Source organism: Salinivibrio sp. KP-1, assembly GCF_000968645.1.
Classification (GTDB): Bacteria; Pseudomonadota; Gammaproteobacteria; order Enterobacterales; family Vibrionaceae; genus Salinivibrio; species Salinivibrio siamensis.
Genome location: NZ_LAQR01000001.1, coordinates 576,716 through 692,058, shown reverse-complemented (window position 1 = coordinate 692,058; position 115,343 = coordinate 576,716). Strand labels below are relative to the sequence as shown.

At 50.5% G+C, this 115,343-nt stretch carries 100 protein-coding genes and 1 riboswitch (2 of these 101 running past the window's edge); of the genes, 64 read left to right on the top strand and 36 right to left on the bottom strand.

What is annotated here, in order from left to right:
- From sdhA to sucD, 6 genes are all read left to right on the top strand, one after another.
- Positions 1-369, top strand: the final stretch of a protein-coding gene (gene sdhA / locus WN56_RS03070; RefSeq protein WP_046073556.1) for a succinate dehydrogenase flavoprotein subunit. It extends 1,398 nt beyond the left edge of the window; 369 of the gene's 1,767 nt are visible here — the last part of the coding sequence; the start codon falls outside the window, past its left edge; the stop codon is at positions 367-369.
- A 14-nt stretch (positions 370-383) separates the two neighbouring features.
- A complete protein-coding gene (locus WN56_RS03065) occupies positions 384-1,094 on the top strand; it encodes a succinate dehydrogenase iron-sulfur subunit (protein ID WP_046073555.1) in 711 nt (236 codons plus the stop codon).
- Positions 1,095-1,208: 114 nt separating this feature from the next.
- A complete protein-coding gene (gene sucA, locus WN56_RS03060) occupies positions 1,209-4,019 on the top strand; it encodes a 2-oxoglutarate dehydrogenase E1 component (RefSeq protein WP_046073554.1) in 2,811 nt (936 codons plus the stop codon).
- 28 nt (positions 4,020-4,047) lie between these two features.
- Complete coding sequence (gene odhB, locus WN56_RS03055; RefSeq protein ID WP_046073553.1) at positions 4,048-5,256, top strand: 2-oxoglutarate dehydrogenase complex dihydrolipoyllysine-residue succinyltransferase; 1,209 nt, start codon at positions 4,048-4,050, stop codon at positions 5,254-5,256.
- A gap of 107 nt (positions 5,257-5,363) precedes the next feature.
- On the top strand, positions 5,364-6,530 hold the full coding sequence (gene sucC / locus WN56_RS03050) for an ADP-forming succinate--CoA ligase subunit beta (protein ID WP_046073552.1): 1,167 nt from the start codon (positions 5,364-5,366) through the stop codon (positions 6,528-6,530).
- A gap of 2 nt (positions 6,531-6,532) precedes the next feature.
- On the top strand, positions 6,533-7,405 hold the full coding sequence (sucD, locus tag WN56_RS03045) for a succinate--CoA ligase subunit alpha (RefSeq protein WP_046073551.1): 873 nt from the start codon (positions 6,533-6,535) through the stop codon (positions 7,403-7,405).
- Positions 7,406-7,486: 81 nt separating this feature from the next.
- Here the strand turns inward: sucD and znuB are convergent, their stop codons facing one another.
- Complete coding sequence (znuB, locus tag WN56_RS03040; RefSeq protein WP_046073550.1) at positions 7,487-8,275, bottom strand: zinc ABC transporter permease subunit ZnuB; 789 nt, start codon at positions 8,273-8,275, stop codon at positions 7,487-7,489.
- Complete coding sequence (gene znuC / locus WN56_RS03035; RefSeq protein ID WP_046073549.1) at positions 8,268-9,032, bottom strand: zinc ABC transporter ATP-binding protein ZnuC; 765 nt, start codon at positions 9,030-9,032, stop codon at positions 8,268-8,270. The genes znuB and znuC overlap by 8 nt, the downstream gene beginning before the upstream one ends.
- A gap of 80 nt (positions 9,033-9,112) precedes the next feature.
- On the opposite strand from znuC, the gene znuA reads away from it, so the two are divergent.
- The 3 genes from znuA to WN56_RS03020 all read left to right on the top strand — a co-directional run bounded on the left by znuA (position 9,113) and on the right by WN56_RS03020 (position 14,158).
- Positions 9,113-10,009, top strand: a complete 897-nt coding sequence (znuA, locus tag WN56_RS03030) for a zinc ABC transporter substrate-binding protein ZnuA (protein WP_231637394.1) — start codon at positions 9,113-9,115, stop codon at positions 10,007-10,009.
- Positions 9,993-11,327 (top strand): murein DD-endopeptidase MepM, encoded by a 1,335-nt coding sequence (gene mepM, locus WN56_RS03025; RefSeq protein WP_046073548.1) that lies wholly within the window; start codon positions 9,993-9,995, stop codon positions 11,325-11,327. Before znuA ends, mepM begins: the two co-directional genes overlap by 17 nt.
- A gap of 188 nt (positions 11,328-11,515) precedes the next feature.
- The gene (locus WN56_RS03020; protein WP_046073547.1) at positions 11,516-14,158 is read left to right on the top strand and encodes an AraC family transcriptional regulator; all 2,643 of its coding nucleotides are present in this window, start codon (positions 11,516-11,518) and stop codon (positions 14,156-14,158) included.
- Between the two features lie 306 nt (positions 14,159-14,464).
- Here WN56_RS03020 and WN56_RS03015 read toward each other — a convergent pair whose 3' ends face one another.
- On the bottom strand, positions 14,465-14,893 hold the full coding sequence (locus tag WN56_RS03015) for an HIT family protein (protein WP_046073546.1): 429 nt from the start codon (positions 14,891-14,893) through the stop codon (positions 14,465-14,467).
- 164 nt (positions 14,894-15,057) lie between these two features.
- Between WN56_RS03015 and WN56_RS03010 the strand changes: the two genes are divergently transcribed.
- On the top strand, positions 15,058-15,663 hold the full coding sequence (locus WN56_RS03010) for a DUF924 family protein (protein WP_046073545.1): 606 nt from the start codon (positions 15,058-15,060) through the stop codon (positions 15,661-15,663).
- Positions 15,664-15,737: 74 nt separating this feature from the next.
- Here the strand turns inward: WN56_RS03010 and argS are convergent, their stop codons facing one another.
- A complete protein-coding gene (gene argS, locus WN56_RS03005) occupies positions 15,738-17,468 on the bottom strand; it encodes an arginine--tRNA ligase (protein ID WP_046073544.1) in 1,731 nt (576 codons plus the stop codon).
- A gap of 314 nt (positions 17,469-17,782) precedes the next feature.
- Between argS and WN56_RS03000 the strand changes: the two genes are divergently transcribed.
- Positions 17,783-18,328 (top strand): VOC family protein, encoded by a 546-nt coding sequence (locus tag WN56_RS03000; protein WP_197075729.1) that lies wholly within the window; start codon positions 17,783-17,785, stop codon positions 18,326-18,328.
- A gap of 26 nt (positions 18,329-18,354) precedes the next feature.
- Here the strand turns inward: WN56_RS03000 and purU are convergent, their stop codons facing one another.
- Positions 18,355-19,188, bottom strand: a complete 834-nt coding sequence (gene purU / locus WN56_RS02995) for a formyltetrahydrofolate deformylase (RefSeq protein WP_046073542.1) — start codon at positions 19,186-19,188, stop codon at positions 18,355-18,357.
- 159 nt (positions 19,189-19,347) lie between these two features.
- Here purU and WN56_RS02990 point away from each other — a divergent pair, with 159 nt between their 5' ends.
- The 7 genes from WN56_RS02990 (at position 19,348) to rnd (ending at position 26,921) form a co-directional block, all read left to right on the top strand.
- The gene (locus WN56_RS02990; protein WP_046073541.1) at positions 19,348-21,312 is read left to right on the top strand and encodes an ATP-dependent DNA helicase; all 1,965 of its coding nucleotides are present in this window, start codon (positions 19,348-19,350) and stop codon (positions 21,310-21,312) included.
- Complete coding sequence (gene tsaB, locus WN56_RS02985; RefSeq protein ID WP_046073540.1) at positions 21,313-22,008, top strand: tRNA (adenosine(37)-N6)-threonylcarbamoyltransferase complex dimerization subunit type 1 TsaB; 696 nt, start codon at positions 21,313-21,315, stop codon at positions 22,006-22,008.
- A 32-nt stretch (positions 22,009-22,040) separates the two neighbouring features.
- Positions 22,041-22,343 carry a hypothetical protein gene (locus WN56_RS17185; RefSeq protein ID WP_046073539.1) on the top strand — a complete coding sequence of 101 codons (303 nt, stop codon included), beginning with the start codon at positions 22,041-22,043 and terminating at the stop codon, positions 22,341-22,343.
- A gap of 22 nt (positions 22,344-22,365) precedes the next feature.
- On the top strand, positions 22,366-22,911 hold the full coding sequence (locus WN56_RS02975; protein ID WP_046073538.1) for a Slp family lipoprotein: 546 nt from the start codon (positions 22,366-22,368) through the stop codon (positions 22,909-22,911).
- Positions 22,912-22,929: 18 nt separating this feature from the next.
- Complete coding sequence (locus tag WN56_RS02970) at positions 22,930-23,889, top strand: alpha/beta fold hydrolase (protein WP_231637392.1); 960 nt, start codon at positions 22,930-22,932, stop codon at positions 23,887-23,889.
- Positions 23,890-24,010: 121 nt separating this feature from the next.
- A complete protein-coding gene (gene fadD / locus WN56_RS02965; RefSeq protein WP_046073537.1) occupies positions 24,011-25,702 on the top strand; it encodes a long-chain-fatty-acid--CoA ligase FadD in 1,692 nt (563 codons plus the stop codon).
- A gap of 85 nt (positions 25,703-25,787) precedes the next feature.
- Positions 25,788-26,921 (top strand): ribonuclease D, encoded by a 1,134-nt coding sequence (rnd, locus tag WN56_RS02960; RefSeq protein ID WP_046073844.1) that lies wholly within the window; start codon positions 25,788-25,790, stop codon positions 26,919-26,921.
- A gap of 73 nt (positions 26,922-26,994) precedes the next feature.
- Here rnd and minE read toward each other — a convergent pair whose 3' ends face one another.
- From minE to minC, 3 genes are read right to left on the bottom strand one after another with little or no spacing between them, the layout of a single operon-like run.
- A complete protein-coding gene (gene minE / locus WN56_RS02955; RefSeq protein ID WP_046073536.1) occupies positions 26,995-27,264 on the bottom strand; it encodes a cell division topological specificity factor MinE in 270 nt (89 codons plus the stop codon).
- Between the two features lies 1 nt (position 27,265).
- Positions 27,266-28,078 carry a septum site-determining protein MinD gene (gene minD, locus WN56_RS02950; RefSeq protein ID WP_046073535.1) on the bottom strand — a complete coding sequence of 271 codons (813 nt, stop codon included), beginning with the start codon at positions 28,076-28,078 and terminating at the stop codon, positions 27,266-27,268.
- A gap of 17 nt (positions 28,079-28,095) precedes the next feature.
- Positions 28,096-28,758, bottom strand: a complete 663-nt coding sequence (gene minC / locus WN56_RS02945) for a septum site-determining protein MinC (RefSeq protein WP_046073534.1) — start codon at positions 28,756-28,758, stop codon at positions 28,096-28,098.
- Between the two features lie 269 nt (positions 28,759-29,027).
- On the opposite strand from minC, the gene WN56_RS02940 reads away from it, so the two are divergent.
- Positions 29,028-29,303 (top strand): YcgL domain-containing protein, encoded by a 276-nt coding sequence (locus WN56_RS02940; RefSeq protein WP_046073533.1) that lies wholly within the window; start codon positions 29,028-29,030, stop codon positions 29,301-29,303.
- Positions 29,304-29,313: 10 nt separating this feature from the next.
- Positions 29,314-30,285: a lytic transglycosylase domain-containing protein gene (locus WN56_RS02935; RefSeq protein WP_046073532.1), complete on the top strand. Its 972-nt coding sequence runs from the start codon at positions 29,314-29,316 to the stop codon at positions 30,283-30,285.
- A 51-nt stretch (positions 30,286-30,336) separates the two neighbouring features.
- Here the strand turns inward: WN56_RS02935 and WN56_RS02930 are convergent, their stop codons facing one another.
- The gene (locus tag WN56_RS02930; protein ID WP_046073531.1) at positions 30,337-30,762 is read right to left on the bottom strand and encodes an H-NS family nucleoid-associated regulatory protein; all 426 of its coding nucleotides are present in this window, start codon (positions 30,760-30,762) and stop codon (positions 30,337-30,339) included.
- Positions 30,763-31,034: 272 nt separating this feature from the next.
- A riboswitch (Lysine riboswitch) is annotated at positions 31,035-31,216 on the top strand.
- 88 nt (positions 31,217-31,304) lie between these two features.
- Between WN56_RS02930 and WN56_RS02925 the strand changes: the two genes are divergently transcribed.
- Complete coding sequence (locus tag WN56_RS02925; protein ID WP_046073530.1) at positions 31,305-32,888, top strand: Na+/H+ antiporter NhaC family protein; 1,584 nt, start codon at positions 31,305-31,307, stop codon at positions 32,886-32,888.
- 107 nt (positions 32,889-32,995) lie between these two features.
- On the top strand, positions 32,996-33,577 hold the full coding sequence (locus WN56_RS02920) for a thymidine kinase (protein ID WP_046073529.1): 582 nt from the start codon (positions 32,996-32,998) through the stop codon (positions 33,575-33,577).
- 77 nt (positions 33,578-33,654) lie between these two features.
- Here the strand turns inward: WN56_RS02920 and cspD are convergent, their stop codons facing one another.
- On the bottom strand, positions 33,655-33,876 hold the full coding sequence (gene cspD / locus WN56_RS02915; protein ID WP_046073528.1) for a cold shock domain-containing protein CspD: 222 nt from the start codon (positions 33,874-33,876) through the stop codon (positions 33,655-33,657).
- Between the two features lie 804 nt (positions 33,877-34,680).
- Between cspD and clpS the strand changes: the two genes are divergently transcribed.
- Together clpS and clpA are read left to right on the top strand one after the other, a co-directional pair.
- Complete coding sequence (gene clpS / locus WN56_RS02910) at positions 34,681-35,001, top strand: ATP-dependent Clp protease adapter ClpS (protein WP_046073527.1); 321 nt, start codon at positions 34,681-34,683, stop codon at positions 34,999-35,001.
- Between the two features lie 45 nt (positions 35,002-35,046).
- Complete coding sequence (gene clpA / locus WN56_RS02905) at positions 35,047-37,302, top strand: ATP-dependent Clp protease ATP-binding subunit ClpA (RefSeq protein WP_046073526.1); 2,256 nt, start codon at positions 35,047-35,049, stop codon at positions 37,300-37,302.
- A 64-nt stretch (positions 37,303-37,366) separates the two neighbouring features.
- On the opposite strand, the gene infA is transcribed toward clpA, so the two are convergent.
- The 7 genes from infA to ald form a co-directional block, all read right to left on the bottom strand.
- Complete coding sequence (infA, locus tag WN56_RS02900) at positions 37,367-37,585, bottom strand: translation initiation factor IF-1 (RefSeq protein WP_021022425.1); 219 nt, start codon at positions 37,583-37,585, stop codon at positions 37,367-37,369.
- 129 nt (positions 37,586-37,714) lie between these two features.
- Positions 37,715-38,440 carry an arginyltransferase gene (locus WN56_RS02895; RefSeq protein ID WP_046073525.1) on the bottom strand — a complete coding sequence of 242 codons (726 nt, stop codon included), beginning with the start codon at positions 38,438-38,440 and terminating at the stop codon, positions 37,715-37,717.
- The gene (gene aat, locus WN56_RS02890; protein ID WP_046073524.1) at positions 38,440-39,150 is read right to left on the bottom strand and encodes a leucyl/phenylalanyl-tRNA--protein transferase; all 711 of its coding nucleotides are present in this window, start codon (positions 39,148-39,150) and stop codon (positions 38,440-38,442) included. Before aat ends, WN56_RS02895 begins: the two co-directional genes overlap by 1 nt.
- Before the next feature lie 14 nt (positions 39,151-39,164).
- Positions 39,165-40,883 carry a cysteine/glutathione ABC transporter ATP-binding protein/permease CydC gene (gene cydC / locus WN56_RS02885; RefSeq protein ID WP_046073523.1) on the bottom strand — a complete coding sequence of 573 codons (1,719 nt, stop codon included), beginning with the start codon at positions 40,881-40,883 and terminating at the stop codon, positions 39,165-39,167.
- Entirely contained in the window at positions 40,876-42,645 is a 1,770-nt protein-coding gene (gene cydD, locus WN56_RS02880) for a cysteine/glutathione ABC transporter permease/ATP-binding protein CydD (protein ID WP_046073522.1), read from the bottom strand. Before cydD ends, cydC begins: the two co-directional genes overlap by 8 nt.
- Before the next feature lie 77 nt (positions 42,646-42,722).
- The gene (gene trxB, locus WN56_RS02875; protein ID WP_046073521.1) at positions 42,723-43,685 is read right to left on the bottom strand and encodes a thioredoxin-disulfide reductase; all 963 of its coding nucleotides are present in this window, start codon (positions 43,683-43,685) and stop codon (positions 42,723-42,725) included.
- 117 nt (positions 43,686-43,802) lie between these two features.
- Complete coding sequence (gene ald, locus WN56_RS02870; RefSeq protein WP_046073520.1) at positions 43,803-44,927, bottom strand: alanine dehydrogenase; 1,125 nt, start codon at positions 44,925-44,927, stop codon at positions 43,803-43,805.
- Between the two features lie 166 nt (positions 44,928-45,093).
- On the opposite strand from ald, the gene lrp reads away from it, so the two are divergent.
- From lrp to serS, 5 genes are all read left to right on the top strand, one after another.
- Positions 45,094-45,588: a leucine-responsive transcriptional regulator Lrp gene (gene lrp, locus WN56_RS02865; RefSeq protein ID WP_046073519.1), complete on the top strand. Its 495-nt coding sequence runs from the start codon at positions 45,094-45,096 to the stop codon at positions 45,586-45,588.
- 231 nt (positions 45,589-45,819) lie between these two features.
- Positions 45,820-48,576, top strand: coding sequence for a DNA translocase FtsK 4TM domain-containing protein (locus WN56_RS02860; RefSeq protein WP_369795686.1), 2,757 nt, complete (start codon positions 45,820-45,822; stop codon positions 48,574-48,576).
- A 16-nt stretch (positions 48,577-48,592) separates the two neighbouring features.
- On the top strand, positions 48,593-49,222 hold the full coding sequence (gene lolA, locus WN56_RS02855) for an outer membrane lipoprotein chaperone LolA (protein WP_369795671.1): 630 nt from the start codon (positions 48,593-48,595) through the stop codon (positions 49,220-49,222).
- A 17-nt stretch (positions 49,223-49,239) separates the two neighbouring features.
- Positions 49,240-50,556 (top strand): replication-associated recombination protein A, encoded by a 1,317-nt coding sequence (locus WN56_RS02850; protein WP_046073518.1) that lies wholly within the window; start codon positions 49,240-49,242, stop codon positions 50,554-50,556.
- Positions 50,557-50,629: 73 nt separating this feature from the next.
- Positions 50,630-51,916, top strand: coding sequence for a serine--tRNA ligase (gene serS, locus WN56_RS02845; RefSeq protein ID WP_046073517.1), 1,287 nt, complete (start codon positions 50,630-50,632; stop codon positions 51,914-51,916).
- A gap of 42 nt (positions 51,917-51,958) precedes the next feature.
- Here serS and WN56_RS02840 read toward each other — a convergent pair whose 3' ends face one another.
- Both WN56_RS02840 and metG read right to left on the bottom strand, forming a co-directional pair.
- Positions 51,959-52,759 carry a hypothetical protein gene (locus WN56_RS02840; RefSeq protein ID WP_046073516.1) on the bottom strand — a complete coding sequence of 267 codons (801 nt, stop codon included), beginning with the start codon at positions 52,757-52,759 and terminating at the stop codon, positions 51,959-51,961.
- A gap of 245 nt (positions 52,760-53,004) precedes the next feature.
- A complete protein-coding gene (gene metG / locus WN56_RS02835) occupies positions 53,005-55,041 on the bottom strand; it encodes a methionine--tRNA ligase (RefSeq protein WP_046073515.1) in 2,037 nt (678 codons plus the stop codon).
- 157 nt (positions 55,042-55,198) lie between these two features.
- Here metG and apbC point away from each other — a divergent pair, with 157 nt between their 5' ends.
- The 5 genes from apbC to WN56_RS02810 all read left to right on the top strand — a co-directional run bounded on the left by apbC (position 55,199) and on the right by WN56_RS02810 (position 61,207).
- Positions 55,199-56,317, top strand: a complete 1,119-nt coding sequence (gene apbC, locus WN56_RS02830) for an iron-sulfur cluster carrier protein ApbC (RefSeq protein ID WP_082084409.1) — start codon at positions 55,199-55,201, stop codon at positions 56,315-56,317.
- 141 nt (positions 56,318-56,458) lie between these two features.
- Positions 56,459-57,103, top strand: a complete 645-nt coding sequence (gene udk / locus WN56_RS02825) for a uridine kinase (protein WP_046073514.1) — start codon at positions 56,459-56,461, stop codon at positions 57,101-57,103.
- 118 nt (positions 57,104-57,221) lie between these two features.
- A complete protein-coding gene (gene dcd, locus WN56_RS02820) occupies positions 57,222-57,809 on the top strand; it encodes a dCTP deaminase (RefSeq protein ID WP_046073840.1) in 588 nt (195 codons plus the stop codon).
- Between the two features lie 124 nt (positions 57,810-57,933).
- On the top strand, positions 57,934-60,072 hold the full coding sequence (locus WN56_RS02815; RefSeq protein ID WP_052708006.1) for an AsmA family protein: 2,139 nt from the start codon (positions 57,934-57,936) through the stop codon (positions 60,070-60,072).
- 52 nt (positions 60,073-60,124) lie between these two features.
- On the top strand, positions 60,125-61,207 hold the full coding sequence (locus WN56_RS02810) for a metal-dependent hydrolase (protein ID WP_046073513.1): 1,083 nt from the start codon (positions 60,125-60,127) through the stop codon (positions 61,205-61,207).
- A 40-nt stretch (positions 61,208-61,247) separates the two neighbouring features.
- On the opposite strand, the gene cobO is transcribed toward WN56_RS02810, so the two are convergent.
- Positions 61,248-61,838 carry a cob(I)yrinic acid a,c-diamide adenosyltransferase gene (cobO, locus tag WN56_RS02805; protein WP_046073512.1) on the bottom strand — a complete coding sequence of 197 codons (591 nt, stop codon included), beginning with the start codon at positions 61,836-61,838 and terminating at the stop codon, positions 61,248-61,250.
- A 107-nt stretch (positions 61,839-61,945) separates the two neighbouring features.
- Between cobO and WN56_RS02800 the strand changes: the two genes are divergently transcribed.
- The 3 genes from WN56_RS02800 to WN56_RS02790 all read left to right on the top strand — a co-directional run bounded on the left by WN56_RS02800 (position 61,946) and on the right by WN56_RS02790 (position 63,607).
- Entirely contained in the window at positions 61,946-62,692 is a 747-nt protein-coding gene (locus WN56_RS02800) for a dienelactone hydrolase family protein (RefSeq protein WP_231637391.1), read from the top strand.
- Between the two features lie 19 nt (positions 62,693-62,711).
- Positions 62,712-63,014: a Dabb family protein gene (locus tag WN56_RS02795; RefSeq protein ID WP_046073510.1), complete on the top strand. Its 303-nt coding sequence runs from the start codon at positions 62,712-62,714 to the stop codon at positions 63,012-63,014.
- Between the two features lie 104 nt (positions 63,015-63,118).
- On the top strand, positions 63,119-63,607 hold the full coding sequence (locus tag WN56_RS02790; RefSeq protein WP_046073509.1) for a low molecular weight protein-tyrosine-phosphatase: 489 nt from the start codon (positions 63,119-63,121) through the stop codon (positions 63,605-63,607).
- A 97-nt stretch (positions 63,608-63,704) separates the two neighbouring features.
- Here the strand turns inward: WN56_RS02790 and WN56_RS02785 are convergent, their stop codons facing one another.
- Positions 63,705-64,463 carry a hypothetical protein gene (locus tag WN56_RS02785; RefSeq protein ID WP_046073508.1) on the bottom strand — a complete coding sequence of 253 codons (759 nt, stop codon included), beginning with the start codon at positions 64,461-64,463 and terminating at the stop codon, positions 63,705-63,707.
- Positions 64,464-64,830: 367 nt separating this feature from the next.
- On the opposite strand from WN56_RS02785, the gene cysB reads away from it, so the two are divergent.
- The 3 genes from cysB (at position 64,831) to WN56_RS02770 (ending at position 67,947) form a co-directional block, all read left to right on the top strand.
- Positions 64,831-65,808, top strand: a complete 978-nt coding sequence (gene cysB / locus WN56_RS02780) for an HTH-type transcriptional regulator CysB (protein ID WP_046073507.1) — start codon at positions 64,831-64,833, stop codon at positions 65,806-65,808.
- 74 nt (positions 65,809-65,882) lie between these two features.
- Positions 65,883-67,109 (top strand): methyltransferase, encoded by a 1,227-nt coding sequence (locus WN56_RS02775; protein ID WP_046073506.1) that lies wholly within the window; start codon positions 65,883-65,885, stop codon positions 67,107-67,109.
- A gap of 112 nt (positions 67,110-67,221) precedes the next feature.
- Positions 67,222-67,947 (top strand): sulfite exporter TauE/SafE family protein, encoded by a 726-nt coding sequence (locus WN56_RS02770; RefSeq protein ID WP_046073505.1) that lies wholly within the window; start codon positions 67,222-67,224, stop codon positions 67,945-67,947.
- Between the two features lie 73 nt (positions 67,948-68,020).
- Here the strand turns inward: WN56_RS02770 and tyrP are convergent, their stop codons facing one another.
- On the bottom strand, positions 68,021-69,193 hold the full coding sequence (gene tyrP / locus WN56_RS02765; RefSeq protein WP_046073504.1) for a tyrosine transporter TyrP: 1,173 nt from the start codon (positions 69,191-69,193) through the stop codon (positions 68,021-68,023).
- A 226-nt stretch (positions 69,194-69,419) separates the two neighbouring features.
- Between tyrP and WN56_RS02760 the strand changes: the two genes are divergently transcribed.
- Positions 69,420-70,673, top strand: a complete 1,254-nt coding sequence (locus WN56_RS02760) for a CinA family nicotinamide mononucleotide deamidase-related protein (RefSeq protein WP_231637390.1) — start codon at positions 69,420-69,422, stop codon at positions 70,671-70,673.
- A gap of 36 nt (positions 70,674-70,709) precedes the next feature.
- On the opposite strand, the gene yfaE is transcribed toward WN56_RS02760, so the two are convergent.
- The 5 genes from yfaE to ubiG form a co-directional block, all read right to left on the bottom strand.
- The gene (yfaE, locus tag WN56_RS02755) at positions 70,710-71,000 is read right to left on the bottom strand and encodes a class I ribonucleotide reductase maintenance protein YfaE (protein ID WP_046073503.1); all 291 of its coding nucleotides are present in this window, start codon (positions 70,998-71,000) and stop codon (positions 70,710-70,712) included.
- Positions 70,997-72,130 (bottom strand): class Ia ribonucleoside-diphosphate reductase subunit beta, encoded by a 1,134-nt coding sequence (gene nrdB, locus WN56_RS02750; protein WP_046073502.1) that lies wholly within the window; start codon positions 72,128-72,130, stop codon positions 70,997-70,999. The genes yfaE and nrdB overlap by 4 nt, the downstream gene beginning before the upstream one ends.
- A gap of 52 nt (positions 72,131-72,182) precedes the next feature.
- Positions 72,183-74,471 (bottom strand): class 1a ribonucleoside-diphosphate reductase subunit alpha, encoded by a 2,289-nt coding sequence (gene nrdA, locus WN56_RS02745; RefSeq protein ID WP_046073501.1) that lies wholly within the window; start codon positions 74,469-74,471, stop codon positions 72,183-72,185.
- A 396-nt stretch (positions 74,472-74,867) separates the two neighbouring features.
- The gene (gene gph / locus WN56_RS02740) at positions 74,868-75,524 is read right to left on the bottom strand and encodes a phosphoglycolate phosphatase (RefSeq protein WP_046073500.1); all 657 of its coding nucleotides are present in this window, start codon (positions 75,522-75,524) and stop codon (positions 74,868-74,870) included.
- A 24-nt stretch (positions 75,525-75,548) separates the two neighbouring features.
- A complete protein-coding gene (gene ubiG, locus WN56_RS02735) occupies positions 75,549-76,259 on the bottom strand; it encodes a bifunctional 2-polyprenyl-6-hydroxyphenol methylase/3-demethylubiquinol 3-O-methyltransferase UbiG (RefSeq protein WP_046073499.1) in 711 nt (236 codons plus the stop codon).
- A gap of 630 nt (positions 76,260-76,889) precedes the next feature.
- Between ubiG and gyrA the strand changes: the two genes are divergently transcribed.
- The 9 genes from gyrA to pyrF all read left to right on the top strand — a co-directional run bounded on the left by gyrA (position 76,890) and on the right by pyrF (position 87,897).
- Positions 76,890-79,565 carry a DNA topoisomerase (ATP-hydrolyzing) subunit A gene (gene gyrA / locus WN56_RS02730; RefSeq protein ID WP_046073498.1) on the top strand — a complete coding sequence of 892 codons (2,676 nt, stop codon included), beginning with the start codon at positions 76,890-76,892 and terminating at the stop codon, positions 79,563-79,565.
- Positions 79,566-79,779: 214 nt separating this feature from the next.
- Complete coding sequence (serC, locus tag WN56_RS02725) at positions 79,780-80,862, top strand: 3-phosphoserine/phosphohydroxythreonine transaminase (RefSeq protein ID WP_046073497.1); 1,083 nt, start codon at positions 79,780-79,782, stop codon at positions 80,860-80,862.
- 187 nt (positions 80,863-81,049) lie between these two features.
- Positions 81,050-82,336 (top strand): 3-phosphoshikimate 1-carboxyvinyltransferase, encoded by a 1,287-nt coding sequence (aroA, locus tag WN56_RS02720; RefSeq protein ID WP_046073496.1) that lies wholly within the window; start codon positions 81,050-81,052, stop codon positions 82,334-82,336.
- Between the two features lie 200 nt (positions 82,337-82,536).
- On the top strand, positions 82,537-83,220 hold the full coding sequence (gene cmk, locus WN56_RS02715) for a (d)CMP kinase (protein WP_046073495.1): 684 nt from the start codon (positions 82,537-82,539) through the stop codon (positions 83,218-83,220).
- Positions 83,221-83,322: 102 nt separating this feature from the next.
- Positions 83,323-84,993, top strand: coding sequence for a 30S ribosomal protein S1 (gene rpsA, locus WN56_RS02710; protein WP_046073837.1), 1,671 nt, complete (start codon positions 83,323-83,325; stop codon positions 84,991-84,993).
- Positions 84,994-85,065: 72 nt separating this feature from the next.
- Positions 85,066-85,350, top strand: a complete 285-nt coding sequence (gene ihfB, locus WN56_RS02705) for an integration host factor subunit beta (RefSeq protein ID WP_046073494.1) — start codon at positions 85,066-85,068, stop codon at positions 85,348-85,350.
- A gap of 288 nt (positions 85,351-85,638) precedes the next feature.
- Positions 85,639-85,926 (top strand): LapA family protein, encoded by a 288-nt coding sequence (locus WN56_RS02700; RefSeq protein WP_046073493.1) that lies wholly within the window; start codon positions 85,639-85,641, stop codon positions 85,924-85,926.
- A 3-nt stretch (positions 85,927-85,929) separates the two neighbouring features.
- Positions 85,930-87,099: a lipopolysaccharide assembly protein LapB gene (gene lapB, locus WN56_RS02695; RefSeq protein WP_046073492.1), complete on the top strand. Its 1,170-nt coding sequence runs from the start codon at positions 85,930-85,932 to the stop codon at positions 87,097-87,099.
- Positions 87,100-87,186: 87 nt separating this feature from the next.
- A complete protein-coding gene (pyrF, locus tag WN56_RS02690; RefSeq protein ID WP_046073491.1) occupies positions 87,187-87,897 on the top strand; it encodes an orotidine-5'-phosphate decarboxylase in 711 nt (236 codons plus the stop codon).
- A 196-nt stretch (positions 87,898-88,093) separates the two neighbouring features.
- Here the strand turns inward: pyrF and WN56_RS02685 are convergent, their stop codons facing one another.
- The 6 genes from WN56_RS02685 to pspF all read right to left on the bottom strand — a co-directional run bounded on the left by WN56_RS02685 (position 88,094) and on the right by pspF (position 94,485).
- A complete protein-coding gene (locus WN56_RS02685; protein ID WP_046073490.1) occupies positions 88,094-88,909 on the bottom strand; it encodes an ATP-binding cassette domain-containing protein in 816 nt (271 codons plus the stop codon).
- Complete coding sequence (locus tag WN56_RS02680; RefSeq protein ID WP_046073489.1) at positions 88,893-89,900, bottom strand: oligopeptide/dipeptide ABC transporter ATP-binding protein; 1,008 nt, start codon at positions 89,898-89,900, stop codon at positions 88,893-88,895. Before WN56_RS02680 ends, WN56_RS02685 begins: the two co-directional genes overlap by 17 nt.
- The gene (sapC, locus tag WN56_RS02675) at positions 89,900-90,787 is read right to left on the bottom strand and encodes a putrescine export ABC transporter permease SapC (RefSeq protein WP_046073488.1); all 888 of its coding nucleotides are present in this window, start codon (positions 90,785-90,787) and stop codon (positions 89,900-89,902) included. Before sapC ends, WN56_RS02680 begins: the two co-directional genes overlap by 1 nt.
- Positions 90,774-91,736: an ABC transporter permease subunit gene (locus WN56_RS02670; RefSeq protein ID WP_046073487.1), complete on the bottom strand. Its 963-nt coding sequence runs from the start codon at positions 91,734-91,736 to the stop codon at positions 90,774-90,776. Before WN56_RS02670 ends, sapC begins: the two co-directional genes overlap by 14 nt.
- A gap of 3 nt (positions 91,737-91,739) precedes the next feature.
- Positions 91,740-93,359, bottom strand: coding sequence for an ABC transporter substrate-binding protein SapA (sapA, locus tag WN56_RS02665; RefSeq protein ID WP_046073486.1), 1,620 nt, complete (start codon positions 93,357-93,359; stop codon positions 91,740-91,742).
- Positions 93,360-93,489: 130 nt separating this feature from the next.
- Complete coding sequence (gene pspF / locus WN56_RS02660) at positions 93,490-94,485, bottom strand: phage shock protein operon transcriptional activator (protein ID WP_046073485.1); 996 nt, start codon at positions 94,483-94,485, stop codon at positions 93,490-93,492.
- 209 nt (positions 94,486-94,694) lie between these two features.
- Here pspF and pspA point away from each other — a divergent pair, with 209 nt between their 5' ends.
- The 7 genes from pspA (at position 94,695) to WN56_RS02625 (ending at position 100,940) form a co-directional block, all read left to right on the top strand.
- Entirely contained in the window at positions 94,695-95,363 is a 669-nt protein-coding gene (pspA, locus tag WN56_RS02655) for a phage shock protein PspA (protein WP_046073484.1), read from the top strand.
- A gap of 20 nt (positions 95,364-95,383) precedes the next feature.
- Positions 95,384-95,614, top strand: coding sequence for an envelope stress response membrane protein PspB (pspB, locus tag WN56_RS02650; RefSeq protein ID WP_046073483.1), 231 nt, complete (start codon positions 95,384-95,386; stop codon positions 95,612-95,614).
- Entirely contained in the window at positions 95,611-96,000 is a 390-nt protein-coding gene (gene pspC, locus WN56_RS02645) for an envelope stress response membrane protein PspC (protein WP_046073482.1), read from the top strand. Before pspB ends, pspC begins: the two co-directional genes overlap by 4 nt.
- Positions 96,001-96,050: 50 nt before the next feature.
- Positions 96,051-97,442: a YcjX family protein gene (locus WN56_RS02640; RefSeq protein WP_046073481.1), complete on the top strand. Its 1,392-nt coding sequence runs from the start codon at positions 96,051-96,053 to the stop codon at positions 97,440-97,442.
- An 11-nt stretch (positions 97,443-97,453) separates the two neighbouring features.
- Entirely contained in the window at positions 97,454-98,476 is a 1,023-nt protein-coding gene (locus WN56_RS02635) for a YcjF family protein (RefSeq protein WP_046073480.1), read from the top strand.
- Between the two features lie 318 nt (positions 98,477-98,794).
- Positions 98,795-100,336: a transcriptional regulator TyrR gene (tyrR, locus tag WN56_RS02630; RefSeq protein WP_046073479.1), complete on the top strand. Its 1,542-nt coding sequence runs from the start codon at positions 98,795-98,797 to the stop codon at positions 100,334-100,336.
- Positions 100,317-100,940: a GNAT family N-acetyltransferase gene (locus WN56_RS02625; RefSeq protein WP_231637389.1), complete on the top strand. Its 624-nt coding sequence runs from the start codon at positions 100,317-100,319 to the stop codon at positions 100,938-100,940. Before tyrR ends, WN56_RS02625 begins: the two co-directional genes overlap by 20 nt.
- A gap of 133 nt (positions 100,941-101,073) precedes the next feature.
- Here the strand turns inward: WN56_RS02625 and pyk are convergent, their stop codons facing one another.
- Together pyk and WN56_RS02615 are read right to left on the bottom strand one after the other, a co-directional pair.
- On the bottom strand, positions 101,074-102,519 hold the full coding sequence (pyk, locus tag WN56_RS02620; RefSeq protein ID WP_046073478.1) for a pyruvate kinase: 1,446 nt from the start codon (positions 102,517-102,519) through the stop codon (positions 101,074-101,076).
- Between the two features lie 157 nt (positions 102,520-102,676).
- On the bottom strand, positions 102,677-103,531 hold the full coding sequence (locus WN56_RS02615) for a MurR/RpiR family transcriptional regulator (protein WP_046073477.1): 855 nt from the start codon (positions 103,529-103,531) through the stop codon (positions 102,677-102,679).
- A 333-nt stretch (positions 103,532-103,864) separates the two neighbouring features.
- On the opposite strand from WN56_RS02615, the gene WN56_RS02610 reads away from it, so the two are divergent.
- Entirely contained in the window at positions 103,865-104,719 is an 855-nt protein-coding gene (locus WN56_RS02610; protein WP_052708004.1) for an NAD(P)H-binding protein, read from the top strand.
- 330 nt (positions 104,720-105,049) lie between these two features.
- Here the strand turns inward: WN56_RS02610 and WN56_RS02605 are convergent, their stop codons facing one another.
- Positions 105,050-107,764 (bottom strand): DUF2339 domain-containing protein, encoded by a 2,715-nt coding sequence (locus tag WN56_RS02605; protein ID WP_046073476.1) that lies wholly within the window; start codon positions 107,762-107,764, stop codon positions 105,050-105,052.
- A 499-nt stretch (positions 107,765-108,263) separates the two neighbouring features.
- Between WN56_RS02605 and WN56_RS02600 the strand changes: the two genes are divergently transcribed.
- From WN56_RS02600 to WN56_RS16945, 6 genes are all read left to right on the top strand, one after another.
- The gene (locus tag WN56_RS02600) at positions 108,264-108,950 is read left to right on the top strand and encodes a TetR/AcrR family transcriptional regulator (protein ID WP_046073475.1); all 687 of its coding nucleotides are present in this window, start codon (positions 108,264-108,266) and stop codon (positions 108,948-108,950) included.
- Between the two features lie 166 nt (positions 108,951-109,116).
- Complete coding sequence (locus WN56_RS02595; RefSeq protein ID WP_046073474.1) at positions 109,117-111,417, top strand: acyl-CoA dehydrogenase; 2,301 nt, start codon at positions 109,117-109,119, stop codon at positions 111,415-111,417.
- Positions 111,418-111,875: 458 nt separating this feature from the next.
- Positions 111,876-112,127: a hypothetical protein gene (locus WN56_RS02590; protein WP_046073473.1), complete on the top strand. Its 252-nt coding sequence runs from the start codon at positions 111,876-111,878 to the stop codon at positions 112,125-112,127.
- Between the two features lie 350 nt (positions 112,128-112,477).
- On the top strand, positions 112,478-113,665 hold the full coding sequence (locus WN56_RS02585; protein WP_046073472.1) for a hypothetical protein: 1,188 nt from the start codon (positions 112,478-112,480) through the stop codon (positions 113,663-113,665).
- A 388-nt stretch (positions 113,666-114,053) separates the two neighbouring features.
- On the top strand, positions 114,054-115,085 hold the full coding sequence (locus WN56_RS02580) for a glycosaminoglycan attachment site (protein WP_197075728.1): 1,032 nt from the start codon (positions 114,054-114,056) through the stop codon (positions 115,083-115,085).
- Between the two features lie 154 nt (positions 115,086-115,239).
- Positions 115,240-115,343, top strand: partial view of a hypothetical protein gene (locus tag WN56_RS16945; RefSeq protein WP_046073471.1) — the 5' portion only. It continues 1,072 nt past the right edge of the window; the window shows 104 of its 1,176 coding nt (coding positions 1-104); its start codon is at positions 115,240-115,242; its stop codon lies off the right edge, out of view.

The following is a 115,343-nucleotide window of genomic DNA, read 5'->3' as shown; positions in this document are numbered from 1 at the left end:
ATGCAAGAAAACTTCTCTGTGTTCCGAGAAGGTGAGGCGATGGAAAAAGGGCTGAAAGAGCTGAAGGAAATTCGCGAACGCCTTAAGTCGGCGCGTCTTGATGATACGTCAACCGAGTTCAACACCCAGCGTGTCGAATGTTTGGAGCTGGAGAATTTGATGGAAACCGCGTACTCAACGGCGGTATCAGCCCATTATCGTACTGAAAGCCGTGGCGCACATGCGCGTTTCGACTATCAAGACCGCGATGATGAAAACTGGCTATGCCACTCCATCTATAACCCAGAAACCGAAGCCATGTCGAAGCGCGACGTCAATATGGCGCCAGTGCACCGTGAGGCTTTCCCACCGAAAGTCCGCAGTTACTAAGGGGGTCGAGAACGATGAATGTTAAGTTTTCTATCTATCGCTACAACCCAGATGTAGATAATGCGCCATACATGAAAGACTACACGCTGGATGTGCCTGAAGGGTCTGACATGATGCTGCTGGATGCGCTCATTCAGCTTAAAGAGCAAGATCCTACTTTGGCTTTCCGTCGCTCGTGCCGTGAAGGTGTCTGTGGTTCTGACGGCGTCAATATGAACGGTAAAAATGGCCTGGCATGCATCACGCCGCTGTCCTCACTGATGGACAAGTCCGAAATCGTGATTCGTCCGCTACCCGGTCTACCGGTGGTGCGTGATCTTATTATTGATATGGGGCAGTTCTATGAGAACTATGAGCGTGTCAAACCCTACCTGATGAATGATGAAACGCCACCGTCGCGAGAGAACTTGCAAGCGCCGGAAGATCGCGCGGAACTTGATGGCTTGTATGAGTGCATTATGTGTGCATGTTGCAGTACCGCATGCCCTTCATTTTGGTGGAACCCTGACAAGTTTGTTGGTCCAGCGGGCTTGCTTGCCGCTTACCGTTGGCTGGCGGATAGCCGTGACACAGCGACCGAAGAGCGGTTATCTGATCTAGACGACGCTTTTAGTGTCTTCCGTTGCCACGGGATCATGAACTGTGTCAGTGTATGTCCAAAGGGACTGAACCCAACCAAGGCAATTGGGCATATCAAGTCTATGCTGATTCAGCGCGGCGTTTAAAACGCTGAACCAATAACGTAGAAAAAAATGCCCCGTCCTCGGACGGGGCTTAATAACAGGTAACCCGGCCTCAGACCGGTGTTTGGATAAATAACTAGTGGTTAAGGGATAACAATGCAAAATGGCGTGATGAAGGCTTGGTTAGAGTCTTCTCATTTGGCTGGCGCCAATGCAACGTACGTAGAAGACCTCTACGAAATGTACCTCAGTGACCCGGAGTTAGTTGATCAAGAATGGAGAGCGGTTTTCGACCAGCTGCCAGTGGTAAGTGATACCGCGGTAGAACAACCTCACTCTCGTGTTCGTGATTACTTTCGACGCTTAGCTACCGATACATCGCGTGCAAGTGCTTCAGTCAATGATCCAGATGTAGACGCGAAACAAGTCAAAGTTCTTCAACTGATTAATGCTTTTCGTTTCCGCGGCCACCAACAGGCCAGCCTAGACCCTCTCGGGTTATGGAAACGTAAACCTGTACCTGATCTGTCACCTGCTTTTCACTCTCTCAATGAGCAGGATTTCAACGAAACCTTTAATGTCGGCTCATTTGCGATTGGTAAAGACAATATGCAATTGGGCGAGCTGTATGATGCGCTTGAGAAGACCTATTGTGGGTCTATCGGTGCAGAATACATGCACATTACCGATACCGAAGAAAAGCGCTGGATCCAAGGTCGCCTGGAGTCTGTGGTTGGACAGCCGCAGTTTAGCGAAGAAGAAAAGCTCACCTTTTTAGAAGAGCTCACCGCAGCTGAAGGCCTCGAACGCTATCTTGGTGCCAAATTCCCCGGCGCTAAGCGGTTCTCTCTTGAAGGCGGTGATTCGCTGATCCCGATGCTGAAAGAGCTGATTCGCCACGCGGGTAGCGAAGGCGCACGAGAAGTGGTGGTCGGAATGGCTCACCGTGGGCGCCTCAATGTGTTGGTAAACGTATTAGGTAAGAAACCGTCCGAGCTTTTTGATGAGTTCGCGGGTAAACAAGACGAGAGTTGGGGAACAGGGGATGTGAAATATCACCAAGGCTTCTCGTCTGATTTCGCGACACCGGGGGGGGATGTTCACCTTGCGTTGGCGTTCAACCCCTCACACCTTGAGATTGTGAACCCGGTGGTGATGGGATCAGTGCGTGCTCGCCAAGACCGACTGGAAGATAATACCGGCTCGAGTGTCCTCCCTATCACCATCCACGGTGATGCCTCTATCGCCGGGCAAGGGGTGGTACAAGAGACCTTCAACATGTCGCAAGCGCGAGGCTTCCAAGTAGGCGGCACCGTGCGCATCGTGGTCAATAACCAAATTGGGTTTACCACGTCGAATCCGGCTGATTCACGCTCGACGCAATACTGTACAGACATCGCTAAGATGGTGCAGGCGCCGATTTTCCACGTCAATGCAGATGATCCCGAGGCGGTTGCTTTTGTATCGCGCTTGGCGCTCGATTTTCGCAACGAGTTTAAGCGTGATGTGGTGATTGACTTAGTCTGTTACCGTCGCCATGGCCACAACGAAGCGGATGAGCCCAACGCGACTCAGCCGATGATGTACCAAAAGATCAAAAAGCATCCTACTCCGCGTAAGCTGTATGCCGATGTATTGGATCAACAAGGGGTCGCTAATCTCGAAAAAGCCACTGAGATGATCAATGAGTATCGTGACCTTCTCGATAGTGGTGAGTGTGTGGTGAAAGAGTGGCGCCCAATGGTGTTGCATTCTGTCGACTGGACGCCCTATCTAGGCCACGATTGGACGGTAGAGTGGGCGAATAAGTTCGATGCTAAGCGTCTGAAAGAGCTGGGTCATCGCATTTGCCAGTTGCCGGATAGCCATAAACTCCACAGCCGTGTTGCCAAGCTCTACAAAGATCGCAAAGCGATGGTAGAAGGCGAAAAGATGGTTGATTGGGGGATGGCTGAGACCCTTGCTTATGCCACTTTGGTTGATGATGGCAAACGTATCCGCATTACGGGTCAAGACTCAGGTCGCGGCACCTTCTTCCACCGTCATGCGGTGCTCCACAACCAAGAAGATGGCAGCACGTATTTGCCACTTGCAAATATCCATGACAAACAAGGACCATTCGAGATCTTCGATTCCGTGTTATCTGAAGAAGCGGTACTGGCGTTTGAGTACGGTTACGCCACCGCTGAGCCAGGCGGTTTAACCGTGTGGGAAGCACAATTTGGTGACTTCGGCAATGGTGCGCAAGTGGTGATTGATCAGTTCATCAGCTCTGGTGAACAAAAATGGCGCCGCATGTGTGGCCTGACTATGCTACTTCCTCATGGCTATGAAGGGCAGGGTCCCGAGCACTCGTCAGCACGTTTAGAGCGTTATCTGCAACTGTGTGCTGAGCAAAATATGCAGGTTGTGGTGCCATCAAGCCCCGCGCAGGTTTATCACATGTTGCGCCGGCAAGTGGTGCGTCCAATGCGTCGTCCTTTGATCGTTATGTCACCGAAATCGCTGTTACGTCACCCACTGTGTGTGTCTAACTTGGAAGATTTAACCGAGGGTGATTTCCTACCAGCGATTGGTGAAATGGACGATCTTGAGCCAAGCAAGGTGAAACGCGTCGTGATGTGCTCGGGCAAAGTTTATTATGATTTGCTACAAGCACGCCGAGAGCAAGAGATTGATGACGTTGCCATTATCCGTATTGAGCAACTTTATCCATTCCCTCTGGACGCGGTTAAAGACGCGATTGCGCCTTATAGCAATGCGAAAGACTTTGTTTGGTGCCAAGAAGAGCCACAAAACCAAGGGGCGTGGTACAGCAGCCAGCACAACTTCCGTGCTGCCTTACCGCAAGATGCCACATTGACCTATGCCGGACGCTCGGCATCCGCATCACCTGCGGTAGGTTATATGTCTGTACACCAGAAACAACAAAAAGCGTTAGTTCAAGACGCTCTGACCCTAAAGTAAGAACTAGAACATTAAGGATAAATACGATATGACAATCGAAATTCTGGTTCCCGATTTACCCGAATCTGTGGCTGACGCAACCATTGCCACATGGCACAAACAGCCAGGTGACTCGGTAACCCGTGACGAAGTACTGGTTGATATTGAAACAGATAAGGTCGTGCTGGAAGTGCCTGCCCCTGCTGATGGGGTGTTGGAGTCCATCATTGAAGATGAAGGGTCAACCGTATTAGCGAAACAGGCCATCGCCAAAATCAAAGAAGGTGCCGTCGCAGGTGAGCCAACCAAAGATGTTCCTGCACAATCAGAGTCTTCACCTGACAAGCGCCACACCGCCTCACTAGAAGAAGAGACGAACGACGCGTTAAGTCCTGCGGTACGTCGTCTGCTTGCTGAGCATGACCTCTCTCCTGATGCAGTGAAAGGCACAGGTGTGGGTGGACGCATTACGCGAGAAGATGTTGAAGCACACCTTAAGAGCCAGCCAGAGCAGGGTGAGCAAAAAGCACAAAGCCAAGATGTGCCACCTGTGGCTGAACGCGGTGAGAAGCGTGTTCCTATGACGCGCTTGCGTAAACGTGTCGCTGAGCGCTTGTTAGAAGCGAAAAACAGTACCGCGATGCTGACCACCTTCAATGAAGTGAACATGAAGCCCATCATGGACTTGCGTAAGCAATACCGTGATAGTTTTGAAGAGCGTCACGATATTCGTCTCGGCTTTATGTCTTTCTATGTGAAAGCGGTCGTCGAGGCCTTGAAGCGTTACCCAGAAGTCAACGCATCCATCGACGGTGATGATATCGTTTATCACAACTACTTCGATGTCAGCATGGCGGTATCTACACCGCGTGGTCTGGTTACCCCTGTGCTGCGCGATTGCGACAAGCTGGGCTTTGCGGATATTGAAAAGGGTATCCGTGATTTGGCGATTAAAGGCCGTGATGGCAAGCTCACCGTCGATGAACTGACCGGGGGCAACTTCACCCTCACCAATGGCGGTGTCTTTGGCTCATTGATGTCAACGCCGATCATTAATCCCCCTCAAGCAGCCATTCTTGGCATGCACAAGATCCAAGACCGCCCAATGGCGGTGGATGGCAAGGTCGAAATCTTGCCGATGATGTACCTGGCGCTTTCTTATGATCACCGTCTGATTGACGGTCGTGAATCGGTAGGCTTCTTGGTGACCATCAAAGAACTTCTAGAAGACCCAACACGTCTGCTTCTGGACGTTTAATGGCGCTACCCCCTGTTTTTGAGGGGAGCCATTTTAGAGGGGACGGAGGTCCCCTCATTTGGAAAGCAAAAAGACACAATAATGGACACTAACACGGATAGAACATCATGAATCTGCACGAATATCAGTCAAAGCAGCTGTTCGCTGAATATGGTCTACCAGTTTCAGAGGGCTATGCTTGCGACACACCACAAGAAGCTGCTGAAGCAGCCGATAAAATTGGCGGAAACAAATGGGTCGTTAAATGCCAGGTTCACGCTGGTGGGCGTGGCAAGGCAGGCGGGGTAAAACTGGCTAACTCCAAAGAGGAGATCCGTCAGTTTGCTCAGCAATGGCTTGGTAAAAACCTGGTGACCTTTCAAACCGACGAAAACGGTCAGCCGGTAAGCAAAATTTTGGTGGAGTCATGCACCGATATCGCCAAAGAGCTTTACCTGGGTGCGGTTGTCGACCGTGGTTCACGCCGCGTTGTTTTCATGGCATCGACTGAAGGCGGTGTCGAAATCGAGAAGGTGGCGGAAGAAACCCCTGAGCTTATCCACAAAGCATCGATTGATCCCCTTGTTGGCCCTCAGCCTTATCAAGGTCGCCAACTGGCCTTTAAACTGGGTCTAGAAGGTGAGCAAATCAAGCAATTTACCAAAATCTTTGTGGGTATCGGCCAGCTGTTTTTGGATAAAGATGTTGCACTGGTTGAGGTTAACCCTTTGGTTATTACTGACCAAGGCAACTTGCACTGCTTGGATGCGAAATTGGCCATTGATAGCAACGCTGTCTACCGCCAACCCAAAGTGCGCGCGATGCACGACCCCAGCCAAGAAGACGAGCGTGAAGCGCATGCCGCGCAATGGGAACTCAATTATGTCGCGCTAGATGGCAATATTGGCTGCATGGTTAACGGTGCGGGCCTAGCAATGGGCACCATGGACATTGTTAATTTGCACGGTGGCAGCCCAGCTAACTTCCTTGACGTTGGCGGTGGCGCGACCAAAGAGCGTGTAACAGAAGCGTTTAAAATCATTCTGTCTGACAGCAACGTAAAGGCTGTCTTGGTGAATATCTTCGGCGGTATCGTGCGCTGCGACTTGATCGCAGATGGCATTATTGGCGCAGTCGAAGAAGTTGGCGTTAAAGTTCCAGTGGTGGTTCGCCTCGAGGGAAATAATGCTGATGTAGGTGCTAAGAAACTGGCCGATAGTGGTTTGAATATCATTGCGGCAACATCGCTAACCGAAGCCGCTCAAAAAGTCGTTGCTGCCGCGGAGGGTAAATAACAATGTCAGTGCTGATTAATAAAGATACCAAAGTGATCTGCCAAGGTTTTACAGGTGGACAAGGTACTTTCCACTCAGAGCAAGCTATTGAGTATGGAACACAAATGGTCGGCGGTGTATCCCCCGGTAAGGGCGGTACGACTCACCTAGGTTTACCTGTGTTCAACACGGTGGCCGATGCGGTCGAGGCGACGGGTGCGACAGCATCAGTTATTTATGTTCCGGCCCCTTTCTGTAAAGACGCGATCCTAGAAGCGATCGATGCTGGTATTGAGCTTATTGTATGTATTACGGAAGGTATCCCAACACTGGATATGCTGGAAGTAAAAGTGAAGCTGGACCAAGCAGGCGTGCGTATGATTGGGCCTAACTGTCCAGGTGTGATCACGCCGGATGAGTCTAAAATCGGCATTATGCCGGGGCACATTCATCAATCTGGTAAAGTGGGCATTGTGTCGCGCTCGGGCACACTGACGTATGAAGCCGTTAAGCAAACCACTGATGAAGGCTTTGGCCAATCCACCTGTGTTGGTATTGGTGGGGACCCTATTCCAGGCTCAAACTTTATCGACATTTTAGAAATGTTCGAAAAGGATCCGGCGACCGAGGCGATCGTGATGATCGGTGAGATTGGCGGGACTGCAGAAGAGGAAGCGGCGGCTTACATCAAAGCCAATGTGACCAAGCCCGTAGTGGCATATATTGCCGGGGTAACAGCACCTCCAGGTAAGCGCATGGGTCATGCGGGAGCAATTATTTCTGGTGGTAAAGGAACCGCAGACGATAAATTTGCTGCCCTTGAAGCAGCGGGTGTCACGACGGTTAAAAGTCTTGCTGATATTGGTAAAGCATTGCGCGAGAAAACCAGCTGGTAAGCCAGACAAAGTAATCGCATAAACAAAAGCCGCTCATATGAGCGGCTTTTTGATATAGAAAACATAATAAGTGGTTAGGGCTTAGTGCGAGCGATTCGGCAATAACTGCGCCAACATAAAGACACTGGCTGCTGCAACCACCACAGATGGGCCAGCGGGCGTATCATAAAACCAAGAGCCTGCCATACCTAGCAGCACCGCAGCCATCCCAATGAGGCTAGCAAACGAGGCCATTTGCTCTGGTGTTGAGGCGATGCGCCGTGCCGTTGCCGCGGGAATGATTAGCATAGAGGTAATAATTAATGCCCCGACAAATTTCATCGCCAACGCAATGACCAAACCAATCAGTAGCATCAATAACAGCCGCAGCTTTTCTACTGCAATACCTTCTACCTTGGCAAGCTCTTCGCTGACTGTCATCGACAGTAACTGCTCCCAGTAATACGCGAGTACCCCGAGTGTTAAGCACGCGCCAATGGCGAGTAAAGTGAGATCGGCAAAAGAGACCGCCAACAAATCGCCAAACAAATAGGCCATGAGATCGACGCGCATGTTGTCCAAAAAGCTTACTGACACTAACCCCAATGACAGGGCACTGTGAGCCAATATACCGAGCAAGGTATCAGTCGAGACCAGGTGTTGGCGCTGTAGTCCCACCAATAAAACCGCCAGGAGTAAGCAGGTGATCACGAGTGCGAGGTTTAAGTCGATTTGCAGCAGAAAGCCTAACGCTAAACCGAGTAGTGAGGCGTGAGCGAGGGTATCGCCAAAGTAGGCCATACGTCGCCAGACCACAAATGAGCCCAAAGGGCCGGCAATGGCGGCGATCAATAAGCCGCCCATGATAGGGGCAAGTAAGAACTCAATCATGATGATGCTCTTGGTGTTCGCAGCTTACAGGTTGCCCTGCAAGATCATGTTTATGATGATGGTGGTGGTGATATAGCGCGAGTTGCTCACTGGTTTGGCGACCAAACATCGCCACATAAGAAGGGTGCTGCGAGATGGCATCGGGCTCACCGGAGCAGCAGACATGATGCTGCAAACAAATCACTTCATCGGTTTTAGCCATTACTAAATGCAAGTCATGCGACACCATGAGTACCGCGCACCCAAGGCTATCACGCAATTGACTGATCAGGCTATACATCTCCAATTGACCGCTGACATCCACCCCTTGCACTGGCTCATCTAACACCAACACATCAGGATGCTTTAAAATGGCGCGGGCGAGTAGGACGCGTTGCGTTTCACCGCCGGAGAGGGTATGCATATTCGCATATTGCAAGGATTCGGCATTGACCGTATGTAGCGCCTGGCTAATCTGCGCATTGGTATAGCGTGTTCCCAGACGAATAAACCGATCAACCGTTAGCGGCAGAGTTTGATTTAACTGCAACTTCTGAGGTACGTAACCGATTTTTACGTCTCGGGCTATTTGTACTGTGCCGGCGCTCGGCTTAACTAAACCGATCAGTGCTTTGACAAGCGTCGATTTCCCGGCGCCATTGGGGCCAATTAGCGTGGTAATTTGCCCGCGCTTTAGTTGCATCGAAACCTTATCCAGCACATGGCGGCCATTGAAGGTCACCGTCACCGCATTGAGCGAGACTAGCGAGTCAGTCATAGTGAAAAAAGCATTGTGAATTGGAATTGTTATATTATAACATTTATAGCCAGTGAGAAAACATAAGAATGAGAGGAAAGATGATGGCGCGTATTATTGGGGTATTTATTGCACTACTACTGGCATTGCCCGCGCAAGCCACGTCGGTAATGACATCGATTAAGCCTTTACAGCTGATCGCGGCAGGACTTGTGACACAAGACGATACCGTCGATGTGTTGTTGCCGCCGGGGGCGTCACCGCATAGCTATGCGCTAAAGCCATCGGACATACGCGGTTTAAATCAAGCGGATGTGACGATTTGGGTGGGACCCGAGCTAGAGCTTTTTCTTTCTAAATTGTTGGCGGATAAACCTTCTGTATTGACTTTGACACAGGTCGAGAATATGCCGTTGCGCCATTTTGATGGCGGGCACCATCATCATCATGGACACGATCATGGCGAGCACAATATTGACCCGCACCTTTGGCTGGGACCCAAAACGACTCGAGTGGCGGCACAAGCTATTACAGAGGCATTGATTGAAGCTGCTCCCGGTAAAGCAGAGCAATACCAAGCCAACCTGACTCGTTTCAATGATAAGCTCGATCAAACCGTTGCCGATATTCAGCAAGACCTCGCCACCCGTATTCAGTCAGGGTATTTTGTCTTCCATGATGCCTATGGTTACTTTGAGGATGCTTTTGGCCTCGAAAAAACAGGACATTTTACGGTTGATCCAAGTCAAAAGCCTGGGGCGAAAACCCTAGTGACGATTCGCCGAGGTTTGCTTAATCATGATGCGACCTGTATCTTCACTGAGCCGCAGTTTAATCCCGCACTGATTGATGCTGTGACACGACATAATGACGTCAATGTACTTGCCTTAGATCCATTGGCGACATCAATTCCGGTAGCGCCTGATAGCTATCAGGTGTTTTTAAAAGATTTAGGAAATCGTTTCACACGTTGTTTAAAGCATGAAACTACTGACTAACTGGCTCGCTGTGACAGCCAGACTTCCTCGCCAGCACAAGCTGGCCCTAGCTTCATTATCTCTTTTGGTTGGCGCTGCCCTCATGTGGCAGCCCCATCCTTTTTCTCCCAAAGAACGGCAACCGTTGCCGGCGGTCAACCAACACCAAGCGCCGGCGACAGTGGATCACAGTGAACCGATTGAGCAAGGTATGGATGCAAATGATCCTGCCTTGAGTGTGCCTGAAGATGCGCTCGAGCAAGACATCACATCTGAGGCGCCGCGTGTCCATCACCACACCGTCGCGGCAGGGGATACACTCGGTGAGATCTTCTCACAGTATGGTCTCGCTATCGGTCAGCTCTACCAAATGCTGGATGTGAACGATAAAGCTGGCGATATTCGCCGCGGACAAAAAATGGAATGGCAAGTTGACGAGGAAGGTCGACTGCTGACGTTCACCGTTTATCAATCGATTAAATACCGAGACTATTACCAGTTCGAACAAGGTACCGTTGACTATCAGCGCTTGGAAACCAAAGGCGAGTTTGAGAGTGTGACCTTGATTGGACGGGTGAACAGTAGCTTTTATCAGCAGGCGCGCCAAGCTGGGCTCACACCTAATCAGATTCAAAATCTGGTCTCGGCGCTACAGTGGCGTTTTGACTTTGGACGTCAATCTCGTCGCGGCGATCAGTTTGCGGTACAAGTAAACAGAGAGTTCATCGACAATAAACCCGTGTCATCGGGTAAGGTCACGGCCATGCTCTACAAATCGGGCAGTCGAGACATTTTTGTCTATCGTCATCATGATGGACGCTTTTATGATCAGAAGGGGCAAAGCCTTGATCGTGCGCTCCGTCGTTATCCCACTGCCAAGCGCTATCGTATTAGCTCATCGTTTAACCCACATCGTAAGCACCCGATTACCGGGCGTATTTCACCGCACAATGGCACTGACTTCGCGACGCCAGTGGGTACCTCAGTATTGGCCGCCGGTGATGGTGTTGTCGTTAAAGCGCGTAAACACCCGCTAGCGGGTAATTACGTGGTGATTAAACACGGGCGTGAGTATTCAACGCGATATTTACATTTGCATCGGATTTTAGTGAAGCCGGGCGATAATGTGTCGATGGGACAACGAATCGGATTAAGTGGTAATACCGGTCGCTCAACGGGGCCTCATCTTCATTTTGAATTGCTCAAATACGGTCACCCGGTCAACGCGATGAAGGTACCGCTGCCTGAGGCGCACCCCGTTCCTAATGGCGAGCGTAATGGGTTCCAGCGTCAAGCTAAACGTGCACATCAGGCGTTGGCGCAGCGATTAAATGGGTAATGGGTATCAATTATGTGAGGCCTAGCTCACATTTAGGGTTGCAGGGTTTTATTTAGGGGCAGGTCGCAGGACACTACGCTACTGAATCCTGCAACCTGTCTCTCTTCTCGTACATGAAACGCCGATGTCTCTGTTTGTTATGGCTGGCTCTCATCTTTCCTTGCCTACCTTTGCAGGCGCATGATCCCTTGCTCACATCGTTTCAATCATACGGCGGTCTTAATGGCCTCGGTGATGTTCGCGATGTGGCGGTGCAGTCATCTGGTGGTATGTGGCTGTTGGATAACCAAGGACGCATTCATTTTTTTGACGGTCATCAGCGCCATCCACTCAACGACGCCCTGACCTTGCCTGATGAAAAGATCCTGACCATTGCTTATGCTCATCAGGCGCTTTGGATGGCAGGAAGGCAACATGTTTATCGTTTCCAGCCAAGTACCAATACGCTTACCGCTTTCCCGTTGCCCGATGCCGTTGCACAGACACGCGCTGATCATGCGCCTCATCCCCCCCAATCGCCACGACTGGCGACGATCAATAATACACTATGGCACATTCAAAGCGGCCAGATAAGCGTCTATCAACGGGAAGATAAGGCATTTCACGTGTGGCGAACGGGTCCGTGGCGTGCTGATAGTGTTTGGTTTACTGCGGGTCATCGATTGTTTGCGGTCGGGACAAGCTTATACCAACTCAGTGACGCGGGTGTGCGTCAACTGACACGCTTTTCTACGCCGATTACAGCGATCACGGCGAAACAAGACAGAGCATGGATCAGTACCGAAAAGCGTGTTTATCTACTGGCATTATCGGGCGATCAAGTAAAAGCACAACACGTGTTGAATACGCGTGGAGGCTACCAAAGAATGACGGTCGGCTCGGGCGGGTTGTGGGCCGCCAATCATAACGGGTTATTTCGACTTTCCCTAGACGGTGTCGCGACGCCTGTTTGGCAGCCAGGCTCTCAGGGTATAGCAGGCCAAAGCATCACTTTTTTATGGGCAGATTTTGAAGGGGGGATCTGGTTTTCAACCGATCAGGCTACACGTTATCGTGCGCCGGGCCAGCGTTGGATCACTCATCAACACCGTGCGTTTCCCAGCGTGCTTACCCATGGTTTTATGGCGCAGAGTAACCCTTGGGGGCTAGAGAGAGGCAGTTGGCGCGATTTAAGTGGGTATCGCACTGTACCATGGACCTCGGATGCACCAAGCGGTGAATACCTCAGTGCCACCCGAGACGGTCAGCGCCTTTGGTGGTCAACACCGTCAGGTACAAAAGGGATCAATACGACAACAGGGGCAAGCATCGTCATACCCGACCGGTTGGCAACCTTGCCCGCTGAGCATTTGTATACTGATGCCGAGGGCACCATCTGGTTATCGGTTGACGATCAGGTGATGCGCTACTGGCCGGACACACAGACGTTGGTCAGTTATGGCACGCGATGGCAGACCCATCACGCGGGTGAGGTGTTAGGCTTTTACGATGATGGTCGCGGCAGTGTATGGATCCGTGACCAGAATGGCTTAACCCGTTATCGAGACGGTCATTTTAAGCCGGTCCCCTTGGCGAAAGACCGACTGCCTGTGCAGGATATGTATACCGATGAACGAGGTCGTTTATGGCTCACCAGTGCGCGCGGTGTGTATCAATACGATCCTAGCGCCCCAGACGCCGCGTCATTGGTTTATTTATCGCTACCCGATGAGCGATTCCACTGTGTCACTGGTAACCGCGACGGCGTATGGGCGTACAGTAACCAAGCATTGGTACACATTGCCCCACGAGGGTTCGTGCGCACATTTCGCCTCCCATCTGATGCAGAAAAAGTGGCCTGCTACGCGACCCAACCCCATCAACTCACTCTGTTGGCAGGGGATTATACCTACCAGATAGATACTGACCAATTGGCGTTTTCTCTGCGTAAACCGCCAAGTGTTGTGATTGGTGCGGTTTGGCAGCAACGCAAGCGTTGGCGTATTGGCCCTCGACAGCAAACAGCGGTGACATTACTAGAGCAAAGCCCCGCCTATCTAGCGTGGGGGAGTTGGCCACCAGAACGACAAGTGACACGCGTGCATTACCAGCTCGTGCCTTATCAGCACGCTGGCCAGCCAATGGCTGACAAACTGGCCGCTTGGCAGCAGACCGGCAGTGATACGATTTCTTTGGCCAATATGGTGGGGGGGCACTATCAATTACGTATTGCTATCCCGCGTGATGGTGCTTCCCATACTGTGTTAGATATCTCTGTCTCTCTTCCTCTGTTGCCTCACATTATCAATGGCATGGTACTGGCCTGCTTTGTGAGCCTGGTTCTTGCGGCTGTCATCTTAGCCTTGAGACAACGTCACTTGTCGGCGGTGCACATAGAGACATCGAGCGTGCCCATCTCCGGGCCGCTGGATGAAATCTCGGATGTCACATATCCTATCGGATTTGAATCGCCCTCATCACTGGCGCTGGCTTCAGACCAAGCCAATCAGCGATGGACAGCCGAGTTTGAGAAAGTTATCGCGGCCAAGTACCAAGATCCTGACTTTTCAATGGCTCAGGTAGCAAGCGCGTTAGCGATGTCTGAGCGTAATTTGCAACGTAAGTGTCGACAGTATTTTGGTGTGACAGTGACCGCTTATGTGACGCAGAAAAGACTGAGTGATGCCGCTGCGCGCTTGCAGCACGGGTATTCGGTTGCGGATGTGGCTGAGGCGTGCGGATATCGCGATCCGGCTTACTTTAGTCAACGGTTTAAAAGCTACTTTGGTGTCAGTCCTTCGCAGTATCGACGCACGACGACCGATATAACCGTGGCAGATATACGTGATTAGGTTGGGCTGTTGACCTGAAACCCAGGGGGAAATGCGCGTAAAAGAAAACGTGGCATAGCCGGGGAGCCATGCCACGGGTGTCAACGACACCTTCGCTTGCTGCCGAGGGCGGGGAGCCCGCCCTGGTAAAAAACGGGCTGGTCAGGCGTGTATTGTCTTAACCAGCAGCATCAATATACCGTAATTTGCGCTTGAGTCGTTATGACTAAACCGCCAATCGCATCTTGACAGGATTAAGGTTAAGCTATTGATAATTATTGCTTTTATTTCCTTTTTTCTGATTTTGACGAAAATAACGAAGTGCACTTACCCATTGACGACTAACCCACTGGCGGCGAGTGTCTCCCTCAGCTGTCGGATGAGGGGCTGTGCTTGTTCGAGAGGACGATGCTCCACTTGTAGGTGGCCCCAAATCGGATTTGGCCATACCGGATCCGTTTTAAACCGAGCAACATGGTGGAGATGGAGCTGGGGAACTAGGTTGCCAATTGCGGCGATATTGAGCTTGTCAGGGGAGAATAGACGCTCAAGACAGCGCGCCACTATGGCCGACTCTTGCCACAGCGAGTGCTGCTCAGTATCGTCAAGGTGGTGAATTTCTTCGATGTCCTGCTTACGTGGGATCAGCAAGAGCCATGGACCAATATCGGCATGCGCAAGGCGCAACTGACAAAGTGAGAAATCACCGACATAAGCGCTATCGGCGGCTAATCGTGAGTGGAGAACGAAGGACATACAGGCTCCTTATTGCAATGCGAGCGCATAGCTTACATCACAACTTGCTTTTGGGTCACAAACTCCTCACCGAATAGGAGGATTCGCCTCATAAGAAACAAAAAGCAAGTACGCTTAACACAATGTTGAAGCCAAATGTGTCGACGAACGCGAGAGGAGGTGGCATGCATTATCAAGACGTCCTAGCTTTTTGGTTTGGCGACGAGCGTAGTGAGTGGGTTCCTTCGTCCGCCTCGCAGGCACGATGGTTTGGCGGTAGTCCAGACGTTGATGAGGCGATTCGCGAGCGATTCCAATCTTGGGTCAGTGCGGCCGGCGCGGGCGCATTAAATGACTGGGCCCAGACCGCAGAGGGGCGTTTGGCATTGATTATTCTGCTCGATCAATTCCCCCGAAACTTATATCGCGGGTTGGCGGCAGCATATCGGTATGATGCCTTGGCATTGGCTCTCTGTAAGGCAGGGCTTGCGAAAGGTGACGACCAAGTCTTAACCCCGCTTCAACGGGTGTTTTTCTATCTTCCCTTAGAGCATGCTGAAGAAGAAGCAGACCAAGAAGAAGCACTGTTTCGGTTTGATCAACTGCGTCAGCGAGTGAGTGGGGAGGCAAAAGCTTGGTACGAGCAATGCTTTGATTACGCACGCCAGCACTACGACATTATTACTACCTTTGGTCGATTTCCTCATCGCAATGCGGTGATGGGACGGTTATCGACTCCCGAGGAACGGTTGTGGCTTAGCGAAACGGATCAGCATTTTGGTCAGGGATAAAAAAGGCGCCCACTTGCAACCAGTGGGCGCCCTTCTTCTGTGCTTATCCGCACAACAAGGATCATCTAACCTTGTTACATGCGCTCAAGCGTGTTGATACCCAACAGATCTAGGCCTTGCTTGATGGTTTTGGCCGTCAATGCAGCCATTCTTAGGCGGCTTTGGCGCGTATTCCCTTCAGAAAGCAGGATAGGGCATGCTTCGTAGAAGCTTGAGAATAGACCAGCCAATTCAAATAGGTAGCTACACATTAAGTGAGGCTGACCTTCTCGCGCGACTGATTTAACCGCTTCTTCAAACTGAAGCAGTTTGGCGACCAGCGCTTTTTCTTTCTCATGCTCAATGAGCATTTCACCGTCGAGTGCATCACGGTCAACCCCAGACTTGGCAAAGACTGACGCCACACGGGTATAGGCATACTGCATATAGGGGGCGGTGTTGCCCTCGAAGGCCAGCATATGATCCCAGTCGAAGATATAATCCGTGGTACGATGCTTTGACAGATCGGCATACTTGACGGCTGCCATCGCGACCGTGGTTGAGATATCTCGCTGCGTATCAGCATCCATATCTGGATTTTTCTCTGCGATCAGTGCCTTGGCACGTGTTTCTGCTTCATCGAGTAAGTCAGCGAGGCGGACTGTGCCCCCAGAGCGGGTTTTGAAAGGTTTACCGTCTTTGCCGAGCATCATGCCAAACGCGTGATGCTCAAGACTGACCGAATCCGGCACATAGCCCGCTTTGCGCACAATGGTCCAAGCTTGCATGAGATGCTGGTGCTGACGTGAGTCAATAAAGTAGAGCACACGGTCAGCGTTGAATTGCTCGTAACGATATTTGGCACAAGCAATATCAGTGGTGGTGTACAAATAGCCACCATCACGTTTTTGGATGATCACACCCATTGGCTCGCCGTCTTTGTTTTTGTACTCGTCAAGGAAGACAACTTGTGCGCCATCATCTTCTACGGCAATCCCTTTGGCTTTTAAGTCTTCAACAATACCGGGCAGCATATCGTTATACAGACTTTCGCCCATCACATCTTTATTGCTCAATGAGACATTCAGGCGATCATAGTTACGTTGGTTTTGCTCCAACGTCACTTTGACAAGCTTTTCCCACTTTTCTTTGCAGTAGGCGTCACCGCGTTGCAGGCGAACCACGTAGTCGCGCGCTGTGGCGGCGAAAGCTTCATCTTCGTCGTAGCGGGCTTTGGATTCACGATAGAAGTTTTCGATATCACCCAGTTCCATGGAGACATCGTCACCGCGTGACTCATGTAACTCGAGGTTGGCAATGAGCATACCGAACTGTGTCCCCCAATCACCGAGATGATTAGCACGGGTCACGTTGTGGCCTAAAAATTCTAGGGTGCGTACAACGGCGTCACCAATGATAGTGGAGCGAAGGTGGCCAACGTGCATTTCTTTTGCCACGTTAGGGGCTGAATAGTCCACCACAATGTTTTGTGTGTCTTGTTTATCGACACCTAAACGTGCGTCCGACAGGGCGGCATCTGCCTGTTTGGCTAACCACTGATCGTTAAGGAAGATATTGATAAAGCCTGGGCCAGCAATTTCTGTTTTGCTCGCCATATCACCGAGATCGAGCGCATCCAAAACGTGTTGAGCAAACTCACGGGGATTCGTGCCGAGCTTTTTGGCTGCTCCCATGACTCCATTCGCTTGATAGTCACCAAATTGTGGCTTCGCAGACTGACGCACTGCCGCTGGTGTGCCCTCAGGCGCACCCGCCGCAACCATTGCGGCAGACACTTTTTCGTTAAGAAGACTTTGAATATTCACTTGCTTACCTTTACTACTAGCCGGGCTGATTATGAACGACCCGTTATGTGGGCTTCCAGCTTATTAATACAAGAATCCGCCAACACTGCACTGCCACGTAACCAAGCGTGCAAACACAGTGTTGGCGGGATGCTGTATTGTGGCGAACCATGACGTCAATCGACGCGGATTAGCCCTAATGATACCCATAAAACAGCAGGCATTGGCAATAGTTATTCAACGCCATCCTTGATATCTTTCGCGACTGGAAGACAACGAGCACTTTAAAACCTTGAGAGGTCACTATGCATGATGCCAGCAATTGGGTATCCCTGATGCGAGATCAAGCAACTTTTACAGATAAAATCAATCAGTTGCTGGAAACGCTGGCGATTGATTGTACCCAGTTAACGCTTGATCACGTTGCGATCCGTACCAATAATAGCGTGTTAACACAATCGCTTGCCGGTCATCTAAGCGAACAGGGGCAATTAATATCACAGGCGATGGTCAACCAGCGGCCGATCCATATTTATCAGCTTAATACCCCATTACACTTTGGTGCCTGGCAAACTGATTTAGTGGAATTGCCGTTTCCTCACCACAAAACCTATCCTTTTCAAAGCTGGGAACATATGGAGTTTGTGGTCCCTTGCCGCCATGCCACCCTATCAGGGCTTGAAGACGCGTTACACGCGCAGTTTCCAGGCTTACTCGTGCGCGCCGCTAAGCTGAGCGAGATAACGGTTAAACACAGTGAGCCACAGGTTGCGGGAGAGCGGTTGGCCAATCCAACCATCGCGTTTAAGCAAAATGGTGTTTGCGTGAAGTTTCATCCTTATTCACTCGCGCAAATTATTGCCAGCGAAGCCAGTGCTTGAGCACTGGCTCAACCAATGTTGTCGTTTTACAAGATCACGGTTTTATTGCCATGAACAAATACCCGGTCTTCGACAACACATTCAATTGCTTGACTTAGCACACTTTTTTCCACGTCGCGGCCCGCTTTGGCCATATCTTGCGCGCTAAAGCTGTGATCAACATGAATCACGTCTTGGCCAATAATCGGCCCTTCGTCCAAGTCATTGGTGACAAAGTGGGCGGTGGCACCAATGATTTTGACCCCACGCTCAAACGCTTGATGGTATGGACGGGCACCGATAAATGCGGGCAAAAAGCTGTGATGAATATTGATGATGCGATGCGGATATTGGGCAACAAAGTCAGGCGTCAGAACCCGCATGTATTTCGCGAGAATGATGTAGTCAGGCTGATGGGGTTGAATCGCTTTGAGCATGGCTTGCTCGTGCTCTTCTCGGCTTAGGCCCTCATGGCTGACATAATGAAAAGGGATATCAAAGCGCTCAGTCAGATGTTGTAGTTTGTCGTAGTTACCGACTACCGCTGCAATATCAATCTCGAGCGAGCCATCATAGGCTTTCATTAAAATGTCGCCGAGGCAGTGGGATTCTTTGGTGACCATGATGACGACGCGTTTGCGGCGCGAGCTAATCAGCTGGCGCTGGCTGCCAGGTGGTAGCGCATGGTCAAGATCGAGAAGCAGGGTGTGATCGTTAAAAATCCCCTCCAGCTCAGTGCGCATATAAAACTGCCCAGTGACATTATCGACATACTCTCGGTTGTGAATAATGTTGAGCTGATGTTTATAGCAAATGTTGGTGATGGTCGCGATGAGCCCTTGGGCGTCAGGACAGTCCGTGAGAAGTGTTTTTCGTTCCATGTTGGTCGTGTACTGCTGATGACTAAACCCTCGGTTGTACCCTGTCTCAGTCGCAAGGTCAAAGTGATTTTACGATGCGCCATCGGTTTCTCAGGGGAGTGGTTTCATCCCGAAGAGGGGTTTGGCATAATGGCGGCTTTCCCCCTGTGTATTTATACAATGATCCGTAAGGTTTTCTCAGACACCGGTGCGCTGGCCAAAGCGATTGATGGTTTTGTGCCTCGCCAGCCGCAAACAGATATGGCGATTGCTGTTGATGCGGCAATTCGTGACCAAGGCCAGCTCGTGGTGGAAGCGGGCACAGGAACCGGGAAAACCTATGCCTATCTGGCGCCTGTTTTATTAAGTGGTAAAAAGGCCATCATCAGCACGGGCTCGAAAAATCTGCAAGAGCAGCTCTACCATCGAGACTTACCGCTGATGAAGTCAGCCTTGGGCTATACAGGAACCACCGCCTTATTGAAAGGCCGAGTCAATTACCTGTGCCCAGAGCGACTCGAGCGACAAATTAGTGAGTGCCACCGCCCCGACAGCGAGCCTGGGCAATTGAGTCAGCTGGTCAAAATTCGCGAGTGGTCGTCCTATACCGAGTCGGGTGATCTGAGTGAATGTGACGCACTGGCTGAAGACAGCCCACTGATTCCTGTGGTGACGTCCACCAATGACAATTGCCTTGGTAAAGACTGTCCAAGTTATGAAGACTGTTATGTGGTCAAAGCGCGGCGTCGTGCGATGGATGCCGACGTGGTGGTGGTCAACCATCACCTATTTTTAGCGGATGTTGCCATCAAAGAAACGGGGTTTGGCGAGCTCATCCCAGAAGCAGACGTGATGGTGTTTGATGAGGCGCATCAGCTTCCGGACATTGCCAGTCAGTATTTTGGCCAATCTCTATCTAGCCGGCAGCTGCAAGATGTTGCCAAAGACATTCATATCGCCTATCGCACTGAGTTACGAGACACGCGTCAACTGGAAAAAGTTGCTGATCGCCTCTCGCAAGCTGCGATGGATATGCGCTTGGTGATGGGCGAGCCTGGATACCGAGGTAACTGGCGCGAATTACAGACGTCGCCCAGCGTAGAGAAAGAACTGGTACGGTTATCAGATGCGCTCGATCTTGCGCATGACGTGGTGAAATTATCACTCGGCCGCAGTCAATTGCTTGACGCTGCATTTGATCGCATCACCTTATTTAAAGCGCGGCTTGCACGCTTAAAAGATACCTCAATCACCGGGTACTCTTATTGGTACGAATGTACTCGTCACCACTTTAGCCTCAATATTACCCCCTTATCGGTGGCGGATCGTTTTCGTGAGCAAATGGCCGAACAGGGCGGCGCTTGGATTTTTACCTCCGCTACCTTGGCCGTTGAGGGCGACTTCGCGCATTTTAATCACCGTCTCGGGATTGACGCTAAGCAACAAATGACATTGGAAAGCCCCTTTGACTACCCCAATCAAGCGAGGCTTTGCGTGCCTCGTCATGTACCGGAAACCAATAGTTTTCGTCGTGCCAACAAACTTGCCGCATTATTGGGACCGGTGATTGAACGTAACCAAGGGCGTTGCTTTTTCCTGTGTACGTCACATCAAATGGTACGAGAGCTGTCAGCCTTGTTTCGTGAGCAGCTGTCATTGCCCGTCCTCATGCAAGGAGAGATGCCCAAGCAGCGCTTATTGGCAGAGTATTTGTCGTTGGGCAATGCGTTGCTGGTGGCGACGGGCGCCTTTTGGGAAGGCATTGATGTGCGTGGACAAGCGCTCAGTTGTGTGATCATCGATAAACTCCCGTTTGCTTCCCCCGATGATCCTTTATTAAAAGCACGAATAGAAGATTGTAAACTGCAAGGGGGCGATCCCTTTGCTCAGGTACAGATCCCCGAAGCGGTGATCACCCTAAAGCAAGGGGTGGGGCGTCTCATTCGGGATCAACAAGATTTTGGTGCACTGGTTATTTGTGACAACCGATTGGTGACCCGCGCATACGGCGCAACCTTTTTGCGCAGCTTGCCGGCGATCCCTCGCACGCGGGATTTACACCACATTGACGATTTTTTGTCGGGCAGTGACACCGACAGCAACACGATGCAATCGCATTTATTAGATCAACCGATAGAGGGTTAAATGACGCTACGAATATTGGCCGTAGATACGGCGACCGAAAACTGCTCTGTCGCACTGTGCTGTGATGATCAGATTATCACACGCAGCGAAATTGCACCGCGTGAGCATACCAACAAGATCCTACCCATGGTCGATGAGGTATTGGCAGAAGCGGGCCTAACATTGACGCAATTGGATGCACTCGCGTTTGGCCGCGGGCCGGGGAGTTTCACAGGCGTCCGTATTGGCATCGGAATTGCACAAGGTCTAGCGTTTGGTGCAGATCTCCCAATGATTGGCGTTTCAACATTGGCAGCGATGGCAGCACAAAGCGGTCGCTTACATAATGCGACGCGCGTATTGACGGCGATTGATGCGCGTATGGGTGAACTCTATGTTGGCCAATATCTGCGGACTGACGCTGGCGTATGGCAGTGTGTCGGTGAAGAGAGGGTCGTCGCCCCGGACGCATTCACCCCTGAGTGCACCGAGGGGGTGTGGACATTGGCAGGAACCGGATGGGCAGCCTATCCTGATCTGGCAACACGCTTGTCATTGCAGACAGCGCCGTCAGAGGTGTTATACCCCCAAGCACAAGATATGCTGGAGATTGCTAAGCAGGCGTATCGTGCGGGAGACACAGTCGCTGCGGAGCTTGTTAGCCCCACGTATCTGCGGGATAAAGTCACTTGGAAAAAGTTACCCGGGCGCGAATAACCACCATGAGGCCGGCAGCATAGGACGTGAATATGGTATCGATTAACGGTGTATCCTCCCCACAGACAAACCGGCCTAACCATCCCCAGCGAGCGGGCAAAAAGCCGCAAACGACGCGCAAACAAACGCCCAAGACGACGCAAGTGGCTAAGGCGGTTCGCCAGCGTGTCGACCCCGCCGCGATTGCGCAAGCAGAACAGGCGAAACAAGCGTACGTGCAATATGATTTGCCGGATGGCCGCGGCCGTCAAGCGATGGCTTCCTACTTCGCGGTGTTAAATCAAGCCAGGCGAGAGGAACTGATCAACTTAGTAGGCGTCGATATCTATGTGTGATGTGGCGCGAAAGGAGCCTGATATGAAGTCTTACCTGTTAGTTTTATGCGGCATGTTACTACTGAGTGGCTGTACAAGTTTGCCTGAGTCCCTAAAAGGCCGGATGGACCAGCCCGTGACCGAATACCCGGTGGTCGCGAAAATGACAGAGGCAAACCAAGGGGAAGAGGTGCGCCTTGGTGGCTTGATCGTTGGGGTGAATAACCGTGAACAGGACTCTGTGGTTGAAATAGTGGCGGTGCCAACGTCGACAGCGGGTCGGCCCGATATCGATGCCTCGTCGCTTGGGCGCTTCAAAGCGATTTTTAATGGCTTTATTGAACCGGCTGATTATGCCAAAGGCCGGCCGATAACGGTGTTGGGCGAGTTTCAGGGCCGTCAAGCGGGAAAAGTGGGGGATTATTCCTATGATTACCCCGTGCTTAGGGTAACAGGGCACCAGCTTTGGGATATTGAACAGCATGTGGTTGATGATGACAGACCTTATTGCTACGGCTTGTACTGCTCCCGAGTGCGCATTGGCGTCGGCACGGGACGGGTGCAAAGCGTGATTAGCTTACCTTATTAGCCCTTGTATGTGATTGTGATGATGACACCGCCATTGACGGAGGCTCTCGAGGCATTATTGGCGTCTGACCCGGCAGCACTCGGGTTATCGTCTGGCTTAACGCCGACCTCGATTCGACTTAATGATGTGACAGTGGCCGCGGCAAGACGCCCAGCAAACGGCCTAGCGCCAACATTGGTTTTTTTACATGGCTGGCAAGACAACCTGGCGAGTTTTGATTCGCTGATCCCCATGCTGCCTCAAGACTACGGGTTACTTATGTTTGATTGGCCCGGGCACGGTTTGTCTGATCACAAAGCCGGGGATTATCACTACCCGTTTTTTGATTATCTAGACATCTTGCATCAAGTGCTTCACCAAACACTTTGTTCGCAACCTGAGAAAAAGGGACCCGTCATATTGGTGGGGCACTCATTGGGAGGGTTAGTGGCTAGCTGTTACGCGGCCAGTTTTCCTGAGTCGATCGCGGGGGTTGTCTCGATAGAAGCGTTGGGGCCCATTGTTGAACCTGAACATAAAATCACCGAACGCATCGCGAAAAGTCTCAATCAGCGCTTAAATTCAGCGCAAAAACCCCCACGTCTCTTTGATTCTGCGATTAAGGCGCTACAATTGCGCGCATCCATTAATAAAGTCGCTTGTCAGTCACTGATGCCACTGGTAGCACGCGGGATCGAGACATGCGGTCATGGTGTACGTTGGCGTCATGATCCTAAGCTTCGTGGTGAGCCACTGTATCGAATGGCGCCCGGCCATGGAGAGTCGATTATTCGAGCGATTGAATGCCCTGTGCTGGCGATTCGCGCGACAGATGGGTATCCTGCGCTGCGCTCTGCCGATGCCGCGCAACGAGCCACGTGGTTTAAGCGCTTGACACTCATTGAGATCCCCGGGACACACCATTGTCACCTTCAGCAACCGCAACAAACTGTGTCGTTTATAACGGATTTTGTGACCAAAATTCAAACGCGCACTTAAAATGCTCGTGTAAAAATAATGTTAACGCTATGGTGGGCAGGTTAAACACCTGTTTGAATTATGCCTCGCGTCGATCGAAGCAGGCAATATAGCCTGCAAGTTAACACATAGGAGAAAGCCAGTGGAAAAGGTATGGCTTAATCGTTACCCGTCGGATGTGCCGGCGGAAATAGATCCAGATGCCCATCGCTCTCTGGTCGAGATGTTTGAACATTCTGTCCAGCAGTACGCGGATCAAACTGCCTTCATTAATATGGGGCAGGTCATGACATTTCGTAAACTGGAAGAGCGTAGCCGTGCGTTTGCAGCCTATCTACAAAACGAGCTGAAACTGAAAAAAGGCGATCGCGTTGCCATTATGATGCCGAACTTGCTGCAATACCCAATTGCCCTGTTTGGTATTTTACGAGCCGGTTGTGTCGCCGTGAACGTTAACCCGTTGTACACCCCTCGCGAGCTTGAGCACCAATTAACGGACGCCGGGGCAAAGGCGATTGTGATTGTGAGTAACTTTGCTCACACGTTAGAGAAAGTGGTCGACAATACGCCGGTGAAACACGTGGTATTGACCAGTTTGGGTGAACAGTTGCCACGAGCCAAAGGGACCCTGGTTAACTTTGTAGTCAAATACGTCAAAAAAATGGTGCCTAAGTATCATTTGCCGCACGCGACCTCGATGCGCCAAGCGCTGCGCCGTGGTCGACGTATGCAATATGTGAAGCCTTTTTTGAAAGGCGAGGATATTGCATTTTTACAATATACCGGTGGCACCACGGGGTTAGCGAAAGGCGCCGTACTCACGCATAGAAATATGTTAGCTAACGTCTATCAAGCCAAAGGGACGTATCAGCCGGTACTCAATGCAGGTGAGGAGTTAGTTGTCACTGCATTGCCGCTTTATCACGTATTTGCGCTCACGGTCAATTGCCTCTTGTTTATTGAAATGGGTGGACAAAATCTACTGATCACCAACCCACGCGATATTCCAGGTTTTGTTAAAGAGCTACAAAAGTATCCGTTTACGGCCATTACAGGCGTGAATACCCTGTTTAACGCGCTACTCCATAACGAAGATTTCCATGAGTTGGACTTTTCTAACCTGCGCTTGACCGTCGGTGGCGGTATGGCCGTGCAAAGGGCTGTCGCGGAAAATTGGAAAAAGCTGACTGGCAAGCATTTGCTCGAAGGATATGGGTTGACGGAGTGTTCGCCACTGGTTGCGGCCTATCCTTATGATTTACGTGACTACAACGGCTCCATTGGGTTGCCCGTGCCATCGACGGAGGTGCGCATCGTTGATGATCAGGGTGAAGATGTGGCGGACAACCAGCCGGGTGAGTTGTTAGTGCGTGGCCCGCAAGTGATGCAAGGGTATTGGAATCGTCCAGAGGCGACACGAGACAGTATCGACGAACAGGGTTGGTTAGCGACTGGCGATGTGGTGCAGTTCGATGATGATGGTTTCTTGCATATTGTCGATCGCAAAAAAGACATGATCCTCGTCTCTGGTTTTAATGTGTATCCTAATGAAGTGGAAGATGTCGTTGCGTTACATGACAAGGTGTTAGAAGTGGCCGCCATTGGCCAGCCAGATGAGAATTCCGGGGAAGTGGTTAAAATTTGTGTGGTCAAAAAAGATCCCTCGCTTACGCGAGATGATCTTGTGGCGCACTGTCGCAAACACCTCACTGGCTACAAGGTACCACGTGTCGTGGAATTTAGAGATGAACTGCCTAAAACCAATGTGGGTAAAATTCTGCGTCGAGAGTTACGCGATGAGCCGCAAGCCTCTGAGCAAAAAGCGTCAGCTTAATGCGAACCGACCCAGAAAAGGGTAAACTGTCGATAACGAATCACGAAATGCCGGCCTCGCCGGCATTTTCTTTATGGGCTTTTTTGTGAACTATCAACAAATCACCACCGATCAACAGCTGGTCGATATCTGCGCACATTTCCGTGACCAAGCCGTTGTGATGCTTGATACCGAGTTTGTCCGTACGCGTACCTTTTATGCACAATTGGGGCTGGTCCAGATTTATGATGGCGAGCAACTGGTGCTGGTTGACCCGCTAGCCATTGATGATCTTTCTCCGTTATGGGCGCTGTTGACTGACACCCAAGTCACCAAGGTGTTACATGCGAGTAGCGAAGACTTAGAGGTTTTTCAGCACTACGCGGGCGTGTTGCCAACCCCCATGGTAGACACGCAAATCGTCGCCGCCTTTTTAGGTCATGGCGTCTCCGAGGGCTTCGCAAGCTTGGTAGAGCGTTATGTCGGCGTGAGCTTAGATAAAGGAGAGTCGCGCACTGATTGGTGTGCACGTCCCTTAACGGACAAGCAGAAACAGTATGCGGCCGCTGATGTGTATTACTTGCTACCGCTTTATCAAGCGCTGACTCAAGCGCTATCCGACACACCGTGGTATGACGCCATGGTAGAAGAGTGTGGCCTGTTGTGCCGCAAAAAGCAGTGGGTAAAGCCGGATGAAGCAGCTTATCTCGATATTAAATATGCGTGGCAGCTTAAACCTCAACAGTTAGCGGTATTGCAAGCCCTTGCCAAGTGGCGAGCTAAGGAAGCGCGCCGCCGTAATATGGCACTCAACTTTATCGTTAAAGAGCAAAACCTCTGGAAAATGGCGCGTTATGGTATTCGTACGGTTGAGCAAATGAACGAGCATGGGTTCGACAAATTTGAAGTGCGTTATCACGCGCAAACCTTGATTACCTTGGCCACGCAAGCGGATAAAACCCCGTTAGCCAAATGCCCGCCGGCCATCACACGCTTAGTCGATGAGCCTGGGTATAAGTCGGTGATTAAAGCGATTAAGGAGCAGGTGCAAGCCCAGGCAGATAAATCAGGCTTAGCGCCTGAGTTTATTGGTTCTAAAAAACAGCTTAATCAATTGATTACCTGGGTATGGCGAGAGGAGCGTCAAGAAGACAAACGTCCTGACTTAGCCTCGGGGTGGCGCTTTCGGTTAGTGGGTGAGACATTGCTGACGATGATCCCTAACGCCCCAGGGGCATAGTCATCATCTCACGCATAAAAAAAGCGGTGGCCTTGAGCCACCGCTTTCTGTATTAGCCCGTTGTGATTGAGATCTAGCTCTCTTTTCCCTCTTCGGGCAAGGTGACATTCAGCTCCAAGACGGATAGGTCATCATCGCCTTGCTCTAGGCTGACAGACACTTGATCCGGTGCGATATCCACGTATTTGCGGATCACGTCTAAAATATCTTGCTTGAGCTGAGGCAAATAAGTCGGCGCTGGGCTATCTGCACTGCGACGCTCGGCAACAATAATTTGTAAACGCTCTTTGGCAATATTGGCCGATTTTTTCTTAGATGGGCGGAAGAATTCAAGCAGTGCCACATTAGCCTCCAAATAAGCGTTTTAGGAAACCTTTGCGTTCTTCCTCGATAAAGCGGAAGGGACGCTCTTCACCCAGCAGACGCGCAATGGCATCTTCATAGGCTTGGCCTGCATCAGATTCTTGGTCAAGGACCACTGGCTCGCCTTTGTTTGAGGCGTGCAACACAGACTGGCTCTCCGGGATGACCCCTAACAGTGGAATACGCAAGATATCTTCAACATCCTCAACACTGAGCATTTCACCGTTGGTCACACGTGCAGGATTATAGCGAGTGAGTAATAAGTGATGTTTTACCGGATCCTCGCCGTTTTCTGCGCGGCGTGACTTGGAGTCGAGAATACCAAGAATCCGATCAGAGTCGCGTACGGATGAAACTTCTGGATTGGTGGTCACAATCGCTTCGTCAGCAAAATACAGCGCCATTAATGCACCGGCTTCAATGCCCGCGGGCGAGTCGCAAATAATGTATTCAAAGCCAAGCTCATCCATGTCTTTTAGAACCCGCTCCACGCCGTCTTTGGTTAGCGCATCTTTATCGCGTGTTTGTGAGGCTGGCAGAATAAACAAATTGTCTACGCGTTTGTCTTTAATTAATGCTTGATGAAGATTGGCTTCGCCGTTAATGACATTGACAAAGTCATAGACGACCCGACGCTCACAGCCCATCACCAAATCCAGGTTACGTAGGCCAATATCAAAATCGACCACGGCGGTTTTTTTGCCTGTCATGGCCAACCCGGTCGCCAATGCCGCACTCGATGTTGTTTTACCAACACCGCCTTTACCGGAAGTAATTACAATAATTCGTGCCATTCCTCTTCCTTATTCTCTTATAGCGTGAGGGGGTCAATGTGTAAGCTTTCTTGATTAAGCGAGACCATGGAAGGTCGCTCTAAATGTTCTGATGGAATTTTATCGCTGAGCCAATAGCTTCCTGCTACTGACAATAATTCTGACTGAAGGTTCTGACAATAAATACGCGCTTGCTTTTGTCCACTTGCGCCGGCAATAGCTCGGCCGCGCAAAACGCCATAGATATGAATACTGCCATCGGCTATCACTTCCGCGCCGGCACTGACATGATTGAGGATCACCAGATCGGCGTTTTTCGCATAGATTTGCTGACCTGAACGCACGGGGGTGGTGACCACTTTGGCAGGCGGCTGAATCGGATCGGCAACTCGGGATTGCTTGCTTGACTTGAGCACGGCTAGTTGCGCATTCAGCGCAAGCTCGCGAGTATCATTATGGGTGACGCCGGTCAATCCGACGAGAATCATGCCTGTGGCCTGTAAGCACTGCTTTAAGGCACCGATATCAGGACATTGTGATAGACGGCTAATGTCAGCGACAACAGGGGCGCCTTGAAAAAAGGCCGGTGCTTGGGTGACTTTCTCTGTCAAAACATTGGCAGCGGCAGCAAAATTATCGTCAACGAGGTGGAGGACGGAAAGGGTAAAGGTTGAGCCTTTCAACTCCGGTTGTTTGAGCATGTTATTCGATCCCGGTTTTGTCATTTAAACACGAGTCAGACGCGCATTATCAGACGTTGGATAGCATGGTATATTCACAGCGCCAATGCGGCAAGCAGGGTTTGCCGTTGATGCGGCATTTCTCCCTTTAATGGTGTTTTTTTAACGTTTGAATGAGAAATGGCAGCAGAGACGCGTTTTGACACACTTTGCTGCAAAGCTTAACAAACCTTTACCCCGAGATGACAATTTATCGCCAGTAATATGGCATGCTCATGAGGACTTTTGAGATGTATTGCGCAATTTATCGTAGCAAAAAGAAAGAAGGCACCTATCTTTATCTTGCAGAGAAAGATAAATTTGATGATGTGCCTGAGGCATTAATGAATAGCTTTGGGCAACCCGAATTTGCCATGATGATCAACTTAGACAAGCGCGATAAACTGGCTGTTGTTGACATCAATAAGGTTAAACAAAGCCTGCAAAGTGATGGTTTTTTTGTGCAATTGCCCCCGCCACCTGATGCGGCATTGCAGGCCATTCGTAATAAAAACGAAAAACTGTAAAAGGAAGACTATGCGCAAAGGTATGATTTCAGCTTCTATCGCGGCGGCACTGTTGGTGAGCCCTGTGATGGCCAAGCCCGGATTCGAGCAGTATGTGACCACCTTAAAAGCCGAGGCACGAGAGGCGGGCATCAGTGATGCGTTACTTGAGCGTGCGTTTAAGGACGTTGAATACCACGAGCGTGCGGTCAGCTCCGATCGAAATCAACCTGAGCGACGCCTTACGCTGGATGAATATATTCCGCGTGCTGTGCCTGATTGGAAAGTCGCCCAAGCGAAAAAACTGTATCGTGAACATTACGACACGTTGAAAACCATCGGTGAGCAGTACCAAGTTCAGCCGCGTTTTATTGTGGCTTTATGGGGCGTAGAAAGTAATTTTGGCAAACTTCAGGGCAGTTATAATGTGATTGAAGCTTTATCAACATTAGCCTTTGATGGTCGTCGAGAGGCATTTTTTCGTAAAGAGACCATGGCCGCACTGAAGATATTACAGCAAGGGCACATTGCGCCAGAAGCGATGAAAGGCTCTTGGGCAGGGGCAATGGGCCAATGCCAGTTTATGCCAAGCTCGTTTATTAATTACGCGGTCGATGGCAATCAAGATGGTAAGAAAGACATTTGGCAAACAGAAGCCGATGTTTTTGCGTCTGCTGCGAATTACTTAAAAAAAGCCGGGTGGGATGATACTTATACATGGGGGCGGCAAGTACAGCTACCTGCAGGGATAGATCGTACTTTGCTTGGCACCGACAGTGATAAAGCACACTCATTGAGTGCCTGGCAGACGCGTGGTGTGCGCCGGTTGAATGGTCAGGCGCTACCTGCCGTCGATATCAACGCGTGGTTGATTCAGCCTGATGATGGTAAAGGCAGGGCTTATCTTGTTTATAATAATTATCAGAGTTTATTGAAATGGAATCGCTCGCACTACTTTGCGTTAGCGGTGAGCCATTTGGCAGACAGAATTAAATTTGGTTAAGGGATAAAAAAAAGAGGCTGAGCGCCTCTTTTTTTATGCGGGAATATGGACTTAGGCTTCTTGGCCTGGGATGAGGAAATCTTCCTGCTTAGCCGCACCGCTCTCAATCGCTTCGCGAATCACTTTCGGCATACGACCTTGGCCTGTCCAGGTTTTTTGTGAGCCATCTTCGCCCGTATATTGATATTTTGCTGGACGAGTCGCGCGTTTACCCGATGCTTTGCTCTTAGAAGCACCACCTAACAATGCCACGATTTCTTCTGGGTCAATACCGTCGGCTTCTAACATAGCACGGTATTTTTCTAACTTCTCTAAGCGCTCTTTTTCTTGCGCTTCAGCTTGGCGATCGATTTCTTTGCGCTCTTCAACAACCGTTTGTAATTTTTCTAAGGCTTCGTTCAGCTGCTCAGTAGACATCTCTTTTGCAACTGCGCGTAAGCTACGCAAATTGAGTAAGGCTTTCATTGCATCAGACATTATTGGTTCCTATTTGATTTATATGTTAATTGAAAGAATGATAGCAGTATAATTGAAATATACAATATGACCTATATTAATACGCTATATTGTTCATTAATTGCAAGTTAACCGCAAATTTGACTTTAATTCTATTGTCTTTTTTGAAACAGATGTCTAAAAAAATAGAAGATAAGACGCACTTTATTGGCATCGAGTAAGGTGGGTGTTAATCGACGTTTTTTCAACCATAAATAGTTGCGATAGTAAACACGTTGTGTAGAATGCACCACGCTTAACGTAGAGGTGCGTTGTTTATAAGTCGTGCGCAAGAGGGTGATACCGATGAGAGCGCATAAAAGGAAACAACGCCGAAGCCAATCAGGTCATCACACCGATTGAGCTGGGGCTGTTACCGAATAGGGGCAGCACTGCCATAGTACTTGGAAATACACTATGGAGCGCTACTGTATGTAGGAGGCAAGCTGTTTGCCGTGTGATACCACACCTTACCGTCTTCATTTCTGCAGTAGATCTCCAACCACCTGGTTGACACTGAGATCATGAACTTAACAGATTTTTCTTCATCCGCTTTATCACTGCTTCCCCCTTTATTGGCGCTAGGCCTCGCGATTGCCACACGACGGGTTTTATTGTCGTTGGGCATGGGAATCGTACTGGGTACTGTATTACTGACCGATTTTTCTTTCCTCTCTTCTGGACAGTACTTACTTGAGGTGATCACTGGGCTATTTATTGCTGATGGAGGCTTAAATAGCTGGAATTTAAGTATTCTCGCGTTTCTTATTTTACTCGGTATGATCACTGCGCTCCTGTCTCTTTCTGGAGGCACACGCGCGTTCGCCAATTGGGCGCAAAGTCGGATCAAGAGTAAACGTGGGGCGAAACTGCTCGCCGCTTTTCTCGGCGTATTTATATTTGTCGATGATTATTTCAACAGCTTAGCGGTGGGCGCTGTTTCTCGCCCCGTGACAGATAGATTTCACGTCTCTCGAGCGAAACTGGCTTACATCCTTGACTCCACGGCAGCCCCTATGTGTGTGATCACGCCAGCATCAAGCTGGGGAGCCTATATCATTACCGTGATTGGCTCGATTTTAGTGGCGCATGGTGTGACGGATTACACGGCGCTAGGGGCATTTGTCACCATGATCCCGATGAACTTTTACGCCATTTTTGCCTTACTCTTAGTGTTTGCGGTGGTTTGGTTTCAACTGGATATTGGCCCGATGCGTCAGTTTGAATATCAGGCGAAAAAAGGCAGTCGATTGGGCGATGAAAGTGAAAACTGCGCTGATATCTGCGATGACTTAGGGATTGAAGAAAGTGATAAGGGCAGCGTGGCTGATTTGGTTGCCCCCATTATTATGCTAGTCGTGGCGACGGTGGGGGCGATGCTATATACCGGCGGGCAGGCCTTGGCCGCTGATGCACAATCCTTTTCTCTCCTCGGCGCGTTTGAAAATACCGATGTCGGTATGTCGTTACTGTGGGGTGGACTGGCGGGTTTAGCTGTGTCCTTAGTGATGACAGGTAAACAAGGTATTGCGGTATCAGATATTGCGAAAACCCTTTGGGTGGGCGCAAAGTCTATGTTTGGCGCGATCCTCATTCTGTTATTTGCTTGGTCAATTGGCCATATTATTGGTGATCTACAAACAGGCAAATATTTGTCGTCCTTAGTTGAGGGGAACTTACCGGCGCAACTCTTGCCTGTGGTGCTCTTCTTGCTGGCGGCAGTGATGGCCTTTGCAACAGGGACGTCGTGGGGGACGTTCGGTATTATGCTTCCTATCGCGGGCGATCTTGCCGCGGCGACAGACATTGCTCTGATGCTACCTATGCTCTCAGCAGTATTGGCGGGGGCGGTATTTGGCGATCATTGTTCACCAATTTCTGATACCACTATCTTGTCTTCAACAGGGGCACGATGTGGACATATTGACCACGTCGCCACCCAGCTCCCTTATGCTATTGGCGGGGCGCTTGTCTCAACCGTAGGCTTCATGGTGTTAGGCTTTACCGCGTCACTTCTTTGGTCCTTGATGGCGACCGTGTTTGCGTTCGTTGCACTATGTGCTGGGTTAATGTGGCTTAAAAAGCGACCGTGTAAATTGGTCGGTTAATTATCTAGCCTCGCCTCGGCGGGGCTTTTCTTTTTCTGCTAGTGCGGTAGCATGCCTGTTTATTTAATCCAGTTCGCCCACAACGGGCATTACGTGTAGAGACAGTTATGGCTCAGTTATACTTTTATTATTCGGCAATGAACGCGGGTAAGTCGACCACCTTGTTACAATCGGCCTTTAACTACCAAGAGCGCGGTATGCAGCCTCTACTCTTTACCGCCGCGATTGATAACCGCTATGGGGTCGGAAAAATTAGTTCGCGAATTGGCTTAGAAGCTGATGCCCACCTGTATGACAATCAGACGTCGCTATTCGAGCACGTTGCGACTATCTTGGCGCAAGAGAAAGTTGACTGTTTATTGATTGATGAGAGCCAATTTTTGACCAAACAGCAAGTCCTTGAGCTCACTGATGTGGTGGATAAGCTGCGGATCCCAGTATTGTGTTATGGATTAAGAACGGATTTTCGTGGTGAGCTGTTTGAAGGGTCGCAGTACTTGTTGGCGTGGGCTGATAAGCTCGTTGAACTGAAAACCGTATGCCATTGTGGACGTAAAGCGAGTCGAGTTATTCGCCAAGATAGCGAGGGTAATGCCATTGCGGATGGTGATCAGGTGGTGATTGGGGGCAATGAACGTTATGTTTCTGTGTGTCGCCGCCACTACAAACAGATGCTTGGGTTACTCTAGACGGCATTGAGTTCGGTCAAACACAACAAAGGCGAGCGGTAAGCTCGCCTTTTCCATTTGGCCGACCGGATTCAGCGCTATTTAGCCGCTTCTTGATCGACTGGCACAATTTCACTGGCATGGTAGCCTTTTGGTCCTTCCTGAACCTCGTAGTTGACGGTTTGTCCCGCCTTTAATGTCTTATATCCGTCCATCTGGATGGTAGAATAGTGGGCAAACACATCGCCTTCTCCTTCTACCGGACAAATAAAGCCAAATCCTTTTGCATTGTTAAACCATTTTACTGTACCAGTTTCCATGCGACACATCCTTCTTGCATCAAACTTTGCATACCTGCGATAAACGCGTTCATTCCACCTCATCAATCCCAGCAGCGTGGCACCGTTGCCATCACTGATATGATTGAATAGAAGTGACATGGTTAGTTTACCTACCACATGTTTCACTTTAGTAGATACTTTTAGGCAGTCAAGTGTGGGGTATAACTTATAACAGTAATGTAATATCGAATCGAAAAAGTGTGAGGAAGTGGCAATTATTCATTCAACAACAGACATCTTAATTGCATAGTTTTTTAGATTTTTCCCTGGATATTTTCGCTATAAACTCGTGTGATTACAGTGATAGATGCGCTATTACAGGGCTGAACTATTACTTTTTATTCTAATAACTTGCTCTTTAGCCCTTAAGTGTTTGGATTGGCATGATCGCTACTGGCATTACGCAAGGAGTACGCCTGCTTAAAAATGATCATGGAGTGAATATTGTCGAATCGAGAGAGGCGTGTACCTATTTCTCACCTGTCGCGCTTGACGCGATCCACCCACACGTTATTTGCTAGCCGGACTGCCTTGTTTTTTATGCATTTTGATGCAGTGAGCGATGACACGTTCGTGTGCGCGCAGTGAACGAAATGCGGCGTCAGACACTATTACACAATACAGTGCTTAACAATTGCTCAGGCAAACGGTGTTCGCAATGAAAAGGTTGCTGGAATACAATCTGTGGCTTAACTTTAAGTATAGGTGGACGGGAATCGTGGATGGCAGTAGTGCCCCGCCACATCACTTACCGAGACACCCTAACAATGCATTGAATGAGTTATGAGTAATTGGAACCAGTGGGGTTTGCCTGACGCAGAGGCCGAATCGTCAGAAAAAACCAAGTTGCAACCGCCATCAATGTACAAGGTGGTGCTAAATAATGATGACTATACTCCGATGGAGTTTGTTATCGATGTGCTCCAGACGTTTTTTGCCATGGATGTGGACAAAGCGACGCAAGTCATGCTGACGGTGCACTATGAAGGAAAAGCGGTCTGTGGCGTATTTACCGCCGAGGTCGCTGAAACGAAAGTGGCACAGGTAATGATGTATGCCAAAGAGCATGGCCATCCGCTACTGTGCACGATGGAGAAAGCTTAGCCGGCTCCATCACGCTTTAGCGCGGTTTTTGAGGGAGGTGCCTTTATGCTTAACAAAGAACTTGAAGCCAGTTTGAATGGCGCGTTTGCACGTGCGCGTGAAAAACGCCACGAATTCATGACGGTGGAGCACCTGCTTCTCGCGTTGATCGAAAATGCGGCCGCGCACGATGCGCTGGTCGCGTGCCGTGCAGATTTGGAGGCGCTGCGCAAAGAACTTGATGCGTTTATCGAACAAACCACGCCGCTGATCCCTGCGGACGATGAGTCGCGGGAAACGCAGCCAACGCTAAGCTTCCAGCGAGTACTCCAGCGGGCTGTTTTTCATGTGCAGTCATCCGGTCGTAGCGAAGTAAGCGGTGCGAACGTGTTGGTGGCCATCTTTAGCGAACAAGAGTCCCACGCCGCTTACCTGCTTAAAAAGAACGACGTGAGTCGCCTTGACGTGGTCAACTATATCTCCCATGGCACCACGAAAGATGAAGGCGACGATCTGCCAAGCAGTGACATGGGCGCCGATGAGGCCGGTGCGGAGCCGGGTGAAGACCGGTTGGAGAACTTCGCGACTAACCTTAATCAGCTCGCGCGTGTTGGCGGTATTGATCCGCTAATCGGTCGTGATAAGGAACTTGAGCGCACCATCCAGGTCCTGTGTCGCCGTCGTAAGAATAACCCCCTGTTGGTTGGCGAAGCCGGGGTCGGTAAGACGGCAATTGCAGAAGGGCTCGCATGGCGCATTGTCGAAGGGCAAGTGCCAGATGTAATCAAAGATTGCGTGATTTATTCGCTCGACATTGGGTCTCTATTAGCCGGGACCAAATACCGTGGTGACTTTGAGAAGCGCTTTAAATCGATCTTGAAGCAACTCGAAAAAGAAGATCATGCGGTGCTCTTTATCGCCGAGATCCACACTATCATTGGCGCAGGTGCTGCCAGTGGTGGCCAGGTAGATGCCGCAAACTTAATTAAACCGCTATTGAGTAGCGGAAAGTTACGCTGTATCGGCTCGACGACCTACCAAGAGTATGGCTCTATCTTCGAAAAAGAGCGGGCACTGGCGCGCCGTTTCCAGAAAATCGACGTGATTGAGCCCTCTATTGATGACACCACTAAAATCTTGATGGGGCTGAAACCCAAATACGAAGCCCACCACGAAGTGCGTTATACCAATAAGGCCATTCGTGCTGCTGTGGAGCTGTCGGCGAAATACATTAATGAGCGTCATTTGCCAGACAAAGCGATCGATGTGATCGATGAGGCGGGGGCGCGGTGTCGTATGGCGCCAGCCAGCAAACGCAAGAAGACGGTCAATGTCCCTGATGTTGAGAGTATGATTGCGAAAATGGCGCGTATTCCTGAGAAGTCGATTTCTTCGTCAGATAAAGATGTGCTGCAGTCGCTGGATGACAAGCTGAAAATGTTGGTGTTTGGTCAAGATACCGCCATTACTGCATTGTCTGAAGCGATCAAGTTAAGCCGCGCAGGACTGGGCGATGAGAATAAACCGGTCGGCTCTTTCTTGTTTGCCGGGCCTACCGGGGTCGGTAAAACCGAGGTCACGGTACAATTGGCCCGCGCGATGGGCATTGAGTTGCAGCGCTTTGACATGTCGGAGTACATGGAACGTCATACAGTGAGCCGCTTGATTGGTGCTCCCCCAGGCTATGTGGGATACGATCAGGGCGGGTTGCTGACCGATGCGGTGATCAAGCACCCATACAGTGTAGTGCTGCTTGATGAAATTGAGAAAGCACACCCAGACGTGTTCAACCTGTTGTTACAGGTGATGGATAATGGCACTTTGACGGACAACAACGGACGCAAAGCCGATTTCCGCAATGTTATCTTGGTGATGACGACCAATGCTGGCGTGGCCGAGACGGTGCGTAAGTCGATTGGCCTGATTCAGCAAGACCACAGTCATGATGCAATGTCCGAAATTAAGAAGGTGTTCTCGCCAGAGTTCCGTAACCGTTTGGACAACATCATCTGGTTTAATCACTTGGATGAGCAAGTTATCTTGCAAGTGGTGGATAAGTTCATTGTCGAGCTACAAGCTCAGCTGGACGCCAAGGGCGTGTCGCTTGAGGTGACGTCAGAGGCTAAGCGCTGGCTAGCGGAAGAAGGCTATGACAAGGCAATGGGAGCACGGCCGATGGGGCGCGTTATCCAAGATAACTTGAAAAAGCCACTGGCTAATGAGCTGCTGTTTGGCTGTCTGGTCAATGGAGGGACGGTTCGTGTGGTATTGAAAGATAACCGGTTGGACTTCCAATTCAGTGATCAAATGGAACCTGCTTAACCAGCTTGAGGCGAAAAAGCAAAACCCGGCATCGCTGCCGGGTTTTTTGATCGCGTTCGGAGGATTAACGCGAACGGAAAACGATGCGACCTTTGGACAAATCGTAAGGGGTCATTTCAACAGTGACTTTGTCGCCGGTCAGGATGCGGATGTAGTGCTTACGCATCTTGCCTGAAATGTGGGCAGTCACCACGTGACCGTTTTCTAGTTCTACGCGGAACATAGTATTAGGCAACGTATCGAGTACGGTGCCTTGCATTTCAATTACGTCTTCTTTTGCCATTGAATCCTCTTAGGCCTCTTCTGGTAGCCAATTTTTTGACCGACAGATAATGCCTCTATTCTGAAAGTCTGTAAAGTTCGGGTGCGAATTTTACCCTGTTGGGGCGCTCCTTGCTAGAAAAAATAGCCACTATTGTGGAATAAGCGGCCAGGAAAACGCCCGCCACTGCTGGTTGATAAAGCGTTGATGTGGATAATAGTCCGCCTTATAACGCATCGCTGGACAGGTGTCGATTTGATAGCCCAAGTAGAGCCAGGGTAAATGGAGTGAATTTGCCAGTTGTAGCTGTGCCTGAATACTGACGCGTCCAAGAGAGAAGCGGTGCTCTGGTTCGAAAAAGGTATAAAGCGCACTTAACCCATCGGCGACGACATCAGTCACGGCGATGGCAACCAGGGTGAGTTGGTTATGATCGCGTTGATACAAATGGATAAAGCGCGGGGATAACCAGTCACTACCGATAAAGTCGAGAAAATCTTGGCGCTTGGCAGGGTACATATTGCCATCAGCATGACGAGTGGCGATGTACCGTTGAAAGAGTGCAAACCAGTTCTCATCAAGCTCATCACTCACTTTAATCTCTAGGCGATTAAGCTGGCTGCGATGACGCTTTTGGCTTTTTGAGGGGTGATATTTGGCCACATCAATCCGAAGCGCTTGGCAGGCCTGGCATTGAGGACAGTGCGGCCGGTAAATAAGGTTACCACTGCGACGAAAGCCAGCGGCTAACAGTGCAGCATATCGCTCGGGCGTGTGGTAATCCGCCGACATCACCACGGCCAGTTGCTCTTGCTGGTGAGACAAGTATTGGCAAGGTGCTGTAGGCGTGACGCCTACCTGGATCCCCACACTCATTATGGTCTCCAATCTGCAATCTGCTGCGGTTGGCAGCCCTGGATAATGGAGTGATCGCGATGAGCGTGCAGCGCGGCGATAAACGCGTCGCGTGTCCAGGGTTTGGCGCCCAAAGAGGCTAAATGTGGGGTCATCATCTGACAGTCAATGTAGTGCCCCCCTCGTTGCGCGAAGAATTGGCTAAATTGCCAAAGGGCAAACTTTGACGCATTGGTCGTGTGGGAAAACATGGATTCACCACAGAACACACGGCCTACAGAGACACCGTAAAGCCCGCCGACAAGGTGTGCTCCGTCCCACACTTCCACACTGTGGGCATCGCCTTGCTGATGAAGCTGGCAGTAAGCGGCTTGCATCTCATCGGTAATCCAGGTCTGTTCAGGTCCACGAATAGTCGCGCAGGTAGCGATCACCGTCTCGAATGCGCGATTGAACGTGATGGTATACGCAGACTTTTTGGCGGCTTTACGCAAACTGCGGCTGGCGTGAAAATCAGAGGGCTGAAGGATGGCGCGTTCACTCGGTGACCACCACAATAAAGGGTCATCTTCGCCAAACCAGGGGAAAATACCACTGCGATAAGCCGACATTAGCCGCGCAGGTGATAGATCTCCCCCAATGGCGAGCAAGCCATCGGGGTGAGAGAGCGCCTCATTCACGGGCGGAAAGCCGACATCATTTTGCGCTAAAGGGGGTAAAAAGAGGGTCATCGTACACTCTCTTATTACAAGCGGTTCATGAGTTGTGCATAGCGACCGTTACGTGCCAGCAAGTCTTGGTGCGTGCCTTGCTCAATAATGCGGCCTGCATCCATTAAACACACTGTGTCCATATGTGCCAAGCCAACCAATCGATGGGTAATGATCACCACGGTTTTATCCTGACAATGGTCTTGCAGTAAGGATAGGATCTCTGCTTCGGTTTGCACATCCAGTCCTTCCGTTGGCTCATCAAGCAACATAATCGGCGCGGGGTGCAAGAGGCCACGAGCAATCCCCAAGCGGCGGCGCTCGCCCCCAGAGAGTTGTCGTCCGCCGTCGCCCAACCATGCGTCTAGCCCTTGGCCTTTGAGCAGCCCGGTTAAGCCGACGCGGTGCAGGGCAGAGGCGAGATCATCGTCTGATGCCTCTGGGCAAGCGAGGGTAAGGTTGTCGCGCAGTGTGCCATTGAACAAATCAACGCTTTGTGTCACCACAGACATGGCGTCACGCAGCGCGGTTTCTTGCCATTGCATTAGAGGCACCCCATCAAGGGTGATTTGACCTTGGGTGGGCTCCCACGCGCGGGTGAGCAAGCTCAATAAGGTTGACTTACCACATCCCGTCCTTCCTAGCAGTGCCAGTGTGTGTCCCGGTGTCACGTGGAGCGAGATATTTGAAACCGCGTCTTGTGCCGCGCCTGGGTATTGGTAACTGACGTTATCAAAGCAAATATCGCCGACGGCAGGGCCAGTATGTCCGTGGGAAGGGAAGGGGACACTGGGGGCTCGCTCGGTGATCGCATTCAGTCGTTTGGCAGCGGTAAGCGTTTTACCCAGATATTGGAACGCGGCGGTAATAGGCATCATCAGCTCAAAGCTGGCCATGGTTGTAAAGGCGACCATCGCGATCAGTGGGCCTGGCATACGCTCACCGACACCATCTGCTGCGAGCCAAATCATCATCACCAATGTTAGCCCTGTGGCCGCGACGAGCACGGCATTGGCCAATCCGGTAATACGCGCCATATTGGCTTGTGCGTGAAGCATCGCTTGCTCGCTGTCATCGATGCGGGCGCGATAACGGTCACGTGCGCCAAATAAAGCCAGCTCGGCGTGGCCTTGTAACCAATCTAGCAGTGCTATGCGTGTGGCTGCGTTTTGCTCCAATTGAGCACGGCCTTGATCGTTACCCAAGCGATAAAAAAGGATGGGCAGCCCAATCAGTAACGCGAGCAAGGTCAGTCCAAGCGCCATGCCAAGCCTTGGGTCAAACCACCCCAGGAAGAAACTCACCGCCAGGATACCGACGATACCGACCATCATCGGGCTGACTAGGCGCAGATAAACGTGGTCCATGGCATCGACATCGGCGACCATGCGATTAAGCAAATCGCCATCACGCATATTCAGCCCTTGATCAGGGACTAACGGGGCGAGTTTGCGAAAAAATGACACGCGCAAATCTGCCAATAGTTTGAAGGTGGCATTGTGGCTAACCACACGTTCGGCCCAACGACCAAAGGTACGACCAATAGAGAAGCCACGCACACCCGCGGCAGGGAGCATGTAATTAAAGGTAGCGATACCCGCCAGGCCTGCAACAGCCGCAGCGGCAATAAACCAGCCGGAGAGGGTGAGTAGGCCAATAGCAGCAAATAGTGTGGCAAACGCCAGTACCATGCCTAAACTCAAACCAAACCAGTGGCGCTTATAAAGGCGAAGATAGGGCAGTAGTTCACGCATCGAGGTTTCTCCTATCGGCGGAAGCCAGCATCTCTGCCAGCGGGCCCGAGTCAGCCAGACTGTGATATGGGCCTTGTTGCACGAGTTTCCCATCCATCATTACCCAGACTTGGTCACTGTTGGCGAGTGAGTCCAAACGGTGCGATACCTGTATACAGGTTTTATCTTGTGTTGCTGCACTCAAGGTTTCCAGCACGCGATTTTCGCTATGTGCGTCTAGGCTTGCAGTCGGCTCATCCAGTACCCAGAGGGCGCCATCTTGTAATAACGCTCGCGCGACGGCAATACGCTGTGCTTGACCCACCGATAACCCCCCATTTCGGTCACCGACAGGGTGGGCTAAGCCGTCTGTCAATCGCATCACAAATTCATCCACGTACGCTTGCGTCATCACCTGATTAATCATATCTGGCGTTGCCTCAGGGTTGGCCAGAGCAATATTGTCGCGGATACTGCCGTGGAAAAGTTGCGGATTCTGCCCGACCCAACTGATCGATTGGCGCCAGTGGCTGATGGAGAGATCACGGCGTTCGCAGCCATTAATGGTGAGGCTACCACGGTAGGGCAGAAAACCAAGCAGGGCGTTAAGGAGGCTGGATTTGCCTGCGCCACTGACGCCAATGAGCGCAATCTGCTCGCCTGGCTGAACGGAAAAACGCATGGGCCCAGCCAATACGTGGCCGTCGGGACTGAGTACCTCCAGGTCGTGCGCGATAATCGCGACGGTGGATAAATCAGGCGTGGCCTCACCTTGAGTGCCGGTATCTGGCTGAGCGTCCAGGAATTCAACGATCGACTCAGCCGCACCAATCGCTTGCGCCTTGGCGTGATAAAAGGTGCCGAGATCGCGCAACGGCTGATAAAACTCGGGGGCGAGCACTAAAACAAATAAACCGGTAAACAGCGAAATGGAGGCGCCATAGTGACCAAAGTCGAGCTCACCAATAAAGCTAAAGCCGAAATAGACGGCGACAACGGCGATGGAAATAGCGGTGAAAAACTCCAGCACGGCCGATGATAAAAAGGCGAGGCGAAGCACTTCCATGGTGCGTTGACGAAACGTGTGTGACGCGAGATGAAGCTGCTCGGCCTCCGCTTCGACGCGGTTAAACAGCTTGAGTGTGGGCAGTCCACGCAATCGGTCGTAGAAGTAACCGGATAAACGTTGCAGTGCCTTAAAGTTTTTTCGGTTGGCATCAGCGGCTTTAATGCCAACTAAGGCCATAAAAAAGGGGACCAACGGTGCGGTCACTAAAAAGATCAATCCTGAGGCCCAGTTGATTGGGAAAACGGCGACTAAGATCACCAACGGGATCAGGACGGCGATGGCCATTTGTGGTAAATAACGGGCAAAAAAGTCTTGTAACTCTTCCACTTGCTCTAAAATCAGACTCGCCCAACTGCCTGCTGGGCGCCCTTGGATACTCACCGGCCCCAACGCCTCGAGACGATTCAGGATTAAATGACGAATATGTTGGCGAATCGCTTCACCACAGCGGTAACCCGTTTGCTCTTTCGCCCAACTGCATAGCGCACGCACTATCACGACAACAGCCAGGGCAAAAAAGCTTGGGAGTAGGGCAAATTTATCCGTTTGTTCAATAATCAACTGGTGCAGCAGGTGGGCAAGAAGTGCTGCCTGGGCAATCAAAAGCACACCGGAGAGGAGTGCAATACTAATCGTCGCAACTAACCAGGGTTTGGCTAACGTGCTCTGCGACTTGAGCCATTGGGTTAGCGCCCGCTGTTTAGATTTATCCATATCGTCTTATTGTTTTATGAGAGCCTACAAATAGGCTGGGCAGGCCACCGAACGGCAGCCTGCATGAGAGCGTGGGCTTACTGATTATTTGCCAGAGCGTCGAGATAGCGCTCGGCATCTAATGCGGCCATACAACCGGTGCCTGCAGAGGTGATCGCTTGACGGTAAACATGATCCATCACATCACCAGCAGCAAAGACACCTTCAACGCTGGTTTGGGTGGCGTTGCCATTAAGGCCCGACTCGACCTTGATGTAGCCATTTTCCATCTCTAATTGACCCGCAAAAATATCGGTGTTGGGTTTATGGCCGATAGCAACAAACACACCCATCACATCCAGTGTTTCGGTTTCATCACTTTGGGTGTCTTTCAAGCGTGCTTGGGTCACGCCCATTTCATCGCCTAAAACTTCATCCAACACGCGATTGGTATGAAGGACAATATTGCCGTTGTTGACTTTATCCATCATGCGGTCAACGAGGATTTTCTCGGCTCGGAAGGTCTCGCGACGGTGAACAACATGCACTTCTGAGGCAATATTCGACAAGTACAAGGCCTCTTCGACCGCCGTGTTACCACCACCGATCACCGCGACTTTCTGGTTGCGATAGAAAAAGCCATCACAGGTCGCACAGGCTGAGACGCCCCGCCCTTTAAATGCCTCTTCAGATGGAAGGCCAAGATATTGCGCAGAGGCACCGGTAGAAATAACCAACGCATCACAGGTGAACTCACCGTTATCACCTTTTAAGCGGAACGGGCGTGAGGATAAGTCCACGTCATTGATGTGATCAAAGATAATCTCAGTCTCGAATTTTTCCGCATGGGCTTTCATGCGTTCCATCAATGCCGGTCCTGTCAGTCCCTCAGGATCGCCAGGCCAGTTTTCAACGTCGGTGGTGGTGGTCAGCTGGCCACCTTGTTGCATTCCGGTCACCATCACAGGGTTTAAGTTAGCGCGCGCGGCGTAAACAGCGGCCGTATAGCCAGCCGGGCCTGAACCCAGGATCAATAGGTTCGCATGCTTAATGTTACTCATTCACGTCTCCGAGCAGGAAAGAGGTTCGTTTTTGAATGGACTGATTGTAGGTAAATTAGAAAGGTAAAGAAAGGGCACCGTGATGGTGCCCTCGATTTCTATGATTGGCGTGGCCGATTAATGTGCCGACTTCAGTGCGTCCATTGCGTCAACATAAGGTAAATCAAAACCTTCTGCGACTTCTTTGATGGTTACTTGACCGCCAATGACATTCAGACCATTACGTAGATGCGCATCTTCGACCAAGGCATCACGATAGCCTTTATTCGCCAGCTTGACGATATAAGGCAGTGTGGCGTTGTTCAGAGCGACAGTAGAAGTACGTGCTACCGCGCCAGGCATATTGGCAACACAGTAGTGAACGACATCATCCACGATATAGGTGGGATCTGCATGGGTTGTCGCATGTGATGTCGCGAAACAGCCACCTTGGTCGATAGCGACGTCCACCACGGCGGCGCCTGGCTTCATACGCTTAATGTGATCTTCGTTAACCAGCTTGGGTGCAGCAGCACCTGGGATCAGCACGGCACCGACAACCAGATCGGCGTTCAATACGTGTTGTTCAAGGGTTTCTTCTGTGGAGTAGACCACTTTGGCACGCCCTTGGAACTCTTCATCTAGGCGACGTAAGGTATCGACATTTTTGTCGAGAATCGTGACGTCAGCACGCAGACCAACGGCCATACGAGCAGCGTTCGAGCCGACAACACCACCGCCTAGTACCACGATTTTCGCCGGCTCGACTCCAGGTACACCGCTGAGCAGCATGCCCGAACCGCCGTGTGATTTTTCTAGCGCTTGTGCACCTGCTTGAATAGACATGCGGCCGGCGACCTCAGACATGGGTGCAAGGAGTGGCAATCGACCTTTAGAATCTGTTACCGTTTCGTAGGCAATACAGATGGCTTTACTTTTAATTAAGTCTTCTGTTTGCGGAAAATCTGGTGCAAGATGCAAATAGGTGAACAAAATCTGTCCTTCGCGGAGCATCGCACGCTCAACGGCTTGTGGCTCTTTCACTTTGACGATCATCTCTGCTTTGGCAAAGACGTCAGCAGCAGTAGGAAGGATAGACGCGCCGGCGGCTTTATAGTCGTCGTCAGAGAAACCAATACCGTTACCTGCGTTGGTCTCAATGTAAACAGAGTGGCCGTGAGAAATAAGCTCGCGAACACTCGCTGGCACCATACCAACACGGTACTCATGGTTTTTGATTTCTTTTGGAACGCCAATGATCATGCTGTCACCTCTTGTTTATTCAGTGTTATCGGCTGGCTTGTTATTGATATTGTCAATTTTCAGGCTAGTATAAAGGCAACAAACCAGCATTTGATGCTAAAGATCATTTAGATGTTATTTAATTTGGTATATCTTTTTGCAAGGAAGTAACAAGGTGGAATAAAAAATGGTAGATACCAAAAAAAAGCCCTCCAAGGAATTGGACCGCATTGACCGCAACATCCTGAACGAGCTCCAAAAGGATGGGCGAGTCTCTAACGTTGAGTTATCAAAACGTGTTGGTCTTTCTCCTACCCCCTGTCTAGAACGTGTACGACGTCTTGAGCGTCAAGGTTATATCCTTGGCTATACGGCACTGCTTAACCCCCAGTATTTGGATGCATCACTGTTGGTGTTTGTCGAAATCACACTCAACCGCGGCGCGCCTGATGTGTTCGAGCAATTTAACAAAGCGGTGCAAACGCTTGAGGACATTCAAGAGTGCTCGTTGGTGTCAGGGGATTTTGACTACCTGCTTAAAACACGAGTAGCGGATATGTCGGCTTATCGCAAGTTATTGGGTGAAACTTTGCTGCGTTTGCCCGGCGTGAATGACACCCGTACATATGTGGTGATGGAAGAGGTTAAACAGAGCAATCATCTAGTTATCCATACCCGTTAGCCAGGTGATGAAAAGGGGTGCGATGCACCACCTATCGAGACTGAAGCCGAGCGTCATGCTCGGCTTATTTTTTGTGCGGATAGCATAAGATTGTGTGATATCTCGGTAAAGATTTGGCGTAAACATGCATCATGCCTGCCCTCACGGCATGAATGTGATAAAGTCAGGGCAACATGAGCAAGCCTCAAAGTAGGATGAGGAATGCGGTTCAAGAACGGTATTAAACAGGTGATGATGGAGTTTTCTTTACGTCGGGAGCCCAAAGCGGCTCGTGCTAAAGCGCGTTTAGATGGCGTTCAGCGATTAAAAGAGTGTGGGTTTATTCTGGTACTCGCGGCAGCCGTGTTCACCATGGTGGCCCTATTGTCTTTTAATCCGGCCGACCCATCCTGGTCGCAAACTGCCTGGCATGGTGATGTGCACAATGCGGCGGGTGCCATGGGCGCATGGCTCGCCGACAGTCTCTTCTTTTCGTTTGGCATCTTAGCGTATCCGCTGCCACCAGCGGCGATCCTCGGGGGGTGGGTGTTCTTGCGTCGCCGCAGCGACGATGAACCGATTAATTACACTATTATCGGCGCGCGCATATTAGGACTGTTCATCCTGTTTTTAACCAGCTGCTCGTTGGCCGATTTGAATTTTGACGACTTTTGGCATTTTTCCTCTGGTGGCGTGATGGGGGATGTCACCAACAGTTTGGCGCTGCCGCTATTTAACGTATTAGGCACGACCTTGGTGATGCTGTTTGGTTGGGCGGCTGGCTTTACCCTTTTTACCGGTATTTCTTGGTTAACCATTGTTGACCATCTTGGCGCGATGACGCTCAACGGTGTGACGTGGGCGGTGAACCGGATTCGTGGTGACGCGCCGACCGAGTTAGGCGTGCCAGACACCGAGACACAGAGTACCGCAGCCAATGCATCTGAACCCATGGAGCTCAGTGATTTACGTCGCCTGACGCCGTCAGCGCCGGATAAGGCGGAGCGTACTACCAATGATGAGCACACACAGAACCAGGCTGCGTCGCCTATTATTTTTGGTGGACAAGCGCGTTCGGAAACCGATGTACCAGCGACCGATTATTCATCCGCAGACGATGCGGCATCCGTGGCCCATGAGAGCGATCAACCTAGTGAACCGACGCTAGGGCAGTGGGATATCGCGATCGAGCACGAAGTGCCATCTTTCTCGTCATCGGATGTTGAGGTAGAGGACACAGAGGCGATCAGCGCATCAGCGGAGCAAATGAGTGACCACTCGCAAGCGGATGAAGCGCCTTCAGCCTCATCGTCTCGCCACGCCGACACAACCTATGGCAATCAAGATGGACTGTCCGAGCTTGAGCGTGCAGAACAAGCGAGTAGTGGCGCGGATGAGGATGACGATCCCTTCCAAGAAACCATTCGCCAAGCGCAAAAGGCTCAACAGCAGGCGGCGGGGCTCGACCATCCTTTCCTGGTAAAAGATGAGCCGGATTTACCCACGCCGACAGAACCTTTCCCGACCCTCGATCTACTCGATCCCGCTCGTCATACTGCAGAGCAGGCGACGCGTGAAGAGCTTGAGAAGATTGCCCGCTTGGTTGAAGCACGGTTAGAAGATTTTAAAGTCCAGGCGCGAGTGGTTGGCGTGTACCCAGGCCCAGTGATCACCCGTTTTGAGCTCGACTTGGCCCCTGGGGTGAAAGTCTCGCGCATTTCTGGCCTATCCAAAGACTTGGCGCGTGCTTTGTCGACCACGGCAGTGCGTGTGGTCGAAGTGATCCCAGGGAAGCCCTACATTGGCCTTGAACTGCCCAATGAGCACCGGGAGACGGTGTTTATGTCCGAAGTGATTGGAAGCGAACGTTTTAAGAATAGCCACTCGCCTATTTCGGTGGTGCTGGGGAATGATATCGCGGGTGAAGCGATTATCACTGATTTGGGGAAGGCACCACATATGCTGGTGGCCGGTACCACAGGCTCGGGTAAGTCGGTGGGCGTGAACGTCATGCTGGTGAGCATGTTGTATAAAGCCTCACCCGAAGACGTGCGCTTTATCATGATTGACCCTAAAATGCTCGAGCTATCGGTATACGAGGGGATCCCTCACCTGTTAACAGAGGTCGTGACCGACATGAAAGACGCTGGCAATGCCCTGCGTTGGTGTGTTGGTGAGATGGAGCGTCGTTACAAGCTGATGTCGGCGCTTGGGGTGCGAAATCTAAAAGGCTTTAACGAAAAAGTGAAGGCGGCTGAAGCCGCCAATAACCCTATCCCCGATCCGCTCTGGAAACCGGGTGATTCGATGGACGAATCGGCGCCTAAACTCGAGAAATTACCGTATATCGTGGTGGTCGTGGATGAGTTTTCCGATTTGATGATGGTCGTGGGCAAAAAAGTGGAAGAACTGATTGCGCGACTAGCACAAAAAGCGCGGGCAGCGGGGATTCACCTTGTGCTTGCCACTCAGCGTCCGTCCGTTGATGTGATTACAGGCTTAATCAAAGCCAACATTCCAACGCGGATGGCGTTTACGGTGTCTACTAAGACAGATTCACGCACTATCCTCGACCAAGGCGGCGCAGAGTCGTTACTGGGGATGGGTGATATGCTCTTTATGCCCAATGGCTCCAACCACCCCATCCGTGTACATGGCGCTTTTGTCAGTGATGAAGAGGTTCACCGTGTGGTGAATAACTGGAAAGCACGTGGTAAGCCACAGTATCTAGACGAAATAACCAAAGGGGATCAAGGCTCTGATAGCTTGTTGCCGGGTGAAGCACCCTCAGGCGGAGATGGGGAAGAGTTGGACCAGCTTTTCGACCAAGTGGTTGAATTTGTCACCGAGAGCCGCCGAGGCTCTGTCTCTGGTGTGCAGCGCCGGTTTAAAATTGGCTACAACCGTGCGGCGCGTATTGTGGAACAACTGGAAGCACATGGTGTCGTAAGCTCACCAGGCCATAATGGTAATCGCGAAGTCATCGCGCCACCGCCACCCAAAGATTGATCGAATGGAAGGTTTCATGACTCGATTCTCTGCTATCCGCCACCTAATGGTGGTGCTGTCTCTACTTTTTGCATTGTCGGTGCAGGCGAAAACGCAGGCACAACAACACCTGATGGATCGCTTGAGTCAGGTTGACGCCTTTAGTGCGCAATTTTCCCAAACAGTGCAAAGCCCAGAAGGAGAGGTGATTCATCAAGCAAAAGGGCGGTTGGCGATTCAGCGACCAAACTTGTTCAACTGGACCACGACCTCACCCGATGAAACCATCATGATTTCCGATGGCGAGACGCTCTGGTACTACAGCCCATTTGTTGAGCAAGTGACGGCGATGTGGTTGGAGGATGCTACGGCACAAACGCCGTTTGTCCTACTGACACGCAATCAGCCAAGTGATTGGCAGGCTTATCAAATCACCCAAGAGGCTGACACCTTTACCTTAACGCCAAAAACCACAGGCACGATTGGCGAATTTGAAGTCACCGTGAAGCCGGATGGTACCTTGACCGGCTTTACCGTGGTTGAGCAAGATGGGCAACAAAGCCAGTTCACGCTGAGCCAATTTAGCCGACAAGCACCCGCGTCGGACGTGTTTTCGTTTACGCCACCCGACTCAGTGATGATCGACGATCAGCGCCAACCAAGATAATTGCCTCGGAGGTGACTGTGTCGACCTTACCACTTGACTTTGCAGACGATTTCCGCCCACTGGCCGCACGTATGCGGCCACTCACGCTTGACCAGTACATCGGTCAGCGTCATCTTCTCGCCGAGGGTAAACCGCTTCGCCGGGCGATTGAGTCTGGCTCCCTCCATTCGATGATTTTCTGGGGGCCTCCGGGGACCGGTAAAACCACGCTCGCCGATATTGCCGCGCGCCAAGCCAACGCAGAGCTGGAACAAATCTCGGCTGTGACCTCTGGCGTCAAGGAGATCCGAGAGGCGATTGGACGCGCAGAGCAAAACAAGCAAGCTGGTATTCGTACCGTTCTGTTTGTGGATGAAGTGCACCGCTTTAATAAAAGCCAGCAGGATGCGTTTTTGCCCCATGTGGAAGCGGGAACGGTCACGTTTATTGGTGCCACCACGGAAAATCCCTCGTTTGAGCTTAATAACGCGTTGCTATCGCGTGCCCGTGTGTATCGTTTAACCAGCCTTGACGAGAGCGATTTGGAAGCGGTGATTGATCAAGCACTTGCCGACTCACAACGTGGGCTCGGTGAGCAGTCCCTGGTCTTTGATGATGGCGTTAAAAGGGCGTTAACGGCAGCGTGCAGTGGTGATGCACGTATGGCGTTAAACCTACTGGAAATGTTGGCAGACATGGCCGATGGCCAAATCACGATGCCGATGCTTAAAGACGTGGCCGGTGAAAAAGTGGCACAGTTCGATAAGCAGGGGGATGCGTGGTATGACTTGATCTCTGCATTTCACAAATCAGTGCGTGGTTCATGTCCCGATGCCGCGCTGTATTGGTATGCACGCATTGTGAGCGCGGGAGGTGATCCGCTTTACGTGGCAAGACGTTTGTTAGCGATAGCCTCTGAGGATGTCGGTAATGCCGATCCGCGCGCGATGCAGGTGGCATTGAACGCATGGGACTGCTTTACTCGCGTCGGGCCTTCGGAGGGTGAGCGCGCCATTGCACAAGCCGCGGTGTATTTGGCCAGCGCCCCGAAAAGCAACGCGGTGTATACCGCATGGAAACAAGCCTTGCGTGACGCGAAAGACACCGCCAACGCGCCCGTTCCCATGCACCTTCGTAATGCGCCAACAGCATTGATGGAGCAAATGGGACACGGTGATGGCTACCGCTATGCCCACGATGAACCCAATGCGTATGCGGCGGGCGAGCGCTATCTGCCCCCAGAGCTTGGCGAGGCGCGTTACTATCAGCCCGTCAATCGTGGGCTAGAAATTAAAATCGCCGAAAAGCTCGCCTTTCTCGCTGAGCAAGATGCAAAAAGCCCGCAAAAGCGCTAGGCAAATTTACCCTTTTTGGGTAAGGTTTAACTTCGTCAATTTACAGTCAATAACCCGAAAGCACAGGATTAGCATGCTGGATTCCAAATTACTTCGAACTGAGCTGGAAGAAACCGCTCAACAACTCGCTCGTCGTGGCTTTACGCTTGATGTTGACGCTATGCGTGAACTCGAGGAACAACGTAAGGCGCTGCAAATTCGCACCGAACAACTGCAAGCTGAGCGTAATTCCCGATCGAAGTCCATTGGCCAGGCTAAAGCAAAGGGTGAAGACATTGCACCATTGCTAGAAGAAGTATCAAACCTTGGTGATGAATTGGATGCGGCGAAAACGGAGCTCGCGGCACTCCAGCAAAAAGTGAATGACGTGGTCATGAGCGTGCCCAATCTACCTGCGGCCGACGTACCAAGCGGTAAAGATGAATCTGAGAACCAGGAAATATCACGCTGGGGCGAGCCCCGTCAATTTGAGTTCGAGATTAAAGATCACGTCGACCTCGGTGAACTCACCGGTGGCCTTGATTTTGCCAGTGCAGTGAAGCTATCTGGCTCTCGTTTTATCGTGATGAAAGGGCAAATGGCGCGTATGCACCGTGCGCTCACGCAATTTATGCTCGACTTGCACACCAATGAGCACGGTTATACTGAGATGTATGTGCCTTACTTGGTCAATGCGGACAGCTTGTATGGCACCGGTCAGCTGCCGAAATTTGGTGAAGACTTGTTCCACACCCAGCCGGCGACGGAAGAAGGGGTGGGCATGTCGTTGATCCCAACCGCGGAAGTGCCGCTGACGAACATGGTACGTGATGAGATCATCGATGAAGCCGATTTGCCGCTGTGCATGACGGCACACACACCGTGTTTCCGTTCAGAAGCTGGCTCGTATGGTCGCGATACGCGCGGTCTTATCCGTATGCACCAATTCGACAAAGTTGAGTTGGTGAAGGTGGTTAAGCCAGAAGAGTCGATGGAAGCACTTGAATCTTTGACTGCCGATGCAGAAAAGGTGTTACAACTGCTCAATTTGCCATACCGCAAAGTGTTGCTCTGCACAGGCGACATGGGTTTTGGTGCGGCGAAAACCTATGACCTAGAAGTCTGGTTGCCAGCACAAAACACCTATCGTGAGATTTCATCGTGCTCAAACACCATGGATTTCCAAGCTCGCCGTATGCAGGCGCGTTTCCGCCGTAAAGGTGAGAAAAAGCCTGAGCTGTTGCATACCTTGAATGGTTCAGGCTTGGCGGTGGGCCGTACCTTGGTAGCTATTTTGGAAAACTACCAACAAGCAGATGGCCGTATTGAAATCCCTGAGGTATTGCGTCCATACATGGGTGGACAGACTCATATTGGGTAAGTGTTATCGTGTTGCTATTAAGCCGGCCTTGCGCCGGCTTTTTTATTGCTGTGTATGGTTGAATCCTTGATGGTGTGGATCATTGATGGGTGACAGCGTATTGAAGATATCATCTTCTGGTGTAGGAAAGCGGGCGAGCAGTGTAGCCAGAAAGGTGTCGAGTGCATCCAGCATCACGGCGTTAACTTGCTGCGCCAGCGCCAGGCGGCGATTGAGTGACAAGGTGTGTACATCATCAAGCTGTGAGATAACCTGATCTATCTTATCGGTGAATGCATCGCCCAATTCAAGGTCGCGCAGTTGTGCTAAGCGCTTGGTGAGTATTTGTTGTTGTAAACTTAGGGACTGGTGCGCATTGGGCGTTGCGTTCTCCAGTTGTATTGACGCGTAGGAAAAGCGTTGGCGAGCTTGAAGGAGCTCTAACACGGCATACCAAATTTGTTGGTAAGACGAGAGCGTGTGGTCATCACCACAGGCAATTAACACCGGCGGGATGGCTTCATCCACCAAGTACGCTAGGTGCTGCAAGGCGCGGTTTTTCATCTTGGCCTGGGTCACATCATCATATTGTGGCAAGGCGTGAAGGTGATGGAAAAAAAGCCGATACATTGGCTTTTGCGCATGGGGTGCCAAGTGGTGTAACTGACGTGTTTGATCCAGCAATCGTTGATAGTCATACGGATCGACGCGCGGTTGGGTGGCGAGGTAACCTGCATGCTGGAGCAAAGCCCGTAACTCATGCAGTTGATGCAATCGCCAATCCGGTCGTTGACGATACACGATGACCGCCACCACGCTAGCGATCCCGAGTGCTAAAATCCCTATCATGACTAACCACCCCATATGCTCTCCTTGCTATGGCTTCCGCGTATACAGAGCGGAGCATGAAGCATGCCAAAATTGAGAGGTTAATCACGCCTTGTAGCGCAATGACTGGCGCGTGGATGTGCTCTTACTACGCACCTTACTTGGGCGTGATTGCTCACTCGTAGTGCAGGGGAGAATCGATGGATGGCACCCATTGGACAAAAAAAGAGCCCGACTGGGCTCTTTATTCTCTGCTTGTGCAAATTGACGAGGCAGCAAGGTTACATGACCCGCATACCTGGCTGGGCGCCCTCATGAGGCTCTAAGATCCAAATCTCTTTCCCGCCAGGGCCGGCCGCTAAAATCATGCCTTCTGACATGCCAAACTTCATCTTTCTTGGTTTTAAATTGGCGACCATCACGGTGTGCTTGCCCACCAGATCTTCCGGCTTGTAGGCCGATTTGATCCCAGAGAAAACCTGACGTGTTTCACCGCCAATATCGAGCTTGAATTTGAGCAGTTTATCCGCTTTTGGCACGGCTTCACACTCAAGGATTTTAGCGACACGAAGATCGACTTTAGCAAAATCACCAAATTCGATTTCATCCGCGAGTGGTTCATCGGCAAGTGGCCCTTGCGCGCTTGCTTTCGCTGCTTCTTCAGTCGCGACATCTTCTTTGCTGTCAGCAATCATGGCATCGACCGCTTTTGGATCAATTCGGTTAAATAGCGCCTTGAACTTGGTGATTTGATGGCCAGTCAGCGGGGTCGCAATGCTCTCCCACGTTAAGGTGTCGTTTAAAAAGCCTTCCGCACGCTCGGCCAGTTTTGGCATCACAGGTTTTAGGTAGGTCATCAGCACTCGGAACAAGTTAATACCCACCGAGCAAATCGCTTGCAGTTCGGCGTCTTTACCGTCTTCTTTGGCGATGACCCAAGGGGCTTTCTCGTCGACGTATTGATTCGCTTTATCGGCGAGCGCAATGATCTCACGGATCGCTCGGTTAAACTCGCGTGCCTCGTAGAGTTCCCCTATGTGCTCGGCTTTATCGATAAAGGTTTGATAAAGCTCAGGCTCAGAGCAAACGGGCGACAGCTGGCCGTCAAAGCGTTTGCTGATAAAACCCGCGTTGCGAGAGGCCAAGTTGACCACTTTGTTGACAATGTCGGTATTCACACGCTGGATAAAGTCATCCAAGCTTAAATCGAGATCATCAATACGGCTGTTGAGCTTGGCGGCGTAGTAATAGCGTAAGCATTCGGGATCAAGGTGTTTTAAGTAAGTGCTCGCTTTAATGAATGTCCCTTTCGACTTGGACATTTTCGCGCCATTGACGGTGACATAACCGTGCACGAAGACGTTATTTGGCTTGCGGAAACCGGCACCGTCGAGCATGGCGGGCCAGAACAAACTATGGAAATAAACAATGTCTTTGCCGATAAAGTGATATAGCTCGGTGTCGCTGTTGGCTTTCCAATACTCGTCGAAGTCGATGTCGCCGCGTTTGTCACAGTAGTTTTTAAATGACCCCATATAGCCAATCGGCGCATCAAGCCAAACGTAGAAAAACTTGCCGGGTTGATCAGGAATTTCGAAACCAAAGTAAGGGGCATCACGTGAGATATCCCACTGCTGAAGGCCGGTTTCGAACCACTCATTCATTTTGTTGGCAATTTCACTTTGCAGTGAGCCGGACTTTGTCCACTCATTTAGCATTTGCTCAAATTGCGGCAAATCGAAGAAGAAGTGCTCAGAGTCACGCATTACGGGCGTGGCGCCACTCACCGCTGAGTGTGGGTTAATCAGCTCTGCTGGGGTATAGGTCTCACCACAGTTGTCACAGTTGTCACCGTACTGATCGTCGGCGTGACATTTTGGACACTCGCCTTTGACAAAGCGATCCGGCAAGAACATTTCTTTTTCCGGATCAAACAGCTGAGAGATCGTACGGCTGGTGATGTAACCTTTATCGCGGAGCTGAGTATAAATAAACGAGGCGAGCTCACGGTTTTCATCACTGTGGGTGCTGTGATAGTTATCGAAGCTGATATCAAAGCCATCAAAGTCGGCTTGGTGCTCTTGTTGCACGCCAGCGATCATGGCTTCTGGCTCGACACCCATTTGCTGTGCTTTCAACATAATGGGGGTGCCGTGGGCATCGTCGGCACAAATAAAGTGAGTCGTGTTGCCACGTAGGCGCTGATAGCGCACCCATACATCTGCTTGAATATGCTCGAGCATGTGGCCCAAATGAATTGAGCCGTTCGCATAAGGCAGCGCACAGGTCACCAGAATTTTCCGTGGGTTTGCAGCCATAATCTTGTTTGTTCGCTCTTATGATATGAATGGAATGATTGCGGAAATCTTACCTGATACGATATGCCTTGCCTAGTGCAGGCCGTGAGTGAGGCTGTTTATCCGTTAAACGTTAGCTATCCGGCCTAATATATTTTAATCAATGGGATGGTGATGCATGTTGTTTGGCTCTAAAAAGAAAAAAGCACAAAAACAAAAAAAAGACACGGCCGCCCCGCTGACCAATGTGGATGATGCCGTGAGTCTATTGAATCAGTTTTCACATCCGCGTTTGGTGGAGCAGTGGGCAAGCCAACCACATTGGGTGAGCGTGACTGAACACGGCTTTAAAGTGACGTTTCCATTTGCAGCGGCGTCAGTGATGCAGGCGCTCAATGACTGGCTGAATGCCCTGTCGACGACATTGGCGCAGCAGTTTCAACTGACACAGAGAGTGGCGCCGTTAAAAAGTGGTGATAAGTCGCCCGTCAAAGGGGTGAAAAACCTGTTAGTGGTGAGCTCGGCCAAAGGCGGTGTGGGTAAATCGACGACGGCGGTCAATTTGGCACTGGCACTGCAGGCGGAAGGGGCATCGGTGGGCATTGTCGATGCGGATGTGTATGGCCCATCGCTCCCGATTATGCTCGGCGCTAAAGACAGCGAGCCGCAAACCCATGATGGCAAATTGATGGAGCCTGTGATGCGTCATGGCATTGCCTCTAATTCAATTGGTTACCTGGTGCCCGCTGATAATGCCACTGTGTGGCGTGGGCCAATGGCCTCGAAAGCCTTTGCTCAATTGATCAATGAAACCCGCTGGCCCGAACTTGATTATTTGGTAGTTGATATGCCACCAGGCACCGGTGACATTCAGCTTAGCTTGGCGCAGCAGTTTCCGGTGACGGGAGCGATGGTGGTTACCACGCCACAAGATCTCGCACTGGCTGATGCGATTAAAGGCGTGGCGATGTTTGAGAAAGTACAGGTGCCGGTTCTCGGGGTAATTGAAAACATGAGCTACCATATTTGCTCACAATGCGGTCATCATGAAGCGATTTTTGGTACTGGTGGTGCAGCGAAAATGGCTCGTGAGCAAGGCGTGCCAGTGTTAGCTCAAGTGCCGCTTCATGTCGCGATTCGTGAGGACATAGACGCAGGCACACCGAGTATGGTGGCGCGTCCTGACAGCGAGCATGCTGCTGTCTATCGCCAAATGGCCGCCACCGTCGCCAGTCAGCTTTATTGGCAAGGGGAAACGCGCCCTGAACAAATAAGCGTACAAACGGTGTCGCCCTGATTGAGCAACGTGCAGCTATCGCAGGCTTAAAGCAGCGGGTCAGTCAGGGAAGCGTGATTTTCTCTGGCGCCAGCGGCTTCAACTCCCTATAATCAGGCGGTTTATGTAGATTCCGCCAAGCTTCCTCTGGGTATTCATATTATGAGTGACAACAACCACCAATGCGTTATTATCGGCATAGCAGGTGCCTCTGCTTCCGGTAAAAGCCTGATCGCTAGCACCATTTATAAGGAATTAAAGGAAAAAGTCGGCGATCATCAAATCGGCGTGATCACGGAAGATAGATATTACCGAGATCAAAGCCATCTCAGCATGGAAGAGCGCGTACAAACCAACTATGACCATCCACAAGCGCTAGACCATGACTTGCTTTGCGAGCACCTAGAAAGCCTCGCGGCGGGTCAGTCTGTCGATGTGCCTGTGTACAGCTACTCAGAGCATACCCGCATGGATGAAACCACCGCCATGACACCCAAAAAGGTGATCATTTTGGAAGGGATCCTGTTGCTAACCGATCCACGCCTGCGCAATCTGATCCATGCCAGCGTCTTTATGGATACTCCCCTTGATATTTGCTTGTTGCGCCGCATGAAACGTGATGTGGCTGAACGTGGCCGCACCATGGACTCCGTGATGGAACAATATCAGAAGACGGTCCGCCCTATGTTTATGCAGTTTATTGAGCCGTCAAAGCAATATGCCGATATTATCGTGCCACGCGGAGGTAAAAACCGCATTGCGATTGATGTGTTAAAAGCGCATATCGCGCGATTACTGAAAGCCTGATTTGGGTATGATGGTTTCACTGACCTCAATCTCGCTGCTTTTTATGCAGTGGACAACAAGCTAAATGAATGCGGTGCGTGAATGTATCGCTCCATCTATTAACCGTGAGGACTATCCGATGCGACTATGCGACAGGCATATCAAAGAACACCTTGATGATGGCCGCATCAAAATTGAGCCGCGTCCGGCAGAGGCGTCGATTTCTGGTGTGACGGCGGATGTGACGTTGGGCAATCAATTCCGGGTGTTTAATGACCACGGCGCAGCATTTATCGATCTGTCTGGCCCGAAAGAAGAGGTCAATGCCCAGCTTGAACGTGTGATGAGTGATGAAATTGAGATTGCTGATGGTGAGGCTTTTTATCTTCATCCAGGCCAGCTCGCGCTTGCTGTCACGCATGAAGCGGTGACCTTGCCTGACGATATCGTCGGCTGGCTTGATGGCCGCTCGTCGTTGGCACGTTTAGGGCTGATGGTGCATGTGACTGCGCACCGGATTGACCCGGGCTGGTCGGGCCGTATTGTGCTGGAGTTCTATAACAATGGTCGTTTGCCCTTGGCGCTACGACCCGGTATGCCGATTGGTGCGTTAAGTTTTGAGCCTATGTCGGGCGCGGCTGATAAGCCGTATAACAAACGCGACAACGCAAAGTATAAAAATCAGCAAGGGGCAGTTGCCTCTCGCATTAGCCAAGACAAGGTTTAACGATTGCAATGCGCCTACGGGCGCATTTTTTTGTTAACGTGGAACCCGATCGCGAAATCATGGTCGATAATGCGGGTATCTCTCGTAAGTGGTATCGCCTGTTACGCACAAGGAGCATCTTGCAATGATAAAAAAAATCGCCCTTACTCTCGCTGTTTTGGTGGTGGTCGTCATGGGTGGCATCGCCGCTTTGCTCGCCACCATTAATCCTAACCAGTTTAAGCCATTGTTGGTCGAGCAAGTTAAAAAACAGACAGGCTATGACATGGTGATCGGTGGCGACATTGCTTGGCAGTTTTGGCCAAGTTTGGGTTTTTCAATCGAGGATGTCGCGATAAAAAATCGCCCCGGCTTTGATGAACCCGATTTGATGCGCTTATCTCAAGCCCGCCTCTCTGTCGATGTGTTGCCTTTGATGTCGCAAACCTTGCAGATCGGCGAAATTACATTGCAAGACCCACATGTGTTTATTCAAACCCTGAGTAATGGGGAGAGTAACCTCATCGCGACATCGCCGACGGCTGAGCCTCAAGCTGAGCCAGCGCCACAATCAGGCACATCCGCTGATAGCACGAGCACCGAGGCAAAGGCGTGGAACGTATCGCTACAAGGGCTCAGTGTGGCCAACGCGAGTGTGGTCGTCAAAGATGACCAAGCGGGCACCATGACAGCGTTGCGCGATGTGGATCTTGAGGTGGGCAATCTGGCGACGGATGTGTGGACGCCACTGTCACTGTCGTTGCGCGGCGAGCAAAATGACGCTCGCGTTGAGCTGGAAGGTCAAGGTGAGTTGAAATTGGCCAGTGACCTGATACAAAGCCAGATGCGCAAACTGGCGTTGACGCTCTCCGCCGAGCAAGGTGCACTGACCCTAGAACAAGCGAACCTCACCCTCGATCGTTTGGCGCTGGGTGAGGCGGCGCAGTTGGGCTTTAATATCAACGCGCAAACCGCAGACATCGACGTTGAAAGCTCGGGGCAAGCCCAGGTCACTATCGCAACGACGCAAGATAAGATCACGGTTCAGGGGTTAGACATGCTCACGACGGTGTCTGGCGAGCCTATCCCCAACCAGTCGCTTAGCCAAGCGCTAGCCGCTGATATTGTGTTTGACATCAACCAGCAAACGTTGACGGTCAGTGAATTGATCAGCCGATTAAACGACGATGATGTTGTGGTGGATGGCAAAGTGGCAGTTAAATTGACTGAGATCCCCCAAGTCCGCTTTGCGCTGAATACCAACCACATTGACCTCGATACGCTGATACCGACAGACAATGCAGCGCCTAATCAATCTGCAAACGATAGTGAATCTGGCTCTAATGATAAATCCAGCCCGAGTACGCAAGCGGCGCCACTGAGCAAAGAAGAGCCTGATTTGAGTGTGTTGAAGACGCTAGATATTGCCGGATCACTGGCAATGAAAGGGCTTACTGTGAGTAACGTTACCTTAGGGCAAACACGCGCGACGGTGGCCATCGACCGTGGCAAGGTCGACGTGTCAGAGCTGACGACGCAAGCCTATGAAGGCAGCGTGGTTGTGCAAGGGATGTTAGATGCTACGCAAACGCCCGCTCGCTATCAGGTGAGTAAAAAAGCACGTGGGATCCAAGTGCTTCCGCTGCTGGAAGATGCTGCCCAGGTTGATCTTTTAGAGGGTAAGGGTAACGTCGATATCAATGTACAGGGCAAAGGTTTGTCGCCGTATGCATTGCGTCAAGCGATTCAAGGCAGTGTCGCTATTTTCTTCGAAGATGGCGCGATTAATGGGATAAACTTGGCGCAGATGCTCAGAGAGGCGAAAGCGACGCTGAAAGGTGAGTCGGCAGCGGCCGCCAATGAAGTACGTAAAACAGACTTTAGCGCACTCACTGCGAGCTTTACCTTAGGTAACGGCATGGCTCGCACCACCGACTTACTGTTGGAAGCGCCCGCGCTTCGGGTACGTAGTGACGGACAAACCGATCTGTTACAAGAGACACTCGATTTTAATGTCTATACCTCGGTGGTTGAGACTAGTAAAGGCCAGGGCGGTAAAGATATTGATGAACTGCGTGATGTCACCATCCCAGTGACGGTGGCCGGTACCTGGCAATCGCCGAGCTATAAACTAGACATTAAGCAGCTACTCAGCAGTAATAACGCGTTGGAAGAAAAAGCCCGCAAAGAGGCGCAACGAGGGTTGAAAAAGCTACTGGGTGATAAAGCGGATGACGATAAGGTCAAAGAGACGGCAGATAAACTCCTTAATCTATTTCAGTGATCGGCTGACAAGCTATCGGGCTATCTAATGCAAAGCCATTAAAGGACGTTTTATGGATTCTGTCACGCAAGCAGCGTTGGGCGCCACTGTCGCGGGCCTAGTTGCCGGTAAACGCTGCTCTCCGAAAGTGCTACTGGCGGGCGCAGCCCTCGGAACCTTACCGGATCTGGATGTATTGATTGATTACGGCGACCCGGTGGCGAATACCGTGAATCATCGTGGCTTCAGCCACTCGTTGTTTGTGTTGCCTTGGGTCGGTGCACTCATTGCATGGTGCTGGTGGCGCTGGCAGCGTCAGTGGCCACTTTGGCAAGTGATGACGCTAGTCATCGCGGTGCTTGTCACCCATCCATTGCTCGATGCAATGACGGTATATGGGACCAAGCTATTTTGGCCGCTTGAGGTGCCATCGGTAGCGGTGGCGAGTCTGTTTATTATCGATCCCCTGTATACGGTGCCTCTACTGGTTGCGCTCATCAGCGCATTGGTATGGCGCCATCTTGGAGCCAAGGCATGTGGTGTTGGGTTGATGGTCTCGAGCCTTTACTTGGCCAGCTCTGTGTACCAGCTCCAACAAATAAAAAACCGTGTTGCCGAACAAACACAAGGAACCTTGCTGGAAGGCCAGCCGTTAATCATTATGCCAACGCCGTTTAATACCTTACTGTGGCGTGTGGTCGTCAGTGGCGAAGAGCAATACTGGGAGGGGTTAGCCTCACGACTTGATGCCAACCCGTCAATTGATTGGGTGGCGCAGCCTCTAGGAGAGTGGCCATTGGCCAACTCTGATACCCTCAGCGCTCTGCGGACGTTTTCACGTAATTTTATTCGCTTTGAAAACCGAAACGGGCAGCAGGTAGTCACCGACTTGCGCTTTGGTGTGGCCGCCTATCAGCCGTTCCAGTTTTTGCTTGCAGAACAAAATACAGACGGGGACTGGTACCTTGTGTCGCCCAAACAACTTGAGCCTGGCCCGTTGCCCGAGACCGCGCTACCCGCGTTGTGGCAACGTTTGTTGGGCGATCAATCGATTGACGCTAAACTCTGCCGGCAGTCGTGTCAGCAAACTGACCCGCGTTGGGCCGAGCCCATCTCATCTGCCGCCTTACCGGCGACGGCCTCTGAAAAACAATGAGCGCACGCCGTACACACGCATTGTCCCACGTTGTCAAAGCTTACCAATCAATGCCTTGGCGCGCTTTAATGCCGGCATCAAACGCATGTTTGACATTGCGAACTTCAGAGACAGTATCGGCGATTTCGATTAAACGACGGTGAGCGCCTCGACCCGTGATCAGCACAGACTGCTCACTTGGGCGTTGGCTAATTGCATCGATGACATCGTCCAGGTCAATGTAGCCATAGGTGATCATATAGGTGATTTCGTCCAGGACGACCAAATCATAACTAGGATCGCTGAGCATGGTTTTGCATGCTGACCAGATTTTTTGTGCGGCTTGCGTGTCGGCCGTTTTATCTTGGGTATCCCAGGTAAACCCTGTATTCATCACATGAAAGTCCACGCCATGCTGACTGAGTAAGTCTCGCTCACCACATGCCCATGTTCCCTTGATATACTGCGCCACCCCGCATTTGAAACCATGGCCTGCCGCGCGTGCGACAGTGCCAAAAGCGGATGTTGATTTGCCTTTGCCGTTGCCTGTAATAATAAGAAATAGCCCTTTTTCTTGTTGTGCGGCGTCAATCCGAGCATCGACTTTTTCTTTCAGTTTTTGCTGGCGCTGTTGATGACTGTGTTCTGACATGTGATTTCCAACCTTTGGTTAACTTAGGTCTATAGTAAAGGGACGATAGGGTGGATGCCACCCATGACATTCTGGCCACAAACCGACGGCCCCAGCCAAAGGACGCTATGATGATAAAAGGAACGCACGCTCTTATTGCTTTGTTGGCTCTATGTTCGCTGCCTGCTGTGGCGGGTAAACAGATAGGTTATCAGTTAGACGGGGAGGCATTTTCCGGCTACCTAGCTACCCCTGCCTCTTTTGAGAAAGGCAGTGTGGTGATTATTCATGACTGGGATGGGCTAACGGACTACGAACGTCAACGTGCGGATATGCTGGCAAACTTGGGCTATCGTACGTTTGCATTAGACATGTTTGGCGCCGGGAATCGACCGACCAGCCTAGAGGCGAAGAAAGCGGCGACTCGTTCACTGTATGAAGACAGAGTGCGGATGCGCGAACTGATTGAAGCAGGGATGAGTGCCGCGCAATCGCAAGGTGTGACGCAGCCAGTAGTGGCTGGCTATTGTTTCGGTGGCACGGTGACGTTAGAGCTTGCACGCAATCCAGGCAATATGCCTGTCAGTGGCTACGCGAGTTTTCATGGCGGTTTGGGCACGCCAGATGGCCAAGGCTATTCAGAGGACATTGCGCCACTGTTTATTGCTCATGGTGGGGCGGATAAAGCGGTGCCCATGGCAGATTTTGCGACCTTTATACAAACGCTAGAGCAGGCGGGTGTCGATTACTGGTCGCAAGTGTATGGTGGGGCGCCGCATGCGTTTACCGTATTTGGCTCGGAGAGGTACCGTGAAAAAGCTGATAAAAAGTCTTGGCAGGCGTTTAAAACGTTTTTGACGGATCGGATGGAATAGTGACACGAGGAGAAAAGAAATGATTCGTCATGTATTGCTTGTTCGTTTTACCGCTAACGCGCGCGATGATCAGATCCAAGCATTGAAAGATAAATTTGAATCAATGCCTAGCGTCATTGATGGCGTTGGGTCGGTCGAATGGGGAGAAAACAACAGTCCAGAAGGTAAAGACCAAGGCTACACGCATGTGATTGTGATGACGTTTCGTGATAGTGCTGCGCGGGAGCGCTATTTACCGCATCCTGAACATGAGGCGCTAAAAGCGATATTTCGTCCTATCCTGGAAGACATTATTGTTGTGGATTATTCCGTGCCAGCATAGGTGCTGACAAACTGCCCTATCACCGAGTGTTACCTGCCTCACTATAGGCAGTGCTTAGCCTTATTGGTAATCTGAGGGCTTATCAATAAGGAGGTTTGACGCTGATGACAACTGATAATCAAAGGCCCAGTGTTTTGGTGGTGTGCTTGGGTAATATCTGTCGTTCGCCCACCGCAGAAGCCGTATTACGTGCTCGCGCACAGGCGCGAGGCTTGGCAGTCGATATTGATTCGGCGGGCACGGCAGGTTATCACCAGGGTAACCCGCCTGATAGACGTAGCCAAGCGGCAGGGCAGGCGAGAGGCTACTCGTTTGAAGGTATTCGAGCGCGCCAGGTCGGCCCCGCAGACTTTGTGTATCATGACATGATTCTGGCAGCCGATGAGAGCAACCTGGCTGACTTGCAAGCACAATGCCCACCCGAGCACCAAGGCAAGCTGTCTTTATTTCTCCACTGGGGCGAGCATACCGAGGGGCCGATCCCCGACCCTTATTATGGTGGCCCTGACGGCTTTGAGCGGGTGTTAGACTTGCTTGAACAAGCGGCAGATGGGGTGCTGAATCATATTGAAGCGCATCTTTTGCCTCGATAGTTGAGAGAGTGCGCGTCTAGGATGAACGCATGGATGGGAAGAATAAGCAAAAGGCGCGTGATGAACGCGCCTTTGTTTTAAGCCTACGTGAGCTGACTTACCATTTCTTTTTCGGTGCAAACAACTCGTCTAGATCGCTTCTTTCTTCTTCTTGCTCCGACTGGAGTTTTTCATGGCCCGTATTCAGTGTATGGGTAATATCGCTATGCATTTGCTCTAAATGCTTTTTCATCTCTTGCGAGTAATCATCGGTTTTGGGCGAGACCACATCAATGGCTTTTTTCAATAACTGCTGAGCGGTGCCCATTTGCCCTTTTTGCTTGGCGTCATTGGCACGCTTAATCACATTCTCAATATTGATTTTAAGTTGCATCTTTTCCAAGCGTGCGTTCTCAGCCACAAACGCTTGCGTCGCTAGTCGTCCCTTAGAGTGCTCTGCTTTCACCACGGAGCGCAGACGTTTTACTAACTTGAGCATCGAAATCGCTTGTCGATCGTTATCTGGCACTTTAAAGGAAGTCGACTCGCGGTTTGAGTAACTATGTTTGATTTGATCGATCTGCGCTTGCGTCGCACTAATACGTTGCTTGATGGATTTATCGGAATCATCAATCTCGTACATGGCTTTCAAAGAATCTAGGATCTTCTTATTCAAGCAAACCAACAGCGTCCCGCTATATGGCAGATTATGTGCATTACCAATCAGCTCTTCAGTGGCGTCAATCACTGCAATGTGCTTAGCCATCTCTTGGCGCTTGTGAGATTCAATTTGCTTACGTTGTTGAGCCAATATGTTGTAGCCGACAATCAGGCCGAGCAATATGACACAAAGGCCAGCTATCAAGGCAATATTCATAATTCAGCGTCGATGTTCCTTGTAATAAACTCAACTGGTTAAGATACACGATCTCAACCGACAGAGATAGCATCAATCAAGGATGGAGGCAGCATGAGTGATCCGCCTCTAACTCTGCACATTACGTCCGATTCGCATGCGCTGATCATAGTGTGGCCCATAATCGTGCACTTGGCGATAAACTGGTTGAAATAATCGGATTTTAGCGATTGGGCAATACCCTATTTGTTCACCAAATTGCTTAGTGAATGTGCAATCGCTAACGTTTATATAACCAAAGCCTATTAAATAGTCTAATTTGGGTATATAAATAATCTATCACAACCCAATGCTGTCACTTAACCCATGAGGCTCGCGCGTCTGCACTATGAAATTACAACAGCTTAGATATATCGTTGAGGTCGTCAACCACAACCTAAATGTGTCTGCGACCGCAGAGAGTTTGTATACCTCTCAGCCTGGGATCAGTAAACAAGTCCGATTACTAGAAGACGAACTAGGCGTGCAAATATTTGAGCGCAGTGGCAAACACCTTACCCAAGTCACTCCTGCTGGTGAGGCCATTGTGGAAATATCTCAAAGTATTTTGTCTCGGGTTGAAAGCATTAAAGCGGTGGCGAGTGAACATACTCATCCAGAAATGGGAAATCTCAATATTTCCACCACCCACACACAGGCACGATATGCACTGCCCGATGTGATCAAAGCATTTACTGCCCGCTACCCTAAAGTCTCTTTGCATATGCATCAGGGAACGCCGACGCAGATCTCCAGCTCGGTCGCCAAAGGCACATCAGATTTTGCTATCGCGACCGAAGCTTTCCACCTCTATGAAGACTTAGTGATGCTGCCGTGTTACCACTGGAATCGTTCGATTATTGTGACGCCTGATCACCCACTGGCACAGAAAAAAAACAATATCACCATTGAGGATTTAGCGGCCTATTCTCTTGTGACCTATGTCTTCGGTTTTACCGGGCGTTCAGAGTTGGATGAGGCGTTCCATCGCGCCAACCTCACTCCCAAGATTGTATTTACCGCCACAGACGCGGACGTAATCAAAACCTATGTGAAGTTAGGGTTAGGGGTTGGCGTTATCGCCAGTATGGCGATGGATAGCCAAGCTGACTCGGATCTGGTCGCCATTGACGCTAGCCATATTTTTGGTGCTAGCACGACCAAAATTGGATTTCGTAAAGGCACCTTCCTTCGCAGCTACATGTATGACTTTATTGAACGCTTCGCCCCACACCTGACGCGCAATATGATAGATAAAGCTGTGGCTCTGCGTTCAAACGAAGAAATTGATGCCATGTTTAAGGACATTCCGCTGCCAATTCGCTAAACTGCCCGTGTACGACAAGGCTGCGTCAAGCAGCCTTTTTTGATCACGCTTTTATTCAAGTCCTGATAGCAGCCATGTCTTCCGTCTCTTTTCAGCAACAGTTCACTCAATTAACCCAACTTCTTACCCAGTTTCAATGGCTATGGCAACCGATGCCAATGGCACATAGATGTTTACCGTGGCAGGAAGAAGACGCATTGTGCGCTTGGCTGGCCAGCTTGGATTATTCCCAGATAACAGCACTCAAGGCAGCACCTGAAGTTGTGATTACCCAGTTGTCGAGCTGGTGGCCTGCGTTGGCGCCATTGACCGAACTGACTGCTGTACCGCAGGCGAGTACGACCAAGGTGGGTGTGGATCCGCGGTTGGCGGTAGGGGTTCCGGGAAGAAAGTGGGCGCAAATCGAGGCATACATTGGTGCGGTTCCCACTCACGGGGAGACGGTACGCTATCTCGAATGGTGTGCCGGAAAAGGGTATCTCGGGCGTGCCATCTCATCGGTGACCGGTAAACCGGTTGAGAGTATCGAATGGCAAAAAGCACTTTGTGATCAAGGACAAGCGTTTGCACAGCGCAACGCCCTCGCGATGCGATTTTATCCCTTAGATGCCATGGACACGGAGGCGGCCGCTGTGATGGCCGGTTGTGACCACGGATTAGCGTTACATGCCTGCGGCGACTTGCATGTAACGCTCCTGCAAAAAGCAGTGACGTGCGGTATGCCGCGTCTATCCGTCTCTCCATGTTGCTATCAGCTGATTCGGGGGGAGATTTATCAGCCACTCTCGGATGTCGCCCAGAATACGGGAATGCGGCTGACAAAAGCTGACCTTAAACTTGCCGTCCAAGAATCGGTGACTGGCGGACAGCGAGTGCGTCGCCAACGGGAACAGGAAGTTATTTATCGCTTAGGCTTTGATGAATGGCAGCGAGACTGGCAAAACCAGGATCATTACTTGCCATTACCTGCACTGAAAAAATCACAACTTAGCCAAGGGTTTGCGGAATTCTGTCGTTGGGGTGCGGCACAAAAAGGGCTCTCGTTACCCGATGATTTCGATGTGGATGGCTACTTTCGGTGCGGGGAGGTGCGCTTTTCCATTCTCGAACAAATCAACGTCGTTAAGAGCGCTTTTCGCCGAGCAATGGAAATATGGCTGGTGTTGGACAGGGTGTTATATCTTGAGCAACACGGATACTCGGTGAGTCTGATGCAGTTTTGTGAGCGTGAATTGACGCCTCGCAATCTATTGATCCATGCTGAAATGATTAATGCGCCCAGCACACCAGCTCATCCTTGACGTGTTACGCGCGGTGAACAAGTGTCGATAAGATGATCAGCCGTAAAAGCTCGCTCAAGACTGAGTAAATCGTTACACTCTGATTACCTATCTTTACCTGAAGTTACTTTTTATGCCTGATATCGGCGTTTCCATAGCGGTGGCCATGATCTTGGGTCTCGGCTGTTTTGTGCAAAGCTTGGTAGGCTTTGGTATGGCGATTGTGGCGGCACCACTATTGCTGATGATTGATCCCAAACTCGTCCCAACCACCATTTCTATGGTGGGGCTGACATTGGCGAGCATTAATGCTTGGCAATATCGGCATCAACTCTCATTTCGTGATCTTAGTTGGGCTTACTTAGGCCGTGTGCCGGGGACTGCCGTGGCCGGAGGCGTGATGTTGGTCGTCACAACACAAATGCTGGAAATTATCATCGGGGCAGCCGTCTTAATCGCAGTATTGGCCAGTGTCATGCGCTTTGACATTACCCCTAATCGACGAAACTTTTTTGTCGCCGGTTTTACCTCTGGGGTGATGGGCACGACGACGAGTATTGGTGGCCCGCCAATGGCCCTTGTACTGCAACACGCTGATGTCAATAAGATGCGCGCATGCCTGGCGGGGTACTTTGCGATCAGCTGCATCTTGTCTTTGATCGCCTTAAGCGCCACGGACTTTCTGACATGGTGGCACTTAAAGCAAGCGGCTTTTGCGGTGCCTGCTGTACTGGTGGCGACATGGCTTGCTTATCGGGTCGCACCAAAGGTGAAACCGCAGCTCGTCCGTCGGGCAATGTTGCTACTTTGTACCTTAGCTGGGGTCAGCACGCTGGTACGCGGCTTGATGGGTGGATGAAACGTGTAAAACGCAATGACGCCCCAGAGTCAGTGGGGCGTCATTGAATCATTGGATGGTTAGTGAGTGATAATCAGCCAATAAATTGTGCCACCACAACGCTTATTCCTCCCACCATTGCCAAGCTAAGGCCAAGGTTCCCGCCAATCACCTGATAATGCTCATCCGTCGAGACGGTTTGACGTGCTTTACGCACCATCAGCACAGGTAGCACCACCGCAAGAATCACCAGAGCAATTGCCGCGTAACCTAACGCAGTGATAAACCCTTGAGGGTAGAAAAGTGCGAACACCAAAGGCGGTAAGTAAGTAATAGCGGCGGTTTGCAAGCGGCCACGCACACTGTCTTGGCGATTAAAGCTATCGGAAATAAAGTCAAATAATCCTAAGCTAACGCCGAGAAATGACGTGGCTAAGGCTAAATCAGCAAAAAGCGAAATGCTGGAGGCGATATAATCTTGTTGCACCACCGATTGGATGATGGCAACGAACTGAGACAGTTCACCGTTTTGCACCAAGGTAGCTTGTGCCACTGTTCCTAAACTCGCGACTTGCCAAAAAATGTACAGTGCAAGTGGAAGAGTCGAGCCGACGATCATCACTTTACGTAGTGAAGGCAGATCTATCCCGACATAACGTACAATCGAGGGGATACTGCCGTGGAAGCCAAAAGAGGTGAAAATAACGGGCAGTGCAGCGACCAAGAGCCCTTTTTCGACTGGCATCTCTACGAGGTTAATACTGGAGACGTGTGGGGTGAGTAAGGTTAACGCTAAAATCAGGAATAAGACTTTAACGGTAAATAAACCACGGTTGATTAAATCCACTTTACTCGTACCCAGGGTCACCACTAAGCCAAATACGAGGGTGAACAACACCGCACCGGCTGCTGGCGGTAGCTCGATGGTTGACCATTGTGCCAGCTTCTCATTGAGCTGGCTCCCACCGCCCGCAATATAAGCGGCGCACAGAGAGTAAAATAAGAACAACATGGCGAATGAGGCAAGCCACTTGCCCTTATCCCCTAAAAACTGTTTGGCCAGACTGTGTAATGTGGCATCCGCGTCAGCGTACTGATGGACCTCTAGCATTAATAGCGCTGTGTAGGTCATCAGAGCCCACATCGCCCCCATTAATGCCATCGATGCCCCAAATCCAATACCAGCGGAGGCAAGTGGTAAAGCTAGCATGCCTGCGCCAATGGTTGTCCCTGCGATAATCAGCGAACTTCCTAGTACTTTATTCATATTATGTTTAACCAGTGTTAATAAAAAGTTAATTATTGTGTTCGCACAAAAGATAACGTGAATTTATGCGCATTGTGCACTGTCTATGCAGATAAAAAAACGGATGCGTGTAATGCTAAAGGTACGAATAAGTAAAGTAAAGTGTACGGTTAGGCTGGGGTAGTGAATCGAGCGGTCTAATGTCATAATCAAAGACGAATCACGGTGACCAATAAGGAGCGGCAGGGTGGAAAACCAACAACATCAAGCACCAATGCCACAAATCGCGATGCTTTCTACCGGAGAGGAAGTGTTGCTGGGAGATATCACGGATACCAATGCAGCATGGCTATCAAGGACGTTATTTGAGAACGGGCTAACAATGTCTCGTCGCGTGACCATTGGAGATGACCTTGATGATATGGCGATCGAGCTGGTTCGATTATCACAGACAGAGCAAGTGGTCATTGTGAACGGAGGACTGGGACCGACCACAGACGATCTCACTACGGCGGCAATGGCATCGGCGATGGGAGTTGAGCTAACACTGAACGAAGCGTGGCTTGATGAGCTGAAACAGCGCTTTGAGCGTCATGGCAGGCCGATGGCACAAAGCAACCTTAAGCAAGCGATGTTACCTGACGGTGCGCGCTTAATTGAGAACCCGAAAGGGACGGCGTGTGGTTTTCACTGCGAACTCAATGGGTGTCATTTTTATTTTACACCTGGTGTGCCCTCTGAGTTTTTCGACATGGTTGAGCGCCAAATCCTTCCTGAGTTGTTACATGTTTACTCGGCAAAAGCGCGATCTTGTTACCGTTTGTTTACATTTGGCTTGTCAGAGTCTGGGATCAGTGAGGTGATGGCATCATTAGTGCTTCCTGACGATGTGTCACTGGGATATCGCTCGAGTTTGCCTTTTATTGAGGTGAAGCTGTTTATTGATGCAGAGCATGATGAAAAAGACACCATACTTGAGGCGCTGCAACAGCGGCTCGCTGATTATGTGGTGTCATATAATGAGCCAATGGCTTCAGCATTAGCGTTTGATGTTAATCGTCACGGTATTGCGTTGAAAGTGGCTGAGCAGTTCACTGGTGGCTGGCTATCAAGCTTACTCAATGGGCAAGCGGCTTATTTGGTCGAACAAGGCTGGGTGATGTCGAACGCCCATGTGCCAGAGCAAGCGTTGGCCAATCCGTTAGCAGCCTCACTGGCGATGGCCAGTGCGACGATCAGCCCCGAGCAAAAGCAAATTGGCCTTGCCTGTGGTCCGGAACTTCACGGACAAATCTGTGTGGCTATCTCCACACCCGAGGGTGAGTGGGGGCAGCGTTTAAGCTTTAAACGGCAACTGTCTCACGACGATGCGCGCTGCTACATCTCCACTGTATTGTTAGATATGTTAAGGCGTTATTTAAATGGATATACGGTGATTGCCGATTATGCCTCACTGACGCGACATGACGATATTTATATTGATGCAGACAGCATAGAATAGAAGGTCGGTAAGAGAAGGGAAGGCGAGGCGATTGTATTACGCCTCGTTAACTTGTTTTTTGATGTCAGCGGGTTGGTAGTCGAACGCAATGGACACATCAGTCTGCGGCGCACTTTGACAAGCGAGGATTTCGCCTGGCATCACAAAGGCCATGCTTTCTCCCTGCGTGACAGACCCTTGATTAAGCTTACAGCGGCATGCGCCACACATGCCATTTCGGCATTGATATTCAGGCTGAATACCGGCGTCTTCTAACTGCTCTAGCAAGTTTTGGTGGGTGTTGCCACCCACCGTTATGCCGTTCACTTCGATGGTGATACGGGTCATAGTTCGAAGTCACCAAAGTCTTCGACGCTGACTTCGTTATCGATCTGACCGACCAGATACGAGCTAATTTCTGCTTCCTGTGGGGCCACCTGAACATTATCCGAGGACAGCCAAGCGTTAATCCAAGGAATGGGGTTTTGTGTCGCATTGTCATAGGCAGGCGCTAAACCCACGGCAGACATACGCAGATTGGTAATGTACTCGACATACTGACACAATATATCTTTGTTCAAGCCGATCATCGAGCCGTCACGGAACAAATACTCAGCCCAGTCTTTTTCTTGCTCAGCCGCTTTCTTGAACAGATCAAAACACTCTTGCTCGCATTCTTTGGCAATGTCGGCCATCTCAGGGTCGTCTTGACCGCTACGTAGAATGTTGAGCATGTGCTGCGTGCCAGTCAGATGCAAGGCTTCGTCACGGGCAATAAACTTGATGATCTTAGCATTACCTTCCATCAGTTCACGCTCGGCAAAGGCAAAGGAGCATGCAAAACTGACATAGAAGCGAATCGCTTCAAGCGCATTGACCGACATCAGGCACAAATACAGCTGGCGCTTCAGCGCGCGCAGGCTGACGGTGACTGTCTGGCCATTGATCGAATGCGTCCCTTCGCCAAGTTGGTGATAATAGTTACTCAGCTGAATAAGGTCATCATAATACAGGGCAATGTCTTCTGCGCGCTTTTGAATGTGCTCGTTCATCACGATGTCATCAAACACAATCGCCGGATCAGCCACAATATTACGAATAATGTGGGTATAAGAGCGAGAATGAATGGTTTCAGAGAAGCTCCAGGTTTCAATCCAGGTTTCGAGTTCTGGAATAGAGACCAATGGGAGTAGCGCGACGTTAGGGCTGCGGCCTTGGATAGAGTCCAGCAACGTTTGATACTTCAAGTTACTGATGAAAATATGCTTTTCATGTTCAGGTAGCTTGTTGTAATCAATACGATCGCTCGATACGTCCACTTCTTCTGGGCGCCAAAAGAACGACAACTGCTTTTCGATCAGTTTTTCAAAAATTTCATATTTTTGCTGATCGTAGCGGGCAACATTAACGGACTGACCCAAGAACATGGGTTCTTTGAGCGGGTCATTGTTGATTTTAGAAAACGTACTGTAAGCCATGAATCTTATAAACCTCTAGAAAAGGGCCCAGGGGCCCTTTGCATGTCGTGTGTTAGATCTTACATGCACCGCCGGCACAATCATCTTCAGCCGCCTGCGCCGCGGTTGATTCCGACTGACCATCGCTCGCGCCATCACGGGTGTTGTGGTAGTACAGGGTTTTAACCCCCAGTTTGTACGCGGTGAGCAAATCTTTAAGCAGCTGGTTCATAGGAACTTTACCGCTTGCATGTCGGCTCGGATCATAATTGGTGTTGGCAGAAATCGCTTGGTCGACGAATTTTTGCATGATACCGACTAGCTGTAAGTAGCCTTCATTGCTGCCAATGTTCCAGAGCAGTTCGTAATTATCTTTATACTTGTGATACTCAGGTACCACTTGTTTGAGAATGCCATCTTTTGAGGCTTTCACCGAGACAAAACCACGTGGTGGTTCAATGCCATTGGTGGCATTTGAAATTTGTGACGACGTTTCTGATGGCATCAAAGCGGTCAGTGTTGAGTTACGCAAACCATGGGTTTGGATATCCTTGCGCAAGGTTTCCCAATCCAAGTGTAACGGCTCATCACAAATCGCATCCAAGTCTTTCTTGTAGGTATCGATAGGAAGGATACCTTGCGAATAAGTGGTTTCGTTAAACGCAGGACACGCGCCTTTTTCTTTCGCCAGCTCCACGGATGCACGCAATAAGTGATATTGAATCGCTTCAAAGGTACGGTGCGTAAGGCCATTCGCACTGCCATCCGAATAACGTACACCGTGCTTGGCGAGGTGATAGGCAAAGTTAATCACACCCACACCGAGTGTACGGCGGTTCATGGTCGCTTTGCGCGCGGCAGGTAACGGATAATCTTGATAGTCCAATAACGCATCAAGCGCACGAATGGTCAAGTCGGCCAGTTCACCCAGCTCGTCGAGTGATTCAAGCGCACCCAGGTTAAAGGCGGATAGCGTACACAGTGCAATCTCACCGTTCTCATCTTCAACATTGTTCAGTGGCTTGGTCGGCAGCGCGATTTCTAAACACAGGTTCGACTGACGAATAGGTGCCACCGATGCATCAAACGGGCTATGGGTATTACAATGGTCAACGTTTTGAACGTAGATACGGCCTGTTGAGGCGCGCTCTTGCATCATCAGTGAGAACAGATCAACCGCTTTGACTGTTTCGCGCTGGATAGAGGCATCCGCTTCATATTGGGTATATAGACGCTCGAACTCGTCTTGGTCTTCGAAAAAGGCGTCGTATAAGCCAGGCACATCTGACGGAGAGAACAAGGAAATGTTGCCACCTTTAAGTAGGCGGGTATACATCAACTTATTGATTTGCACACCATAATCCATATGGCGTACACGGTTTTCTTCTACACCGCGGTTGTTTTTCAATACCAGTAGCGATTCCACTTCACGGTGCCAAATTGGATAGAATAAGGTTGCTGCGCCACCACGAACGCCGCCTTGCGAGCAGCACTTCACCGCCGTTTGGAAATATTTATAAAACGGGATACAGCCAGTGTGGAAGGCTTCGCCACCTCGGATAGGGCTACCCAACGCGCGAATACGGCCCGCGTTAATACCAATACCTGCGCGTTGCGATACATAGCGAACAATCGCACTGGATGTGGCATTAATAGAGTCCAAGCTATCGTCACACTCAATCAATACGCAAGAGCTAAATTGACGTGTAGGCGTACGTACGCCGGACATGATAGGCGTTGGCAGTGAGATCTTAAACTGCGAAGCTGCATCATAAAAACGACGAATGTAGTCCAAACGCGTTTCTTTAGGGTATGACGCAAACAGGCAGGCAGCGACCATCATGTACAAAAACTGTGCGCTTTCGTAAATCTCACCGGTGACACGGTTTTGCACCAGGTATTTACCTTCCAGCTGCTTCACCGCGGCGTATGAGAAGTTCATATCGCGCCAGTGATCGAGGTAGCTGTCTAGGGTATCGAGCTCCTCTTCGCTGTAATCTTCCAAGATATGCTTATCATACTTGCCTTTCTCGACCATGTTTTTGACATGATCAACCAGCTTAGGTGGCTCGAACTGGCCATAGGCTTTTTTACGTAAGTGGAAGACGGCCAAACGCGCCGCAAGATATTGATAATCTGGGCTTTCTTCGGAGATTAGATCGGCAGCGGCTTTGATGATTGTCTCGTGAATATCTTCCGTGCGCATGCCATCGTAAAACTGGATGTGAGAGCGCATCTCAACCAGAGAAACAGAAACGTTTGAGAGGCCTTCGGCAGCCCAAGTCACTACGCGATGGATTTTATCGAGGTTTAAGTTTTCTTTGCGTCCATCACGCTTTAATACGGTAATTTCTTGGTTCATTTGTATGCTTTCCCAATATTCCCTTGCCAAACTGCTCTTTTTCGCAAGTTTTTATAAAATGCTGATGATTTTTTGGTCGGCCTCTATGCGGACATCTCGTCGCTCATACACTATATATAGGGGGCGATGTCCGAGTCGGTTACAAGATAGTGATATAACCTGCTTTTTGCAAGCCAGTCTTTGTTAGGGTGGGTGTGGATATCTTGGGGATGTTATATCTAAAGTTAGTAATCACCAACCTAGTGACGCAAGGCCGACAAGATTAGTGAGAATTTCAATCACTGAAAGGCAAAAATTGGTAATAAAAAAAATTTATTTTGGTTGATCTTAGCGATGATCAGTGATCGTTTTTAACTGATTGAAAAGACAGCAAACCCCACAAAATGTGGGGTGTGACTAGGATCCAAGAATGGCGCTAAGTTGATCAGGCTTGGCGAAAATATGATCTGCTTTCCAATTATGAACTAAGGCTTGATCGCCGGTGTAACCCCATCCTGCGACGGCTGCGCCCATATTCGCCGCGCGCGCCGCTAATATATCGTTTTCAATGTCTCCGACATACAGTCCTTGTTGTGGCACACAATTGAGGCTTTTGGCTGCTTCAAGCAAAGGCATAGGGTGCGGTTTGGCATGAGCATAGGTATCGGCGCCAACGATGACTTTGGCCCTTTGCAGGCGTGGGAAGAAGGCGAGTAACTGATGCGTGAGCCCTTCGGGCTTATTCGTCACAATGCCCCAAGGGATACGTAACTGATCCAGCTTATCGAGCAGGGTGTCTATGCCAGCGTAAAGCTGGGTGCCATGACATATCGCGTCCCCATAGTGATGAAGAAAACGCGCACGGAGGGCAACAGGGTCTTGATATTGTGCTTGTTCGCCAAACCCAGCACTTAACAGGCCGCGCGCACCGAAACTTGTATGGGTATAAATTTGCTCGCGTGTTAAAGGAGGCAAGTCAAACTCGGCGAGGACGCGGTTAGCGGCCTCACCCATGTCGGGGGCGGTGTCAAGCAAGGTGCCATCTAAATCAAAGAGAATGGTCGATGGGATCATGCTGGCGAGCTCCTTATCAGTCGGCTAGGGCGCGACGGTGTGAACGAGATAATTCACATCGACATTGGCGTTGGAAAGTTTGTAGGTATCAAACACCGGGTTGTAATGCAGCCCTGTCATGTCTTTGGCCGTGAGCGGGGTGTTATCAATCATGTTCATCAGCTCTGAGGGGCGAATAAACTTATGGTGCTCATGGGTGCCTTTGGGAACCAATTTAAGCACATGCTCCGCGCCGACGATCGCGAGCAGCCAAGATTTGGCATTGCGATTCAGTGTCGAGAAAAAGACATGACCACCGGGTTTTACCATCTGTGCACAGGCTTGAATCACGGAGGCGGGTTCAGGCACGTGTTCGAGCATTTCCATACAAGTGACAACGTCGTATTGCTGCGCATAGCTGCTGGCATGTTCTTCCGCGGTTGATTGGATGTAGTGCACATCGACTCCGGCTTCGAGGGCATGCAGCCGCGCGACGGTGAGAGGCTCTTTTCCCATGTCCAGTCCTGTCACTTCCGCTCCTTCCTGAGCCATGCTTTCAGCTAAGATGCCGCCGCCGCATCCGACATCAAGTACTTTTTTGCCGAATAATCCGCCCGCTTTATCCAAGACATAATCGAGGCGTAATGGGTTGATTTGATGCAAAGGTTTAAATTCACCCTCTAAATCCCACCAACGCGAGGCCATATCCTCGAATTTTTGAATTTCTGCCGGATCGACATTGGGTACTTGGCTCATAACTGCAGCTTCCTTATCGGTTTTGCTGCATTATAACGAAATCCAACGCGATAAAAAGAAGCCGTGCTTCTCGCGGGACCGGTGGGTGTCGTGAATAGGGATCGGCGACGCTGAGTGGGAGGTAACATGTAGAGGTAAAGAAATAGCACGACGGCCAGCCACCGCCGTGCAGAAGGGAGCGGCGTTACGCCGCGGTTAAAATGGCGCTGGTCGCTATTATTCCAGCCAAAAGGTATTTGCCTGCGATTAGGCAGGCACCAATCGCGTTAACGATACGAGTGAGCATCATGCCTCCTCTTTAGTATCAAGTTGACCAACGTTAGGTCGGTCAGGCACGTCACTTCTAAGTATGGTTGATATTTCGGCGCCTGCTAAAAAAGTGATCTTGTGCTCAAGTTAAGCTAATTATTCCTTTTTCGCGCTCAGACACCTTGTGGGCTTTCCTAGTAAAAAAACCATAGTTAGCTACGCAAGTGGTGGCTTTTTGTCCGTGTAGACGCGTTCAGAGCGCCTGCTAACGAGATCCGTGATACATCTTAGCCATATTCGCGTGTCTCCAAAGAGGGTTTGTGTTATTCTCCGTGGTCACGTATTTGAATACGCAAACATTATTTGAGGGATGTTGGCTCCATGAGCGATCTTGCTAAAGAGATCACGCCAGTCAATATCGAAGAGGAGCTAAAAAGCTCGTATCTCGACTATGCAATGTCCGTCATTGTTGGCCGAGCTCTTCCTGACGTGCGTGATGGCCTAAAGCCAGTACACCGCCGCGTATTATTCGCGATGAACGTACTTGGCAACGACTGGAACAAGCCATATAAGAAATCGGCCCGTGTGGTCGGCGATGTAATCGGTAAATATCACCCGCATGGTGATAGTGCGGTATACGATACGATTGTGCGCATGGCGCAACCGTTCTCACTGCGCTACATGTTGGTAGATGGCCAAGGTAACTTCGGCTCCATCGACGGTGATTCAGCAGCCGCAATGCGTTATACCGAAGTGCGCATGGCGAAAATTGCCCATGAGCTGCTTGCCGATCTCGATAAAGAAACCGTGGATTATGTGCCGAACTATGATGGTACTGAGCAAATCCCGGACGTATTGCCAACGCGTGTCCCCAACCTGCTGGTTAACGGCGGCTCCGGGATTGCGGTCGGGATGGCAACCAACATCCCACCTCACAACCTTACCGAAGTTGTTAACGGATGTCTGGCGTATATCGATAATGAAGATATCACTATTGATGAGCTGATGGAGCACATTCCAGGCCCAGACTTCCCGACAGCGGCAATGATTAATGGTCGCAAAGGGATTGAAGACGCGTATAAAACAGGGCGCGGAAAAATCTACTTGCGTGCCAAGGCGGATATCGAAACCGACAAAAATGGTAAAGAGACCATTGTTGTCAATGAAATCCCCTATCAAGTCAACAAAGCGCGTTTGATTGAAAAGATTGCCGAGCTGGTTAAAGACAAGAAAATTGATGGCATTTCCGCGCTACGCGATGAGTCTGATAAAGACGGCATGCGGATTGTTATTGAGTGTCGACGTGATGCGGTGGCTGAGGTAGTACTTAATAACCTCTATGCGCAAACCCAATTACAGACGTCATTCGGCATTAATATGGTGGCGCTGGATAATAACCAGCCGAAGCTCTTTAACCTAAAAGGGATGCTTGAGTGCTTTGTTAACCACCGCCGTGAAGTGGTCACACGTCGCACGGTCTATGAATTACGCAAAGCCCGTGACCGTGCCCATATCTTGGAAGGCTTGGCGGTCGCACTGGCGAACATCGACGAAGTCATTGAGCTTATTCGTCAAGCCCCTACGCCTGCGGTAGCCAAACAAGAGCTACAAGATCAAGGTTGGGGACTCGGTGGTGTGTCTGCCATGTTGGAAGCTGTGGGTGGTGAAAACGCGCGTCCTGAATGGTTGGCGCCAGAATTTGGTGCCCGTGATGATGGCTCTTACTACCTCACTGAACAACAAGCACAGGCGATTCTGGATTTACGTTTGCACAAGCTCACCGGGCTTGAGCACGAAAAAATCCTGGACGAGTATAAAGGCCTGCTCGAGCAAATTGCGGAGCTGCTGCATATCTTGGCCAGTACCGAGCGCTTGATGGAAGTGATCCGCGAAGAGCTCGAAGCCGTCCGTGATGGTTTTGGCGATAAACGCCTCACCGAAATTACTGCCGCGAGTGCAGACATTGATATTGAAGATCTTATCAATGAAGAAGACGTGGTAGTGACTTGGTCACACGATGGTTACGTTAAGTATCAGGTTCTGAGCGATTATGAAGCGCAGCGCCGTGGCGGTAAGGGGAAATCAGCGACGCGAATGAAGGATGAAGACTTCATTGAGCGACTGCTGGTTGCTAATACCCATGACACAATACTGTGCTTCTCGACGCGCGGGCGTATGTACTGGCTGAAAGTCTATCAGCTGCCGCATGCATCGCGTAATGCGCGCGGTAAGCCAATTGTGAATCTACTCCCGCTGGAAGAAGACGAGCGTATTACCGCGATCCTGCCAGTGCGTGAGTATGAAGAAGACAAATACGTCTTTATGGCCACAGCTCATGGTACCGTGAAGAAAACACCACTGACTGACTTTAGCCGTCCACGTAGCGCCGGGATCATTGCAGTGAACTTGCGTGAGGGCGATAGCCTGATTGGGGCCCAGCTCACTGATGATAGCAGTGAAGTCATGCTGTTCTCGCAATTCGGTAAAGTAGTGCGCTTCCTCGCATCGAATGACACCGTTCGCGCGATGGGTCGTACCGCCGCGGGGGTACGAGGCATTCAATTGGCTGAAAACGATCAGGTCGTCTCTTTGATTGTGCCGCAAGAGAATGCGGAAATCTTGACCGTGACCGAGAACGGTTTTGGTAAGCGTACAGCGTTGGCAGAATACCCAACCAAGAGTCGTGCGACCAAAGGGGTGGTTTCGATCAAAGTCTCTGAGCGTAATGGCGACGTTGTCAGTGCCATCCAAGTCTGTGAAGGCGATGAGCTGATGATGATCACCAATGCGGGGACCTTAGTCCGTACTCGCGCAGAAGAGGTGAGTCAAGTGGGGCGTAACACCCAAGGTGTACGCTTGATTCGCGTCAGTGATGACGAGAAAGTGGTGGGCCTACAGCGCATCGAAGAGCCAGACGAAGATGAGATGGAAGCCTTGGCCAATGAAGCCGGGACAACCACTCAGTCGGACGGCAGCGAGGCATCAGCGCCTACCGATGATGATCAACGCGATGATAACGATCAGTCGCCCGTGTCTGATGATGATCAAAACGCGTAAGTTGTCGCTTAGATAATGTCTTAAGGGTGCAGTGAACTGCACCCTTTTTTATTGCCTATTGACAGGAGAGCATGGAAATTGTGATCGAATCTGCGTTGGCGCTTTCAAATTGCGCGCGAAACGTGTTAAATCAATCACACACCATTTAAAACAGAGTCAATCCTTGTAGGCCTCCTGGCCACAAGTGATGAATAAGCAGGAGCCCCTCCCCAACATGGATAAGGTATATAATTTCTCCGCAGGCCCCGCGATGTTGCCGCGTGAAGTGATGCTAAAAGCACAAAAAGAATTGATGAACTGGCAAGACCTTGGTACCTCGGTCATGGAAGTGTCGCATCGCAGCAAAGCATTCTTAAATGTTGCTCGTCAGTCAGAGCAAGATTTGCGCGAACTCCTAGTGATTCCTGACAACTACCATATTCTATTTTGCCAAGGGGGCGCGCGTGCACAGTTTGCCGCGGTGCCCATGAATCTCATGGGGAACCACACCATCGCAGACTATGTCGATGGCGGTTACTGGGCAGAAAGTGCGGTCAAAGAGGCCAAGCGCTATTGTACGCCCAACGTTATCAATGTTCGCCGCGAGCGAGAGGGAAAACGTGCAATCTCGCCGGCGAAAGACTGGCTACTGAGTGATGATGCAGCCTATGTCCATTTCTGCCCTAACGAAACCATTGATGGCATTGAAATTAATGATTTGCCTGAGACCAATAAACCCATTGTTGCCGATATGTCATCGACCATCTTGTCACGTCCGATTGACGTATCTAAATATGGGGTGATCTACGCCGGTGCGCAAAAGAACATTGGCCCTGCAGGGCTGACCCTGGTGATTGTACGTGACGACTTATTGGGACTGGCGCGAGATGTACTTCCTAGTGTGCTTAATTACAAGGTCTTGGTAGAGAAAGACTCGATGTTCAACACGCCGCCGACCTTTGCCTGGTATCTGGCCGCCGAAGTCTTTAAATGGCTGAAAAAACAAGGCGGGATTGAAGCCGTTTATGCACGCAATCAACAAAAAGCAGCCCTGCTTTACCAAGCTATTGATCAATCGAGCTTATATCGTAATGACATTCACCAAGACAATCGTTCCTTGATGAATGTGCCGTTTCAGTTGGCGAACAGCGACCTGGATGAGACTTTCCTCGCTGAAGCAACGGAACAAGGCTTACATGCGCTGAAAGGCCACCGAGATGTGGGTGGCATGCGAGCCTCTATCTATAACGCCATGCCCCTTGAAGGGGTGCAAGCGTTGGTCGACTTTATGGCCAAGTTCGAGAAAAAATATGGCTAATGAAAGACGGTAGCGATGGCTGCGTTTTTTAACGGTGTTAAGTAGAAAACGGTGTGAAAAACGAGCCGCTTCCTTGTTGGAGGCGGCTTTTGCTTTCTCTTCACTGAAGGTGATAAAAATAATAATTGTGAGACTGCCGGTATTTTGGTTACTCTGGGGGCACTAAGCATCACGGATATAAACCAGAATGGAGCAACTGACACTTTCCCCGATTTCTTATGTCAACGGCCAGATTAACCTTCCCGGCTCAAAAAGCGTGTCGAATCGCGCATTACTCCTTGCCGCTCTAGCCTCAGGCACCACCCGACTAACCAACTTACTGGATAGTGACGATGTACGTCATATGCTCAATGCGTTTACCGCGTTGGGAGTAGAGTATCAATTGTCCAGCGATCGCACCGAATGTGTGGTACAAGGGCTGGGACAGCCGTTTCATCTCGCCGAGCCAACCACGCTGTTTCTCGGTAATGCGGGAACGGCGATGCGCCCTTTGACGGCGGCACTATGCTTGGGAGAGGGTGACGTCACCCTGACGGGTGAGCCACGGATGAAAGAGCGTCCTATTGGCCACCTTGTTGACGCCCTGAATGCGATTGGTGCTGATATCCAGTATCTTGAAACTGAGGGCTATCCGCCACTACGTATCCAAGGCACTGGCCTGGTAGGTGGCGATGTGAGTATCGATGGTAGCATCTCGAGTCAGTTTCTCACCGCACTACTGATGGCCGCGCCGTTTGCTGAGCAAGAGACCCGGATCACTATTAAAGGGGAGCTTGTCTCTAAGCCTTATATTGATATTACCTTGGCAATCATGGCGCAGTTTGGTGTTGAGGTACAAAATGATAACTACCAAGCGTTTGTGATCCCAGCTGGACAGCGTTATCAATCACCGGGTCACTTTATGGTGGAAGGTGATGCCTCATCCGCTTCTTACTTCCTCGCGGCGGCCGCGATTAAGGGCGGTGAAGTCAAAGTGACGGGCATCGGGCGTCATAGTGTGCAAGGTGATATCCAGTTTGCCGACGCACTCGCGGCGATGGGCGCCGAGATTGAGTGGGGAGAGGATTATGTTCTCGCCCGTAGAAAGACGCTTAAAGGCGTCGACATGGACTTTAATCATATTCCTGATGCAGCGATGACCATTGGCGTCGCGGCCTTGTTTGCAGAAGGGCCGACATGGATTCGCAACGTGTACAATTGGCGTGTTAAAGAAACCGATCGCTTATATGCCATGGCTACCGAGCTGAAAAAAGTGGGCGCTGTGGTTGAAGAGGGCGAAGACTATCTGTACGTCGAGCCACCAAAGCAGTTACACCACGCGGCCATCGATACCTATGACGATCATCGGATAGCGATGTGCTTCTCGTTGGTCGCATTGAGCGATACGCCCGTCACTATTAATGACCCGGGCTGTACCTCAAAAACCTTCCCTGATTATTTCGAGAAGCTCGCGGCAATCAGCACCACGAAATAACCATGCTGCAACACATTGCTGCTGATATCCACGCAGCAGCAATGATTTCCAGCCGGATTTCTTCTATACTATGCGCCGATTTATCGATGTGCTTGTTGGGCAAACGGTGTGTTTGTCGCGTCACGGTATGGCAGGCGTCAAACCCATTTAACGCCTCAAGCGAAGCGAATCGAGTAAAGTTGACGAACGTGGAGAGATTTATGCCGACACAGGCGCCTGTGATTACAGTAGATGGACCGAGTGGTGCAGGAAAAGGAACCTTATGTATGCGGTTGGCGGAGACACTAGGCTGGCATTTGCTAGACTCTGGTGCCATCTACCGTGTTTTGGCATTAGCGGCGATTCATCATGACGTGGATACCTCATCGGAAGACGCGTTGGTACCGCTGGCTGCGAACCTAGACGTTCAATTTATCGCCGAAGGTGATCTGGTGAAGGTGATTCTCGAAGGGGAAGACGTATCGGGCACCTTACGCACAGAGCAGGTGGGGAATCAAGCGTCGAAAGTCGCTGCACTCCCGCGTGTTCGTGAGGCATTGTTGCGTCGTCAACGTGCGTTTGTCGGCGAGCCGGGTTTGATTGCTGATGGCCGTGATATGGGTACCGTGGTGTTCCCGCAAGCGGAGGCGAAAATCTTCCTTGATGCTAGCGCAGAAGAACGCGCACGCCGGCGCCAGCACCAGTTGCAAGGCAAGGGGGTTAATGTTACCTTTGACCGCCTTTTAAGCGAAATTCAAGAGCGTGATGATCGTGACCGCAATCGAGCGGTGGCACCGTTGCGCCCCGCGTCAGATGCATTAGTGCTAGACTCAACGTCGTTATCAATCGACGAAGTGATTGCACAAGCACTGGCGTTTATTGAAAGCAAATTATCGGCTGCATAAGCAGTCTATAACCGTTAGCTGCAAGGATGATAGCTAACATATTTAACAACCCCATGCGGTAGGATACCCGTGGACGTTTATCAAATTGAAGATTTAAATATAATGACTGAATCTTTTGCTCAACTCTTTGAAGAGTCTCTAAAAGAAATCGAAACTCGCCCAGGTTCTATTGTTAAGGGTACTGTTGTTGCTATCGAGAACGGTTTCGTTCTGGTTGACGCAGGCCTGAAATCTGAATCGTCTATTCCAGCTGACCAATTCAAGAATGCTGCTGGCGAACTTGAAATTGAAATCGGCGGTGAAGTCGATGTAGCCCTGGACGCAGTGGAAGATGGTTTCGGTGAAACTCAGCTTTCTCGTGAGAAAGCGAAGCGTCACGAAGCTTGGATCCAGCTAGAGAAAGCGTACGAAGAAGCTGAAACCGTTAACGGTGTTATTAACGGTAAAGTGAAAGGTGGTTTCACCGTAGAACTGAACGGCATCCGTGCGTTCCTACCGGGTTCACTGGTTGACGTTCGTCCAGTACGTGATACTTCTCACCTGGAAGGCAAAGAGCTCGAGTTCAAAGTAATCAAGCTTGACCAGAAGCGCAACAACGTTGTGGTTTCTCGTCGTGCGGTTATCGAGTCAGAAAACAGCGTTGAGCGTGACGAGCTGCTAGCTTCTCTGCAAGAAGGCATGGAAGTTAAAGGTATCGTTAAGAACCTGACTGACTACGGTGCGTTCGTTGATCTTGGCGGCGTTGACGGCCTGCTTCACATCACTGACATGGCGTGGAAGCGCGTTAAGCACCCATCAGAAATCGTTAATGTTGGTGACGAAATCAACGTTAAGGTTCTGAAGTTTGACCGTGAGCGTACTCGCGTATCACTCGGCCTGAAACAACTGGGTGAAGATCCATGGGTAGCTATTGCTAACCGTTACCCAGAAGGTCACAAGCTGACTGGTCGCGTAACCAACCTAACTGACTACGGCTGCTTCGTTGAAATCGAAGAAGGCGTTGAAGGTCTGGTACACGTGTCTGAAATGGACTGGACCAACAAGAACATCCACCCATCTAAAGTGGTTAATGTGGGTGACGAAGTTGAAGTCATGGTTCTGGACATCGACGAAGAGCGTCGTCGCATCAGCCTTGGTCTGAAACAGTGTAAAGCCAACCCATGGCAGCAATTCGCTGAAACTCAGAACAAAGGCGACCGTGTTACTGGTAAGATCAAGTCAATCACTGACTTCGGTATCTTTATCGGTCTAGACGGCGGCATCGACGGTCTGGTTCACTTGTCTGACATTTCTTGGAACGTGGCTGGCGAAGAAGCCGTTCGCGAATACAAGAAAGGCGACGAGATCTCAGCAGTGGTTCTTCAGGTTGACGCAGAGCGTGAGCGCATCTCACTTGGCATCAAGCAGATGGAAGAAGACCCATTCAACAACTACCTGGCAGCTAACAAGAAAGGTGCTATCGTTAACGGTACGGTAACGGCTGTTGACGCGAAAGGCGCAACGGTTGAGCTAGCCGACGGTGTTGAAGGTTATCTGCGTGCTTCTGAAGCTGCGCGTGACCGTGTTGAAGACGCGACTCAAGTGCTTTCAGTTGGCGACAGTGTTGAAGCGAAGTTCACCGGTGTTGACCGTAAGAACCGCGTGCTAAACCTGTCTGTTCGTCTGAAAGACGAAGCTGATGAGCAAGAAGCGATGGCTAGCCTGAACAAATCTGATGAAGGCGCTATCGGTAATGCTATGGCTGACGCGTTTAAAGCAGCGAAGAGCGAATAATGTATAAGTTGAGGGGGAAATTTTCCCCCTCTGCATTTATACTGTTGAGAAACATACTAAAGCGGGGTGTCTATGACCAAATCTGAGTTAATTGAAAGGCTCTGTAGTCAGCAAGCCCATCTGTCTGCTAAGCAGGTAGAGGATGCTATCAAGGAAATCCTTGAGCATATGGCGACCACACTTGAAAGCGGTGATCGGATCGAAATCCGTGGTTTTGGTAGTTTCTCACTACATTATCGCGCGCCTCGCGTGGGGCGTAACCCGAAAACAGGGGAAAAAGTTGAGCTTGACGGTAAATACGTCCCTCACTTCAAACCTGGTAAGGAACTTCGTGATCGCGTTAACATCTATGGTTAAGCGATAGACGCTGAAAAAAACGGCATGCTGTAGGTATGCCGTTTTTTTATGTCTATCGATCATAGCTTGCGTGGCGAATTTCCTGCATAATCATACCTTCTGTGTAAGATCTTGTACCCACAACTAAAACCTTGTCGCTTGCCATCATGCGAGTGGATAGCACGGGCCAAGGGTGCATTAGTAACGTTTTGTTGTATCAAGCAAACGTTCACAGTGACAAGTGCCTCGCATCTTGTCGTTCTGCCATAATTGAAGAGGCACTAGGCCTTTCGCAATGAGGGAATACTTGTGAAAATACTCGGCATTCTGTTTCTGGTGTTATGTTTTCTGATCACCTTGGCGCTGGGAGCGCAAAACCAAGATGTGGTCAACTTTAACTACTTAATCGCCCAAGGTGAGTTTCGTCTCTCTGTTATCTTGGGTATTGTCTTTGTCATTGGCTTTGGCATCGGCTGGTTAGTCTGCGGTGCGTTATACCTAAAAGCGAGAGTGACCGCTCGAGGGCTGCGTAAACAGGTGGAAAAGCAACGCAAAGAACTTGATAAATTGCGTACGGACCCGCTAAAGGAACAATAATTCATGCTAGAGCTGTTGTTTCTGTTGCTCCCTATTGCCGCCGGTTATGGCTGGTACATGGGTAACAGGAATGCTCGTCATCGACGGCAAGAACAGTCACATCACTTGTCTCGCCAGTATGTGGCGGGGCTGAATCTGCTGCTGTCTGAACAGTCTGATAAAGCGGTTGATCTGTTTATTGAGCTTTTACAGGTCGACAATGAGACCATTGACACCCACCTTGCCCTAGGCAACCTGTTTCGCTCTCGGGGCGAAGTCGATCGCGCCATTCGCATCCACCAAAACCTGATTGCTCGCCCTAATCTGACGCTTGATCAACGTAACCTTGCCATGCAACAACTGGCCAAAGATTACATGGTCGCCGGGTTTTTTGATCGCGCAGAAAAGATATTTTCTGAGCTAGTGGATGAGCCAGATTATCAAGAGTTTGCCCTTCAGCAGTTGTTAGCCATCTTTCAGCAAACCCGAGAGTGGGAAAACGCGATTGATACCGCGAGCAAACTGGTCAAGATGGGCAAACAAAAATTACGTAAAGACATCGCTCATTTTCACTGCGAACTGGCGATGCAACAGCTCGCCGATGGCGACGAACATAAAGCACGACAATGGCTACGTCGCGCCTTGTCGTATGATAAAAGTTGCGTGCGCGCCAGCTTGAAGCTGGCCAAGCTTGATATTGAGCACCAAGATTATAAAGGCGCCATCAAGCAGCTAGAGAACATCCTTGAGCAGGATGCGGACTTTGTCAGTGAGGCGTTACCACTGTTGGCGGAGAGCTATCGCGCGCTAGGTCGTGAAATGCATCTGGTTCGGTTTTTAAAAGAATGCATTGAAAAGAATGCTGGGGTGAGCGCGGAGTTGATGCTATCAGAAGTGATCGGTAACAACGAAAATATCGCGATGGCGCAAAGCTTTCTCACCCGCCAGCTTACTCGCAATCCGACCATGCGCGGCTTTCACAAGTTAATGGAATACCATGTTGAGCAAGCGGAAGAGGGACGCGCAAAAACCAGTCTGAACACGCTAAAAGACTTGGTGGCGGAACAGATGAAAGTGAAGCCGCATTATCGTTGTCGAAAATGTGGTTTCTCGACCCACTCGCTCTACTGGCAATGTCCTTCTTGCAAAAGCTGGGGGGCAATCAAGCCAATTCGAGGGCTTGATGGTGAATAATGGCGATGCGCAAGCATCGCCGTTTTTTTATATATCGTGGCGGTATACCTGCTGAGATGAATCGGAAACAAGGAACTAGGAGACAACATGCACGACCCAAAAGTCATTGTGGCACTTGATTATGCGAATATGAACCACGCCTTGGCCTTTGCCGAGAAGATAGAACCAGGTTCATGTCGCTTAAAAGTGGGCAAGGAAATGTTCACCTTATTTGGGCCGGCATTGATTAAGCAGCTGCATGCGGGTGGGCACGAGGTTTTTCTCGACCTTAAATTTCACGATATCCCGAACACGTGTGCACGAGCGGTCGCGGCAGCGGCAGAGCTGGGTGTTTGGATGGTCAACGTCCACGCCGCTGGCGGGGAACGAATGATGGTTGCTGCACGTGAAGCCTTAGTGCCTTATGGGGGCAACCGCCCTTGGCTGATTGGTGTGACCGTGTTAACCAGCATGACGGCGGTGGATTTGGCAGACAGTGGTATTCAGATATCGCCACAGGCGCAAGTGCAGCGCCTTGCGGGTCTGACGCAGCAGGCAGGCCTTGATGGTGTTGTTTGCTCCGCGCAGGAAGCGAGCCTGCTCAAGGCACAGTGTGGGGACGCCTTTAAATTAGTCACGCCAGGTATACGCCCAGCTGGGAGCGACAAGGGTGACCAACGCCGAGTGATGACGCCCGAGCAAGCGGTACAAGCCGGCTCTGACTATCTCGTCATAGGTCGCCCTGTCACGCAAGCGGCGGACCCCGCTGCTGTGCTTGCGTCAATTAACCAATCGTTGAATGACCAAAGTGCCGAGTGACTGGCGTTGCGAGTAACTTAAGCTCCTAACACTAGCGTTTACTAGCAATCGTGGTTGCCAATAATCGCGGTTGTCAATAATCGCCGTTGCTAATGACTGAGCTCGCCAATGTTTCAAGCTAAGCGCTTGACGAGGTAGAGAGCGGCAGGGGACGCGTTAACAGAGCGGCTATGGATCGCGCCGCTCGTGTTCGCCACTATGGGCGGGCGCTGACTGATTTGCGCGACCGCCTATCCAATACCGGTGCGGTAAAATGACTGTCAATCAGCCTTTGTGTCAAGCTGTGTTGCGGATTGGCAAAAATGTCAGCGGTATTACCCGATTCCACCACGTCGCCCTTTTGCATCACCATCAGCTTGTCGGTGACATGTTTGATCACCCCCATATGCTGCGACACATACACGTAAGACAAGCCCATCTCATCTTGAAGCTCAAGCAGTAAGTTAATGATTTGCGAGCGCATGGACATGTCGAGACCGTTTAACGCCTCGTCGGCGACAATGACACTCGGTTGCAAAATTAAGGCCCTGGCGAGTGATACCCGCTGTTTTTGGCCGGTTGCCAGCATCTGCGGATAAAAGTAAGCATGCTCCGGCAGCAAGCCGACCCGCAAGAGGGTGTTCTTAATGCGTTTACCTCGCTCTTGCGGGGTCATATTGGTGTTTCGCCGCAAGGGGCCTTCTAAGATTTGGCCGATTTGGTTGCGTGGGTTGAGCGACGTGTTCGGGTCTTGGAAGATCATCCGAATCAACTTGCAGCGGGTTTGGTAATCTTTGTAACGCAGCGTCTCACCATTGACCCGGATTTCGCCTGCCGTTGGCTCGATAACGCCAGCAATCATGCGTGCTAGGGTTGATTTTCCTGAGCCATTCTCGCCCACAAAGGCAATGGTTTCCCCGACATCCAAAGAAAAAGAGACAGGCTTCACCGCGTGGGTGACACGCTTTCTCAACCACCCAGTGCGGTGGTGATAATCTTTGGTGAGCCCATCAATTTCAAGAAGAGCGGCCATGCTTGTTCTCCATGTTGAGCGGGAAATGACAGGCAAATTTATGGTTTTTCACTTTTTGCGTATGGGGCGTTTCGACACATTTACGCTGTGCGTACGGGCAACGCGGCCCCAGTCGACAACCGATGGGCAGATGCTGCAGTGGTGGTATTGAGCCAGGCAAGGTTTCGAGCTTGCTCTTGTGGGGAATGTCGCGGCTAAAATCAGGCATCGTCCGTAATAAAGCATCCGTGTAAGGATGGTGCGGCGTAGTTAAAATTTGCTCGCGGTTGCCGGACTCTACCGACTGGCCACAATACATCACGGTGATCCTATCGGCCCAACGCGTCACCAAGGTGAGATCATGACTAATCAGCAAGATTGTCGTGTTAGATAACTGATTGGTGCGACTCAGTAAACGGAATATCTGAGCCTGAGTAATGGGATCCAAATCGTTGGTCGGCTCATCCGCAATCAAAAGGCGAGGGCGGTTAGCAATCGCCATTGCAATCATCACCTTTTGACACTCGCCATCGGTAAGCTCATACGGATAGCTTTCCATCACCCGCTTGTGATCCTTGATGCCCACTTTATGCAGCAAGGCGATAGAATGCTGCTTACGCCAATTTAAGCGTTGCCACCAACTACCGGAAAATGACGCGGGTGGAATGGCCTCTTCAAGCTGATGACCCACTACCTCGGATGGGTCAAGACACGTAGAAGGCTCTTGGAAGATCATCGCAATGTCTTTGCCGACCACATGGCGACGTTCGCGCGCGGGCAGTTCTAATAGGTCGATATTACCCAAACGTAATCGGTCGGCGGTCACATGCCATTGATCCTTCGTGACGCCGCAAATAGCTTTGGCCACCAAGCTTTTGCCTGAGCCGGATTCCCCCACCAAACCACGAATCTCACCGTCATTGATGGTCAAACTCATACGGTCGACGGCTTTCACCATACCTTGTGGGGTTTCTATCTCTATGGTCAGGTGTCGAATATCAAGTAACGGCATTATTCAGTTCCTGCATTGATGGCTTGGCTGATCCCCTCACCAACTAGGTTAACAACCAACACACTGAACGCAATCGCCATTCCAGGCAGAGTGACAGTCCAAGGCGCCGTGAAAATCAGCTCGACAGAATCCCCTAACATGGCGCCCCATTCTGGCGCCGGCGGCTGTGCTCCAAGGCCCAGAAAGCCGAGTGCGGCCACATCAAGAATCGCCACCGAAATAGCGCGGGTAATTTCGGTACTCAGTACTGTGACGATATTGGGCAGAATCGAATGGTAAAGCAGATAAAAATCATTGGCACCGTCCAAGCGCGCGGCAATGATATAGTCTTTCCCTATCTCATCGTGTACGGCCGTATACACCGCGCGGATAATCCGTGGAATGAGTGACAGCCAGATAGCGAGCAATACTTGGGTTTCGCCCACCCCTAAAAAGGCGACCACGATAATGGCCAACAGTAACGAAGGAATAGAGAGAATACTATCTAGGATATGATTCAACACACTCGATTTGAGCCCCTTGGTCATCCCGGCGAGTACACCAATCGCGACCCCGATAAGTGACGCGGCCAATGCGGTCATCAGTGCATAACCAAAGGTGAGCCGAGAGCCGGCAATTAGGCGCGAGAGCATATCGCGGCTAAGATCATCGGTCCCTAAAAAGTACTCAATTTGCCCAGACTGCACCCAAGAGGGCGCCATCAGTAAATGACCGGTTTGATGCTGCGGGCTCCACGGGGCGAGTAGAGGGGCAAATAGGGTGACAAGGATGAGCCCAACCAGGCACCAAAAGCCAATCACCGCAAGCTTGTTGCGACGAAATGCATTCCAGGTGCGCTCAAATTGGGTAGGGATATGCTGTTCAACGTAAACACTATTTGAGGGCATACCATTTTTTCCTTACCAGCGGGTTCATAAAAGCCCCTAATACATCCGAGATGATATTAATCAGTAACACAAACCCACCAATGACCAAGACGCCGCCTTGTACTGACACATAATCTTTAGCGATGAGCGTATCGAGCAGCCAGCGCCCAATTCCAGGCCAGTTGAATACTGACTCAACGATGATGACAAAGGTCACCATGGTGGAAACCAGTAGGCCAAAATTAGGAATGATCGGTGGAATGGCGTTTTTCATCCCATGGCGAAGCACGATTTCCGTTTTTGATAGTCCCTTGGTCGCTGCCGCTTTGATGTAGTTCTGGCGCATCACATAAGCCATGGAGTCGCGCACCATCTTGATGATCTCTGTGGTAGGGACCACCGCAAGGGTCAAGGTGGGAAGTGCGAGGTGACGGACAATATCAGAGGCGACCTTGCCTTGTAGCGGTAAGTCTGACAGCCATAAATCCACCAGCGCGAAACCGGAAATATGCGGGATCTCATACAAAAGGTTATAGCGCCCTGATACCGGAAACCACTGCAAGTCGAGTGAGAAAACCATGATAAAAAGGATAGCTAACCAAAATGTAGGGATGGAGAACACCACCAGGGCAAATGAAGAAATCACTTTATCTGCTGGCCCTTGGCTACGAATGCCAGCCAGCGTGCCCAAGGGCACGCCCACAATCAAGCTGATAAAGAGCGCGGCAAAGCATAGTTCTAAGGTAGCCGGCGCGACGTGTGCCAGGGTGTCAACAACCGGCGACCCACTGGCGGCCAAGCCAAGGTTTCCATCGAGCAACTGTCGAATGTAGTAAATCCAGCCTATCCAGTAATCAAATTGGTGCCACTGTGAATCGGGCGCCAGCAACATAATGTTGTAGGCGACCAAGGTGAGGATCACTAGCGTGATTAAGAACAGGTTGAAGCGTCGTAACGTATAAATCAGCATGGGTTAGTGCTCCCGCGACACATCGGCGAAACTATCCGCGCCAAAGGGCGTCATCGTGAGCCCCGTCAGGCTAGCATCACGCACTTGATGTTGAATACCGTGGGCGAGCGGAATAACGGGCATGCGACGGTCGAGAATCGTCTGAGCGGCCTGATACAACGCCTTGCGCTTGGCTATCTTGTCCGTGGCGATCGCCTGATTCAGTGTTTGGTCAAAAAAGCGGTTACACCAATTAGAAATGTTCCAACCGGTAAATTTCGCGTTGCAGGTGAGCAAGGGACGTAAAAACGTATCGGGATCGCCGTTGTCGGCTACCCATCCGGTTAATACCATATCGTGGCTGTCATCACCTTGGCGAATGGACGTGCGATTAACCGTTTTTTCCGGAATAATATTGACGTCGATGCCAATTTCACCCAAGTCCGCTTGGATTAGTTCTGCGGTTTTACGTGGGCTGGGATTAAACGCGGTCGGTTTTAGCGGCACGGTTAAATCGACACTAAAGCCATGGCGATAGCCTGCTTTGGCAAGGAGTGCTGCGGCCAGTTTGGGATCGTGCTGAGTTTTTCGGTTTGGATCGTAAGCCCATGACATAGGCGGAAGCAAGCTGGTGGCGGGCGCGCCCGTGCCATAATAGACCGAACTGAGCAGGGCTCCCCGGTCAATCGCAAGATTAATCGCTTGACGCACTTCCACTTCCGAAAGCGCAGGATGACGGGTGTTGAGGGCGATAAAAGCCACATTCATGCCCGTTTGCGACGACAAACTGAAGCGTTCATCACCGACAACCACGGGAAGCTGACTCGCAACCGGAGAGGCGAGCACATCACACTCGCCCGTCAGCATTTTCGCAAGCGTCCCTGTGCCGCGCGTTGAAACATCAAACACCACCTGCTCCATCGGCGCAGGGCCTTGCCAATACTGCCAATGGCGGCGTAGTCGAATAAACTCTCGCGGTTGATACTCAGCTAGCGCGAACGGGCCGGTACCCACCGGATAGGTATCGAGCTTCTCTGGCGTACCCGCTTCCAGTAATTGGTTAGCATACTCTTTTGAAAGGATCACCGAAAAGTTGGTGGCCAACGTGGAGAGAAAAGAGACATCGGGCCGAGAGAGTGTAAATTGGACGCGGTAGGTATCGAGCGCTTTAACTTGGGTCACCAAGCCGCCAAAGTTCATGCTATCAAACCACGGGTACTGACCACCGGAAATGCGATGAAAAGGATGGCGTGGATTAATAAGGCGACGAAAGGAAAACACGACATCGTCTGCGTTGAGGTAGCGTGAGGGGGTAAATTTGACACTGCGATGAAATGCCACGCCCCGGCGCAGAGAGAAGGTGTAGGTTTTACCGTCATCACTCACCTGCCAGCTTTTCGCCAGCATCGCTTCGGGTTGGTACGTCTCGGGGTTGAGTCGCAGCAGACGGTCATAAAGCTGACTCGACAAGGTATCAGCCGTGAGGCCGCCATCGGTCAACTGAGGGTTGAAGGTGTTAGGCTGGCCAGGACCGCAAAACACAAAGCCACGATTGTCGGCCGCACGTTGATCGCTGGCAGCGTCACAACCTGCAAGGAGCAGACCACTCACACCCAGGATCAAATACTGGAAAAAAACGCGCATAAACCAAGTAAAATCAGCTATCAAAGTAAACCCCGTAATCTACCACTGAAACGGCTTTACCACCAAGCAAAGTAGGGGCTATCTGATGTTTCTTTGCGTGCGGGGTGTACCTATGCACGTACACGTTGCGTCAGTCGGTTTGCCCCACATGATGTTTTCGCAGCAATCCCCTGAATTGATGGTAGCTCAGGCCGAGTAACTGCGCGGCCTTTCTCTGATGATAGTTGGCTTGTGACAGGGCCGCTGTGACCAAATCGTGTTCTTGCGTGGTTTGCCACTGGCGAAGGTCCAGGGGCAATGACGGCAATGCCTCTCTCTCAATGGGCTCAGGTGCCTCGGCATCCGCTGTGTGCCAAGGCGGTGAAAAAGGGTCTAAACATATCGTGTCGATGGGTGTACTAGGATCATTGTGACGAGAGAGGGCGCGCTCAACCGCATTTTTTAACTCGCGCACATTACCTGGCCAGGTGTGAGCGAGAAGTTGAGATTGAGCCTGTGCCGAAAAGCCAGCAAACAGCGAATAGCCAAGCTCCACGGCCATTTTCATCGCGAAGTGCTCAGCTAGCAACAGAATATCTTGCTGACGCTCAAGAAGTGGCGGGAGGTGAACGACATCGAACGCCAGCCGGTCAAGCAAATCGGGACGAAAAGCGTTTTGTTTGGCAAGGGCGGGTAAATCTTCATTCGTTGCACAGACAAGACGCACATCGGCACGCAGAGGAGACGTACCGCCAACACGCTCGTATTCGCCATATTCAATCACGCGTAGCAGCTTTTCCTGCACACCTAATGGCGCGGTCGCTATCTCGTCTAAAAACAAGGTACCGCCTTCTGCTCGCTCAAAGCGCCCCGCATGCCGGCCTTTGGCGCTGGTAAAGGCGCCGGCTTCGTGCCCGAATAACTCTGAGTCGATCAACCCTTCGCTGAGCGCCGCACAGTTTAAGCTCACTAGTGGTTGTGACCAACGGGCGGAAAGATAATGAAGACGCTGTGCAATCAACTCTTTCCCCGTGCCGCGCTCACCCATAATCAGAACAGGACGGTTAAGCGGTGCCAGTTGGCTGACATGATCCAACACGGCGAGAAAACGGTCCGATTCACCCAGTAAATTGTCTTGTTCACGCATGGCGATTTTTACCAAATAGTGGTTTTCTTCATCATGGCCTTTTTCTCAATTTAACGCAATCTGTTTTAACCTATTGAAAATAAACACCTTAAAAGTTGGCATGGGATTTGAATTCTATTGAGCGTGTCAGAGCCGAGTACCACGGGTTAACGCGCCACTGGCCTTAACTCTAGGGCTCATCAACGAGGAAGCGTATTAAGGAGTCTATGATGGGAATTTTTTCGCGTTTTGCTGATATTGTGAATGCTAACGTCAACGCATTGTTAGACAAGGCAGAAGATCCACAAAAAATGATCCGTTTGATCATTCAAGAAATGGAGGACACCCTCGTTGAGGTGCGTACCTCGTCGGCAAAAGCGCTAGCCGATAAAAAAGAAGTGGCGCGCAAAATTGAAAACATCGAGCGTCAGATCCAAGAGTGGCAGGACAAAGCCTCACTCGCATTGCAAAAAGATCGTGAAGACCTGGCTCGCGCCGCATTGATTGAGAAGCAAAAAGCGCATGATGTTAAAGTCGCGCTGGACGAAGAGCTGACGCTGATTAATGAAAGCGTAGAGAAGCTTGCCGGCGAAATTGCGGCATTAGAAACCAAGTTAAGCGAGACACGCGCGCGTCAGCAGTCATTGACGATTCGTCGTGAAACAGCAGGCAATCGCCGTGATGTGCGCCGTCACCTCGGCAGTGGGCGTGCCGATGAGGCAATGGCGAAATTTGAACAATATGAGCGCCGTATTGACGAACTAGAAGCGGAAGCAGACAGTTATCAAATGGGCAAAGGAAAAGGCCTAGAAGACGAGTTCGCTGACTTACAAGCGCAAGACGAGATTGAAAAAGAGCTGGCGTCTTTGAAAGCTAAAATGAAAGACAATCAATCGTAACGATACCTCAAGGAGCGGACATGTCATCATTATTTCTTGGTTTCCCACTGGCGATTTTCTTGCTGTTTGTCGCCCCATTGTGGTTATTTCTGCATTACCGCAGTAAGCGACAAGTGGCGCAAGGCTTGAGTGGGCAAGATTACGAAACACTGCAACAATTGGCTCAGCGTGCCGAAAAGCTGCAGGCACGGGTGGATAACCTAGAGCGTCTACTGGATGCAGAAGCCCCTCACTGGAGGCAACGCGCATGAGTAATACCTTGTACAGAGATCCAGAAAATGGCCGCATCGCAGGGGTGTGCGCCGGGCTTGCCAATCACTTTGGCATGGAAACCTGGTTAGTGCGCATCCTGACTGTTTCGGCATTTTTACTCGGTTTTGGGTTCTTTGTGGTGGTCGCTTATATCGCGGCGGTACTGATCCTGGATAAAAAGCCGTCAGAGGTGAGTCAAGAGCCGAGTGCCGCGCAGCAAGACCATCAAGTGAAGCAAAAACCTTGGCAATCAGGGAAGTCTGCCAGCCAATTGATCGCGGATCTCGACCGCGAGTTTAGCCACATGGAAGACAAGGTGACGGACATGGAGGCGTATGTAACCTCATCGACCTTTAACGTCGACCAAGCCTTCAAAAAACTCTAACCTCGCTGCCCTGTTTGGGCAGCTTGGCCAACTAGGAGCCATATCAACCTATGCCATCAGTGAAAAGGCGCGTGAAGCAGTGGGTGAGCCGTGGGGCTGACCGTCATGTTCGCCTCGCGGTGACCGGTCTTTCTCGTGCGGGTAAAACCGCCTTTATTACCTCTCTTATCAATCAATTGACGCATTTGGGCACAGAGCCCAACTTACCGCTGATGTCACTGGTGCAACAGGGGCGTGGGCTGGGCGCACGTCGTGAACCCCACCCGCATATGCACCTGCCAGCCTTTGACTACGACAGTGCTATGCAAGCGCTTCATCAAACTCCGCCAGTATGGCCGTCGCCGACACGTGATGTCAGTGAAGTGCGCCTTGCGGTGCGCTATCGACCGCAGTCGGCTGCCCTGAGAGCGATCAACGAAATGGCCACGCTATACGTGGACATTGTCGATTATCCCGGAGAGTGGCTGCTCGATTTACCCTTGTTAAGCCAAACCTACTCGCAATGGTCGGCCAAACAAGCTGGGCTACTCGCCGGCCGTCGGGGCGAGCTGGCCTCCACCTGGACAACTAAGGCTGCGGCTCTTGACCCGTTTGCCCCTGCTGATGAAAAAAGGCTGGCGGAAATTGCTGAAGACTACACGGCGTTTTTACACCAATGCAAAGCACATGATGGCTTGCACTGGGTACAGCCTGGTCGATTTGTGCTGCCAGGTGAATTAGCGGGCGCGCCCGTGGTGCAATTCTTCCCTTGGGTTGGTAGCCAAAATGAACACGACCTAGCCAAAGCCGGGAAAGACTCGAATTACGGGGTGCTAAAAGCGCGCTACGACTATTATTGCGAGCACGTGGTCGCCAAGTTCTACCGCGAGCATTTTGCCAAAATAGACCGGCAAGTGATCCTGGTGGATACGTTGCAGCCCCTGAATGCAGGGCCGGCGGCATTTCACGATATGCGTCTTGCCGTTGAGCAGCTGATGCAAAGTTTTAAATATGGCAAGTCAGGGCTGATGAAACGGCTGTTTTCACCACGGATTGACAAGGTATTGTTTGCGGCCACTAAAGCCGATCATGTGACGCCCGATCAACACCCAAATATGGTGAGCTTATTACAACAAATCGTTCATCAGGCGTGGCAGCAAGCTGCGTTTGAGGGCATTGATATGCGTTGTCAAAGTGTGGCCGCGATTGAAGCCACCACACCAGGCTATGTCACGGTAAAAGGCGATAGCCAGAGTGCGCTAAAAGGTGTGCTTGCAGACAACTCGCCAGTCACCCTGTATCCCGGCGATGTGCCAGCGCAGCTACCTGATGAAACATTCTGGCAAACGCAAGGATTTGACTTTCCCTCTTTCCGTCCTCAGCAAGCGCCACTGGATGCGCCGTTACCGCACATTCGTATGGATAAGGCACTGGATTACTTGCTGGGTGATAAATTTCGATAAGCGAGGGCGCTATGACGCACTACAAGCCAAAACAAACCTTTGCACAAAATGTGGACGTAGAACGTGACACGGAAAGCCAATTACAACAAGGAACCCAATTCGAATCGGAAACCGATTTTACCCCTGTCTCGAGTGAAGAGTGGGATGCGGATCTTGATGCGACCTTAAGGCCTTCGCCACGTAAACGTCGCCGCGTGTGGCCATTTTTGCTATTGGTGACTGTGCTGCTCGCCGTGTGGCAATCGGCGGACAGCGTCTATCAAAGCTGGCTCGAACGAGATTGGTTGAGTCTGGGTTGGCAGGGTCTGCTAGTCGCGGTTGCCACAACCGGACTGGTGGTGCTGGGCAAAGAATGGCGGGCGATGCGTCGTTTGGTTCAGCGTGAAGCCGTGCGGGAGCAAGCGGAACAGCTGCTAAGCAGTGATGCGGTCGGGCAAGGAGAGCGGTTTTGTCAGCAATTGGCTGAGCAAACCGGGCAGGCCCAAACGGCAGCCTTTACCAACTGGCAGCAGCAACTGGCGGCCACACATAACGACAGTGAAATTCTGAGTCTCTATGAGCAGCAAGTACTGAGTGCGCAAGATAAAGCGGCGCGTGACCTGGTAACCAAGCACGCGCAAGAGGCGGCACTCATGGTAGCGGTGAGCCCGTTGGCGGCGGCAGACATGTTGTTGGTTGCTTGGCGTAATTTTCATTTGATGACGCGTATCGCGCAGATCTACGGGATCCAACTGGGCGTTAAAGCACGTTTTCGCCTACTGAAAATGGTGCTCACTAACATGGCGCTGGCGGGTGCCAGTGAGGCGATGACCGATGTGGGCTTTGATGTGTTGTCCGTCAATATCGCTGGCCGAGTATCAGGCCGGGTGGCGCAGGGGCTCGGCATTGGCCTGCTCACCGCGCGGTTGGGGCTTAAAACCATGACACTCATGCGGCCACTGCCTTGGCATGGTCAAGCCGCGCCTAGCCTGTCACAACTTCGCCGTGAGTTGGTAAAGCGGCTGGTGGGGAAGCGTCAACAAGACGCGTCATAGTCCACGCCGGTAAGGTGGCTGGTAGGTAGACTTACCAGCCACATTGGTATTCATTGAATAATCAGTGAGTTAATTGCGTGTTCTCTGTGCTACAAACGTGACGGCGTAAGGCAAAAATCGCATCAGGGCTTGACTGTTCCCCCCAACCCGCTCAAACTCCGCTTCAGTGTCAACTTATCCTGACAGCTAATGCAGCGCATGCAGCCGCGACGATGAATGCTTCAGTAACCCGTTGAAGCGGGCATAGTTTTAGGGTACTCATCGCAAAAAGGCTTGCTGCCGGTATTGGGTATCACTGTCAAGTTACAGGAATCCATTATGAGACTGAAAGTCTGTTGTGAAGATAGGATCGGGCTTACCCGCGAACTCCTCGATATTCTGGTGCGCCGCGACATCGACCTGCGGGGTATTGAAATTGACCAGGTCGGGATCATATACCTCAACTGTCCGGAAATTGAATTCGACGCCTTTAGCCAGTTGATGTCGGAAATTCGACTCATTTCTGGGGTCACCGACGTACGCAAAGTACAATTCTTACCGGCTGAGCGTGAACATAAAGAGTTGCGAGCGTTAGTTGAAAGCCTGACCGATCCTGTGGTGTCGATTAACCTCGATGGCTACATTGATATGGCCAACAAGGCGGCGCAAGACTTGATTGGCTCGAGTGAACACCAGCTTATCGATGAACATGCAAACAGCGTGTTTCCTGACTTTCAGTTTGCCCATTGGCTGGAAAAAGAAGAAGCCAGCCAAAGCTGTCGTATGGTGGTAATGGCTGGACTCGACTTCCTCATGGAAGTGATGCCAGTGCACATCAATGACGAAAGTGAGCAGCCTGTATTGGTGAGTGCGGTGGTGCAGCTCAAGCAGGTGGCGATGAATAACACCTCGCAAACTGTGTTCCGTACCCCGAGCGATCACGGGTTTGATCATCTTGTGGGTCAGTCAAACAAGTTTAAGCAGCTTATTAGCCAAGCGAAAAAGCTGGCGATGTTGGATGCACCTCTCTTAGTACAAGGCGAAACGGGCACAGGTAAAGAAATGATAGCGCGTGCCTGCCACCGTCACTCCTTGCGCGCAGACAAACCTTTCCTACTCGTTAACTGCGTCTCTATGCCGGATAACGCCGCTGAAACCGAATTGTTTGGTATGGCGGCCGCCGAAGAAGGCGGTAGCGCCAAAAAAGGCATCTTAGAGCAAGCGGATGGCGGCACGGTATTCTTGTACGAAGTGGGCGAAATGAGCCGCCACCTGCAAGTGAAGCTATTGCGCTTTATGCAAGATGGTACCTTCCGCCGCGTGGGGGAAGAACGCGAGATGCAGGTGGATGTAAGAGTGATCTGTTCAACACAGAAAAACTTGCCTGAGCTGGTGGCGGCCCATCAGTTCCGTGAAGATCTCTTCTATCGTCTCAATGTGTTATCGCTCACTGTCCCACCACTTAGAGAGCGAACGGCCGACGTGATGCCGCTTGCAGAACTGTTCGTCAAACAATTTGCTGCCGATTTAGGGCAATCCAAGCCGCGCATCGATGAGGCGTTGGCGGACTATCTTACCCACTACGCGTGGCCCGGGAATATCCGCCAGTTACGCAATGTGTTGCTTCATGCGATGACCCAAATTGACGCAGAAGTGATGACGATTGATGACGTCCAACTGCCAGAAATTGAAAACACCCAGTTTATGAGTGAAGAATCGATGGATGGCTCGTTAGATGAAATCATGAAGCGTTACGAGTCGGGGATTTTGCATAACCTGTATCGAAGCTACCCTTCAACGCGCAAGCTGGCTAAACGGTTGGATGTCTCGCACACCGCGATTGCCAATAAACTGCGCGACTATGGGATTGGTAAAAAGTAAGCTGATGCCGGAAGCCAGTATGTATCAGACGTCAGTGAGTCACTTCCCGCGTTTGTCCGTTGATGAGCTACGCATAGATGCCATCAGTCACGAGGACGTGACCCGGGTGGTGCAATACTTTCAGCGCAACCGTGATTTTCTCGCCCCTTGGGAGCCTGAGCGTGCGGCTGGCTTTTATACTGAACAGGGATGGAAGCGGCGCGTGCTGCAGCTGATGGAGTTACAAAAGCATCAGCTGGCTTATTATTTTTTGATCGCCAAGCAAGACTCGCCTCACGTGTTAGGGGTGATTTCTTATACCAGTGTGATGCAATACCCGTCTTATTCGTGCACCGTGGGCTACTCGTTAGATGAAGCGGCACAAGGACAAGGGATCATGCGTCGAGCGCTCGCCGCGACCAATCAGTGGCTATTCGATAACGTCCATATCCATCGTGTGTGTGCTTCCTACATGCCGTGTAACCAGCGTAGTGCCAAGGTGCTAGAGGCAGTGGGGTTTGAATATGAAGGCCGAGCGCGTGATTACTTGTTGATTAATGGCCGATGGGAAGATCATATTCTAATGGCGCACATCAATCCGCACTGGCGACCTAAACCGGCCTGACCGGCGACCGTCTCACGGATGCTCCAGCAGTCACCCACAGGTAATAATAAAGGCGACCCGATTAGGTCGCCTTTTGCGTTTCTAGTATGCGCTTTGTCCGCGAGTTATTTACATAGCAGGCGTGAGAGCACGACTATTTCACTGTCAGCACACGCATGGTGTTGGTAGAGCCAATCACTTCCATCTGATCGCCTTGGGTCATGATCACCTGGTCTCCCTCGGCCAAAAAGCCACCTTCTTTTAAGGTTTGCAGGGCGCGCTCCGCCACTTGTAAGCCGGCACCGCTGTCACTGTCAAAATACACCGGGGTAACACCACGATAGAGTGCGGCACGGTTAAGCGTATGTTCATGACGCGATAACGCGAAAATCGGCTTACCGGATGAGATACGTGACATCATCAAGGCTGTACGGCCCGATTCGGTCAGCGACACCATGGCTTTGACCCCTTTCATATGGTTCGCCGCGTACATGGTCGCCATAGAGACTGTTTCTTCTTGGCTATCAAACTGGCGGTCTAGGCGGTGATTCGATACGTTAACCGACGGCATCTTCTCAGCCCCGACACACACTTCAGCCATTGAGCGTACTGTTTCCAGTGGGAACTGACCGGCAGCGGTTTCTGCCGATAGCATCACTGCATCGGTGCCATCGAGCACCGCATTGGCCACATCCATCACTTCCGCGCGCGTAGGCATGGGGGCGGAAATCATTGATTCCATCATCTGGGTGGCGGTGATCACCAAACGGTTCATGCTGCGCGCGCGGCGAATGAGCTGCTTTTGTACCCCAACCAATTCTGGGTCGCCAATTTCCACACCAAGATCACCGCGCGCCACCATCACCACATCAGACGCTTCAATAATGTCGTCGATACTCTCATCACTAACCACGGTTTCGGCACGTTCTACTTTGGCCACCAAACGCGCATCCAAGCCAGCGTCGCGCGCCAAAGAGCGGGCATAGTGCATATCTTGGCCGTTGCGCGGGAAGGAGATCGCTAAGAAGTCGACGCCAATTTTGGCGGCAGTCAGAATGTCTTGCTTGTCTTTTTCCGTCAGTGCAGGGGCAGACAGGCCTCCGCCTTTTTTGTTGATCCCTTTGTTGTTAGAGAGCTTGCCGCCTACCGTGACTTCGGTATGCACTTTGGCCCCTTCAACCGCCAGTACCTTGAGCTGTACGCGGCCATCATCAAGCAGCAGAATATCGCCATTGGTGACGTCCTGGGGCAGAGCTTTATAATCAAGGCCGACCGCGTCTTGGTCGCCCATGCCAGGCGAGAGCTCGCCATCTAACGTGAACTTATCGCCAACGGAGAGAGTAATGGCACCGTCTTTAAAGGTCGAAACACGGATTTTAGGGCCTTGCAAATCACCCAAAATACCCACGTGGCGGCCAAGTCGCGCCGCAATCGCGCGCACTTGATCGGCGCGTTTAATGTGGTCTTCCGCACTGCCGTGAGAGAAGTTGAGGCGAACGACGTTAGCACCGGCGACAATAATTGACTCCAACACACTGTCTTTGTCGGTGGCAGGGCCTAATGTGGTAACAATCTTCGTTCTTCTCAGTTTTGCAGACATGATTAACTCCTATATACAGGGTGATGTTTTAATGGATAGTGCAGAAAGGGCAACATCACCGCCAAGTCTGGATTCGACGACATGCTGACATCAGTGTAGCGCATCAAAAACGTCGAAAAGATGACACAAAAAAGGAGTGCCAACGCACTCCTTTTAGTTAGGTCAGGGATTCTTTATGAAAGCGTGAATCGCGAATGGCTTCTTTGACACGCTTCAAGTTATCTCTAAATCCTGGGCCACGGCGAAGCGTGAAGCCTGTTGCTAGCACGTCGATAACCGTCATTTGCACGACCCGGCTTGCCATTGGCATATATTCGTCCGTGTCTTCTGGCACATCGAGCTGGATGGTGTGGGAACACACTTTATCTAGCGGCGAGTCGCGTTGCGTGATGCCGATAACAGTGGCACCGTTTTCACGCGCTAAATTAGCCACATCAACCAAGCTTTTGGTACGCCCTGTGTGTGAAATCATCACCACCACATCGCCATCATTACAGTTAATACAGCTCATTCGTTGCATCACGATGTCGTTAAAGCACACCACCGGAATGTTAAAACGGAAGAACTTGTTTTGCGCGTCATGCGCGACCGATGCGGATGCGCCCAACCCGAAAAAGGCGATTTTTTTCGCCTGGGTTAGCATGTCGACCGCGCGGTTAATTTGGTGCGTGTCGATGCTGTTTTTCGCTACATCCAAACAGGCCATGGTTGACTCAAAAATCTTCGCCGTGTAAGCATCCGCACCATCGTTCTCTTCAACGTTGCGGTTCACATACGGGGTGCCGTTGGCCAAGCTTTGTGCCAAGTGAAGTTTAAAGTCCGGGAAGCCTTTGGTATCTAGGCGACGACAAAAACGGTTAACCGTTGGCTCGCTCACATCAGCCATCTTTGCCAAAGTCGCAATACTCGAGTGAATAGCGGTTTGAGGGGAGGCGACAATGATTTCAGCAACTTTTCTTTCAGATTTGCTGAAGTTTTCAAGATTTTTTTGTATTTTTTCCAGAGTATTCATCTGAGTTACCGCTTACGTTCAAGACCAAAGTTAAAAACTGTCGCTCGATGAGAGCGAGCATCAATGAAGTGTTAAGTGCGTCATTCACCACGGCTTTTGACTGCCGTTTAGTAACAGATAGTCTATCCTCTCGCGGATTGTAATGACATTATTATGACTATCTGAGCATAAAAACTTTGTCACCATTCACGCTTTTAGTTATTTCCTTACATAATTAAGGAATATATTTACAGCGCGAAATAAATAAATGGTCAAAAATCAGCCGAATTGGGTGGTGTTAACCATTACATTGAAAAATAATTACGTAACCCTAGGTAATCATAAGGAGCGCGTGTGTCAGGATTGAAAGTTGGAATTTGTGGATGTGGTTGGTTGGGCCAACCGCTGGCGTCACACCTACTTGGCGCTGGACACCACGTGGTGGGGACCAAACGTGAGCCAGCCTCGGCGCAAGCATTGAGCGAGACGCTGGCGACCACCGTGGTGCCGTTTGATGTGATGGCGCCGGATTATCAATCAGCGGCGGCATTGCTCGAGACTGACATCGTGGTGATCAATATCGCGGCGGGGCGTCGTCACGCCGACTTTGATGCATACCGCGATGCCATGTGCGCGTTTATCGACCGCCTGGCCCAAGCAGGCGTTGAGCATGTGCTCTTTATCAGCACCACTTCTGTATACGGGGAGCTTAAAGGGCAGGTGACCGAGCACACCGCGACCGCCGCCACCACGGCGTCGGGCAAAGCACACGAACATATCGAAGCGCATCTGCGCGAAACGTATGGAGAGAAAGGAACAATCATGCGGCTCGCGGGGTTGATTGGCGGTGCGCGTCATCCTTCAACTATGCTCGCGGGTCGACAAGGCTTATCAGGTGGCAATGAGCCGGTAAACTTGATCCACCGCAGTGATGTGATGGCGGCGATCAGTGCGATTATCCATCAGCGTCAATGGGGTCACACCTTTCATCTGTGCGCGGAACTGCACCCAGCGAAAAGTGTGTACTACGGCTGGGCAGCGCGTGAAATGGGGTTAACACCGCCTGAGTATCAGCCAAGTTCAGGCGATGGTAAATGGATTGATGCCTCGCAGACGCTATCGCAACTGGGACTTAACTTACGTTATGCCTCACCGTATCAAATGATCGCAGATGGTCAGGTGACTTCGGACGACCCAGCCCCAAAATAAAAAAAGCCCACACAAGGTGGGCAAAAATAAAGGTAGAGACAAACAAACTCTAAAGTAAGTAGAAAAAGCAGCAGCAGGTCGGAAAGAAAGATGAATCATGCTCCCTCACGTTCTGAGGGGGATAAGGCATTTCTTACCGATGCACCCATTAGGACTGGGCGAATTTAAAGAAGTTCCTACAAATTAAAAAAAGTCGTGATATTTAATCAATAGGCGATGTAGATGTGACGCTTGTCTCATAAATGGCGGCAATTAATGCCGCCATCTCACGCTATTGCAACACAGCGATTGCAATAGCGTGAGATGGCCTAGCGTGTCACCGACGTCGGGTTAGGCGGCCCATTGCCGTTGCTTGAGCCATTGGAACAATCCACCCAACGCCACCAAGCAAAGCCCAAGGCCAATAAAGGACAATGCTCGCATCAGCCCCTCTAAACTTGCCATATCAACCAGGAACACTTTTAGGATTACTAGCGCCAACACCGCCATTGCGCCCTGCTGTACCCGTACCGATTGCTGCCAGTAGCCACCCAGCAAGCTCAAACTCCCTATTGCCAACCATACCAATGAGTAGGTATACAGCTCTGCATGTGAGGTCAATTGCGACAGGGCAATGGTATCGCCTTGCCAAGTCTGACGGATCAAACCGTTAACCAGCAAAAAACCAAACACCGCGGCACAGGTGCTGGCCGCTGTTTGCACTCGGGCTTTTGGCAAGGGTAGCGATGGATATCCCCATTTCGCTAACCACACACACGCGAGCAAAGGAACGCCCCACCAAGGCCAGAGTAAACTGGCAAGTGGCGAGTCACCAATCGAGACCCTCTCAACGTATGGGTTATGCTCGAAAAAGAGAATAAATTGGGTGAGTGCACTTAAGACTAAGAGGGCGATGCCGCCGATACGGTACAAAAACGCGAACGTCCGCGCGGCGCGAGCACGATAAAGATACACACACGCCAATAATAACCAGTTCATGCTCATGACCACCGCGCCAGAAATCGAGTGCATCACGCTGGTCAGCCCTTGAAGATCACATAGCCACAGTGTTGCACTTGTGAGCCACAGCGCGGCGAGTTGCAGTTGCGCGCCAGTGAGCCAAGCGGGCAGTGTGTGGTTTTGGACCCAGCGCTGACCAACATAAATCAACAGCCCAAGCGACGGATAAAGCCATAATGTGTCTGGCAGTGATGCCATATGATGGGTGGAGAGCAATAACAAGGTCGCGCGCGCGAGCACCACGCTGAGCAGTGCTTGGATCACCCAATTGGCGAGCGCTATCCGGTATTGATGGGTGAGCCAAAGCATCACCACTGCTTGCGCGGTCAAGGCCAAGGTCAGAGCGTAATCGCTCAGCAGCAACGTTAACGCGAGCGCCAGGTGGGCATTGACGCCACACCAAAGGCTCAATCGAGCCAGAACATGGGCCTGATCGGTACCTTTAAAATGACGAGTAAAGGCCGCTAACACCGCGCCGCCACCGGCGAGGCAAGCCGCCCATAACGGTGCGCTAGACGCGTACGCAAGCGTTCCCCCCCAAAACGCGCCTGTCACCTTCGCATTAAGGCTCACCATGAAGGGCGTGGCCAGGCACGCTAGCCAGATAAAATGGATACGTTGCGGTGACCGTTTACCTAGGGCTAAGCCATAGAGCAGGGTAATGACACCCATCCCCAAGCCAACCTGCTGGGCAAGTGGGTCGCGGGCAAGATCACCGAACCATAACCAGAGGGCGACCCAAGCTAAGCCCAGCACCGGCCACGCATCCCAGCGTGCGGAGAAAAGCGGCGCGAGATAAAGCCATGCCACCAACGCGGCCATCAATGGCATCCCGACCGTAAACGGTAAAGAAAACGCTGCAGTAGAGGCAATAAACATTATTGCCAGCATCAGCCAAGTATCGAGTGCGTGATGGTGCCAAGCTCGAATATCGACAAGGGTGCGCCAAGACAGTGGCGCGTCAGATGTTGGTTTGAGTAACCACCCCAACGTTGGCACCGCGACTAATAGGTACACAGAGCCGAGGGCAAACCCGGTAACGATAAGCAATGGCACCGAAAAATGCGCAAAAGCAAACAGCCAAGCAAGGTGCATCCCCCACAAGCTATACCATAGCCATCGGCGCTCGACGCGCTGAGCCACATAGGTGATGGTGGCAGCGACGAGCAAGAAATAACTGGCGAGCAATCCGTAGCTGGGGGTGGCACTGGTAGAGAACAATGGCGCGCCATACGCCCCGATGAGCCCGACAACGGTCAGTAACGGACCAAATCTAAGCCCGTAGAAGGTGGCAGCGAGCGAGATCAGCGCCAGCATCACGACGGCGACTGGCTCGGAAATAAACTGATAGGGCGTCGCCGCCATCAAGGTCAGGCCAAACAAGCTGATAAAGCCCGCGCTCGCAATCGCAGCCGGCACATAGCTCGGCCAATCAATTTGCGTATACCGGCGCAACTTATCGTGCAGCCATTCACTGCCAACAATCAAGCCGACGCCAAACAGCGCTCCCAAGCCAAGGCGGGCTAACGGAGGAAAATAACCTTCACTGATCAGGTAGGAAATTAAGAAAAGCCCGCCGAGGGTAAAAATACCGGCGCCACTCCAAACCAGCCACTGTTGCTTCGCGCGCTCAAGCCAAGCGAGACGATGACGGTTATCGCCTGATGATTGCGCGTCAGAGGCGGTATGGGCGGCGTTGGTTGCGACCGGCTCTGCAACACTGGGCTCAGTGTTAGATGGCGCATGCTGGGTCGATGTGGCAAGCGCTTCCTGCGTTAATGGGTGGCTATCACGCGATACCATAGCCGCGTCTGTATCGCGGCCAGCTTCAACCGGCTCTGTGTGAGCCTCAGCCGTGAGGTTGGCTTGAGTGGACGTCGGCACCGCGTCAGCGTCCGCTTTCGATTGCAACTGGGAAAGGGTATGGCGCACTTCCGAGAGCTCTCGATTGAGTGCGTTGACTTTGAATAGGGCCGAGAGGCCACAAATACCACCAATAAGCATCACCAAACTGGCGATAAACACTAAGAGGAGTAAGGATTCCATATCGCGTTAACCAAGCCCGTTGTCACTAAATGCGTGCACACTGTACAGCGAGGCCGAATGAATTGGCGTAATCGCGACAAGAAAAGTCAAAACTTGGGAGCAAGTGCATAAAAAAGCCCACAAGCAAACGGCGAGTGGGCATAGAAGAAAAGTCTTCTAGAAAAAGCAGTGGCACAAGGTGTGACTACCAGAAATGCGAATGGGTTCCCACTTTTGTTCAAAAAAAGCACAGCCATGGCTGAGAGCGTGGCAGAGCTGGCTGCTTAACCATTTTTATTCAACGCGTTACATAGTCAGCCAAGCGCGCAAAACGTCATCATGATTTACCAAACAATATACGGTCATGCAGCAAACGCGGGTATAAACCCACCTGGTCGCTGTCTCGGCGAAATCACTCAATAATGTGATGTTACTCATGCGATGCGTGTGTGTTTCAGGCTTGTTAAAATCCATGTCTGGGTATAAAGTTAAACAAGCGTTTAATACAGGTGAATGAACAATGGCAGGACGAGGCGACACCAAAGCAAAAATTCTGGATGCCGCGGAGCAGCTCTTCGCCGAGCACGGGTTTAAAGAAACGTCGTTACGCACGATTACCAGCAAGGCTGGCGTTAACCTTGCCTCAGTGAACTATCACTTTGGCGACAAAAAATCACTGGTGCGTGCCGTGCTCGGACGCTACCTCGAAGCGTTTATGCCAGCGCTCGGTGAGCAGCTGCAAGCGCTCTTAGTGCGACCAGATTGCACGATGGAACAAGTGTTCTTATGCGCAAAACAGCCAGTGCTTGCGCTTGATGCGTATCGGCTACATGGTGCAGCCACCTTTATGCAACTGATTGGCCGCGGTTATACCGATGTACAAGGCCATTTACGTTGGTTTATCACCACCCGTTACGAACACGTGCTATCGCTGTTTAACCAAGCGGTACGCAAAGCCAACCCCGCACTGACGTCAGAGGCGGTGTTTTGGCATTTACACTTCACCCTTGGGGCGGCCATTTTCACCATGGCGTCCAGCGAAGCGTTGCGTGATATTGCCGAAAACGATTTTGGTCGCACCCTTGATACTGAAGCGATCGTTGACCGCTTAATTCCGTATCTAGCAGCAGGGATGAACGCCAAACCCGCGGCAATGGCACAGCAGGGGCAAGTGCTCGCCTTCGCGACGGAGTCACAAGCGGAGTAGGGCAATCAAAACACATCAAGCGAGGATGCGATGCGTCCCGCTTATTTGAACCACTCAGCGCAGCGACAGGTGTATCACGGTGCGTGAAGTGCAATGTAAAAACCCGTTCTGGTCGCACAATAACAGTAAAAAGAGTGCAACCATGATCAACAAAAGGACCTGAATCATGAGCTCTCAAACTTCATTACGTCGTTCACTGGTGAGTGATAAAGCGTTTACTTTCTTCAAAAAAGTGCTGCCACCGTTATCCGCCACTGAGCGTGAAGCGATGGAAGCCGGCAGTGTGTGGTGGGACGGTGAACTGTTTTCCGGATCGCCGAACTGGAAAACCTTGCACCAATATGGCAAGCCGGCGTTAAGCGCGGAAGAGCAATCGTTTATCGATAACCAGCTAGAAACCCTCCTGGCGATGTTGGATGATTTTAAAATTGTCCAAGAGCAAAAAGATCTGCCGGAAGAAGTCTGGGATTATCTGAAAAAAGAGCGCTTTTTCTCGCTGATCATTCCCAAAGAATACGGTGGCCTCGCGTTCTCGGCGCTTGCCAACTCTACCATCGTATCGCGCATTGCCACCCGTAGCTTAAGCGCAGCGGTGACCGTGATGGTGCCTAACTCACTGGGGCCGGGTGAACTGCTGACCCATTATGGTACCCAAGACCAGCGCGACTACTGGCTGCCACGCTTGGCCGATGGCCGTGAAGTGCCGTGCTTTGGCCTAACTGGCCCAGAAGCAGGCTCCGATGCTGGGAGTATTCCAGACCGCGGCGTGGTGTGCATGGGTGAACACAATGGTGAACAAGTGCTGGGGATCCGCTTAAGCTGGAACAAACGCTACATTACTCTGGCCCCCGTGGCGACCGTGGTGGGCTTGGCGTTTAAACTGGGCGATCCAGACGGCCTGCTGGGAGACAAAAAAGAGCTTGGCATCACCTGTGCCCTGGTCCCCGCAGAACACCCTGGCGTTGAAATTGGCGATCGTCACAATCCGCTCAACATGGCATTTATGAACGGCACCACCAAGGGTGAAGATGTATTTATTCCGATTGATTGGGTCATCGGCGGTAAAGACTACGTTGGCCGCGGTTGGCGCATGCTGGTGGAGTGTCTGTCAGCCGGTCGAGGGATCTCGTTACCCGCACTGGGGACGGCGGTAGGGCATCTCGCCACCCGTACCACAGGCGCTTACAGTTATGTGCGTAAACAATTTGGTATGCACATTGGCCGCTTTGAAGGGGTAGCAGAAGCCCTAGGCCGCATGGGCGGGTTGAACTACTTAATTGAATCGACCCGCACCCTGACCACCACCGCGCTTGATCAGGGAGAAAAACCGGCGATCATCACCGCAATTTCCAAATATCACATGACCGAAATTGCGCGCACCATCTTGAATGACTCGATGGATGTGCACGCGGGTCGTGCGATTCAGTTGGGGCCCCTAAACTACATTGGCCATCATTACTTTGGTATTCCGGTGGCAATCACGGTGGAAGGCGCGAATATTCTTACCCGCAACCTAATGATCTTTGGTCAGGGGGCGACCCGTTGCCATCCTTACGTGCTTAAGGAGATGGAAGCGGCGGCGAACCCAGACCAAGAGGCCGGCGCCCAAGCGTTTGATAAATTGCTGTTTAAACACATTGGCCATGCCACTAAAAACAGTGTGATGGGGCTGGTCAACGCGCTGACCGGATCGCTGACCAACCGCGCGCCGGTGAGTGGCGAGACGGCCAAATACTATCGTCACCTTACCCGCATGAGTCGTGCACTGGCGGTGACCACCGATGTCGCGATGTTGTCTCTTGGCGGTGAGCTGAAACGCCGAGAAATGCTGTCCGCGCGTCTGGGGGATGTTCTGAGCCATCTTTATATGGCGTCGGCAACGTTGAAGCGCTACGAAGATGAAGGCCGTCCGAGCCAAGATCTGCCGATGGTGCACTATGCGCTGCAATATTGCCTAGCCCAGTGTGCCAAAGCGTTTGATGGGGCCTTTAATAACTTCCCTGCCAAAGGGGTGGGCCGCAGCCTACGTGTGCTCTTGTTCCCGCTCGGCATGCACTACAAAATGCCCTCTGACAAGCTGCTTAATCAGATTGCCGAGCAGTTAATGACACCGAGCGCAGAGCGCGACCGTTGGACGCACTTATGCTATGTGGGCGACAAAGCCGACGATCCGGTGGCGGTGATGGAGCGTGCGTTTACCGCAATGTGGGCGTGTCGTGACACCGAAAAAGCCTTGATCAAAGCGGTGAAAGCCAAGCAGATTGATGGCAAAGCCAGCTTGGCGGATCGCTCGCAACAAGCGGTTGAGCAAAATCTCATTACTGCCGAGGCGCGTGACAAACTGCTAGAGGCTGATGCACTGCGTGCTTATGCGGTACAAGTGGATGACTTTAAAGCCGAATGGTTTACCTCCAGCCAGTTAGAAGGCGGTGCCATTGCCAAGCCCAATCCAAGCAAAGCGGCATAAAGGTCGCTAACTTGCGCGAAAAAGCGTCTGCACCTCGCAGGCGCTTTTTTATTGGCGCTGACACTTGGGGACACAATGCTGAGATCTTGCCCACTATTCTTGCCTGCAACACCTCCAACCACTGGGTATTTTTGCCCTTTTTCCGTAAAAGGGGATGCATAGGCAGGCGTTAGTATTTATCCTTAGCCTCAATTTTGTGAGGGACGTTGAATATGTTATGAATCCCTAAAGGTGTAACGTTCATTATAATGGTTAATATCTAAGATTGTGTGGGTGAACTGGAAGAAAGCATAGTTCTTATAGGAGCAGTGTTTTTTTTGCTGATTGGGATCGAGTAGGTGCGATGTTGTCAAACTCCTTTCTGCCCCATTACGTGTTTTAGGACAAAACCTTACGCTGTAGCTAATAGTCAGTATGCTATAAATTATCTAATCTCATTTTGAATGGAAAGACGAGTTGTGAGCAAAAAACGGTTATATGAAAAAGAACTGGTCGAGGGGATGACACCCCATACAGTGCATAGTGACGAATTAGCAGAGGTAACAGTGGATGAGTTGAGCCTTGAAATTTCTGAAAGTGACTACAAGGCCGCGTTGAAGCGAATTGAATCACTGTTTGATGCAGCGGAACCTAGCACTCCTGAAGGTAACGAACTTGAAAGGCTCGCTGCATTGGTTGAAGAGTATGAGGAAAAACACTTCCCCAGTTAATAACTGCAACGCACTTTTGTCCAGAGTTGTGCGGCGGGCGTGTAACATAAAAATGCCCCAGCTCGAACAAACGCTATACTTCAAACACGAACGTATTATTGTTAGACTATGAGTACAGCCGCGAGGCAAGATTCAAATTTAGCCGGAAGGCAAGTTAAAGAAGGCAGACCATTGGTCTGCCTTCTTTGTATGCGTATAACCAAACACACCTTTGCCCCAAAGTGAGTTGAGATTTCTCGAAGTCTCACTTTAACAAACTATCATTTGACCAAATTTTTTTATGCATGTAGTGTCAACAGAAACGTTATAGTGTGTATAGACAAATTACTTAAAAATGAATTGAGGCTGTGATGTATAAGATTAAGTTGGACGAGAGGCTCGTAGGATATGCAGTTGCCCCTGCTAAGTCAGGAGATAGAGCTGCGATTGAGTACAGAGGTTTGACAGTCCAATCTGAAGGCAGGGAATTTATACGAAAAGTTAAATCTCTTGATACCATCCTAAGCAAGTTGCCGACTTCATTTCAACCTCACACGATTAAGACATTTGTCGCCATTATAAACAATGAACTGGAAGCAAAGGTCTACATAAACGAATCCGATGTACTTGCCAAAATATCAGTAGGCAGAGTCGGTGAAATAAAAAAAGGAGACCCTGTCCATTTAAATGACATATTGCATGTTCAAGAAGTATCTTTTGAAGGAATTGAGTTCCCAAAAGATTGCGCCTATTTGGCCTTGCTCGATCATGGCTGGGATCGAGTCTTTTACTATGATTTCGGGCCACTTCTGGAGAATGATAACAAGACAGAAATTGATTATTCTGTTACGGATTTTTTGAGTTACGGATATAGTAGGGTATTATTCTATGAGACCTATGATGTATCTGAAAATGACTGGAAAAAAGTCACCTCATCTGGTTGGTTCCCATTTGCCTTTACAACATATGAAAAACAAAAAACATTAATACAGCATATTATTCATGATTGGGATTATTCACATATTCTAGAAGATATAAATAAAGAGTTCATCTTAGGTCATCAACAGTGGTTGGATAGTATTTTTTCTAACACCGACAGCTCTTTAGCAAAACATAAAGGAAGAGTTGAAAAAGCACTAAAATTTCATAATCAAGGAGATTATGATACTGCCGTTCATTTGCTATACCCAAGACTAGAGTCTGCTCTTAGGGATGATTTTCTAATGTCTAATCCTGAAAAAAAGGGGCAGAATCAAACAAGTCTCTCTAAACATATTGCCCAAAATATATCCAATAGGTCGTATTCATTCTCACGCTATTTCCCAGAACAATTCAGCACTTTCTTAACTAACATGTTTTTTCGCAACTATGATCCACATAGTGATACTAACCCTGCTAGCAGAAATTCAGTTTCACACGGAGCCATAGACGAATCAGCAATTGGTATGAAGGAATCACTAATAGGTTTCTTGATTTTTGATCAAATACATAGATATATAAAGTTTAACAAGTCCGTGGTTGCTGAGTTACAAAAGAAAACATGCAATTCAGATGTATAATATGATTGATGTTTCCATGGAATTTTGACCGTTTTCGATACGCTAGATTATGTTATTTCAGTAAAACCATAAAAGGGTTTTAAGATACATTTTGTCCATCTTCGAGCTAGCTGATTTGGCTAGCTCAGATCTGCCTCATTCCAAGCTGGACAAAGAACATTGACAACTTTCTCTCACTAGTTCTTGACCTACTTTTTCTGATAGCAGATTATGAGTCTAGTTGTGCATTTGGGGTTATACAGACATGATCTGTAATTTGTCGGATTCAGAATGAAATAAGTCTGTGATAACAGTGTTTTACATGACAGGTGTCGGCATTTTATGTAAATATTAAAGACAATGTCTGTTGAAAAAACACTGTTAAGCAGCACATCAATATCGTGGGGTTATGATGGATTTATTTACACCTATAGCAGAGGATGAAAAGTTACATCCAATATTTAAAATGATTCTTCAGAAACAATATGGACCTGAACGAGAAGTTTTAAACTCATGGGCTAAAGGTTTTGAAGATAGAGATGGAAAGTTTGTGTATGAACTCCAGACTACTTTCGAATCATCTATGTGGGAATTATATCTTAACGCATTTTTAAATGAACTTGGTGCTAATACAGACTTTTCTAAGTATGCTCCAGATTTCGTAACTGAATTAGACAGGCCTATTGTACTAGAAGCAACAATTGCAGCACCACCCCAAGGCGGAGAAGCACCAACAGGACATTCTCAAAAATTTGCGCCAACGGATTTTTCTAATTTCAATCAACAATCAGCAATTCGAATATCCAATAGCCTTTCATCCAAAATAAAAAAATATCGAACTAGTTACTCCAAACTGGAACATGTAAAAGATAAACCCTATGTTATTGGTTTGGCATCCTTTGATCGTCCTTATTCACACTATGCTGTAAATAGAGCAATTGTTGCAGTCTTATATGGGCTATATGTTGATGAAGAAACAACGATTGCAACTGGTGCTAATGAATTAATTAAATATCCAGTCGATGCTGTGATAAAAAATGAAAATGCCACAATACCATTAGGTCTTTTCACCACGGATGAATTCAAAGATGTTAGCGCTGTAATTTATAGTTCTTTAGCTACTTGGGGTAAAATTCGTGCTTTGGCAGATAATCCAAGTGCTCAAACCGTCTATCATACTAGTCATTTACCTGTTGATGGCGGTATCTTCCCAGAGATGCGTAATTCTATGAAATCAGATTATGTAGAAGATATTGCAGATGGATTACATATCTTACACAACCCATTTGCAGAGCATCCTTTGGATGTAAATACTTTTAATCATGAACGAGTAGCTCAATACTTTGTAGATCCTGAAAAGGGAATGATGGATGTTATTGCACCGGACGATTTTCTTTTATTGAGGCAATTAATGAGTGCAGTCGTACGTGGCGATGCTTAACAAGAGTAAGCAGACAGAAAAATTAATCACTTAGGATCTTAATTTACTGCGGTTGCAAGCTAAAAGCAGCTAGGTAATTTGGTAAGAAAAAATGAATTTTAATCAAAGATTTGAATGTACAACTTGTGAAAGTTTGGTTGATTGTAGAATAGGAATGTCTAACAGAGATGTTCAACCAATAAGATTTTGCTGCCCAAGTTGTGGCGAGGCTATCCATATAGATATTGAATATGGAAAAGGCGTAAAAGTAAAAGGGGC

Excerpts from the sequence above, each read along its gene's own strand:
- minD (WP_046073535.1), bottom strand. The coding sequence starts at position 28,078 with ATGGCACGAATTATTGTAATTACTTCCGGTAAAGGCGGTGTTGGTAAA.
- cysB (WP_046073507.1), top strand. The coding sequence starts at position 64,831 with ATGAAATTACAACAGCTTAGATATATCGTTGAGGTCGTCAACCACAAC.
- ihfB (WP_046073494.1), top strand. The coding sequence starts at position 85,066 with ATGACCAAATCTGAGTTAATTGAAAGGCTCTGTAGTCAGCAAGCCCAT.
- sucA (WP_046073554.1), top strand. The coding sequence starts at position 1,209 with ATGCAAAATGGCGTGATGAAGGCTTGGTTAGAGTCTTCTCATTTGGCT.
- znuA (WP_231637394.1), top strand. The coding sequence starts at position 9,113 with ATGATGGCGCGTATTATTGGGGTATTTATTGCACTACTACTGGCATTG.
- sapA (WP_046073486.1), bottom strand. The coding sequence starts at position 93,359 with ATGCGCGTTTTTTTCCAGTATTTGATCCTGGGTGTGAGTGGTCTGCTC.
- tsaB (WP_046073540.1), top strand. The coding sequence starts at position 21,313 with ATGACGCTACGAATATTGGCCGTAGATACGGCGACCGAAAACTGCTCT.
- dcd (WP_046073840.1), top strand. The coding sequence starts at position 57,222 with ATGCGACTATGCGACAGGCATATCAAAGAACACCTTGATGATGGCCGC.
- WN56_RS02625 (WP_231637389.1), top strand. The coding sequence starts at position 100,317 with ATGGGATTGGTAAAAAGTAAGCTGATGCCGGAAGCCAGTATGTATCAG.
- odhB (WP_046073553.1), top strand. The coding sequence starts at position 4,048 with ATGACAATCGAAATTCTGGTTCCCGATTTACCCGAATCTGTGGCTGAC.
- sucC (WP_046073552.1), top strand. The coding sequence starts at position 5,364 with ATGAATCTGCACGAATATCAGTCAAAGCAGCTGTTCGCTGAATATGGT.
- tyrP (WP_046073504.1), bottom strand. The coding sequence starts at position 69,193 with ATGAATAAAGTACTAGGAAGTTCGCTGATTATCGCAGGGACAACCATT.
- yfaE (WP_046073503.1), bottom strand. The coding sequence starts at position 71,000 with ATGACCCGTATCACCATCGAAGTGAACGGCATAACGGTGGGTGGCAAC.
- WN56_RS02795 (WP_046073510.1), top strand. The coding sequence starts at position 62,712 with ATGATTCGTCATGTATTGCTTGTTCGTTTTACCGCTAACGCGCGCGAT.
- WN56_RS02635 (WP_046073480.1), top strand. The coding sequence starts at position 97,454 with ATGACGCACTACAAGCCAAAACAAACCTTTGCACAAAATGTGGACGTA.
- cobO (WP_046073512.1), bottom strand. The coding sequence starts at position 61,838 with ATGTCAGAACACAGTCATCAACAGCGCCAGCAAAAACTGAAAGAAAAA.
- WN56_RS02930 (WP_046073531.1), bottom strand. The coding sequence starts at position 30,762 with ATGTCTGATGCAATGAAAGCCTTACTCAATTTGCGTAGCTTACGCGCA.
- WN56_RS02920 (WP_046073529.1), top strand. The coding sequence starts at position 32,996 with ATGGCTCAGTTATACTTTTATTATTCGGCAATGAACGCGGGTAAGTCG.
- znuB (WP_046073550.1), bottom strand. The coding sequence starts at position 8,275 with ATGATTGAGTTCTTACTTGCCCCTATCATGGGCGGCTTATTGATCGCC.
- WN56_RS02595 (WP_046073474.1), top strand. The coding sequence starts at position 109,117 with ATGAGCTCTCAAACTTCATTACGTCGTTCACTGGTGAGTGATAAAGCG.
- WN56_RS02685 (WP_046073490.1), bottom strand. The coding sequence starts at position 88,909 with ATGGCCGCTCTTCTTGAAATTGATGGGCTCACCAAAGATTATCACCAC.
- rpsA (WP_046073837.1), top strand. The coding sequence starts at position 83,323 with ATGACTGAATCTTTTGCTCAACTCTTTGAAGAGTCTCTAAAAGAAATC.
- WN56_RS02580 (WP_197075728.1), top strand. The coding sequence starts at position 114,054 with ATGATGGATTTATTTACACCTATAGCAGAGGATGAAAAGTTACATCCA.
- WN56_RS02935 (WP_046073532.1), top strand. The coding sequence starts at position 29,314 with ATGCGCAAAGGTATGATTTCAGCTTCTATCGCGGCGGCACTGTTGGTG.
- clpS (WP_046073527.1), top strand. The coding sequence starts at position 34,681 with ATGAGTAATTGGAACCAGTGGGGTTTGCCTGACGCAGAGGCCGAATCG.
- WN56_RS02680 (WP_046073489.1), bottom strand. The coding sequence starts at position 89,900 with ATGCCGTTACTTGATATTCGACACCTGACCATAGAGATAGAAACCCCA.
- WN56_RS02895 (WP_046073525.1), bottom strand. The coding sequence starts at position 38,440 with ATGAGTGTGGGGATCCAGGTAGGCGTCACGCCTACAGCACCTTGCCAA.
- aat (WP_046073524.1), bottom strand. The coding sequence starts at position 39,150 with ATGACCCTCTTTTTACCCCCTTTAGCGCAAAATGATGTCGGCTTTCCG.
- clpA (WP_046073526.1), top strand. The coding sequence starts at position 35,047 with ATGCTTAACAAAGAACTTGAAGCCAGTTTGAATGGCGCGTTTGCACGT.
- pspA (WP_046073484.1), top strand. The coding sequence starts at position 94,695 with ATGGGAATTTTTTCGCGTTTTGCTGATATTGTGAATGCTAACGTCAAC.
- WN56_RS17185 (WP_046073539.1), top strand. The coding sequence starts at position 22,041 with ATGGTATCGATTAACGGTGTATCCTCCCCACAGACAAACCGGCCTAAC.
- sucD (WP_046073551.1), top strand. The coding sequence starts at position 6,533 with ATGTCAGTGCTGATTAATAAAGATACCAAAGTGATCTGCCAAGGTTTT.
- znuC (WP_046073549.1), bottom strand. The coding sequence starts at position 9,032 with ATGACTGACTCGCTAGTCTCGCTCAATGCGGTGACGGTGACCTTCAAT.
- WN56_RS02585 (WP_046073472.1), top strand. The coding sequence starts at position 112,478 with ATGTATAAGATTAAGTTGGACGAGAGGCTCGTAGGATATGCAGTTGCC.
- WN56_RS02810 (WP_046073513.1), top strand. The coding sequence starts at position 60,125 with ATGGATTCTGTCACGCAAGCAGCGTTGGGCGCCACTGTCGCGGGCCTA.
- ald (WP_046073520.1), bottom strand. The coding sequence starts at position 44,927 with ATGATCATTGGCGTTCCAAAAGAAATCAAAAACCATGAGTACCGTGTT.
- WN56_RS02860 (WP_369795686.1), top strand. The coding sequence starts at position 45,820 with ATGATGGAGTTTTCTTTACGTCGGGAGCCCAAAGCGGCTCGTGCTAAA.
- WN56_RS02600 (WP_046073475.1), top strand. The coding sequence starts at position 108,264 with ATGGCAGGACGAGGCGACACCAAAGCAAAAATTCTGGATGCCGCGGAG.
- pspF (WP_046073485.1), bottom strand. The coding sequence starts at position 94,485 with ATGCGTGAACAAGACAATTTACTGGGTGAATCGGACCGTTTTCTCGCC.
- WN56_RS02775 (WP_046073506.1), top strand. The coding sequence starts at position 65,883 with ATGTCTTCCGTCTCTTTTCAGCAACAGTTCACTCAATTAACCCAACTT.
- apbC (WP_082084409.1), top strand. The coding sequence starts at position 55,199 with ATGTTGTTTGGCTCTAAAAAGAAAAAAGCACAAAAACAAAAAAAAGAC.
- pspB (WP_046073483.1), top strand. The coding sequence starts at position 95,384 with ATGTCATCATTATTTCTTGGTTTCCCACTGGCGATTTTCTTGCTGTTT.
- cmk (WP_046073495.1), top strand. The coding sequence starts at position 82,537 with ATGCCGACACAGGCGCCTGTGATTACAGTAGATGGACCGAGTGGTGCA.
- minC (WP_046073534.1), bottom strand. The coding sequence starts at position 28,758 with ATGCTCAAACAACCGGAGTTGAAAGGCTCAACCTTTACCCTTTCCGTC.
- gph (WP_046073500.1), bottom strand. The coding sequence starts at position 75,524 with ATGATCCCATCGACCATTCTCTTTGATTTAGATGGCACCTTGCTTGAC.
- WN56_RS02785 (WP_046073508.1), bottom strand. The coding sequence starts at position 64,463 with ATGAATATTGCCTTGATAGCTGGCCTTTGTGTCATATTGCTCGGCCTG.
- WN56_RS02800 (WP_231637391.1), top strand. The coding sequence starts at position 61,946 with ATGATGATAAAAGGAACGCACGCTCTTATTGCTTTGTTGGCTCTATGT.
- purU (WP_046073542.1), bottom strand. The coding sequence starts at position 19,188 with ATGGAACGAAAAACACTTCTCACGGACTGTCCTGACGCCCAAGGGCTC.
- aroA (WP_046073496.1), top strand. The coding sequence starts at position 81,050 with ATGGAGCAACTGACACTTTCCCCGATTTCTTATGTCAACGGCCAGATT.
- cydD (WP_046073522.1), bottom strand. The coding sequence starts at position 42,645 with ATGGATAAATCTAAACAGCGGGCGCTAACCCAATGGCTCAAGTCGCAG.
- tyrR (WP_046073479.1), top strand. The coding sequence starts at position 98,795 with ATGAGACTGAAAGTCTGTTGTGAAGATAGGATCGGGCTTACCCGCGAA.
- WN56_RS02990 (WP_046073541.1), top strand. The coding sequence starts at position 19,348 with ATGATCCGTAAGGTTTTCTCAGACACCGGTGCGCTGGCCAAAGCGATT.
- cspD (WP_046073528.1), bottom strand. The coding sequence starts at position 33,876 with ATGGAAACTGGTACAGTAAAATGGTTTAACAATGCAAAAGGATTTGGC.
- ubiG (WP_046073499.1), bottom strand. The coding sequence starts at position 76,259 with ATGAGCCAAGTACCCAATGTCGATCCGGCAGAAATTCAAAAATTCGAG.
- infA (WP_021022425.1), bottom strand. The coding sequence starts at position 37,585 with ATGGCAAAAGAAGACGTAATTGAAATGCAAGGCACCGTACTCGATACG.
- WN56_RS02640 (WP_046073481.1), top strand. The coding sequence starts at position 96,051 with ATGCCATCAGTGAAAAGGCGCGTGAAGCAGTGGGTGAGCCGTGGGGCT.
- WN56_RS02940 (WP_046073533.1), top strand. The coding sequence starts at position 29,028 with ATGTATTGCGCAATTTATCGTAGCAAAAAGAAAGAAGGCACCTATCTT.
- pspC (WP_046073482.1), top strand. The coding sequence starts at position 95,611 with ATGAGTAATACCTTGTACAGAGATCCAGAAAATGGCCGCATCGCAGGG.
- WN56_RS02975 (WP_046073538.1), top strand. The coding sequence starts at position 22,366 with ATGAAGTCTTACCTGTTAGTTTTATGCGGCATGTTACTACTGAGTGGC.
- lapB (WP_046073492.1), top strand. The coding sequence starts at position 85,930 with ATGCTAGAGCTGTTGTTTCTGTTGCTCCCTATTGCCGCCGGTTATGGC.
- WN56_RS02790 (WP_046073509.1), top strand. The coding sequence starts at position 63,119 with ATGACAACTGATAATCAAAGGCCCAGTGTTTTGGTGGTGTGCTTGGGT.
- WN56_RS02605 (WP_046073476.1), bottom strand. The coding sequence starts at position 107,764 with ATGGAATCCTTACTCCTCTTAGTGTTTATCGCCAGTTTGGTGATGCTT.
- WN56_RS03000 (WP_197075729.1), top strand. The coding sequence starts at position 17,783 with ATGCGAGATCAAGCAACTTTTACAGATAAAATCAATCAGTTGCTGGAA.
- pyrF (WP_046073491.1), top strand. The coding sequence starts at position 87,187 with ATGCACGACCCAAAAGTCATTGTGGCACTTGATTATGCGAATATGAAC.
- WN56_RS03015 (WP_046073546.1), bottom strand. The coding sequence starts at position 14,893 with ATGTCCTTCGTTCTCCACTCACGATTAGCCGCCGATAGCGCTTATGTC.
- WN56_RS02815 (WP_052708006.1), top strand. The coding sequence starts at position 57,934 with ATGATAAAAAAAATCGCCCTTACTCTCGCTGTTTTGGTGGTGGTCGTC.
- serS (WP_046073517.1), top strand. The coding sequence starts at position 50,630 with ATGCTGGATTCCAAATTACTTCGAACTGAGCTGGAAGAAACCGCTCAA.
- pyk (WP_046073478.1), bottom strand. The coding sequence starts at position 102,519 with ATGTCTGCAAAACTGAGAAGAACGAAGATTGTTACCACATTAGGCCCT.
- WN56_RS02925 (WP_046073530.1), top strand. The coding sequence starts at position 31,305 with ATGAACTTAACAGATTTTTCTTCATCCGCTTTATCACTGCTTCCCCCT.
- WN56_RS02840 (WP_046073516.1), bottom strand. The coding sequence starts at position 52,759 with ATGGGGTGGTTAGTCATGATAGGGATTTTAGCACTCGGGATCGCTAGC.
- lolA (WP_369795671.1), top strand. The coding sequence starts at position 48,593 with ATGACTCGATTCTCTGCTATCCGCCACCTAATGGTGGTGCTGTCTCTA.
- metG (WP_046073515.1), bottom strand. The coding sequence starts at position 55,041 with ATGGCTGCAAACCCACGGAAAATTCTGGTGACCTGTGCGCTGCCTTAT.
- udk (WP_046073514.1), top strand. The coding sequence starts at position 56,459 with ATGAGTGACAACAACCACCAATGCGTTATTATCGGCATAGCAGGTGCC.
- WN56_RS03010 (WP_046073545.1), top strand. The coding sequence starts at position 15,058 with ATGCATTATCAAGACGTCCTAGCTTTTTGGTTTGGCGACGAGCGTAGT.
- WN56_RS02970 (WP_231637392.1), top strand. The coding sequence starts at position 22,930 with ATGATGACACCGCCATTGACGGAGGCTCTCGAGGCATTATTGGCGTCT.
- trxB (WP_046073521.1), bottom strand. The coding sequence starts at position 43,685 with ATGAGTAACATTAAGCATGCGAACCTATTGATCCTGGGTTCAGGCCCG.
- WN56_RS02670 (WP_046073487.1), bottom strand. The coding sequence starts at position 91,736 with ATGCTGATTTATACGTTACGACGCTTCAACCTGTTCTTAATCACGCTA.
- nrdB (WP_046073502.1), bottom strand. The coding sequence starts at position 72,130 with ATGGCTTACAGTACGTTTTCTAAAATCAACAATGACCCGCTCAAAGAA.
- WN56_RS03065 (WP_046073555.1), top strand. The coding sequence starts at position 384 with ATGAATGTTAAGTTTTCTATCTATCGCTACAACCCAGATGTAGATAAT.
- lrp (WP_046073519.1), top strand. The coding sequence starts at position 45,094 with ATGGTAGATACCAAAAAAAAGCCCTCCAAGGAATTGGACCGCATTGAC.
- mepM (WP_046073548.1), top strand. The coding sequence starts at position 9,993 with ATGAAACTACTGACTAACTGGCTCGCTGTGACAGCCAGACTTCCTCGC.
- serC (WP_046073497.1), top strand. The coding sequence starts at position 79,780 with ATGGATAAGGTATATAATTTCTCCGCAGGCCCCGCGATGTTGCCGCGT.
- WN56_RS02615 (WP_046073477.1), bottom strand. The coding sequence starts at position 103,531 with ATGAATACTCTGGAAAAAATACAAAAAAATCTTGAAAACTTCAGCAAA.
- gyrA (WP_046073498.1), top strand. The coding sequence starts at position 76,890 with ATGAGCGATCTTGCTAAAGAGATCACGCCAGTCAATATCGAAGAGGAG.
- cydC (WP_046073523.1), bottom strand. The coding sequence starts at position 40,883 with ATGCGTGAACTACTGCCCTATCTTCGCCTTTATAAGCGCCACTGGTTT.
- sapC (WP_046073488.1), bottom strand. The coding sequence starts at position 90,787 with ATGCCCTCAAATAGTGTTTACGTTGAACAGCATATCCCTACCCAATTT.
- nrdA (WP_046073501.1), bottom strand. The coding sequence starts at position 74,471 with ATGAACCAAGAAATTACCGTATTAAAGCGTGATGGACGCAAAGAAAAC.
- WN56_RS02770 (WP_046073505.1), top strand. The coding sequence starts at position 67,222 with ATGCCTGATATCGGCGTTTCCATAGCGGTGGCCATGATCTTGGGTCTC.